Genomic DNA, 88,394 nt, shown 5'->3' on the forward strand with positions numbered 1-88,394 from the left:
TTGGGCGTCTCTCCCTCCGGACAAAGGAGGGCGGGGGGGGAACCGGAACTCCACCGGTCCACGCCCCGCCTGGCAGGATAGGAGAACTGCTCAGCAGTACAGGTTGTCACCGGGGCTCACGCCGAGGATGGACGCGAAGCGCTGGTAGGCGTCCACGCGGCTCTGCACCTGGGCGGGGTTCCTGCCGTCGCACTCCAGGGAGCCGTTGATCGAGCGGATGGTCTGCCCGAAGCCGGCGCCGTTGACCATGGCGGCGTGCGGGGTCATGGTGCCGGGACCCGACTGGGTGTTCCAGTACCACAGACCGGTCTTCCAGGCCACGGACGCGTCGTTCTCCACCAACCAGGGGTTGTTGAGCAGGTCGATGCCGAGCGCGTCGCCGGCGGCCTTGTAGTTGAAGTTCCAGCTGAGCTGGATGGGCCCGCGGCCGTAGTAGGCCGCCTGTCCGGCGGGGCAGCCGTATGGCTGGTTCCCGTCGCAGTAGTGGGGGTAGTTGGCGGTGTTCTGCTCCACGACGTAGACCAGTCCGCCGGTCTCGTGACTGACGTTGGCCAGGAACGCGGCCGCCTCCTGCTTCTTGGTCGTGTCGCTGCCCGTACCGGCGAAGCCGGGGTAGGCGCTGAGCGCGGCGGTCAGCCCGCCGTAGGTGTAGAAGGGGTTCCGGTTCGGGAACATCTGGTTGAACTGGGCCTCGGAGACGACGAACCCGGACGGGTTGCCGCTGCCGCCGCTCGACGGTGCGTTCCACTTCTGGTTGGCGCCTCCGGTGCAGGTCCAGATCTGCAGGCGGGTGCTGTTGGCGCTGTTGTTGTCCCGGACGTCGAGACACTTGTCCGCGGCCGGGTTGACGATGTCGTGGGCGGCGGTGACGACCCACTGCTGGTTCGCTCCGCCGGAGCAGTCCCACAGCTGGACGGCGGCTCCGTCGGCCGTGCTGCGGTCGACGACGTCGAGGCACTTGCCGAGCGCCCGCAGCGTTCCGTCGCCGGGGTTGGACCACTGCTGGGCGTTCGTGCCGTTGCACTCGTAGAGCTGGACGGCCGTGCCGTTGGCGTCGCTCGCCGCGGCGACGTCGACGCACTTGCCGGCGAGGCCGGTGATCTGCCCGTCCGCCGCCCAGGCGGGCGAGACGGCGAACAGCGCGGAGAGGGCGAGGGCGAGCACGGCGCTGACCGTGAGCTTGGCCAGGGGTGCGCGTCTGCGGAGGTTCGTACCGAGGCGGGGGGTCGACATGTGGGGTGTGCTCCTGGGAGAGAGGCGGTCGGGTCACGGCGTGACCTCCGGGCTTCGTCGGATGCCCGGGGCAGATTGCGAGGGTGGGGGTGGGGGAGGGCGAGCCGGCGCCGGGCGTCGCTGCGACACGGGGACCCGACTCGACCTGGCACGGGGGAGCCTGACGGCCTGGAATCTAAAGGTCTAAACCAATGCGGTCAAGAGGTGTACATGACATTTGGCCGACAATCGAGGTGCCGACGGCCGCGTCGCCTGTGCGCGGGCGCTTACCTGTCAGGTCATCGCGCCCGGCGCACCCCGGTGCCAGGATCCCCGGTGTAGACAAGCCCGACCGGCCGGAAGGACGACATGCCCGCCTACGCCATAGCCCACCTGCAGGAGGCCGCTCCGCACCCGGAGATCGCCGAGTACATCGAGCGCATCAGCGCCACCTTCGAGCCCTACGGCGGCCGTTTCCTCGTGCACGCCGCGCGGCACGAGGTGAAGGAGGGCAGCTGGCCCGGGCACGTCGTGGTGATCTCTTTCCCCGGCATGGCCGAGGCGCGGGCCTGGTGGGACTCGCCCGCGTACCAGGAGATCGCGCCCCTGCGCTCGCGGCGCATCGAGGGCGACATCGTTCTGGTCCCGGGCGTCGCCGAGGGCTACGACCCGACCGCCGCCGCGAAGGTGATGCGGGAGGCGCTGCCCGCAGGGTAGCGCTCGGATCCGGCGCCACTTGACAGTCGGGCCTCGTCACCCGCAGGATCGCCTCGTGAACCTGTCAGACAGCCAGACAGGTGGCCTGGGGCCGCGGCGCGTCAGCGCCATGGAAGCGGTGCTCAGCCACCTTCGCGGTGCCATCGAGCGCGGCGACTACGCCATCGGCGACAAGCTCCCGTCGGAAGCCGAGCTGTGCCGCACCCTGGAGATCAGCCGGCCCGTGCTGCGGGAGGCCCTGCGGGCCCTGCAGACGATGGGACTCACGGTCTCCAGGACCGGCAAGGGCACCTTCGTCGTGGCCAACGCCGTCGAGGACCCCACCTTCGGCGACTACGCGGCCAGCGACCTGCTGGAGGTGCGCCGCCACGTCGAGATCCCGGTCGCCGGGTACGCGGCGCAGCGCCGCACCGCGGAGGACCTCGACCACCTGGCCCACCTCCTGGAGCGGATGGAGCAAGAGACGGACACCACCGCGTGGGTCGCGATGGACACCGTCTTCCACCTGGCCGTGGCCGAGGCCGCCCAGAACCCGGTCTTCCGCCGGGTGATCGAGGAGATCCGGGACGCACTGGCCCGCCAGTCCGCCTTCCTCAACGAACTCGGCGGCCGGCGCGAGCAGTCCAACCGCGAGCACCGGGCGATCGTCGAGGCGCTGGCCGACGGTGCCGAGCGCGACGCGGTGCGGGCCATGACCCACCACCTCGACCGCGTCGAGATGACCCTGACCGACATCATGCGGCCGCCACGCGCGGACGCCCTCACGGAGAACGGACCCGAGGCGTGAACCAGGCAGTGATGGACACAAGCGCGGTGGCCGGGGCCCCCGCGGTCCGGGAGCCCCGGCACGTCCCCGTCGCGCACCTCGTCCGCGGCGGGGTCGTCGAAGGCGTCCACTACGGCTCGGTCGTGGTCCTGGGCGCCGACGGAGCCGTGGAGCTGCGACTCGGCGACATCGAGGCCGCCTTCTACCCGCGTTCGGCGATCAAGCCGGTGCAGGCGGTGGCGATGCTCCGGGCCGGGCTGCCGCTCGACGGGGAACTGCTCTCGCTGACCGCGGCCAGCCACTCCGGGGAGGAGCGGCACCTGGCCGGCACCCGGCGCATCCTGGAGCTGGCCGACGTCACCGAGGACGACCTGCGCAACGTCCCCGACCTGCCGTACGACCCGGTCGTCCGCGACGCCTGGGTGCGCGAGGGCCGCCTGCCGTCCCGGCTCGCGCAGAACTGCTCCGGCAAGCACGCGGCCATGCTCTACACCTGCAAGCTCAACGGCTGGCCGCTTGCGGACTACCTCGCTCCGGGCCACCCGTTGCAGCGGGCCGTCGCCGAGACCGTCGAGGACCTCACCGGGCAGGCGATCGCCCGGGTGACCGTCGACGGCTGCGGAGCGCCCCTGTTCGCCGTCTCGCTGCACGGGCTCGCGCGCGCCGCGGCCCGGATCACCACCGCACCGGCCGGCACCCCCGAGGCGCGGGTGGCGGACGCCATGCGCGAGCACGCCGAGACGGCCTCCGGCTCCGGGCGGGACGTCGCCGCGCTGATGCGCGCCGTGCCCGGACTGCTCGCCAAGGACGGCTTCGAGGGTGTCCAGGTCGCCGCGCTGCCGGACGGCCGGGCCGTCGCCGTGAAGATCGCCGACGGAGCGAACCGGGCACGCGTCCCGGTCGCCGCCGCGGCCCTCGCCCGGGCCGGGGTCGACGCGGCCGCGCTCGCCGGGTTCGCGGGGGAGCCCCTGCTCGGCGGCGGCGAACCGGTCGGCAGCGTCCGGCCCACCCGCGCGCTCGACCCCGCACCGGGCTCCGGGCACCGCTAGGCCCTGTCGCCAAACTCCCGTCTGCCCCGCGACGCCATGCACGCACTCTCGCCGCACCGGGCCCTGACCCAAGTACATCCAGTACGAGGGCCAGGGCCCGGCACGCCGAGAGCACGCACCTGACGCCGCGAGGCCCGCCCTCCGGGCGAACGACGGGAGTTTGACGACAGGACCTAGGCCCTGTCGTCAAACTCCCGCCTGCCCCGCGACAGGCCCCAGGGCTGTATCGAGCTCCACGCCCGGACGCCTGCCCGACCCGACCGTCCACCTCCGAAAGAGGACCCGCACCGCCATGACCGCCGCCGCCCACCGCAGTGAGCACGACCTGCTCGGCCACCGCGACGTACCCGCCGAGGCCTACTGGGGCATCCACTCCCTGCGCGCCCGGGAGAACTTCCCCATCACGGGGACGCCGATCTCCGCCTACCCGCACCTGATCGACGCCCTCGCCGCCGTCAAGGAGGCCGCCGCCCTCGCCAACGAGGAACTCGGCCTGCTGGAGCCGCGGAAGGCCGCCGCGATCGTCGAGGCCTGCCGTGAGATCCGCGACGGCAAGCTGCACGACGAGTTCGTCGTCGACGTCATCCAGGGCGGCGCCGGCACCTCCACCAACATGAACGCCAACGAGGTCGTCGCCAACCGCGCGCTGGAACTGCTCGGCCACGCCAAGGGCGAGTACCAGCACCTGCACCCCAACGAGGACGTCAACCTCGGCCAGTCCACCAACGACGTCTACCCGACCGCCGTCAAGATCGCGACGGTGTTCGCCGTGCGCGGCCTGCTCAAGGCGATGGCCGTACTCCAGGACGCCTTCGCCGGCAAGGCCGTAGAGTTCCGCGATGTGCTCAAGATGGGGCGCACCCAGCTCCAGGACGCGGTGCCGATGACGCTGGGGCAGGAGTTCTCCACGTTCGCGGTCATGCTCGACGAGGACCGCCTCCGGCTCGCGGAGGCCGTCGAACTGATCCACGAGATCAACCTCGGCGCCACGGCGATCGGCACCGGCCTCAACGCCCCCGCCGGATACGCCGAGTCGGCCCGCCGCCACCTCGCCCGGATCACCGGTCTGCCGCTGGTGACGGCCGCCAACCTGGTGGAGGCCACCCAGGACTGCGGTGCCTTCGTGCAGATGTCCGGCGTGCTCAAGCGGATCGCCGTCAAGCTCTCCAAGAGCTGCAACGACCTGCGTCTGCTGTCCTCCGGTCCGCGCGCGGGACTCAACGAGATCAACCTGCCACCGGTGCAGGCCGGTTCGAGCATCATGCCCGGCAAGGTCAACCCGGTGATCCCCGAGGTCGTCAACCAGGTCGCGTTCGAGGTGATAGGCAACGACGTGACCATCACCATGGCCGCCGAGGCCGGTCAGCTCCAGCTGAACGCCTTCGAACCGGTCATCCTGCACTCCCTCTCCGAGAGCATCACGCACCTGGAGCGCGCCTGCCTGACCCTCGCCGAGCGGTGCGTGTCCGGCATCACGGCCAACACGGCGCAGCTGCGTGCCGCGGTGGAGAACTCCATCGGTCTGGTCACCGCCCTCAACCCGCACATCGGGTACGAGGCGGCCACTGGCATCGCCAAGGAGGCCCTGGCCACCGGTCGTGGCGTCGCCGAACTCGTCCTGGAGAAGGGGCTGCTGCCGGCCGAGCGTCTCGAGGCGCTGCTGCGGCCCGAGGTGCTCGCGGGCAGCGGTTCGCCGAAGGTCTGAGCCGTCACCCGCCCGGGGAGTCGGCAGTCGTCCTCTCCGGGCGGGCACCGCTCCTGATCACACGGAAGGGGAAAGCTGTTCGCGCACCCATTCAGGATCGGGGTTGGTGTGCGGCCGGTCCGCCACGAAGACGGTCGGCACGGTCTCGTTGCCGTCGTTGACCGCCCTCACCGCAGCGGCTCCGGCCGGGTCACGCCAGATGTTGACCCAGTGCGCCCGGCGGGCGCTGCGGCCCAACCGGAGACGCAGTCGCAGACAGTACGTGCAGCCCGGACGCCAGAAGACGACCGGGCGCCCGTCGGCCGCGCTGCGGCGTCGCGCCTCCAGCGCACCGATCGACCGCGGGAAGATCAGAGGCGAGTTCACGCCCGCGAGCAGGACGAACACCAGAAGGAGTGCTACGGCTGCGCCGGAACTCCCCGTGAAGGCCAGCCTGGTGGCAGCGGCTGCGCCACCGAGCACGAAGGTCACCGGCAAGATCCAGGCGCGTGTCATGGTGACGCAGGCTAGCCGCTGCCAACAGCCTCTGGCCAGGGACCCCTGCGGCCTGGAGCGGCGGTGGGTACGCGCTCGCCGCCTCGCGGGCAGCCGCCGCCTCCGCGCTCTTGGCCGCCTCGAGTGCCACCGGCGCCGTGCCGCGCGGGGATTTCCCTTCACGTCATCTGTCATGTGCACGCAGCGCACACGGCGGTCATGCGCACGCCGCCCGGCCGAGGGGCGTGCGTCGCCTTCCGGCCACCAGGCGTTGACACGCTTTCCGAGTGTTGGCCATGGCTTTCCCCGTCGATCTCCGCCGCTGCCAGGCCCTCGGACTGGCCGGTACCGCCTTCCTCGCATTGGGCGGTCAGACCGCCGGGGCCCTGCCGGTCGCGGATCTGGTCTCTCCCGAGTCCGGACGCGCCGCCCTCGGACTGGTGGGGGTGTACTTCGGCGTCGTTCTGCTGATCGCCGCGTGGGCGCTGCTCGGCCGGTTGATCCGCGGCCCCGAGCCGCCCACGCCCCGCGCCCTGCTGCTCGTCCTGGCCATGTGGGCGGCACCGCTGCTGCTGGCGCCGCCGCTGTTCAGCCGGGACGTGTACAGCTATCTCGCGCAGGGCGCCATGGTCGACGCCCACCTCGACGTGTACGCGCACGGGCCGGCGCAACTCGGCGGACCGCTCGCGGCCGAGGTCGCGCCGGTGTGGCGGGACACCGCGGCCCCGTACGGTCCGGTCTTCCTCGTCGTGGCCTCCGCCCTGTCCGGCCTGACCCGCGGGGAACTGCCGGCCGGCCTGCTCGGCATGCGGCTGGTCGCCCTGCTCGGCGTGGCCCTCATGGCCGTCGCGCTGCCGCGGCTCGCCCGCCAGTGCGGAGCCGATCCCGCCGCCGCGCTGTGGCTCGGCGCCCTCAACCCGCTGGTGCTGCTGCACCTGGTCGCCGGCGCCCACAACGACGCCATCATGCTGGGGCTGCTCGGCATCGGTCTGCTCGCCGCCCGCGGCCGCCTGTACGTCCTCGGGATCGTCCTGATCACGCTCGCCGCGCTGGTGAAGGCGCCGGCCGCGCTCGGCCTGCTGGCCGTGATCGCGCTGCGCCGGCACACCGGAGTGGTGCGTGCGGTCGTGACGACCACCGCGGTCGCGCTCGCCACCACGGTCGTGGCGACCGCCCTCGCGGGCACGGGATACGGCTGGGTCGCGGCCCTGCGGACACCCGTCTCGCCGCACAACTGGTCGCCCACCAGCGTCCTCGGCCGGGTCACGGGCGACGTCCTCGCACAGCTGGGCAGCGGCCTCGCGCCGCTCGCCACCCCGCTCTGGCACGCGGCGGGCCTGCTCGCGACCACGGCCGTAGTGCTGTTCATCTGGCTCAGGCTGCGCCCCGGCCCGATCTACGCGCTCGGACTGAGCCTGGCCGCCGTGGCCGTGCTCGGACCGGCGATCCGGCCCTGGTACGCCCTGTGGGGACTGTTCCTCATCGCCGCCGCCGCGCCCAGCTCCTCCGTCCGCCACCGGGTGGCCGCCGCGACCGCCGTCCTCGCGCTCGCCGTACTGCCGAGCGGCGGCCCGCCCGACCTCGCCCAGGTGGTCCTGGCGGGCTGCGGAGGCGCGCTCGCCCTGGTCGTCCTGTGGCAGGCGCACCAGACGGCCCAGGCGCCGGTGCTGGGAGGGACCGCGTGAGACTGCCGCGTACCGACCGGGGACGGCTCGTCCTCGTCCTGTGCCTCGCCGTGGCCGTGACGGTCTTCACCGCCACGGTGCCGCTGCTGCGCGGCTGGTTCGACCTGCGCGTCTACTACGGTGCCGTGAACGACTGGGTGCACCACGGCGGCCGCGTCTACGACTACCAGGTACCGGGGACCGCCTACGGGTTCACCTACCCGCCGTTCGCCGCCCTGACCATGCTGCCGATGGCACTCGTCGGCCCGAACACGGCGATCGCGGGGGCGCTGCTGCTCAACCTCGTCGCCGTCGCCGCCGTGCTGTGGATGCTCGCCGGCCAGGAACTGCGCCGCCACGGCTGGTTCGGCTGGGCCCTGGCGGCCTGTGCGCTGGCGCTGCTCGAACCCGTGCGGGACACCGTCAGCTTCGGGCAGGTCAACCTCCTGCTGCTGGCGCTCGTGCTCGCCGACGGCTGGCTGCTGTCCAGCGGGCGCGGCCGCTGGGCGGGGGTGGGCATCGGGCTCGCGGCGGCCGTCAAGCTCACCCCCGCGGTCTTCATCGGCCTGCTGCTGCTCGCCCGGCGCCGACGGGCCGCCGCCGTCGCGACCGCCGTCACCGCCGCCGCCACCGCCCTCGCGGCCCTGGCGGCACCGGACGCGTCCCGCTTCTACTGGACGCGCGCCGTCTGGGACACCACCCGCGTCGGCCGCCTCGACTACGTCTCCAACCAGTCCCTCCAGGGCGTCCTCGCCCGGCTCGCGGCGCCCGGCGAACCCAGCCGCGCCGCCTGGGCCCTGGCCGTCGTGCTCGTCCTGGCGGTGTGGGCGTGGCGCACCCGCCGGGCGCTGCGCGCAGGCGACTGGCGGGCCGCCTTCGCCCTCACGGGGCTGGTCTCCTGCCTGATCAGCCCGATCACCTGGGTGCACCATCTCGTCTGGCTGCTGCCGTCGTTCGCGGTCCTGGTGCACGCACGCCGCCTGCGGACCGCGGCCGTCCTGTACGGGCTGCTGTGCACCAGCGTGGTCTGGCTGTGGTTCGACGACGCCTCCGGACTCGACGGCTTCCTCGGCAGCAACACCTACGTGTGGATCACCCTGGTCCTGCTGTTGACCCTGCCGACCGGCCGGCCCCAGGTCACGAGCCCGCCCCTCAGCGGCGGCACCGGAGCACCCGCGCCGGCGACCGTCCCCGTCTCCGGCAGCTCGGGGCCGCCCCCCGCGCGCGCCGGGGTGGGCGGGAAAGCGACGACAGCCCCCGGGCCATGACCGCGGACCGCGGCGCGGATCCCGGACGATCTTGGTGTACGGCTCCTGTTCATCCCCCCCTCATTCCGGTTCGAGGCGGAGTTAAGGGCTGGGCAGAACAGTGCTGCCGCATCCCACCAGGAGGTTTCGATGAGATCGTGGCGTCGCGCAGCATCCGTCGTATTGGCCCTGAGCGCCCTCGCCCTCGCACTGACGAACCAGTCGGCGACGGCCGACCCCGGACACAACCGCTTCAGCTTCGCGGTGATCGGCGACATTCCCTACGGCGACGCGCAGATCGCCGACTTCCCCAACGTCATCGGCCAGATCAACGCCGACCGTGACGTACAGGTCGTCGCCCACATCGGCGACATCAAGGACGGCTCCACCGTCTGCAGCGACGACTACTTCCAGATGGTCAAGTCGGACTTCGACATGTTCGAGGACCCGCTGGTCTACACGGTGGGCGACAACGAGTGGACCGACTGCCACCGCGCCAACAACGGAGGCTACGACCCGCTGGAGCGCCTGGCCGCCATCCGCAAGGTCTTCTTCCCCAAGGCGGACCACACGCTCGGCCGCAACAGCGTCAAGGTGACCTCGCAGGCCGACCAGGGCTACCCCGAGAACGTCCGGTACACCCGGGCGGACGTCGCCTTCGCCGCCCTGCACATCGTCGGCAGCAACAACAGCATGGCCCCGTGGACCGGCAACACCTCGGCCACACCGGAGCAGGCGGCCGAGGTGCTCGGCCGTACGGCCGCCGTGGTGCAGGAGATCCGCGACACCTTCGCGGACGCCCGGCGCACCAACAACAAGGCCGTTGTGCTGCTCACCCAGGCCGACATGTTCGACCCGACGGTCACCGACGCGACCTTCGCGGACTACTACGCCTTCCAGCCGATCGTCAGGGCGATCGCCGAGGAGTCGGCCAAGTTCCGTGGCCCGGTGTACCTCTTCAACGGCGACAGCCACGTCTACAAGAGTGACAAGCCGCTGGACACCGGTTCCAAGTGGCGCTCCTTCTACGGCGTCGACACCGTCGTCCCCAACCTCAGCCGGGTCACCATCGACGGCTCGACCAACGTCGGCAACTGGCTGAAGGTGACGATCGATCCGGGCAGCAAGCAGGTCCTCAGCTGGACCCGGGTGCCCTTCACCCACGCGAAGTGACCTCCCTCCGGTGACCTCCCTCCGGGAGACACCACGCGGGGAGCATCCGGCCTCTCACACCGGGTGCTCCCTGCGGGCCGACGGATCCCGGTAGCGCCGGCGAGACCGGTCGATGTCGTGCGCGGTGATGATCCCGTCGAGCCGGCCGTCGTCCATGACCAGGATGGGCAGTCCGCCGCCCGCGTTGCCGAGACGCTCCAGGACGGAGTTCAGCAGCTCGTCCGGCGCGGCGAGGGTGCACCGGGACAGCGGGGTCGCGAGGTCCCGTGCCCGCAGCACCTCCCGCCGGCCGGGCGGTACGGAGGCCAGCCGGCGCAGCTGGAGGAGGCCGCTGGGATGACCGTTGAAGTCCAGCAGGGGCACCACCGAGTGTCCTGTTCGGGTGGCCACCTCGGACAGGAAGCGGCCCACGGTCAGCCAGTCGGGCCCGGTGACCACCGGAGTGGTCATCGTCTGACCCACCCGTACGCCGCGCAGGGCGGTGACCAGCTCCGCCCACCGCCGCTCGGCCGCGGCGGTACCGGCCACGAACAGACCGATGGCCATCAGCCACAAGCCGCCCGTCATGCCCCTCAGGAGCACCACCCAACCGGCGGCGGCCAGCGCCATGCCCACGACCTGTCCGCTGCGGCCGGCGGCCCGCTGGGCCCGCTCGCGGTCCCCCGTGCGCCACCACACCGCCGCCTGGACCAGCCGGCCTCCGTCCAGAGGCGCGGCGGGCAGCAGGTTGAAGACACCCAACAGCAGGTTCGTGCCGCCCAGCCAGCCCAGCACGGCGACCGGGATCCGCCATCTCAACGTCGCGTCCACCCCGGCCGCCGCGCCCAGCCAGACACCGCCGAGCAGCAGGCTGGCGACCGGCCCGCTGACGGCGACCGAGAACGCCGTGCGGGCAGTCGTCGGCCGGTCCATCCGGGTCAGCCCACCGAGCGCCCACAGCGTCACGTCCCGCACGGTTATCCCCGCCCGGCGGGCCGTCAGCGCGTGCGCCACCTCGTGCACCACCAGACTCGCCAGCAACAGCGAGGCACCGACGACCCCGCCCGCCGCGTACACCACAGGCGGCCGGCCCGCCTCGTAGCTGGGCAGCGTCCAGCTGGCCAGACCGTACGCGAAGAAGAGCATGACCAGCGGCACGCTCCAGTGGGCCTGAATCGCCAGCCCTCGGATGCTTCCGATCCGGATCGAACCCTTCATTCCCATCACCGCCGACAGGTCACGCCCTCCGGCGTATCCACCGCCCTCTCTCCAGGGTCCGCCCCGGACCGACGAAAGGAAACATCCGATTCCCGGCCGGAGGAGAACGCGCGACGGCGACCCGGACGCCGGCGGCCGGCCGCTGCGCGCACGGGACTACTCGGTCACGAAGTCGCCCATCATGGCCATGTCCTCGTGCTCCAGGTTGTGGCAGTGGAGCATGAAGGGGCCGGTGTAGTCGGTGAAGCGGACGACCACCTCGACGGCCTCGGCCGGGCGGAGGGCCACGGTGTCCTTCCAGCCGTGGTCGTAGGCCCCGAGGTCGTGGTTGTTCCGCGAGACCACCTGGAAGTGGTTGAGGTGGAGGTGGACCGGGTGGTGGAAGTTGGTGGTGAACCGCCACACCTCGGTCTGTCCCAGCTTGGGCCTGGCCAGGGCCCGGCCCGGCCGGTACTCCAGGCCGTTGATGGTCCACCCCTCGACCGAGCCACGGAAGTGGAAGTCCCGGGTGACCGCGGCCCGGGCGGGGTTCAGCGCGACCACTTCGCTGAGCTTCTCCGGCACCCTGGTGTCGTCCTCGGGTGAGCCGGACCCCACGTCGAAGCGCATGACCTCGGCGGTCCTGCCGTCTCCGAAGCGGTTCAGCAGGCGCACCTCGGTGCCCGCGCGGTACCGGGAGAAGTCGGTGACGACGTCGAAGCGTTCGGCGGGTGCGATCTCCAACGCGTCGTGGCGACGGGGTCCGGACAGCAGCCCGCCGTCGCCGCCGATCTGCACGAAGGCGCCCCCACCTTCGGGCTGGGGGTCCAACTCCAGCTTGTACACCCGGGCGTTGGAGGCGTTGAGGAACCGCAGCCGATAGCGCAGCCGCTCCACCTGGTGCACCGGCCAGGGCGCTCCGTTGACCAGCACCACATCACCCAGCACGCCGTTCATATAGGCGTCGGTGACGCCCGGCGCGTGAAATCCCGGATCCAGCATGGGGTAACGGAACGATCCGTCCTCCGCGAAGGACCGGTCCGTGATCATCAGCGGAACGTCACGCTCGCCGCTCGGCAGCGGCAGCCGCTCCTCCTCGTCGTCGTGGACGAGATGGAAGCCGGCCAGCCCCCTCCACACGCTCGCGCCGGTGTAGCCCATGCGGTGATCGTGGTACCAGAGCGTCGCCGCGCGCTGCTCGAAGGGGTAGGTGTAGCTCCGCACCCCCTCGGCCAGGTCCATCGCCCCGTGGTCCATGGACATGCCGTGCTTGCCGCCCGCCATGTCCTGGGCGGCGCGGTGGGCGTCGTAGGAGCCGTCGGCGGGCAGGATGAGCGAGGTCGGGTAGCCGTCGCTCGCCGCCGGGGTGTGCCCGCCGTGCAGGTGCACGACGACGGGCTGGTCCAGCTCGTTGCGGTGCCGGACCACGGTGCGCCGCCCGGAACGGGAGACGAGGGTGGGCCCCGGGAACGTTCCGCCGTACGTCCAGGCCTTCGTCCTGAGACCGGGCAGGATCTCCAGCTCGGCCACGCGCTGGGTGATGTCGTAGGTGTCCGTGGTGCCGGTGCTGGAGGCGGGCTCCAGCACCGGCGGCACGGGCAGGGGCACCTGGTAGGGCCGGGGCAGTTTCGCCGTGCTGGCGAGCAGTTCGCCGGGCTTGCCCTCGCTGAAGTAGGAGCGCAGCAGGGGCCAGCCCGCCAGGGTCACGGCTCCCACGCCCAGGGCGGCGCCACCCGCGCTCAGGAAGGTACGCCGTCTCATGCGACCAGCTCCGGATCATGGTCCGGCGTATCCGGCGTACCGGGGGAGTCACCGGGTGGCAGCGGGGTGAGCATCACGCGCTGGGTGAGCATGGCCGCGGCCACGACGATGGCCACGCCGAGCACGACGTGCGCAGGCACGCTGTGCTTCACGCCGAGCACCACCTGTCCGAGGAGCGCGATCAGCAGCAGGACCGAGGGGAGGAGGAAGGAGGACGGCCCACCCGCCCGGCGCACCAGGAAGGCGGCCACGGCCATCACCATGGCCACGCCCACGATTCCGCGGGCCAGCATGCCGTGCATCGTCAGCATGTCGAAGTGCCCGCCCAGAAAGCCTCCGGCCAGGGCGACTTGGACGAGGAGCAGTACACCCTGGAGCAGGGCGAGGGTACGGACGGCGAGCAGGGAGCGACGTAAGAGCATACGGATACCTCAGCTCTGTCTAGACTTATGGGATGTGCGGCAGCGGAAGGGCACACAGGCGTACACAGGTGTAGAACCCGGGTCATCGAACCGTTTGGGGACTGCGGGGCGCAACCCCAATGCCGAGTCCTGAGTGGCGTCTTTGCAATCCGTCCCGCAGTCCGTCGATGTGGGCGAGCCGCATCCTGCCCGCACCCGCGGTCACCACACGGGGCGCAGCGGCGGGATCGAGTCGCCGGCCAACGCCCGGATGACGGCTACGAGTTCGGCTCGGGGCACCTGGAGCCCGGTTTCCTGGAGCCGCTTGGCCAGCTGCGCCTCCAGCTCGTGCAGCACCCGCCCGGCCACGGCCAGGTGCTCCTGTGCCCTGCCGGTCAGCACGACGAGTTTGCGCCGTCCGCCGGCTGGGTGCGGTTGACGCCGGACATACCCCCGTGCCTCGAGGTCGTCGACGATCTGGCCGGCGGCCTGCTTGGTGACGCCGAGTTGCTCGGCCAGTTCGCTGCTTGTCGCACCGGCCCCCTGGAGCATCTGGAAGACCATGCCGTGAACGGGGCGCAGGTCGGTGGGGTCGGCGGCTTCCAGACGGCTGACGAACTCGGAGAGGACCAGCTGGAAGGCCATACCGAGCAGGAAGGTGAGCTCGGTCCGCTCGAGGGGGTCGTGGGTCTCCATCGGTTCATCTTGACACAGCCGTGTAAAGCTCCTTTACTCAATGCGAGTAAAGCGACTTTACACAGGAGGCGTCATGCAGGTGATCAGTGAGAGCGAGCAGCGGACGACCCGGACGCCCGCGGGCTCGGTGTTCGGCCTGGCGGGCCCCAGTCAGGGCAGCAGTGAGGTCAGCACCTGGCGGGTGGAGCTCGGCGCCGACTCGGCCACACCTGTTCACGTGATCGATCGCGAACAGGTGTGGATGCCGCTGTCGGGGGAGTTCCTGGTCGAGGTGGACGGCGTGACCGGGCGGGCCGGGGTCGGCCAGGCGGTCGTCGTCCCCGCCGACGTGGTGCGGCGGCTCAAGGCCGTGGGCGGCCCCGCGGAGGCGCTGGTCGCCATGGTCGTCGGCGGCAAGGCGATGATGCCGGGCAGTGAGGAGAAGATCCCGCTTCCGTGGGCCGAGTGACCCTCCCCGAACACAAGCCGAGGACCAGGCGCGTGGTGGGTCATGACGAACACCGGGGTGCGGAACGGGAGTTCGTCCTGACCCGCCGGCCGCGCCACGCGTGGTCGTTCCAGGACCCGTGCCGGGGCCCGAACTTGTTGCGGCCCGTGATCTCGGCGCCGCTGCTCCGCGCGTAGTCCCGCGTGAAGTGGTCGTCGAGGCCCCGGCTCCCTTCGGGGGCGGTGCTGCGGACGCTGGGGGCGGATGCCGCGCGGGCCGGCCGTAGGCCGACTCGGGCTCGCCGTGGGCGGGTTCGGTTGGCCCCCGCGTGGCCCGCCGCCCAGGATCGGCGGGCCGGTGCCTCGAAGGCACCTACGCGGGGTAAGCGGAACGTACGCCTCCACCGGCCGGATCGGAAGACCCGTACCTGTGTGCCGCCGCTCACACAGGTACGGGCCGGGGTCAGGACGAGTCCCGGGCCAGGGCGGCCAGGGTCTCGTGGTCCCAGGTGAGGGTGCCGGAGCGGAGGTCGGACGTGACCGTGTCGAGCCAGTCGAGCTCCGCGGTCAGTACGGCGCGGCAGTACTCGTCCTCCAGCATGGTGATCCGTGGCAGCGCCATCCGCCGTGCCGCCTCGGCGGCGGTGTCCAGTTCGGCGAGCCGGGCCCGCACCTGTGCGGCGCGGGCGGTCAGGTCGGCCTGTACCTCCTGCGGCAGCAGCATCATCGTGAACGAGAGCGCGGCGGGGAACTCCGGGTACTCCGCCCGAGGAGCGGCGAGCATCTCCCGCAGCCACGCACGCGTCGCCGTGCGGCCCTCCTCGGTCACCTCGTAGACGGTGCGTTCGGGGTACTGCTGGTCCCGGCTGGTCTCGCGCACCGCGATCAGTCCGGCGCCGAGCAACCGGTCGATGGTCCGGTACAGGCTCGCCCGCTGGCTGACGTTGACGACCTGGTCCTTTCCCCACTGCTTGATCAGCCGCTGGATGCCGTACGGGTGCAGCGGCTGCATGTGCAGCAGCGAAAGGACGGTGAGGCCGAGGGGGGAACTGCGCATGGTCCGAGCCTAGCGGAATGATCTCAGGGAAACTAGTTGACGTGGTACTAGTTTCACTGCAACTATCAAGCCATGACGACGCCGACCCGACTCGCGTCCGCCGAGCGCATCCACGCGGACCACGCCACCGTGAAGCACCTGGGCCACTGGACCGAGGCCACCGAGTTCGACGTGCACGCCCGCCACGCCACGGTCGTGCTGGACCTGCGCTCCCCGTACATCGCCTGGGACGAGCCGCTGACCATGGATCTGGAACTCGTCCGTGGCGCGATCACCCTGCTGCTGCCCGACGAGGTCGCCGTGGACCGCCGCGACCTCGCCTTCGCCCGCCGCGGCCGGGTGAAGGACGCGCAGCCCGGCGCCGGGCCGGCCAGGCTGCGGCTGGTCGGAGCGGTCAGCGACGGCGAGATCCGGATCCGCCGCGGCGGGAGTGCCCAGCTCACCGCCATGTGCTCCCGCGGCTACCTGGACGACCTGCGCCGCGCCCACCGCGAAGGCGGCCTGCCCACCGTCGACGACCCCACCCGGGAGAGGACCCGCTGACATGACCCGCACTCGCTCCGCCATCGTCGTGGGGGGCGGCATCGCCGGCCCGGTGGCAGCCCTCGCGCTGCGCCGGGCCGGGATCGAGGCCACCGTGCACGAGTCCCACCCCACGACCGCCGACGGCATCGGTGGCGCCCTGAGCGTCGCCCCCAACGGCCGGGCCGCTCTCGGCCTGGTCGGACTCGACCGGGTCGGCGTCCCGATGAACGCCGTCGTGCTCCAGAACCACAGGGGCCGGGTCATCACCGAGATCCGCCAGCCCATGCAGTTCACCTGGCGCGCCGACCTCTACCGGCGGCTCTACGACCTGGCCCTACGTCAGGGCGTCCCGGTCCACCACGGCCACGAACTCGTCGACGTCCGCGACAGCGGCACCGGTATCAGGGCGGTCTTCGCCGACGGCACCACCAGCGAGGAGGCCGACGTCCTGATCGGTGCGGACGGGCTGCGCTCCACCGTCCGCCGGCTGATCGACCCCCGGGCTCCCCGGCCGCGCTACTCGGGACTGCTCGGCTTCGGTGCCCGCGTCGACGGCGCTGGACTGCCGCCCACCGGCGACCGGATGTACATGGCCTTCGGACGCCGGGCCTTCTTCGGGTACCAGACGTTCGACGACGGCACCGGCGTCTGGTTCGCCAACCTCCCCCACCCGTACGCGACGTGGCAACAGGTGCGGCAGACCCCGAACGAGGAGTGGCTGCGCCGGCTGGGCGAGGCCTTCGCCGGTGACACCGTCCCCGCCCTGGACCTGCTGCGGCGCACCCCGCCCGAAGCCCTGGTCACCGCGGGCCCCATGGAGGACCTGCCGCACGTCCCGCACTGGCACCGCGGCCGGATGGTGCTGGTGGGCGACTCCGCCCACGCCACCTCTCCCAGCTCCGGCCAGGGCGCCTCACTCGCCGCGGAGAGCGCCGTGGAACTCGCCCGCGCGCTCCGGGACCTGCCGCACGCACAGGCCTTCGCCGCCTACGAGCGTGGCCGCCGCGCCCGGGTCGAGCGGGTCATCGCCCAGGCCGCCCGCACCAACAGCGGTAAGGCCGCCGGGCCCGTCGGCCGGGTGTTCCGCGACGCCCTCCTGCCGCTCTTCGCCCGCCTCGCCACCCCCGAGAAGTCGGCCTGGCAGTACGACCACCGGATCCCCTGGGACGCCGCCGTCGCCGCCTGAGCGCCGCCTGGGGACGGACCGCGTCGAGCGGAGCCGCACGGCCCCGGCGGTCAGGGACTCGCCGGGGCCGCGTGCTGCCGCGCGTCGCCCGTGCCGCCCCCGCGGGAGGTGCGGCGGGCGCGTCATGCCGCCGTCGTGCCCCCCGCGCGGACGGCCGGCGCGACGGGGGCGCCGTCGCGGCGTGCGGAGGCCAGGGCGGCCTCGACCACGGCGACGGCCGCGTGGATGTCGGCTGCCGTGACCAGGGGAGTGCGTCCGTGGCGGATGTCGTCGCGGAACTCGGTGAACAGCCGCCGCAGCGCCGTCACGCCCGCGGGCCCGCCGACCTGGCGGGAGGCGCTGCCTCCGTCCGCTGTGCGCACGGAGATGGAGGGAGCGTCCTCGTCGGCGAGTACGTGGCCGTGCGAGCCGAGCACGCGCAGGCTGGAGGAGACGGGGGCCGGGCCGATGCCGGCGGGGGTGCGGGCCACGGTGGCGGTCGCCACCACTCCGTTGCGCAGGCGGAGCGAGAGCACCGCCGCGTCCTCGACACCGTGGGTGCCGTGCGGGCCGTCGAAGAGCGGCGCCTGGGGCGCGGCGCTGCTGAAGGCGACGACCTCCTCCACGTCCAGGCCGGTCAGGTGTCGGACCGTCAGTGCCGGATACCACCCGAAGTTCATCAGCTCGCCGCCGCCGGACAGCGCCGGGTCGCAGACGAGTTCGGGGCGCTCGACCGTGGTTCCGTCCAGTCCGCCGGCCACGAGCCACTCCGCGTCGACGGCCAGGGGCAGACCGATCGCGCCGGAGTCCACGATGCGCCGGGCCCGGGCCAGTTGCGGGGAGTGGAGGCGGTGGACGGCGGTGAGCAGCCCGCGGGAGCGGTCGGCGGCGTCCCACAGGCGCTCCGCGTCACGGGTGCTGGTCGCGGCGGGCTTGTCGACGACGACGTGGCGGTCCGCTTCGAGCGCCCTCACCGCGAGTTCGACGTGGCGCGTGGGTTCGCTGCACACGAGGGCGATGTCGCAGGAGGCAAGGCCCTGGTCCAGGTCGAGCAGCGGAATGCCCGTCGTACGGGCGAGGGCGGCACTGTCCTCGGCGAAGGGGCTGTCGGCGGTGTCGGCACAGCCGATCACCTCCATGCCGGGCAGGGACCGCAGCAGTGGCACGTAGTCACGGGCGTGCCGGACCCCGGATGCGATGAGAACCCTCATCTCAGCAGACCTCCTTGACGTCGACGGGGCGGCCTTCGTCCGCGCTGAGCTGTGCCGCCAGGGCGGCGGCCAGAGCGGCACGTACCTGATGGGGCGCGGTCAGCGGGGCGGCCGCACCGTCGAGCACGTCGCGCAGGTGCCTCGTCTGCTCCGTCATGGCGCCGTCGATCGAGGCGGGGGCGAGGGGCGTCACCGAGTGCGCTCTCGGCTCGTCCTCGCTGCTGTGGTGCAGGGTGCCGGTCGTGCCGGACAGGACGAGCCGGCGGACGAACGTGCCGCGTTCCGCGAGGGCGTAGCACAGTTCGACGGTCGCGAGGGCGCCGCCGGCGAAGCGTACGAGGATCTGGAAGCTGTCGGGGGTCGGCATCCCGGGCGCCCAGGTGCGGCAGGGGCGGGCGAAGACGCGGACCGGCTCGTCGTCCATGAGCCAGGTCAGCAGGTCGAGGGCGTGCACGCCGTTGTGGGCGACATGGCCCCCGGAACGGGCCGGGTTCAGCTGCCAGCCCCGCCAGCCTCCGGGCCAGACGTGCCCCGTGTACCAGGTGAGGTGGGCCAGGCGGGGGGTGCCGATCGCGCCCTCGGCGACCGCCCGGGCGATGTCCAGGTGGACGGGCTGGAAGCGGGCCGTCTGAGCCACGAGCAGGGGCCGGCCGGTGGTCTTCGCGGCGGAGAGGATCCGGTCGGCGTCGGCCACCCTCAGCGCGGCGGGCTTCTCCAGCAGGACCGCGCGGCCGGCCTGGAGCGCCGCCACGGAGAACTCGGCATGCGATTCGGGGGAGGTGCACACCGCGGTGACGTCGATGCCGTCGGACCACGCGCTCGCCGGGTCGGTGGACCAGGTGGCCCCCTCGGCGAGGGCGGCCAGCGCGGCGGCCCGCTCGGGATGCCGGTCGACGACGTGGGCCAGCCGCATTCCCGGGACGGCCGCGACGTGGTCACGGGCGATGGCACCGGCGCCGAGGACGGCCACACGGTGGTCGCTCGGCCGCCGTCCAGCGTCTGGCGATGCCTTCTCTCCGGGCACGGGGTCCTCTGCGGGCACGGGGCCCTCTCCGGACACGGGGGCAGAGCGCACGCGCGGCTCCTCACACTCGACTCTTCGCTTTTGGAGTTCAGACGTCAGACATCTTATGTCCGAGTGTTCGGAAGGTCACCCATCAGGACGGCCCGCGTCGCGTACCGGACACCTGGTGCGGACGATGAGGTCATGCGCCCTCAGCCGACGGAAGACCTGCCGCCGTCCCCTCAGCGTGTCCGCCCGCACAGGCCGTGCCCCGCCCGCGCCTCGGCCACGGTGACGCTCGCTCTCGCCGTCGGTGTGCTGACCGGATGCGGCCACGGCGGCGGCGGTTCCACGGTCAGCCCGAGGCCGACCCCGCCCGCCACCGCTTCCTTCTCGCCCCACCCGCTGCCGTCGGCGCTGGAGTCCTCCGCGTCCTCGGCCATCGCCTCCGCCCGCGCCTCGGCGTCGGCGGCGGCGTCCTCCGCGTCCGCGCGTGCCTCGGAGTTCGAGGCGTCGGTTTCGGCCGAGACCGCCCGCCGGGCCGCGGTGGCCGAGAAGGAGCTCAAGGGGGTCAAGGGAGGCGGCAACGCGCGGTCGGAGGTGAGCCTGACCGGCGTGCCCAGGACACAGACCGGAGGTGTGCTGGCCTCCCTGGTCACCATCACCAACAAGACGAACCGCAAGGCGTCCTACGCCGTGCAGGTCGACTACCTGGACGCGCAGGGGCACGTGGTCGAGACCCGCTACACCGGGGCGGAGAACCTGGAGCCCGGCAAGCGCCAGCAGCCCATCGTGTTCAGCAGGAAGCCTCCGGAGCCCAAGCTGACGCCCCGGCTGACCAAGGCCGAACGCTACTGAGCGGGGAGCCCGGTCGGCCGCAGCGTCGGAATTCCTGAGGCTCAGCCCCGGAAGAATGCGCTTTTTCCCGCCCGGCCCAGGCCGGAGGACGGCTGCGAGTCAGCCCGTTCCCCAGCCGGAGCCCAGGGAGGCACTGCGGTCGCCGCGTTCGGCCGGGACCACGTGGCCTATGCCTCCAAGGCCTTTCTGCGCACGGCCATGGCACGGCTGACCCACGAGGAGGGCCTCCTGCTCGACGTCGCCTCCGGCGGCGAGCTGCGGGTGGCCCTGCACGCGGGCGTGCCCGCCGGCCGGATCCGCAAGCGGAAGCGGTGGCGGGAGTTCCTCGGCCTGCTCAAGGCCCTGCGGGCCCGCTGGCCCGGGGGGAAGCTGTATGTGGTGCTGGACAACTTCTCCCCGCACGGACACGCGGAGGTCCGGGCGTGGACTGCCGGCAACGACATCGAGCTGGTCTTCCTGCCGACCTGCGGCTCGTGGCTGAACTGGATCGAATCAGAGTTCGCGGCACTTCGGTACTTCGCTCTCAACGGCACCGACTACCGCAGTCACGGCGAGCAGAACGCCGCCATCGCCGCCTACATACGCCGGCGAAACGCCCGTACCGAACCGAAAACCAACTTCGCGCCCGACTCACCCGTCCGACAGTGGACCGAATACCCCTCCAGGGCTGCCTGATACAGCCCTACGATCTTCGCATGAGCGACCGGAGCCCGGCAGACGAAGAGCTGCAGACCGCCCGACTGTCACTGCGGCGTCCGACTGAAGCCGATATCGATGCGATCTTCGCGATCCACAGCGACCCCGGAACCTGCCTGCACAATCCTTCCGACGCTCTCGCCCGGCCCGAAGAGGCCGAAGAGCTCTATCAGCGCTGGAACAACCAGTGGCAGAGCTGCGGATACGGGTACTGGGTCGTCCGACGCCACAACTCAGCCCTGCAACTGGGGTTCTGCGGGATCAAGCCCATGGAACTGAACGGCATGAAGGTCCTCAACCTCTTCTACCGTTTTGCCACCTCCGCATGGGGCCAGGGCTTCGCCGGCGAGGCCGCGACCGCAGTCGCCAGCTGGACATCTCGGCACGTTCCCGACCTCCCGCTGATCGCCCGGGTCCGGCCGGCCAACACCGCCTCCCAGCGCGTGGCGGTCAGGGCAGGCTTGACCCGGGCGGAACACCTCGACGGCACCGGATACGACGGCTTCGATTGGATCTACGTAGCGAAGCTGCCGAACTGAGCCCACTCCAACGCGAACCCTCACCGAAGGCCGTCCAACATTCCGAGCCGAGCCACTGGCACTGCGCGGAGGCGAGATGCCCGTGCATTTCCTGCGTGAGGTGCCGCGCGTTCATGCGCCGGCCGCGCCGCAGCCCACGCGGAGACCCCGCAGTGGAGGGGCCCCGCCGGGACTACGGCGGTTCAGTACACGACGGCGTGGTCCTAGGTCCTCTCGTTTGGATCAGGCCGGGCTCCCTGAGCCGGCCTGCTCCAAACGAAAGATCCTAAGCCGCGGATTCGGCCTGCGCCTGGCCCTTGGGGGCGGCCTTGGGCTCCGGCGGGTTCGGAGCGGTGTAGAAGACGGACGTGCCCTGCTTGCTGCGCTCAGCCTGGCTCCGGGCCACCAGGTTTTCGAGCGTGGTGCGCACGACGTTGGTCTTGATGCCGCGGTCGGGATGCGTCTCGCCGAGTGCCGTGGCGATTTCCGCCGCGGAACGCGGCTCACTCTGTTCGCTCAGGTGGCGGCGGACGAGTTCCGCCAGCGTGAGTTGCGCCTTCTTCGCGGCGGCGTCGTTCTTGGGTGCGGCGCTTTTGGCCGACTGCTTCTTGGCCGCGGGCTGTTTTGCGGCCGCCGTCTTGGCCTTCTTACGCGGCTCGGCCGTGGCCTTCTTCCGGGGAGAGGGAACGGAGACCCTGTCGGCGGTCGCGGGTTCAGCGACCGCCGCCGCGATACCGAGTGCCTGCTGCATGTTCACCAGGACGGTGTGGTCGTGCTGAAGGGCGGCCAACTGGTCCTGCAGCGCCGTGATTTCCGCCGTGATGCGTTCCTGTTCCTTGACGTTGCGCTCGAGGTCGCTGGTTACCTGGTTGATGTACTGCGACGTCAACTCGGTGGCCGGAGCCGTATTTCGGGGCATCCTTCTCTCCTTGCTTCGTGCCGGGCGAAGCCTGCGTGCCAGGTGTCGAGAGCCGGGCGGCAGGTACTCCGGCCGCGGGGGCTGGCCCAAAGATGATACGGCCGGGTATATCACTCGCTGACCGACTGCGCGGCGGATGACGGGAAACTCCCTCCGGGTGATGTGGAGGAGGAGTTCCTCATGGGCGGGTGCGGCCGAGTAACACGCCTCGGAATCAAAGGAGTTGAGCGTCAAAAAATGTGCCGTGTGACATGCTTCGATCATGACTGACCGAGACGACCGGAACACAGGACTGCAGACCGATCGCCCGCACTCGGCGCGTGTGTGGGACTACCTGCTCGGTGGTAAGAACCACTATCCGGTGGACAGCCAGGCCGGCGACATGATCCTGCGGACGTTCCCCGAATTCGCGGCCATCGCCCGCCTGCAACGGAGTTTCCTGGTGCGGGCGGTGCGGTTCATGACCCGCGACGCGGGAATCCGCCAGTTCCTCGACATCGGTACCGGGCTGCCCACCACGAACAACACCCACGAGGTCGCCCAGGGCGTCGCACCCGACAGCAGGATCGTCTACGTGGACAACGACCCCATCGTCCTCGCCCACGCCGGCGCGCTGCTGCGCAGCACGCCGGAGGGCAAGTGCGCCTACCTGGAAGCCGACGTGCGCGATCCGCGAAGGATCCTCACCCGGGCAGCCGAGACGCTGGACTTCGACCGGCCCATCGGCCTGATGCTGCTCAACATCATGGGCCAGCTCTCGGACGAGGAGGAGCCCGAGCGGATCGTGTCCGAGCTGATCGACGCCCTGCCCCGGGGCAGTTACGTGGCCCTGAGCGACGGCACGGACACCAGCGACCAACTCAAGGCGGCCGTCGAGGCGTACAACGCGCAATCCGTCAACACGTACCACCTGCGCTCGCCCGAGCACATCGGGAGCTTCCTGAAGGGGCTGCGTCTGGTCGAACCGGGCCTGGTCAGGTCGGCCGACTGGCGTCCGGACCCCGAGTCCGCCGGCGTCACCCGGGAGCAGGGCCACGCCGCCGGGGCCGTGGGCCTGAAGGAGTAGGACCTCCTCGCGCGCCGGGTGGCCGGATCACGCTGCGGTGACCCGGCCACCCGGCCCGAACGTGGTGGGACGGCGCCGCTCCCCCGCGGGGGAGCCCCTCCCGCGGTCACGCCGCCGGCCGCTCCGCCAGGAGATAACGCGTCCAGGGCCGCACGTCGGCGTACCGCGGCTCGGTGAACCCGACGGAACGGAGCGTCTCCGCGTACTGGCGCACGTCGGCGGCGGACATGGGATCCTCCGTCACCTTCCCGTGCGCGGTGCCGTGGGCCATCATCCTGGCCATGGCGCGGGTCACCCGCGGGGCTACCGGACCGGTCGGAAAGGCGTCCGCGACCAGCAGCCGCCCGCCGGGCCGCAGCACGCGGTACATCTGCGCCAGCGCGGCCTCCCGGTGCGCCTCGGCGATGTGGTGCATCGCGAACGTCGACGTGACCACGTCGAACTCACCGTCGGGCAGGTCCAGCGACTGCGCGGCCCCGCGGACGAAGCGGCAGTTGGCCGCCCGCCCCGCGTGCCGGGTCGCGTACGCGACCATCGGCGCGGAGGGGTCGACGCCGACCACCCCGCCGCCGGGCCCCACCGCCTCGGCGAGCCGCCCGGCGAAGACCCCCGGACCGCAGCCGATGTCGAGCACCCGGTCGCCCGGGCGGACGCCGCTCGCCGCCACCAGCGTGGTGTTCAGCGCGCCCCGGCGGCCGCCGAAGATCACCGTGACGAGCAGGTTGTACCGGCGCGCCCACGGGATGAGCAGGCCGGGCTGCTCCGGCTCCCGTACCCCGGCGCCGGCCGTGTCGACTCCGTGACTCCTCATGACCTGTTCTCCTTCCGATGCCCTCGCCGAATCCACCGTCCGCGGTGCCGGCCGAGACGTCCTTCGATGATGGGCGGGCGCCGGGGCCGCCGTCGTCGCCCTGGCGATGCGACTGCGCGCTGCCGCACCAGGACCACGCGGTCCGGCGGCTACCGCGCCGGGAGTAGGTGCGAAATGGCCCTACGAGGTGACGTGTTGGCGCGCGCGGCGGCGCTACCGTGCGGGGATGGGCATGCGGCTGAGCTTGCGCGGCTGTGCGCGGGACGCGGTGACGGCGGGTGTCGTCGCCGTGGTCTCGCTGGTCGGCTCGGTGGTGGCCGTCCCCGATCGCACGGGCCTCGACGTGCCCGGATCCCTGCTGGTGCTGGTGGGCGGGCTCACGCTCACCGCCAGGAACCGCTTCCCCGTCGCGGTCGTGGCCACCACGGTCGGCTGCCTGTTCGCCTACCACCTGCGCGGCTACCCGGGTGACGGGGCGGCCCTGCCGGTTCTCGTGGCCGTCTACACCGCCGTCCTCGCGGGCCACCGGCTGGTGACGGTCGTCCTGGGCGCGGGCGCGTTCGTCGCGGGCACGGTGGCGCTGAGCCTCACATCCTCCGGCGGCCAGTCCGCCCGGCAGATCGTCGAGGGACGGTTCCTGCTGGTCGGCTGGGTGGTGGCCGCGGTGATGGCGGCGGAGGTTCGGCGCCAGTGGAACAGCAACCTCCGGCAGGCCGAGCAGCGCGCCGCCGACGCCGAGCAGCGGGCGGCCGACGCCGAGCGGCTCCGTGAGGAGACCGCCCGTCGCCGCGCCGGGGAGGAACGGCTGCGGATCGCCCGCGAGTTGCACGACTCGCTCACCCACAGCATCTCCGTGATCAAGGTGCAGGCCGGAGTGGCCGTCCATCTGGCGCGCAAGCGCGGCGAGAGCGTGCCGGAGGCCTTGCTGGCCATCCAGGAGGCCGCGGGCGACGCGACCCGCGAACTCCGGGCCACCCTCGACGTGCTCCGCGCACCCGGCGAGGCCGTACCCGGCCGGCCCGGGCCCCCGGTCACCGGACTCGGTCTCCTGCCCGTGCTGGTGGAACGGACCAATTCCACGGGCTTGCCCGCCACGGTGACCGTCGAGGGCGAGCCGAGGGAGCTGCCGCCCGAACTCGACCGGGCCGTCTACCGGGTCGTCCAGGAGGCGCTGACGAACACCGCCCGGCACGCCGGGGCCGCCTCGGCCCGGATCCGTCTCGACTTCCGGCCGGACTCGCTGGCCGTGCGCGTCGACGACGACGGCAGGGCGACCCCCGCGGCGCAGCCGGAGCCGGGCACCGGCCTGACCGGTATGCGTGAGCGGGTCACAGGACTCGGCGGGCGGCTGCACGCCGGGCCCCGGCCGGAGGGCGGGTTCACCGTCCGCGCCGAGTTCCCGCTGAACGACACCGGCCCCGGCGGCACCTCGTGATCCGGGTCCTGCTCGTCGACGACCAGCCGCTCATCCGCGGCGGCTTCCGCGCGCTCCTCGACGCCGAGGACGACATCGAGGTCGTCGCCGAGGCCGCCGACGGCGCGGCCGGGGCCGCGCTCGCCGCCGAGCACCTCCCGGACGTGGCCCTCGTCGACGTCTCGATGCCGGTGGTGGACGGGATCGAGGCCACCCGCCGGATCGCCTCCGACCCGGCCCTGTCCGCCGTGCACGTGGTGATCCTGACGAACTACGGCGTCGACGAGTACGTCTACAGCGCACTGCGCGCGGGCGCGAGCGGATTCCTCGTCAAGGACATCGAACCCGCCGACCTGCTCCAGGCGGTCCGGGTTGCCGCCCGCGGCGACGCGCTGCTGTCCCCAGCCATCACCCGCAAGCTCATCGCCGAGTACACGTCCCGGCCCCTGTACCCGGGCCCGGGCACGCACGCGCGACTGGAGGTGCTGACCCGGCGCGAGCGCGAGGTCCTCGCGCTGGTCGGCCGCGGCCTCAGCAACGATGAGATCGCCGCCCGGATGGTGATCAGCTCCTCCACGGTCAAGACCCACGTCAGCCGCGCCATGACCAAGCTCGCCGCCCGTGACCGCGCCCAACTCGTCGTGGCCGCCTACGAGTCCGGCCTGGTCACCCCTCGCAGCATGTGACGGATCCCTCACCACGCCCCTCGGGAAAGGCTGGCCCACCCCCTCACCGGGGCCGATCGTGGGCGCTATGAACGATCACCGCATGGCATCCGTAGAGGTCCGCCGCTTCTGGGAACGGCTCGGTCTTCCCGGGCTGATCGACGTCCACACGCACTTCATGCCCGAGCGTGTCCTGCACAAGGTGTGGGACTACTTCGGTGCGCAGGGACCGTTGACCGGCGGGCTCGAGTGGCCGATCACCTACCGCGCGGACGAGGCGGAACGGACCGCCGTCCTGCGGGAGTTCGGCGTCCGGGCCTTCACCGCGATGCTTTATCCACACAAGCCCGGCATGGCCCGCTGGCTGAACGGATGGGCGGCCGACTTCGCCCGCCGCACCCCCGACTGCCTGCACACCGCCACCCTCTATCCGGAGCCGGACGTCGAGACGTACGTCCGCGAGGCCGTCGAAGCGGGCGCGCGTGTGTTCAAGGCGCACGTACAGGTGGGGGCCTACGACCCGGCCGACGAACTCCTCCAGCGGGCATGGGGGTTGCTGGCCGAGGCGCGGGTGCCCGTGGTGATCCACTGCGGCTCGGGGCCCGCGCCCGGCAAGCACACCGGACCCGAGCCGATCGCACGGGTGCTGGAGCGCCACCCGGGGCTGCGACTGATCGTCGCGCACATGGGGATGCCCGAGTACGAGGAGTTCCTCGGCCTCGCCGAACAGTACGAGCAGGTACGGCTCGACACGACGATGGCGTTCACCGACTTCACCGAGGGGTTCATGCCGTTCCCGAGCCGGGCCCTGCCCCGGCTGGCGGGGCTCGGCGACCGCATCCTGCTCGGCTCCGACTTCCCCAACATCCCCTATCCCTACGTGGACCAGCTCCACGCCCTGGAACGGCTGGGGCTCGGACAGGAGTGGCTGCGGGCCGTGTGCCACGACAACGCGGCACAGCTGTTCGGGGTGTGACCCGCACTCGCGGACAGCCTTCGCGAGAGCGCGGGCCGCACCTGTGCGGTGGAGTCCGCCAGGGCCGAACCGCCCGACTTGGAGACCGACGGACCCCTGCTTTCGAGGCCGACGGACCCCTGCGCGCGCCCGCCGGCCATGACGATGATCAAGCGCATGGGGAGAAGGGAAAGCCACCAGTGATCGCTGTTGTAGGGCACGCCGATCTCACCGCCTCGACGCTGGCTCTGCTGGAGGAGGAACTGCGTTCCCGTCTGGCCGCGTTCGCCCAGGCGGGAACGTCCGGGCTGGTGCGCGCCGGGAAGGGACTGCCGGTGGCGTTCGGGCGGGCCGCCCGGAAGGCGGGACTGGCCCTGGTGACGGTCCTGCCGTCCTGCGGCGGGGTGCCCGCGCATGTCGCGGAGCCGGACCGGAAGGCGGCCGGGGAACTCCTGTTGCTGTCCGAGCAGGTGCGGCTGGTGGAGTACGACCCCGGTGACCGCACCTCGTGCGTGACGGCCGACGAGGGCCTGCTGCGCTCGTGCGCGCGGGTGCTGGCCGTCTGGGACGGCTCCCCCTCCTCGGGGAGGGACGCGACGGCGCACCTGGTGGCCTACGCCCGCAGCCATGGTGTGGCCGTCGAGGTGCTCTGGCCGCAGGGGGCGGAACACGACACCGCCCACAGGGCGTAGGGCCGGTTGCGGAAGTCCCGCCTGCCCCGTGACAGGCCCTGGCCCCGACCGCGACACCGCACGGGCCGCCTCCCCGGGGCCGGCGGCTGTCCGGCGACCGTCACGGGGACGGCGGCTTCCTCTCCGGCCGGCCCGCCCGCAGATCGGCGAGCAGCTCCGCCTGCCCCGCCAGCACACCCGACAGGATCGAACGCGCCACCCGCATCAGCTCCGCCACCTCCTGATCGGCGAGCGAGTAGTACACGTTCGACCCCTCCTTGCGGGTCCGCACCAGGTTCGCCCGGCGCAGCACCGCCAACTGCTGGGACAGGTGCGCCGGCTCGATCCCCACCTCGGGCAGCATCTCCGCGACCGCGTGCTCGCGCTCACTGAGCAGCTCCAGGACGCGGATGCGCGCCGGGTGCCCGAGCGTCTTGAAGAACTCGGCCTTCAACTGGTACAGGGGCGTACTCACCCTGCGGTCCCCTTCCCGGCACCGCATGACAGGAACGGCTGGACCACTGGGCATCGCATCCCTCTACTCGTCAAGAACATGCGCCCTATCCTCGCGTGTCCCGCCGCGTCACTGTCCAGCCGGTGCCGTCGGCTCGGCGGGCAGGACCCCGGCGATGTGCAGGTGGTCGCGGGCGGCGTGGATCGCCTCGGGCGTGTTGGCGTAGTCGCGGCCCTCGTGCCGCAGCAGCTCCAGAGCGCCGACGGAGCCGAGGACCTGCCGCTGCTCGGGACGGATCCCGGAGGCCAGGACGACGATGCCACGCCGGTTCAGCTTCTCCACCGCGTCCTTCAGGACCAGGGCGCCGGTGGCGTCCATCGTGGACACGCGTGACATCCGCAGGATGACGACCTTCACGTCCGCCACCTCGGTCAACTCCAGCAGGAAGCGGTGCGCGGCGGCGAAGAACAGTGGACCGTCGATGCGGTACGCGACGATGTGCTCGGCGAGCAGCTGGTGCTCCTCGTCGGTGTGATCCCCCCGGTCCAGGGACACCTGGTCGAAGCGGGCCTGTCTGGCCACGGCCCGCAGCGCGAGGGCCCCGGCGGTCAGCAGGCCGATGATCACCGCGTACACCAGGTCCAGGGCCAGTGTCGCCGCCGCGGTCAGGACGAGGATCACGGCGTCGGACCGCGTGGCCCGGGCCATCGCCTTCAGCGAGCCGACCTCGACCATGCGGATCGCGGTGGCCAGCAGCACGCCGGCCAGCGCCGCCAGGGGGATCTTCGACACCAGGGGTGCCGCCGCGAAGACGATCACCGCGAGGACGGCGGCGTGGACGAGGGCGGCCAGCCGGGAGCGGGCACCCGTGCGGACGTTCACGGCGGTGCGTGCGATGGCTCCGGTGGCCGGGACGCCGCCGAACAGCGGGGCGGCGATGTTGGCCAGGCCCTGGCCGAGCAGTTCCCGGTCCGGCTCGTGCCGCTGCCCCACGGTCATCGCGTCGGCGGCGGCCGCGGACATCAGTGACTCCAGCGCGGCCAGCGCGGCCACCGCCACGGCCGGGGCGAGCAGTGAGCCGAGCGAGCCGGCGTCGAAGAAGGAGAGGGAGGGCGCCGGCAGCCCCGCGGGCAGGTCGCCGATCGGCTTCGCGTCCAGCCCGGCGACCTGGGCCACCACGGTGGCGGCGATCACGGCGACGATGGAGAACGGCACGGTCGGCCGCCACCGTGCGCCGGCCAGCATGACCACGACCACGGAGACCGCGAGCCCCACGGCAGTCCAGTCCGGCGCCTTCACGAACTCCTCGACCGCGTGCCAGGTGATGACGAGCACCTTGTCGCCCTCGGGCTTGGGCACGCCCAGCGCGTTCGGCACCTGCTGGAGTCCGATCACTCCGGCGATGCCGAGTGTGAAGCCCTCGATCACCGGTGCCGGCACGTACTGCATGTAGCGGCCGGCCCTGAACGCGGCGAGGACGACGAGCATCACGCCCGCCATCAGACCCACCGTGAGGACGGCGGTCGGACCGTACTGGCCGACGATCGGAACCAGGACCACGGTCATCGCCCCGGTCGGGCCCGACACCTGGAGATTCGACCCGCCGAACACGGCGGCCAGCGCGCCGGCGATCACCGCGGTCGCCAGGCCCGCCTCGGCACCGAGCCCGGAGGACACCCCGAAGCCGAGGGCCAGCGGCAGCGCCACGATCGCGACCGTGAGCCCGGCGAGCAGGTCTCGGCGCGGATCACGCCGCATCTGGGACAGATCGGAGCGGGAGGGAAGCAAGGACGTGATCCGTGCCCGGACCGCGCCGGCGGGAGTCGTGCTCATCCGGCGGTGACCCCGGCTTCCTCGAACTCGGCCTGCGCCTTGCACACCGGAACCGACACGCCCCCTCAGCTTCCTCTCGTACAGCCCCCCTCGGGGGCGAGCCACTCAGAAGCTGTGCCCCCGGCTACCTAGGGGCACAGCGAACACAGCATCTAAGCAATTGCGAAATTTGGCAATCGCGAAATCCGTTATGTTCTGTTTGTGTGGATTCATGGGTTGTGTGTCGCCGAACCGGGCAGACATCGACCACGCCCGGGCGGCCCCGGGCCCGGTGTGTCCGGACAGACATCCAGATTCCCGGGCGAATCGTGCACATTGGATGCATGCACGTTGGGCAGCACCTCGGCCGTGTACGGCGCCTTTGGCAGTCGAGCCATGCGCTGGTGGCGATCCCCCTCGGACTGATCCTGGTCATCACCGTCGCGGATCTGCGCACGCCCGAATCGATCAGCCTCGGTCCGCTGCTCGTCGCGGCACCCGCCATCACCACCTCCTTCGCGGGACCGCGACTGACCGGACTGATCGGGGCGCTGGCGGTGGGGGCCCACGTCCTCATCTCCTCACTCCAGGTCGGGCTCACCGCCGTGAGCCAGATCTCCGCGATCACCGGGCTCGCGATCCTCTCGGTCTTCGCCGTGTTCGTGTGCTGGGTGCGCGACCGGCGGCAGGAGGAGCTCGCCCAGGTGCGGTCCGTCGCCGAAGCCGCCCAGCGTGCCCTGCTGCGCCCGCTGCCCCACCGGCTCGGCCCGCTGCACATCGCGTACTCGTACCTGGCCGCCGAGAGGGAGGCCCGCATCGGCGGTGACCTGTACGCGGTGGCTCGCACCGACGGCCGCACGCGCGTGATCATCGGGGACGTCAGGGGGCACGGTCTGGCCGCGATCGGCGAGGCGGCCACGCTGCTCGGCGCGTTCCAGGAGGCCGCCCACCACCACGCCACGCTGCCCGCGCTCGCCGACGCCCTGGACCGGAGCGTGTGCCGCTACCTCACCCAGTTCCCCGAAGCGGACGACGAGGCCCAGGAGCACTTCATCACCGCGTTGCTGCTGGAGATCCCCGACCACGGTCCCGTCGCGCGGGTGACCCACTGCGGGCATCCGCCGCCCCTGCTGATCAGACACGGCCGGGTGACGAGCGTCGTGCCTCCCCACCCCTCGCCTCCCCTGGGGATGTTCGTGCTGGGGCCGGACGTGCGCACCTCGCACACGTTCACGTTCGACGCCGGCGACACCCTCCTCCTCTACACCGACGGCGTGGTGGAGGCACGCGACCGCGACCGGGCCTTCTATCCCCTGGAGGAGCGGGTCACCGAGTGGGCGAGGAGCGGTCCCGAAACGCTCGTACGGCACCTCCACCGGGATCTCCTCGATCATGCCGACCGGGCACTCAGCGACGACGCCGCGCTTCTCGCCATCCAGCGCTCGTCCGTGCCGCCCGGCGAGCGCCGGTTTAGCGAGCTGTCCTCCCGGACGGACGTGCGCAGGGCCTGAGCGGCCTAGGGTCTTTCGTTTGGATCAGGCCGGATCAGCGAGCCCGGCATGATCCAAACGAGAGGCACTAGCAGCGGGAGCCGGGCGGAGCGGCCGGTGGACAGCCCCGTAGGCTTCTGCCGCCACACGTCGGCGCCGCTGGGGCGGGCGCCGCGGTGGCGGCGGTGCCCGGCGCGGCACCGATGGCCGAGCAGTTCGCGAAAGGGGGCCGGTCCTGTACGGGAAGACCGAGCGGTGCGTCAGCCCGGACACCCACCGGCCCGGGGGGAGACCATGAACGCCGTTACGCAGCGCGGCGCGATCGCCGCCGTACAGGTCCTCGGCCTCGCCGTCTGGTTCTCCATGTCGGCGGTGGTTCCCACCCTGCGCGGCGAGTGGGGGCTCGACTCGGCCGACGCCGTGTGGCTGACCGCCTCGGTCCAGCTCGGCTTCGTCACCGGCGCGCTCACCTCCGCCGCGCTCACGCTCGCCGACCGTCTTCCACCCCAGCGCCTGCTGGGCGGCGGCGCCGCCGCGGCCGCCGTGTGCACCGTGCTGCTGGCCGTGTCGGTCGACCGGCTCGCCACAGCCGTTCCCCTCCGCTTCGTGACCGGGGTGTGCCTGGCCGGCGTCTATCCGGTCGGCATGAAACTCATGGCCTCCTGGGCCCCCGGCGCCGCACGCGGCAGGTCCATGGGGGTGCTCATCGCCGCCCTGACACTCGGCTCGACCCTGCCGCACCTCATCGCCGGCATCGGGTCACTGCCCTGGCGGGGCGTGCTCCTGGTCGCGTCGGCCGCCGGGCTCCTGGCCTCCTGCGTCGCGCTGGCCTTCATCCGCGTCGGCCCCCACGCCGCCCCGGCCGCGCCCACCCGCAACCCCCGCTACGCCCTGACCATGTTCACCCAGCGCGGCCCCCGCTCGGCCAACCTCGGATACTTCGGGCACATGTGGGAGCTGTACGCCCTGTGGACCTGGATCCCCGCCTTCCTCGCCGCGACGGACCGTGCCCGTGACCTTCCCGGATCGGTCGAGGTCACCGTGTTCCTCACCATGGGCGTCGGCGGTGTGATCGGCTGCCTGCTCGGCGGCTGGGGCGCCGACCGCTTCGGACGCTCACCCGCCGCCGTCGCGGCCCTGCTCACCAGCGGTCTGTGCTGCCTGCTCTCACCGCTGCTCGTCCACTGTCCGCCGGCGCTCCTGGTCGCGTTCTGCGCTCTCTGGGGCGCCGCCGTGATCGCCGACTCCGGAGTGTTCTCCACCGCCCTCAGCGAAGTCGCCGACTCCCGCTACGTCGGAACGGCCCTCACGGCCCAGACCGCGATCGGTTTCGCCCTCACGGTCGTCAGCATCCAGCTGACCCCCCTCCTCGCCGACGCCGTCGGCTGGCGCTACGCGTTCCTCCTCCTGGGCCCCGGCCCCCTGGCCGGCGCCCTCGCCATGCGCGCCCTGAGGAGACCCTCCGGCACCGGCACGGTCGCGGGGCTGCCCGCACAGTGAGCGCGGGTGGCACTCCGTCGACGAGTTCGCCGGCCCGACCGGCGCGTCCCCGGCACAGCGGCGTTCCCGCCGGTGCCGTCGGTGCGGTGCGCCCGGGCCGCTCACCCGCCCGAGCGCTGCCGACGGCTCACTCCTCCAGGTTCAGCGTCCGCACCGGGCGGCGGAATCCTCCCGTGCGGAGGGTGAGGATCCCCACGCCCACCAGCGCCCAGATGACGCCCACGACCTTGGCCGGGGTGTCCAGGCTGACCCACAGGGCCACGTTCACGACGAATCCGAGAGCCGGCAGCAGCAGTTGCAGTACGGCGGCCATGGGTCCGCGGGCCTGTGCCCGCCCGGCACGCCGGTCGCGTACCCAGAACCCGATCACCGCGAGGTTCACCGCGGCGAAGGCGACGTAGGCGCCGAAGTTGATCAGCGACGCGGCGCTGCCGAGGTCCAGGAAGACGGCGGAGGCGGCGATGAGACCCACGACGAGCACGTTGGCGGCGGGGACGCCGGTGCGCGGATCGACCCGTCCGAAGACCGCGCGCGGCAGCATGCCGTCACGGCCCATGGCGAACAGCAGCCGTGCCGCGCTCATCTGCTGGGTCAGGCCGCACCCGAGGACCGCGGTGAGGTAACCGCCCACGAACACCGCCTGGAACGCGGCGCCGCCGATGTACTTGGCGATCTCCGGCGAGGCGCCCACGATGTTGCCCACGGCCGAGACATCGGGGAAGAGCGTCTGCATGGCGTAGGTGATGGCCAGGAAGAACACCCCGGCCGCCGCCACGATGAGCAGGATGGCCCGCGGGATGTCCCGGCGGGGCTGCTCGGCCTCCTCGGAGAGGGTGGAGACGGCGTCGAAGCCCAGGAAGGACAGGGCCAGCAGCGAGGCGCCGCTGAGCAGGGCGGGCAGTGGAACCGAGGCCGGGTCCCAGCCGGTGGTTCCGAAGGACTCGCCGTGAGTGGCGATGGCCCGCACGGCGAACACCAGGAAGGCGATGGCCACGCCGGCCTGGATGACCACGAGCGCCACGTTCACCTTGGCGGCCAGCTTCACGCCCACCAGGTTCAGCGCCGTGCAGACCACCACGGTGGAGAGCACCCACACCCACGCCGGGACGCCGGGCAGCACGGCACCCATGTAGATCGCGGCCAGCAGGGCGTTGAGCATGGGCAGCAGGACGTAGTCCAGCGTCGCGGACCAGCCCACCAGGAAGCCCACGGGCGCCCCGAGCGACTTGCCGGCGTACGTGTACACGGATCCGGCGGAGGTGATGCGGCGGGCCATCCGCGCGTAGCTGAGCGCCGTGAGCCCCACCGCGACGAGGACGGCCAGGTACGCCAGCGGCACATGGCCGTCGGTCGCCTCGGAGACCAGACCGAAGGTGTCGAACACCGCCAGCGGCGCCATGAAGGCCAGGCCCAGGAAGACGATGTGGCGCAGCTTCAGGCTGCGGCGCAACTGTGCGCCGCCCGGGGCGTCCTGGGCGTCCTGGGCCCGGCCGGGGCCGGGGGCGGTCGCGGTGCCCTGCCCGGTGCCGTCCGCTGCGACGGGCGAGCGGTGCACCGTGGCCTGTGTCGCGGTGCCCTCGGCGGTGTGTGGGGGAAGGTTGCCGTCAGACATGGGCGTGACCGCCTTCGGCGTGGGTGGAGCAGGAGGTGAGCGCACTGTAGTGGCCGGCGGTGGCGCGTGCAGTGGCGGCCTCGTGGACCACCTCGCCGCCCACCCAGGTGACCTCGGCCCGCTGCTGGAGCAGCGCCGCCGGGTCCGGTTCGAGCGCGTAGAGGTCCTCGGACCACGCGACGAGGTCGGCCTTGGCGCCCTCGCGTATCACGCCGTACTCGCCCTCCCGGTGCCAGGCCCAGGCGCCCTCGGCGGTGTAGCCGCGCAACGTGTCGTCGAGCCCCAGGCGCTCCGCGGGGGTCCAGGCGTCGCCGCCGTCCAGACCGGCACGGGTCAGGGCCGAGTAGATCCCGATCAGGGGGTCCATCTCTCCCACCTGCCAGTCGCTGGAGAGGGCCACATGGGCACCGGAGGCCATCAGTGAGCGCAGTCGCCAGGCACGCTCCCAGCGGGCCTCGCCGACGTTCTCCATCCAGGTGCCGGCCACGAGGTCGGGGGAGCAGTGGCGCGGCTGCATGCAGGCGGTGACGCCCAGATCGGCGAAGCGCGGCAGGTCCTCCGGGGCGAGGCACTCGACGTGCACGATCCCGTGGCGGCGCTCGCGCGTGCCGTTGGTGCGCGCGGCGTGCTCGATGGCGTCCAGGGCCAGGCGGATGCCGCCGTCGCCCGTCGCGTGGGTGTGGGTCTGGAAGCCGAGGCGGTCCAGTTCGGTGATGACCTGGGTGAGTTCGCCCAGTGGTGCGGAGGGGTGGCCGCGGTGCCCGGGCCGGTTGGCGTAGTCGTCCAGCATCCAGGCGTTGTGGGGCTCGATCACGTCGTCGGCGTAGAGCTTGACCGGGCCGAAGGCCAGGCGGTCACCGCTCGGGGCGGCGTCGGCCGCGGCACGCAACTGCTTCCGGAACGCGCCGTCGGACCCCATGGGGTGGAAGAGCGCCGCGATGACGCGGGAGCTGAGGCGCCCCTCGTCCCGGGCACGCCGGAACAGGTCGATCTCGGCCAGCGGGACCTGCGGTTCCACCACGGTGGTGATGCCGGCGGCGGTGGCCATCCCGAGGCTGCCCAGCAGCTTGCGGTAGCGCCGCTCGGGCGAGTACATGGGGATGTCGCGCTGGAGGCCGGCCAGGCCCGCTGTCGTCATGGCGCTCGTGTAGAAGTCGGTGACCCATCCGGTGGCGCGGCCGTCGGCGTCGCGCTCCGGGCGGCCCCAGGGGATGTCACCGCCGTCGTCCAGGCGCAGCGCGCGCACGGCGGCGTCGTTGAGCCACACCGAGTGCTGGTCGTAGGTGGTGACGAAGACGGGGCGGGAGGTGATGCCCGCCAGGTCGCGGGCGTGGGGGCGGCGGCCGTGGACCACCGAGTACACGGCGTTCTCGGCGCAGACCCAGGTCAGGTCAGGGCGGGCGTCGGCGAGTTCGGCGATGCGGCGGCGGACCTCCTCGAGGGTCTCGGCGCCCTCGAGGCTGACCGCGTCGGGGTCGAAGCCGAGCAGCAGGTGGTTGTGGCTGTCGACGATGCCCGGAGTGAGGAGGCCGCCGTCCAGGCGGCGGTGTTCCCGGGCCGCGGGGGCGTCGGCCTCCTCGCCCACGAAGGCGATGCGCCCGCCGGTGACGCCGACGGCGCCGGCCCACGGCCGGGCGTCGTCGAACGTGCGCACACGGGCGCCGGTGATCAGGGTGTCCAGCATGGTCGTCCTTGGTTCTGAGCCGCGCCACGCACGCGCGGCGAAGGTGCGCCGAGACGATGCGCGCGTTTTTTGTCATCGGCGTCAAAGAATGTTTCGAGTCTCATGAGCATCTCGGCTACTGTCAAGGGATGGCCCGCCCAAAAAAACAGGACGAACGCCGCGCCCACCTCATCCAGGCGGTCATCGACACGACAGGAGAGACCGGGCTGCGCTCCCTCTCACTCGCGGACGTGGCGCGCAAGGCGGGGCTGACCCGAGGAGCCGTCCTCTACTACTACGACGACCTCGACGCGCTGCTGAGCGAGGCCTATCGCGCGGGCATGGAACGCTTCTGCGACCGGCGGGACGCGCTGCGGGGCACGATCGAGGACCCGGCGCGACTCCTCGGGGAGACGATCCGCGCCGGACTCCCGACGGGACCCGACGACGCGCTGATGCGCCTGCTGTACGAGTTCGACGTGCTCGCGGAGACCTCCCCGCTGCACACCAGGCTGGTCGAGTCGATGTACGAGCGGCAACTGGCCACGTACCGGACCGTGCTCGAACTCGGCGTCGACGCCGGGGCGTTCCACCTCGTCCTGGACGTGCCGACGGCGGCCCTGAACCTGGTGGCGCTGGAGGACGCCTATGGACTGCACATCGTGGCCGGCAACGGCCAGATCAGCGTGCGGCGGGCCGTCGAGGCGATGTGCGACGCCGCGCGGGCGTTCGGCGCGCCGGCCGCGTGAACACCGCGTCCGCCGTGGGCACCGGCTCGTAGGCCGGCCCCGACCGTCATCTCGCGGGCGGGGCGGGGCGGGTGAGGTCCAGGTCCTCCATGCCGGGTGCGCCGATGGTGACGGTCAGGGTGCGCAGCAGAGCGTTCGCCAGGTGGCCGGCCTGTTCGCGGGTGTACCAGGCGCGAGGCTGGACGAGGTCCAGGCAGAGCGCGTCGTCGTGGCGGGTGACGAACAGCGTGGGGACGGGACCGGGAGGGATCGTCAGGACGTGCGGGCGCGTGGCGGTCAGGCCGGCCGGCAGCACGGGCGGAGCGCAGTAGGGGGCGACGTTGCTGACGGCCGCGGTGACGGCCGCGGAGGCCAGCCGGCTCAGCATGTGCGCGGTGGCCAGGTACTCGAGTTCGGCGTGGCCGGCGGCCAGGGCCGTTCGGAGCTGGCGGCCGATCTCCGCGGCGGTCGCGCCGAGGCCGGTTTCGGGGCCGACGGTGACGGTGGCGGAGGCGGTGGAAGCGGCGAAGGCGAACTCGTCCGCCGGCAGGGGAGGACGCAGTCGTGACCGCAGGTCGACCGGGACGAGACAGGTCAGTTGTTCCAGGCCGTCCTTGGGGGAGAGGAGGCCGCGGACCGCGGTCACCGTCATGGCGCAGAGCAGGGCGTTGGCGCTCGTGCCGTGGCGGTGCGCCGCACGAGTCAGCGCCTCGGTCTGCTGAGCGGACAGGGTGAACCGGTGGCGGTGGGCTCCGTCGACCGGCCCCGGTCCGCCGTCGCGGGCGGCCCGCGGGAAGAGGACGGCCGGCTGCGACGCGTCCAGCCGCGCCGACCAGTGCGCGGCATAGGCGGTGACGTCGGCGGGACGGTGCCGGGTGAGCAGGTGCTCCTCCAGCGGCCGGGGCAGTCCGGCGGACTCGGCGGGAGGTGTGGTGCCGCCGCCCGCGGTCAGCTCCCGGTAGATCCGCCACAACCGCTGGTGCAGCGCCAGCATGCAGGCGCCGTCGCTGACGGCGTGCCAGGCCAGCAGGGCGAGCGTGTGCTCGCGGGGGCCGTCGCGACGCAGCAGGACGCGCAGCACCCGGTCGCCGGGCCGGAGGAAGTGGGCGTCGTGCGAGGCCCACCCGTCGGACGCGAAGCCCAAGCCGACCGGCTCGTCAGTGGTGTCGCGCCGTAGGACGAGGCCGTCGGATCCCTCGGCGATGCGAGCCGACAGGACCGGCATCCGGTGAGCCAGCACCTGGACGGCGTCGCGCAGCAACCCGGTGTCCAGGTCCCCGTGGAGCGTCCAGCCGGCGACGGTGGGACTGCCGGTCGCGGCCATCGCCGCCTCGCTGGGAGCCAGTGCACGCTGCAGACTCAACTCCGCCCCTCCCGTGGACTCCTTCACCCACCGGGCCGGCCGCGCGCCGGTCCGCGGAAGCACAGTCGACCACGGGCCCCGCGTGAGCAGGAGGGGTCACGGCGGGCGCACGGGAGCGCACCGTGCGGAGAGACGCCGGCGGGGTGGCACCGGCGGCGGGGGGAGCCTCCCGGCTCTGCGCGGTGGGGCATGCCGCTTTCGGAGTAATGTGCGATATGAGTTGTCTGCTCGTGTAACGCTGTGATCTTGTGTGATCCCGGTCGTGCCGGGAGGCCGGGTGCACCGGGGCGACGTCAGCCACCCGGACCTGGACAAGAAGGGCGCCAAGCTGGTGTTCAAGACCTCCACCGAGTCCCGGCTCCGCGCGGCGATCCCTGCCCGGCTCACCGGAAGCGGTCCACGGTCCACCGGGCGGTCGTGATGGCCGGGCGCGAGGACGAGCCGCGGCAGCCGGCGATCCCCGACCTGGGGCAGCGCCTGAACGAGGAGCTGGACCAGATCAGCGAGCGGCTCCAGGCGCTGGCCGCCGCCAAGGACCGGCTGCAGGGCCTGCTGGGTGCCGTGCTGGCGATCAGCCGGGAGCTGGACCTTCCGTCCGTGCTGCACCGCATCGTCACCACCGCGATGGACCTGGTCGGCGCCCGCTACGGTGCCCTGGGGGTGCTGCACGAGTCGGGTGACCACCTGGAGGCCTTCATCACCGCCGGACTGTCCGAGGAGGAGCGTGCCGCCCTGGGCGACGTGGAGTTCCCCCACGGCCGTGGGGTGCTCGGGCTCCTGATCCATCACCCCGAACCGCTGCGCGTCGCCGACATCGGCTCCCATCCCGCCTCCGTCGGATTCCCGGCCGGACACCCCCACATGCGCACCCTGCTCGGGGTGGCCATCAGCGTCCGCGGCGAGATCTACGGCGACCTCTACCTCTCCGAACGCCACGACGGGCGCCCCTTCGACCGGGCGGACGAGGAGGTTCTCGTCGCCCTCGCCGGTGCCGCGGGCATCGCCATCGAGAACGCCCGCCTGTTCGGCCAGATCCGCGACAGCGCCGAGACCTTCCAGCGCATGCTCCTGCCCACGCTCCCGGACCTGCGGCCCTTCACCGCCGCCGCGATCTACCAGCCGGCCGCCGAGCCCAACCGCCTGGGCGGGGACTGGTACGACGCCGTCATCCTGCCCGACGGGGCTCTCGGTGTCGTGATCGGAGACGTCGTCGGCCACGACCTCCACGCGGCCGGTGCCATGGCCCAGACCCGCAGCATGCTCCGGGCTCTGCTCTACGACCGCCGCACCCCGGCCGGAGGCATCCTCCGCCAACTCGACATCACCCTGCACGCCACCACCGAGAACCCGGTCACCACCGCCCTGCTGGCCCGTATCGAACCCGATGGGCACGGTGGCTGGACGCTGCAGTGGAGCACCGCGGGCCACCTGCCCCCTCTGCTGGTCACCCCGGACGGGCGGGCCGTGTACCTGGACGCCGACCCCGGCGTCCCCCTCGGCGTCAGCACCGACGAGGTCCGCCCCGACCACACCCGGGCTCTGCCCGCCGGGTCGGTGGTGATCTTCTTTACCGACGGACTGATCGAACACCCCGACCACTCCATCGACGAGGGCCTCGACGCCCTGGCGGCACTCGCCACCACCTACGCGGACCAGCCGCTGGAGGACTTCGTACGGACCCTCGCCGCCCACCACCCCAGCGACGGCCACGACGACATGGCCATCCTCGCCCTGCGCACCCCACTCCCCGCATGAGCGCACCGCCGCCCGGGCTTCCAGCGCGCGGCGAACGTGCTGCCGAAGACTGACCGGACGTCCTGACAGGGGAGGCAGGATGAACGGCAGTGCGAACGGCCTACCATCTACGGAATGTTGAAGCGACAGAGTGACGGGCTCGTCCGCCGGAGCGAGGTACCAGTGGGGCGCGTGCCGGGGATGCGACCGCTGCTGGCCCTGACGGCGCTGGGCTTCGCCGGCCTGTCGTTGCTGATGCCGGTCGCACCCTTGTGGGCACTCGAGGGCGGGGCGGACGAACTGGGCGCCGGCCTGGTCAACACCGTGCTGATGCTCTTCACGGTGATCGCCCAGCTGCGGGTCGGCAGCATCCTGAGACGACTCGGCTGGCAGAGGGCACTGGCCCTCGGCTCGTGCCTGCTCGGGCTCCCCGCCCTGGGACATCTGGTCACCAGCCAGGCGGGAGCCGTCATGGCCCTCGCGGCGGTGCGGGGCCTCGGGTTCGGGATCCTCACCGTGTGCGGTGCCACCGGAGTGGCGGCGCTCGTCGAACCCGCCCGCCGCGGCCGGGCGCTCGGCGCCTACGGGCTCGCCATCGCGACCCCGCAGTGCCTGCTCATCCCGATCGCGCCCTGGCTCGCCGAACGCGTCGGATTCTGGCTGGTGTTCGTCTGCGCGGCCGTGCCCCTGCTCGCGATCCCGCTGGCACCACGGGTGGCACGCGCCCTGCACGACAGCGGGGACATATCCACCGCACCCTCCCGGACACGGGACACGAGCCGGCTGGCCCGCGTGCTGATCGGGCCGATCGCCGCGCTGCTCGCCATCACCGCGGCCGGCGGAGCCATCCTCACCTTCACCTCCCGCCTGCTGTCCGACCCGGTCGCCGTCTACCTCGCGCTCCTGGCGTTCACCGCCACGGCGGCGCTGTGCCGATGGGGGTTCGGACACGTCGCGGACCGCAGGGGCGCCGCCCCGGCGATCGCCCCGCTGCTGCTCGCCGGCGCCGCCGGGCTGGCCGTGATCGGCGCGGGTACGACGTCCGGGTCCGCTGCGGCCGGGCCGGTCCTGGTCGTGGCCGGCATGCTCGTCGTGGGCGTCGCCTACGGCGGCCTCCAGAACCTGACGCTGGTACAGGCCTTCGCCGCCGCGGGGGAGCAGTCCCGCTCCTCCGTCAGCGTCGCCTGGAACGTCGGCTTCGACGCGGGTACCGGGCTCGGGGCCTTCGCCGCGGGCGCGGTCGTCACCATGAGTTCCTACCTGGTCGCCTACGCGGTCCTCGCCACCGCCACCGCTGTGGTGGGTGCCTGCTGGGCGGGCGCGCGGTGGCGCGCCCGCGACACGACGGGGTGAGCCGCGTCCCGAACACCACCACGCCCCGACACCCTCACGCCGCGGCATCGGGGGGTGGCGGTGTCAATCGGCGACGGGGCGAGTCGTGGGGGGCGGGACCGCCGGTTCCGGCTCCGCGACTGCTGCCGCGCCGGCCCGCGCGGGTGGGACGGCCCAGGACGACCCCGGCCAGGACGAGTGCCAGCCCGCACAGTTGCCGGCCCGTCAGCACTTCTCCGGCGGCCACGGTGCCGAGCAGCACGCCCGTGACGGGGTTCAGCAGTCCGATCAGTCCCACGGTTCCCGCCGACAGGTGCCGCAAGCCGGTGAACCACGCGGTGAAGGCCGCGGCGGTGGCGACCAGGGCGACGTAGCCGAACGCCAGGAGTGCCGGGGTGTCGAGCGCGGGCGAAGGACCCTCCACGACCGCGGCGACCGGCAACAGGAACAGACCGCCGGCGGTGAGCTGCCAGGCGGTCGAGGCGAGCACGTCGGCTCCGGCGCTCCACCGCTTGGCCAGGATGTAGCCGAAGGACGACACGAGCATGGCCGCGGCCGAGGCGAGGACTCCGGGCACGCTCACCCCTCCCGCCCCCGTGAGCAGCATGAGGCAGACCCCGACGAGTCCGATCGCGGCGCCGGCCAGGTGTGGGACGCCCGGCCGCTCGGACACCAGGGCCCAGGCGATGAGCATCATCGCCAGCGGGGACACCGCCATGACGGTCGAGGCGATGCTCGTCGGCAGCAGTTGGGAGGCGGCGTAGACGAGCACGAAGAACACGCTCACGTTGAGCAGCCCGAGCACGGCGGACCGCCACCACCACGCGCCCCGTGGCCGCTGCCTGCACAGGCCCAGCAGCACCAGGCCGGCGGGCAGCGCCCGCAGGGCGGCCCCGAAGAGGGGGCGGTCGGCCGGCAGGAACTCGCGGGTGACGAAGTAGTTGGTTCCCCAGGCCACCGGCGCGATGGCGGTCAGCGCCGCCCAGCGAAGATTGGTTTCCATGGAAGACAATATAACTTCCGTGGAAGCTACCATGGTGTCCATGGACGATCCGCAACCACCGGACCGCGTGGCCCGCATCCAGGCCGACTGGCGCCGCGAACGACCCGACGTCGACATCACTCCGCAAGGAGTGATCGGCCGACTGCACCGCCTGGCCGGCCGGCTCACCGAGGAACTCTGCCTCGTCTACGGCCGCTACGGTCTCGGCGAGGGCGAGTTCGACGTCCTGTGCGCACTGCGCCGCGCCGGTGAGCCCTACGAAAGGGCACCCGGCGAACTCGCCGCGTACACCATGGTCACCACCGGTGCGATCACGAAGAGAGTCGACCGCCTCGAGCAGGCCGGACTCGTCACCCGCCGCCGTTCCCACGACGACCAGCGCGGCCGGATCGTCGCCCTCACGCGGCCCGGACGCGAACTGATCGACCGCGCGTTCACCGACCACATGCGCAACGAACGCCGACTGCTGGATCTGCTGACACCCACCGAGGCCGAGACCCTCGAAACGCTGCTCACCACCTGGCTCTCCCGCATGGACGATCCGCGCCCCTGCGACGACAGCGAGTGACCCGCCGCCCCCCGGACCCTCCACCTGTGGCGGCTCATCGACCACATCGGCATCATGACGACACTCGACCGTGCACGTCCGAGGAGACGCTCCGAGGAGGCACTCCGGGGGGACACCCACATCGCCGCGGCAGTTCCGCAGGCTCAACCAGGGGAAGGCATCATGCGCATCGATCTCTCCGGCCGCACTGCTCTGGTCACCGGCTCCACCCAGGGCATCGGCCACGCCATCGCCACCGGCCTCGCCCGCGCGGGCGCCCGTGTCGTCGTCAACGGCCGCGGTGAGGAGCGCGTCGCCGAAGCCATCCGCACCGTAAGGGCCGACTCCGGCGGCGGCGACGTCACCGGCGCCGCGGGCGACCTGGCCACGGAGCGGGGCGCCGCCGCCGTACGGGAGGCCGTGCCCATGGTCGACATCCTCGTCAACAACCTCGGCATCTTCGGCTCCGCCGCCCCGCTGGAGATCGACGACGCCGAATGGCGCCGCTACTTCGAGGTCAACGTCCTCTCCGCCGTCCGGCTCATCCGCGCCTACCTGCCCGGCATGAAGGAACGGGGCTGGGGGCGCGTCCTGAACCTCGCCAGCGACTCGGCCGTGGTCATCCCCGCCGAGATGGTCCACTACGGCATGACGAAGACCTCGCTGCTGGCCGTCAGCCGGGGATTCGCCAAGGACGCCGCCGGCACCGGCGTCACGGTCAACTCCGTCATCGCCGGACCGACCCACACCGGCGGCGTCGAGGGATTCGTGCGCGAACTCGTCGGCGACGAACTGCCCTGGGACGCGGCGCAGCGCGAGTTCATGGTCAAGTACCGTCCCCAGTCGCTGCTGAAGCGGCTCATCGAGCCCGAGGAGATCGCCAACATGGTCGTCTACCTCGCCTCGCCCCAGGCCTCCGCCACCACCGGAGGCGCCGTGCGCGTCGACGGCGGCTACGTCGACTCGATCCTGCCCTGAGCGGTACCACGCTCCGCGGCGCGGAGTTCGTCGAGATGAAGGACGTCGGCCGCTTCCCGAAGAAGTCCGGGCGGCGATGTCGAGAACCCGCGACCGGCTCCGCCCCCGGGGTGCACGTGACCACAATGGGTCACACCAGCACCAAGGAGAACCACGATGGCGAAATACTTGCTTCTCAAGCACTACCGAGGCGCCCCGGCATCGGTCAACGACGTGCCGATGGATCAGTGGACGCCGGAGGAGATCTCGGCCCACGTGCAGTACATGAACGACTTCGCGGCCCGGCTCGAGAAGACCGGCGAGTTCGTCGACGGCCAGGCGCTCGCCCCGGAGGGGACGTGGGTCCGGTACGACGGTGAGGGACGCCCGCCGGTCACCGACGGCCCGTTCGCCGAGACCAAGGACCTCATCGCCGGCTGGATGGTGATCGACGTCGACGACTACGAGCGCGCCGTCGAACTGGCCGGGGAACTGTCGGCCGCCCCCGGGGCGGGCGGAAGGCCGATCCACGAGTGGCTCGAGGTCCGCCCGTTCCTGACCGCGCCGCCCACCATCGCGGAGTGACCTCGTCGATGAACGAGGCACTGCTCCGGAGCCTCACACCGAGTGTGCTCGGGATCCTCGTCCGCCGCGGAGCCGACTTCGCGGCGGCCGAGGACGCCGTGCAGGACGCGCTGGTCGAGGCCGTCCGCGTCTGGCCGGACGCCCCGCCCCGGGACCCCAAGGGCTGGCTGGTCACCGTGGCCTGGCGCCGCTTCCTCGACGCGATGCGGGCGGACGCCGCCCGCCGCCGTCGCGAGGACCTCGTCGACGAGGAACCGGCGCCCGGGCCCACGCCCGCCGTGGACGACACGCTTCAGCTCTACTTCCTGTGCGCTCACCCTTCGCTGACCCCGTCGTCCGCGGTCGCCCTCACCCTGCGCGCCGTCGGCGGGCTGACCACCCGCCAGATCGCCCAGGCCTACCTGGTGCCCGAGGCGACCATGGCGCAACGGATCAGCCGTGCCAAGCGCACGGTCTCCGGCGTGCGGTTCGACCAGCCGGGCGACGTCGCCACCGTGCTGCGCGTCCTCTACCTCGTCTTCAACGACGGGTACTCCGGCGATGTCGACCTCGCGGCCGAGGCCATCCGGCTCACCCGGCAGCTCGCGGCCGCGATCGACCACCCCGAGGTGGCGGGGCTGCTCGCCCTCATGCTCCTCCACCACGCCCGGCGCGCGGCCCGGACCGCGCCCGACGGCAGCCTGGTACCGCTCGCCGAGCAGGACCGCGGCCGGTGGGACACCGAGTCGATCGCCGAGGGCGTCGAGATCCTCCAGAGGGCCCTCGCCCGCGACCGTCTCGGCGAGTTCCAGGCCCAGGCCGCCGTCGCGGCACTCCACGCCGACGCGCCCACCGCCGAGGAGACCGACTGGGTCCAGATCGTCGAGTGGTACGACGAACTCGCGCGCCTGACCGACAGCCCGGTCGTCCGGCTCAACCGCGCGGTCGCCGTCGGCGAGGCCGACGGACCGCGCGCCGGCCTGGCGGCGCTCGCGGCGCTGGACGCCTCGCTGCCCCGCCATGCCGCGGTGGCGGCGTACCTCCACGAGCGCGACGGCGACCTGGCGACGGCGGCACGGCAGTACGCCGAGGCGGCCCACAAGGCCGCCAACCTCGCCGAACGCGACCACCTGACACGCCAGGCGGCCCGGCTCAACGCCCGCCGTCGCCGCTGAGGGGGCGGGCGGACCCGGCAGGCTGTGCCACCATCGAGGGGGTGAGCAGCACGCCGGACCCGACGCGCGACGGCCGGCTGTCGCGGTTGCGGCGGCTCCGCCTGGCCAAGGACGTCATGGACCGCGACTGGGCCGAACCCATCGACCTGGGCGCGGTCGCCGCACACGCCGGGTACGCGCGCCACCACTTCGTCCGCGTCTTCCGGGACGCGTACGGGCAGACACCGGGGCAGTACCTGAGCCGCCGCCGCATCGAGCGCGCGGAGGACCTGCTGCGCACCGCCGACCTGTCGGTCACCGAGATCTGCACACTGGTGGGCTTCACCAGCCTGGGGTCCTTCTCCTCGAGCTTCAAGAAGCAGACCGGCCTCACCCCGAGCGAGTACCGTGCCCGGCATGTCGGGCAGGGGTCGGCACTGGTTCCCGGGTGTTACGCGCTGCTCTGGCACGGAGGCTTCAAGGGACTGCGGGAGCGCGGCACCGAAGAGCGCAACTTTGGAGAAGCCCGGTGAGCCGGCGGTAACTACGGTGGGCCGCAGGGCGTGGGCGAAAGGTGCCCCGCCGAGCACAGGGAGTCGGCCATGATCAAGGGCTTGTCCATCGCCAACGTCTGGGTCCTCGACCACGACCGGGCCAGGGCGTTCTACACCGAGAAGCTGGGGCTCGAGGTCCGTACCGACATGACGATGGGCGAGGGCGGGATGCGCTGGCTCACCGTCGGTGCCGAGGACCAGCCGGATCTCGAACTCACGCTGATGGTCCCCGGTCCGCCCGCGCTCGACCCCGAGTCCGCCGAGGAGCTGAAGAAGCTGATCGCCAAGGGCGTGCTGGGCGCGGGCGTGTTCGCCACCGACGACATCCACGCCGACTACCGGGCGATGAAGGCGCGCGGCGTGGAGTTCCTCCAGGAACCGCAGGAACGGCCGTACGGCACCGAGGCCATCTTCCGCGACGACTCCGGCAACTGGTTCTCCTTCACCCAGCGCCGCGAGCAACTCGATCTCGACAAGGACTGGAGCTGCTGACACACGAGCCGGCTCCCAGGGAGCAACCGCGAGGGGCCGTGGCCCACGTCTACGTCACATGTCCCGGTCCGGTCGCGACGGTCGCCAAGGACGGATGAGGTCATCCGCGTGATCCGCGGTGAGGCGCGGTTTTTTGGCGTTGCAGCAGGTCCTGACCTGGGGCCCGCACGGAACGCGCCGCGCACACAGGCGAGGATGGCAGGGCCACTTCGGCCCTGCATGTCCGCCGCACCGACCAACGGAGTACGTGATGACGTCCGCGAGAACCGCGCGGGAACCCGCTTCCCGACCTGCCAACGGCTTCTTCGCCCGCCCGGCCAAGGCGGCGCTGGCGGACGCGCTGCGCAACGCCTCGTACGAGATCCTGCCGTTCAGGAGCGCGGAGGAGAAGGTACTGGCCCATGTCCCCCAAGACGTGGCACTCACGGTGACGACGACCGAGGCCAAGGGTTTGGGGCCCACGGTCGACCTGGCCGTTCGGCTCAGCGAGCACGGCTACCGCGCCGCCCCGCACATAGCGGCGCGCCTGGTGCGCGACCGGGCCCACCTCGCCGACATCGTGTCGCGCCTGCGTGAATCCGGTGTCGACCGGCTCTTCGTCATCGCCGGGGACGCCCCCGAACCGGCGGGTGCCTTCCCGGACGCACTGAGCCTGATCGAGGCCCTGCGGACAGGGGGACATTCCTTCGCGTCCATCGGGATCGGCGGCTACCCCGAGGGCCACGGCAGCATCCGCGACGAACTGATCGAGAAGGCCCTGCGGGCCAAGGCGCCTCACGCCAGCCATGTCATCACGCAGTTGTGCTTCGACGCCGACACCACGATCCGCTGGGCGCGCACCGTGCGGGCGGCCGGGGTCGAGCTGCCCGTCCGGATCGGCATTCCCGGCGCGATCAGCCGCCAGAAACTGATCCGTGTCTCGGCCGGCCTCGGCCTCGGACAGTCGGCACGCTTCCTGAGGAAGCAGCAGAACATGCTCTGGCGCTTCTTCCTGCCGGGCGGTTACAGCCCGAACAAGCTCATAGAACGGCTCACACCCGCCTTCGGAAGGCCCGACACCCGGCTGCACGGCTTCCACGTGTTCACCTTCAACGACCTCGACAGCACCGAGGCCTGGCGGCAGGCCTGGCTCGCCCGCCTGCCCTGACGCGTCTCCCGCACACCCCGGCCACGGCACACCGAGCCCCCACGGGCCGACCGAGCCTCCCGGACACCCACTCCCCGCCAAGTTCGCCCACGCCGACGGCACGGCCCTCGACCTGGACGCCCTGCGGCAGAGGATCGGGCACGTCGCCGGCGACTTCGACATGACCTGGCAGCTCACCGACCCGGACTTCGACCGGATGTTCCTCGGGGCGATCGAGAAGGATCCGGAGAAGCTCGCCGCGCTCAGCCGCGAGGACTACATCCGCGAGGCCGGCGCCGAGGGCATCGAACTGATCATGTGGCTCGTCATGCGGGGCGCGATGAACGAGCAGGTCCGCAAGGTGCACACGGCCTACCACGTGCCCGCCTCCAACACGGCGGCCGGACTGGCCCTGTTGACAACCGCACTCGTCGGACGGACTGACCCGGGGCGGCGGTCGACGTCGTGCCCCCAGGGAGGGCACGACGTCGACCGGTTCCGAGTGACTGTCGCGCCTAGGGTGGAAATGTCGCATCGCGTTCACTTGGCCGCCCGCTTGGTCGCGTATTGATAACGGGTCTAGTCCATCGCGCGGGGTGGATGCCCCGTGCCCCGCGCGACAGCCGAAAGGAACGACCGTGGAACGCAGATCCCTGCTGGGTGCGACCGCCGGAGCCCTGGTGCTCGGAGGACTCGCCCAGGTGCCCGCCGAGGCCGCACCGGCCGCCGGCGGTGCCGGCGGGCTTGTCACCACGTTCAACGTCATCAGCGACATTCAGGGCGACCTCAGCGACTTCGCCGAGGCGCTCAAGGACATCAAGGCCACCAACCCGCGCTCCTCCGGCATGGCCGTCGCCGGGGACATCACCCCGCGCGGCTACGACTTCGAGTACGCCGAAGTGCAGAAGGTGCTGGACCAGGGCCCGAAGCCGCGCGAGGTGGCCTGGGCCATCGGCAACCACGAGTTCTACGTCCCCAAGTACGCCGACCCGGACACCCTCGCCCAGGACACCTGGCCCAACGGCACCACCGAGGAATCCCTCTTCCGCAGCTTCTACAACTTCGCCAAGCGCTCCAAGATCTACGCGGAGACGACCTTCGGCGGCATCCCGATCCTGACCATCGGCACCGAGCGCTACATGAAGTACCACGACAACTCCCTCTGGGACGAGGTGTGGATCAGTGAGGCTCAGTTCCAGTGGCTCGAGGACCGCCTGCAGTACTGGGCGCGGCGCCGCAAGCCGGTCATGGTGATCACCCACCACCCGCTGCCCAACACCGTCTCCGGTACCCGCAGCAAGATCTACATGAGCGACTACCTCCAGCCCGACCGCCTCCTCGGCCTCCTCGGGCGTTACCGCGACGTGTTCCTCTTCAGCGGTCACACCCACTGGGACCTGACCCTGTCCGACTGGTACGTGCGCCGGGTGGTGCCGGGCACCGCCAACCTCGACGGCTTCTCGGTCATCAACACCGGTGCGGTGCAGACCGGTTTCGCCGACAACGGCCAGGGCGGCGAGGTCACGGTTCCCGGACACTTCAACCAGGGACTCCAGGTGGACGTGTACCGCGACCACGTCGTCATCAAGGCGCGTGACTTCGCGACCGGCAGCTGGATGAAGCAGATCTCCGTGCCGCTCGCCACGCGGATCTGACCCCCGGACCGGGCAACGCCGCCAGGGCCCGGCGGCGTTGCCCGGCCGCACCCGTCACGACGGCGACCGTGCCGGTGAGCCGGGCTGGGGCAAGGGGGAGTTGCCTCCCTGCCGGAGCCCTCGGGCGCGTCGCCGTGTTCGCGAACGCCGGTGCCGACGCCAGGGATCCGCGCGGGAACTCTGATAACGCGCGAATGACCTAACCCGCCCGGAGAGCTGTCCCACAGGAGCTACGTCATTCGTCGCGCGCGCGATGCCGCGCCGCGCCGCGCCCCGTCCCCGGCCGTCGTCAGGCGGGACTGCCCCCCTTGCCCGTCACCTCGGCGATCGTCCTGTCCTCGGCGGCCGGCGCCGCGGTGACGCGTATCCCGATGATCCCCATGAGTCTTTCGTGGCGGGCCCGCTACGTCATGTGTCGCGCTGCGCAGGCGAGAACGTCCGCGGTGAGTGGTCGGGTTCTGGCCGGTCGTCCGCGTACGCCGAGACGGCCTTGCGCGCGTTCAGGACACAGGCGTGGGCCTGCGGTCGATGTCGAGGGCCTTGTGCCCGCAGTTGATGTGTCCATAGCATCCTCTCAACTTTCGCTGAGAGAGGGACAAAGATGAACTCCGCTCAAGGAAAGTCACACGGTCGCCGTCAATTCCTCCGTGGCGCAGCGGTCTCCGCCGCCGTTCTGGCCATCGGATCGCAGGCCTGGCCGGCGCAGGCGGCCCCGGCCCCCGGAGCGGGCAGACGAGTTCCGGCAGGCCGCATCGGTCTCCAGCTGTACACGGTGCGCGACATGCTCGCCGTCGATCCCGAGGGCACACTCGAGATGATCGCCGACGCGGGCTACGCCGAGATCGAGCCCGCCTACACCTACGGCGGGCGCACCGCCGAGCAGTTCCGCAGGATCGCCGACGCGAACGGGCTGCGGGTGATCGGCAGCCATCACAACCCCGGTGACTTCCGCGGTGCCCAGGCGCAGCAGACCTTCGACAACGCGGTGGCGCTCGGACAGGAGTACGTCGGTGTCTCCTACATGGACGGGGCCCAGACCGCCCAGGGCTACCGTGCGATGGCCCGGGAGATGAACCAGTGGGGCGAGGCCGCCAGGGCCCGGGGGCTGCGCTGGTATGCCCACCTGCACGACAACGAGTTCCACGCGGATCCGCAGTCCGGGCAGACCCTCTTCGACGTGTGGCTGGAGGAGACCGACCCGGACCTGGTCTGGTTCGAGATGGACCTCTACTGGATCCTGCGGGCAGGTGCGGACCCGGCCCCCTACCTCAGGTCGTACGAGAAGCGGTTCCCGATGCTCCACGTCAAGGACGGCGCACCGTGGAACGACATCGAGACCGACCTGGGAGAGGGCGAGATCGACTTCGCGGGGATCTTCGCCAACCTGCGGCAACTGCCCCACCACCACTACATCATCGAGAGGGACCAGCAACCCGACCCGGTCCGCACCGCCCACGTGTCCTACGACTACTTCCGCACGATCCGCGTGGGCCCTCCGGGCAAGGGGCATGGTCCCGGCGGGGCCGCCGCCCAGAGGCTGTAGCCGCCAACCTCGACCTGCGCCGCGGCTGGCGGTGGGCTCCTCCACCGTCCGTCTCCAATCCACCGTACGAGTGGCCTTCGCAGCCTTTCGGAGGGCAGGCCCCATCGGCCAGGCAACTCGGATCGACGCACGCGGAACGGGTTGTTCAGCCTCGCGCCGTGCCCTTCACATAGGCCTCGTAGCCCTTGTCCTCCAGCCGGTCGGCGAGTTCGGGGCCGCCCGAGTCGGCGATGCGACCGTCGGCGAAGACATGGACGTGGTCGGGGCGGACGTAGCGCAGGATGCGTGTGTAGTGCGTGATCAGCAGGGTGGCGACCTGTCCCGTGACGCGGACACGGTTGACGCCCTCGGCGACGACGCGCAGCGCGTCGACGTCCAGGCCGGAGTCGGTCTCGTCCAGGATCGCGATCTTCGGCTTGAGCAGCTCGAGCTGGAGGATCTCGTGGCGCTTCTTCTCCCCGCCGGAGAACCCCTCGTTGACGTTGCGCTCGGCGAAGGCGGGATCGATCTGGAGGCGTTCCATCGCCGCGCGCACCTCCTTGAGCCAGGTGCGCAGCCGAGGGGCCTCGCCGCGGACGGCGGTGGCGGCGGCGCGCAGGAAGTTGGACATGGATACGCCGGGGACCTCGACGGGGTACTGCATGGCGAGGAAGATCCCGGCCCGCGCCCGCTCGTCGACCTTCATCGCGAGCACGTCCTCGCCGTCCAGGGTGACGCTGCCGGAGGTGACCAGATACTTCGGGTGCCCGGCGAGTGCGTAGGCGAGGGTGGTCTTGCCGGAGCCGTTGGGGCCCATGATGGCGTGGGTCTCGCCCTGGCGTACGACCAGGTCGACCCCGTGAAGGATCTCGCGAGGCCCGGCGTCGGTGTGCACCGAACAGTGCAGGTCGCGGATGTCGAGGGTGGCCATGGGAACCTCACCTGCCTCACCTTGTCGGACCGCGTGCCCCCTCCAGGTGATGCCCGCCCAGGCGCGTACCTACGTCGGCTCAGGGCTGTTCCTCGGCCGCTGCGGCGCGCTCCCGGTGGCGTACGCGGCGGTGGCCGCCGGACGCCTCCTGCGTGGGCGGGCCGAAGATGCTGCTCACGAGCACTACCTGGGCGGGCCCATCACCGGTCGGTGATTTCCGCGAGTCTGCGAGCGAGCGTGGCCCGCTCCGATTCGTTGCCGACGAGGTCGAGGGCGGCCCGATAGGCGGCGGCGGCCTCGGTGGTGCGGCCCAGCCTGCTCAGCAGGTCGGCCCGTGCCGCGGGAAGCAGGTGGTAGCCACGCAGTTCCTCGGCCTCGGTCAGGGCGTCCAGCAGGGCGAGTCCCGCCTCGGGGCCGTCGCGCATGGCGACGGCCACGGCCCGGTTCAGTGCGACCAGCGGGGACGGCTCGATCTGGAACAGCACGTCGTAGAGCGCGACGATCTGCGGCCAGTCGGTCGTCTCGAAGCCGGTCGCCTCGTCGTGCAGCGCCGCGATCGCCGCCTGCACCGCGTACGGTCCGACGCCGGGCCCGGTCAGAGCCGACACGACGAGCCGCCGCCCCTCGGCGATGAGGTCGGCGTCCCACAGAGCGCGGTCCTGGTCCTCGAGCAGCACCTGGCCGCCCGCGGCGTCGGTCCTGGCGCTGCGCCGGGCATCGGTGAGCAGGACGAGCGCGAGCAGTCCCGTCACCTCTCGTTCTCCGGGAAGCAGCCGGTGCAGGATCCGAGCGAGCCGGATGGCTTCGTCGGCCAGGTCGGGACGGACGAGGTCGTGGCCCGAGCTGGCGGCGTACCCCTCGGTGAAGACGAGGTAGACGACCCGGAGCACGCTGGGCAGCCGCGCGGGCAGTTCGTCCGGCCCCGGGACGCGGAACGGGATGCGCGCACTGCGGATCTTGCGTTTCGCGCGCACGATGCGCTGGGCCATCGTCGCGGTGGGCACCAGGAAGGCCCGGGCCACCTCGGGTGTGGTCAGGTCCGCCAGAAAGCGCAGCGTCAGCGCGGTCCGTGCCTCCGGTGAGAGTGCGGGGTGGCAGCAGGTGAAGAACAGCTGCAGCCGCTCGTCGGGGATGTCGTCGAAGCCGGGCTCGGCGGGGACTGCGGCGGCGGCCCGGTCGCTTTCCACCTGGAGCACCGCCAGCCGCTCCGCGTACGCGCGGTCGCGCCGGATCCGGTCGATGGCCTTGCGGCGTGCCGTGGTGAGCAGCCAGGCCAGTGGCTTCTCCGGAACTCCGTCGACCGGCCACCGCTCCAGCGCGGCCTCGATCGCGTCGGACGCGGTCTCCTCGGCCAGGTCGAGATCTTTGAACCGAGCCGCGAGGAGGGCGAGCAGCCGGCTCCGGTCCTCGCGGAACACCGCCTCCACGGAGCGGGCCGCTCGCTGCTCGTTCACGACTGATGCGGCTCCCATACCGTGCGCACCTCGACGGTGCCGTGGCGGGCCCCGGGGCACCGAGCCGCCCAGTCGAGCGCGGCGTCGAGGTCGGGAACGTCGATCAGGTAGTAGCCGCCGACGATCTCCCGGGTTTCGGCGAACGGTCCGTCGGTCACGACACGCTCACCGTCCACGCGGACGCGTACGGTAGTCGCGTTCGAGATGTCCAGGGCGTTCCCGTCGAGCTTGACGCCGGCGTCGCAGACGGCCTTGTCGAACGCCATGAACTCTTCCATCGTCGGTCCCTCCGCGGGTCGCTCCTCGGTGGAGTCCGGCGACAGGGTGTTGATCAACAGCAGGTACTTCACGGTCCGCTCCTCGTGCATGGGGTTGGTTGCGTGGATATGACGAATGGCCGGAGGACGAATCGACAGGGTGCCCGAAAAAATCTTGTCCGGGCGTCCCAGACCCTGCCCTGTGACCGCGCGTGTCCATGTGGTCACCGTGGCCGAAGAGCACGCTCATCCGCGTCGAGACCAGTGTGCGACGCTCTGCCCTGCCCGTGCCGCAGGCGACCGTCAGCTGCTGCTGCTGCTGCTGCTGCCGCCGCCGCTGCCGCTGCCGCTGCTGCCGATCACCACGCCCGGTGAGTCCCGCGCAAGCCAGGCCGGCGCGACTCCCCGTCGGAAAGGCGACGCCGACCTCGACAACATCGCGTCCCGGCACCTCATGACGGCAGCCGGCGTGCGTCCGGCCGGACAGGATGTGTCTTGGCTTGCGTACGCATCTCGGACCGCGCAACAGTGCGGTTGACGCGAATCTTGGAGCTCATGGCGACGGGACGGGGACAGACAGGTGTGCGGGATGGACCTGGCCGCCAAGGAGGCGGCGATCGCGAGGTTTCTCCACGAGTACCCGCAGGCAGCTGGTGCTGGCCGTGAGCGCGCGAGTGTGGTGGCGATGCTGCCGGAGGGACTGATCAACGCTGCCGGTCATGCGAAGCTCCGGCAGGTCGCCGGACTCGTGCGAGGCTTCCGCGTTCAGGCCGCCTGCGCGACCAGTCTTCCCTTAGGATCCGATAGCTATGGGGGGACCTGTTCGTAGCCGGTGGCGCCCGGCTCGCACCGTTGTCGCGGTTTCGGCCACGGTGGTCGCGCTTGCCGCGCTGTCCGTTACGCTCCTGGTCCTTCCGGGGTTTGTGGTTGACCACGACCTCGCCGGTGAACGACTCGCCGCAGCAGACCGGTTGAGCGCCGTGAACAACGTGCGCACGACGCTGCTTCAAGCAATCGGTGGGGCGGTTGTGCTGTTCGGCGCCTATGCGACCTGGCGGCAGTTGCGCGTCAGTCAGGACGGGTTGCACGCCACCCGGGAAGGCCACGTCACCGATCGCTTCAGCAGGGCCGTGGAACAGCTCGGCGGCGACAAGCTGGACGTGCGGATCGGAGGCATCTACGCGTTGTGGCGGATCGCCGACTACTCTGACCGCGACCACGAAGCCGTCGTCTCGATCATGGCGGCCTACCTTCGGACGCATCTGCCCTGGCCGCCGCTGGAGCCGGAAGCCCCGGCGGCGGATTCGCCCATCAGCTGACCTCCGGGGCTGTGACCTCAGTGGTGCCGACCTGCGCCAAGCGAACCTGGAAAGCGCACTGGCGAGCAACCTCACCGTCTGGCCGGCTGGCTTCGATGCCGAGGCCGCCGGCGTTGTCGTCACCGAGGACGCCGGTGCCGAACCAGACATCCTGCTGCGGGCAGCCGCGATCACGGCTCCAGCCCCTGCTCTGCAATCGGACCTGACACCTGATCCGACAGGCTCATCGGATTGAGTGGTCGGGCCGCTGTCGACAAGGGTCGTCCTCCCCCAGCGGATGCCCTTCTCGCATCGGATGAGGGCACGTTCCTTGCGCTCGGCGGCCAGGACATCGCGGTGGCGGGCGTTGGCGTTGCGCCGGCGCAGAGAGGCGAGCTCCGCCCAGCAGTGGATGGTGGTGCCCTTGAGGGCTCTTGTGCAAGAGAGTTGGCTCAGGTTGGCTACGGTGGACAGTCGGCCGGGCAGGTGAGGGGGAGCGGGTGCGGATGAACGAGCGTTCAGCGGGTGGGCCGGTGCCGATCGACTCCTCGGTGGCGCATCCCGCGCGGGTGTACAACGTCTGGCTGGGCGGCGAGGAGCACTACCCCGCCGACCGGGAGGCGGCCGAACTGGCCGCCGCGGCCAACCCGCGGATCGTTCCGGCGGTCCGGGCCAACCGGGCCTTCCTGGGGCGGGCGGTACGGCAGTTGGCCGGGAAGGCGGGGATCCGGCAGTTCCTCGACATCGGCACCGGGATTCCAGCGGCTGACAACACGCACGAGGTGGCGCAGCGCGTCGATCCCGGCGCCCGGGTGGTCTACGTCGACAACGACCCGATCGTCCTGGCTCATACCCGTGGGCTGCCGGCCGGCACCCCGGAAGGGGCGACGGAGTATCTGGAGGCGGACCTGCGTGACCCGGACGGCATCCTGACGGCGGCCCGGAAGACGCTGGATCTGTCGCAGCCCGTGGGCCTGATGCTCGTGGCGGTCCTGCAGTACGTTCCGGACGCCGACGACCCCTACGGCATCGCCCGGCGGCTCCTCGACGCGCTCGCTCCCGGCAGTCACATCGTCCTCTCCCACCCGGCCGCGGACATCGGGGCCGAGGAGGTCGCCGAGTCGATGCGCGCGTACAACGACCGGGCGGCCGCGCACGCGGGAGCCACGCCCCGCACACATGCCGAGGTCGCCCGGTTCTTCGACGGCACGGATCTCCTGGACCCGGGCGTCGTCCAACTGCCCGCATGGCGTCCCGACCCCGCCGACGGTCCGGCTGCCGGCCCGCTGCCGATGTGGTGCGGGGTCGGCCGCAAGCCTTGACGGACCCGGACCCGGACCCGGACCCGTCCAGGCCATCGGCGGTGCCTTGCCCGTGGATGCGGAGGCTTCCTACTCTCGGTGCCATGACGTCGCTGCCCCACGCCGCTGCCGTGGCCCCCGAGTCCCGCCGTACCGTGACCGCCGCCGTCGTCCAGGCGGCCGCCCCGCTGTTCGACACCAAGGCCGCGCTGCACCGCGCCGAGGAACTCGTCCGGGAGGCCGTCAGTGACCGAGGCGCGGAGGTCGTCGTCCTGCCCGAGGCGTTCCTCGGCGGCTACCCCAAGGGCCTGGACTTCGACATCACCGTCGGCAGCCGCACCCCGGCCGGCCGTGAACTGTTCCGCCGCTACCACGCCGCCGCCATCGACGTCCCCGGCCCCGAGACCGACACCCTGGCCGCGCTCACCCGGGAACTCGGCTGCCACGCCGTCGTCGGCGCCGTCGAACGGCAGGGCGGCACCCTTTACTGCGTTGCCCTCTTCTTCGGCCCCGACGGCTACCTGGGCCTGCACCGCAAGCTCATGCCGACCGCCGCCGAACGCTATCTGTGGGGCCAGGGCGACGGCTCCACCCTCCCGGTCGTCGACACCGGCGCCGCCCGCCTCGGCGCGGCCATCTGCTGGGAGAACTACATGCCGCTGTTCCGCACAGCCATGTACGCCAAGGGCGTCGACCTGTGGTGCGCGCCGACCGTGGACGACCGCGACGCCTGGCAGGCCAGCATGCGGCACATCGCCTTGGAGGGCCGCTGCTTCGTGCTCAGCGCCAACCAGCACCTGCGCCGCGACGCCCTGCCCGCCGATCTCCACCCCGTCCAGGGCGACGCGCCCGACACCGTCCTGATCGACGGCGGCTCCGTCATCGTCTCCCCGCTCGGCGAGGTCCTCGCCGGCCCGCTGCGCGGCAGCGAGGGCATCCTGACCGCCGCACTCGACCTGGACGACCTAACCCGCGCCCGCTTCGACTTCGACCCCACCGGCCACTACGCGCGCCCCGACGTCTTCACCCTCCGTGTCGACGAGTCCGCCCGCACCACCGTCACCAGCACCTGACGGGCGACCGCACTCGGCGGTCCCGGTCCGGGGCATCAGCCGATGCGAGCACCCGTGCCGCTGACGCGGACACGCGGGTCACCGGCGCGCAGCGTCACCGTGAGCTCGCCGGGGCGGCCCAGGTCCTCACCCTGACGCAGGGTGAGGGCGGCGTCCTCGGGGACCAGGCCGAGCTCACGGGCGTACGCGCCGAACGCGGCGGCCGCGGCGCCGGTCGCCGGGTCCTCGACGACGCCACCGACGGGGAACGGGTCGCGGACGTGGAAGACGGTGGCCGACTCCCGCCACACCAACTGGACCGTGGTCAGGTCCAGGCGGTGCATCAGGGCTTCGAGGCGCGCGAAGTCGTACGCGAGATCCGCGAGGCGCGCGCGAGTCGCCGCCCCGAGAACGAGATGACGGGCGCCGGCGAACGCGACACGGGGAGGAAACGCCGGGTCGAGATCCGCGGCCGGCCAGCCGAGCGCGGCGAGCGCCTCCGCGAGGTCGGAGTGGACGATCTCTTCGAGGTGCGGCTCGACACTGGTGAGTGTGGCCCTGAGCGTTCCGCCCTCCTCGGTCACCTCCACCGGCACGGTGCCGGCGCGGGTCGCGAACACCAGCTTTCCTGGGCCTGTCCGCTCGGCGAGAGCGACGGCGGTCGCGACGGTGGCGTGCCCGCAGAACGGCACCTCGGCCTTGGGGCTGAAGTAACGGATGCTGTACGCCCGTCCCTCCTGTCGCGGCACTAGGCCCTCCGGGGGTGCGGTCAGGAACGCGGACTCCGAGTAGCCGAGGTCGGCGGCGATGGCCAGCATGTCGCTGTCGTCCAGGGCGGTGGCGTCCAGAACGACGCCGGCGGGATTGCCGCCGGCGGGGTCACTGGAGAAGGCGGTGTAGCGCAACACCTCGGGCCGCGGCGCATTCGTCGTCATATGCGCGGCAACGCGGGCCGGCACCGCGGCTATTCCTGGACGCCGGTGAAGGTGAAGGTGAAGGTGGAGGTGGAGGAGGGGGAGGCGGGGGCGCCCTGTGCCCGACCCGGTTCAACTGAATGTGCGGCGGTACGCCTGCGGGCTGACGCCCGTCGTCCGCTTGAACCGGTCGCGGAACGCCGTGGGCGAGCCGAAGCCGACCTGCCCCGCGATCCGCTCCACCGGGTGCTGTGTGGTCTCCAGGAGATGCTGGGCCCGCCGGACGCGCGCCCGGTGCAGCCATTGCAGCGGGGTGGTGCCGGTCTGCTCGCGGAAGCGGCGCATCAGGGTGCGGGTGCTGACCCCGGCGTGCGCGGCCATGTCGGCGAGGGTCAGGTTCCGGTCCAGGTTGTCCTGGAGCCAGGTGAGGAGGGGTTCGAAGGAGGATCCCTGTGGTGCGGGCGCGTGGTCGTGGACGATGAACTGCGCCTGCCCGCCCTCCCGTTCGAGCGGCATGACGGAGAGCCGGGCCGCGTCGGCGGCCACCGCCGAGCCGTAGTCGCCGCGGATCATGTGCAGACACAGGTCGAGGCCCGCGGCGGCGCCCGCGGAGGTGAGGAGCCGGCCGTTGTCGACGTACAGCACGTCGGGGTCGACCGTCACCTTCGGGTACAGCGAGGCCAGCAGGTCCGCCGCGATCCAGTGTGTCGTGGCGCGCAGCCCGTCGAGGAGTCCGGTGGCGGCCAGCGGAAAGGTGCCCGTGCAGATGGACGCGATCCGGGTGCCGTCCGCGGCGGCCGCCAGCAGCGCCTCGCGGACCGCGGGTGTGAGCGGTGCGGTGGGGGCGGCCGTGCCCGGCACGATGACCGTGTCCGCGCCCTTGAGGCCGTCGAGTGCGCGGTGCGCGCGGAGGGTGAACGTGCCGGCGTCGACCTCGGGGCGCTCGGCGCACACCCGGACCCGGTATCCGGGGCGCCCGTCGGGGAGCCGAGTACGGGAGAAGACCTCGATCGGCGTGGACAGGTCGAAGGGGATCACCTGATCCAGCGCCAGGACGGCGATGGTGCGCATGGCGAGAACATACCGCGTCGACGTCTTCCCGCCATCGCCGCTACCTCGCCACCGGCACCTGAGGGCCGCCGAACGACCACCCCGCGCGGCCTGGCGGTATCCCGTTGGCACCCGCCGTGAAGGCCACGGGGAAGGGCCGGGGCGCCGTTGTCAGTGCCCGGTGACACCATCCCGTCATGAGCGACGAGTCTTTCAACTGGCACCGGTTCCTGGAACGTTGGCAGGAGGAGTGGGTGCCGCGCGCGGGCGTGGACGAGGACGGCGGGCAGAGCGTCGTCCCCCTGGGCAGGCCCGGGGCGGACGAGGCGGCCATCGCCGCGGCCGAGGAGCGGCTGGGGCGGCGGCTGCCACCCTCGTACCGGGAGTTCCTGGCCGTGAGCGACGGGTGGCACGTGGAGCAGACGGCCGGGGTCTATCAGCTCGGCGGCGCCGCGGACATCGACTGGTTCCGGGATCCGCACGACCTGACCCCGCTGTACGAGGAGAACCTGGGCGACAACCCGAGCGAGGAGGACGTCCTGCTGGCCGGGATGTGGCAGCGGGCGCTCCAGCTGGAGACGGACTCCGACCTGTCGTACGCCCTGCTCGACCCGGGCGACAGCGACCAAGACGGCGAGTGGGCGCTCTACGTCTACAAGGGGTGGAGTGGTGAGTTCCCGGACCGTTACCCCTCGTTCCGCGCGTACATGGAGGCCATGTACCGCGGATTCCACGCCAACCGGGTGGACAGACCCGACTTCGTGAACGCGACCACCCGCGCCCAGGACGCCCAGGTGGAGGAGGCCCGCCTGCTGGCCCTGCGCGGACGCTACGAGGAGGCTCTGCCCCTGCTCGAGGAGGCGCTGTCCTTCGGACGGCCACGCAGCGCCGTCCTGCTGAACCAGCTCCGGCATCTACTGGCTCCGGGCAACACCCGGGACTACGGCACCTTGGTGGCCGACCCGCGCTATCTGCCCGAGATCCTGCCGGTGCAGGCCATGACGCCGGCCCGCGGCGAATGGCGGCTGGGCGGGGACGACCACTGGCTCGGGGTGATGGCCGCCCGCGGGGTCGCCCGGAAGACCGCCGAGGCCGTACTGAGCGCGCTGCGGGACGGCACCCATCACTACGAGCCTCCCGGTCCGTGGGGCCGGGCCGTCGCCGAGGCCCGGGAGTCGGCCCGTTGGGGGGCGACCGACGCCGCGTGGCGGGCGCTGCGGGACGCGCTCCCGCTGTGGGAGGCGCCCGGGCCCTTGCTGATCGCCCCGATCGGCCTGCTCGCCGATCCGGTCCTGGGTCCGCTGATCACCCCGGAACGTGGGCGGGAAATCCTCGCGACACCCCGGTCCGGGGAGCGGGGACCCGCTCCCGAGCCGCTGCCCGATCTCGATCCGCCGGGCCTGGCCTGGCTCACGGAGCCCGCGGCGACCCGGCGGCCGCACACCGGATACCGCTGTGTCTGGGTCCAAGGGATCGACCCCGCCCGCCTGCCCGCCCTGATCGGTGAGGAAGGCGCCGAACTGAGCAGGCCCATGGATGCGTACAGGGCGTCCTGGCGGGCACCCAGGCCCCACGAGCGGGAGGGGGTGGAACTCTGGGAGGACCGGGCCGTGGTCGCCGTCGGCCGCACGGCCGAAGCGTGGGCCTTCGCCGTCGACGGCCACTGCGGCCAGCACCTGAACAACCGGTTCCGGTCCCTCGCGCCGGACGCCTCCTCGTCCGGCCGCGCCGTGGAGGTGTGGCGCGACCGGAGGCGCTCGACCCCGGGTGACCGCCCCGCCGCGTTCCACCTGTCGGTGGCCGAACAGGGCGAGGAGCTCTACGGGTTCACCGTGCGGGGCACGGAGACACAGCGCTCCGGCGCGATACCCGAGGCCCTGGACCCCGCACGGCTTTTCCGTCCGGGGGACACCGAAGTGGACCGCGAGCGGCGCATGTTGGAGGCCCTGCACACCGAACTCGGGCTCTCCCTGCCCCGCTTCGCGCTGACCCAGGGCAGACTACGCACCTTCACCACCCGGTCCTGGACGCGGGCGCCACGCGCGGGGGAGGGGTTCGCCTACGCCTACCTCGGCTTCGTGCGGCACCGCGGCTGAACTAGGCCGGGCCCGCCCCTGCCAGGGCGGGCCCGCCGGCGCGATCGGCCGCGGCTCGGCTCAGGTTGATCGCGTGCCGGCGGCGGTCATGATGTTCAAGGGGCGGCAGTGCCGTTGACGGGCCGTGCGGGGCGGTTCAGACGCCAGACCACGTCGACGCCGCGGCCGGAGGGAGCCGTGGGCGGTGGTGCCTGCTCATGCCGGACCTCGGTGAACCCCAGCCGGCGCGGTATGGCACTGCTGTGGGTGTTGGCCAGGTCGTGGGTGATCTCCACGTACTCCACGTCCGGCAGGGTGAACATCTCGGCGACCAGGGCCGCCGTCGCTCTCGTGGCGATGCCCTGGCCGGCGGCGGCGGGGTGCAGCCAGTACCCCATCCTCCACCCCTGAGGTTCGGCCCCACGGTAGGTCTGGCACATGCCGATGGGCGTACCGTCCTTGACCACGGCGTAGTTGTAGACCTCGCCGCTCGCCCACCTCGACTCGGACTTCGCCAGAAAGTCCCGGGTGCTCTTCTCGCTGTGCTGCGCGACCCACGGCATCCACGGGAGCAGGTGGTCGCGAGACTCCTCGATCAACGTGAACACCTGATCGAAATCGCTCTGCTCCCGCCAGCGCCGCAGGACGAAGTCTCCACACTCGATGATCTGGCTCGGTCGGTCCATGACCGCCATGATTGTTTCGGGGAACGGGTCACCGCAACGAGAACTGGGCCTGAACCAGGAGCCGTGGACGCCTTCTGCCGACGGCAGAATCCCCTTGGCGTGACCGGGGCCGAGCTGATGGGGTGCGGTCATGGAACGCATGGAGATCCTTGTCCTCGGCGGTACGGCCTGGCTCGGGCGTGAGTTTTCCCGACAGGCCCTCGACCGCGGCCACCGGGTGACCTGTCTGGCGCGCGGCGACAGCGGGCCCGTGGCGGAAGGCGCGCATCTGGTGGCCGCGGATCGGCGCGACCCCGCCGCGTACGCGGGCCTGCCCGACCGGGAATGGGACGCCGTGCTCGAGGTGTCCTGGCAACCCGGCTTCGTACGGCGGGCTGTCGCGGCCCTGGGCGCGCGGGCACGGCACTGGATCTACGTCTCCTCGGTCAGCGCGTACGCCTCCCAGGGCGAGCCCGGCGCGGACGAGTCCGCCGCCCTGTTGGCCGCCACGGAGCGGGAAGAGGTCGAGCGCGAGCTGTACGGCGAGGCCAAGTCCGCCTGCGAAACGCTCTCCCGGACGGTCCTGGCCGACCGACTCCTGATCGCACGGGCCGGACTCATCGGAGGGCCCGGTGACCGCAGCGACCGCGCCGGCTACTGGGTCGCCCGCGCCGCCCGTGCCCCCCGGGCGCCGCTGCTCGTTCCCGACACGCCGCAGGCGCCGACGCAGACCATCGACGTACGCGACCTGGCGACCTGGCTCCTTGACGCCGCGGAACGCCGCACCACGGGAACGTACAACGCGGTGGGCCCGACCGTGTCCTTCGCCGAGTGGATCGAGCTGTCCCGGGACGTCGGCGGGCACACCGGACCGGTCGTCACCGTCGCCTCCCAGCAGCTCCTCGCGCACGGAGTGGCCGAGTACATGGGCCCCGACTCACTGCCCATGTGGGTGGTCGAACCGGGATGGGAGGGCTGGGCGGCGCGCGACGGATCCGCCGCCGCTGCCGCGGGCCTGCGCCACCGTTCCCGCACCGACCTCCTTGTCGACACCCTGCGCTGGGAACGCGAGCTGGGACTCGACCGGCCACGCCGCGCGGGACTCGCCCCGGACACGGAGCGCGGGCTCCTGGCCGCCCTGGGATAGGAGAAACCGGCCGGTACGACCGTTCGTCGCATGGATACCGCTTACCGCATACGGTCGACCGCACGGTGTTCAAGCAGACACGGGATTCGTACCGTCCGGGATCACGAGTCCTCCTGTAGCTCCCCCAGGATGGAGCCGCTGGCTGGTTCCGCCCGCCGCTCTGTCGGTCCACCTGTCCATCGGCCAGGCCTACGCCTGGAGCGTGTTCAAACCACCCCTGGAGTCCGCGCTCCACCTCGACGGCACCGAAAGCGCGCTGCCGTTCCAGCTGGCCATCGTGATGCTCGGTCTGTCCGCCGCGTTCGGCGGCACGCTCGTGGAGCGCAACGGACCGCGCTGGGCGATGACCGTCGCCCTCGTCTGCTTCTCCTCCGGATTCCTGCTCGCCGCACTGGGGGCGCAGACCGAGCAGTACTGGCTGATCGTCCTCGGCTACGGGTTCGTCGGCGGCATCGGACTGGGCATCGGCTACATCTCGCCCGTCTCCACCTTGATCAAGTGGTTCCCGGACCGGCCCGGCATGGCCACCGGCATCGCCATCATGGGCTTCGGCGGCGGCGCGCTGATCGCCTCGCCCTGGTCGGCGCAGATGCTGGACTCGTTCGGCGCCGACCACTCGGGGATCGCCCTCGCCTTCCTCGTGCACGGGCTGTCCTACGCCGTCTTCATGTCCCTGGGCGTCCTGCTGGTGCGGGTCCCGCGCGCCAGGAAGCCGGTCGAGAGCGCGCCGAGCGCCCTCGCCGGCGTGCAGGTCTCCGCCCGCAGCGCCGTGCGCACCCCGCAGTTCTGGTGCCTGTGGCTCGTGCTCTGCATGAACGTGACCGCCGGCATCGGCATCCTCGAGAAGGCCGCCCCGATGATCACGGACTTCTTCGCGGACACCTCCGCCCCGGTGTCGGCGCTCGCGGCCGCCGGCTTCGTCGCCCTGCTGTCCGCGGCCAACATGGCGGGCCGCATCGGCTGGTCCTCGACCTCCGACCTGATCGGACGCAAGAACATCTACCGCGTCTACCTGGGCGTCGGCGCGCTCATGTACCTGCTCATCGCGTCGTTCGGCGACTCGTCCAAGCCGTTGTTCGTCCTGTGCGCCTTCGTGATCCTCTCCTTCTACGGCGGCGGCTTCGCGACGATCCCCGCCTATCTGCAGGACCTGTTCGGGACCTACCAGGTCGGCGCGATCCACGGCCGGCTGCTCACCGCCTGGTCGACCGCCGGTGTCCTCGGCCCGCTGATCGTGAACCGGATCGCCGACCGCCAGGAGGAGGCCGGCAAGCACGGTTCGGCCCTCTACGGACTCTCCTTCATGATCATGATCGGGCTGCTGCTCGTCGGGTTCGTCGCCAACGAGTTCGTACGGCCCGTCCATCCCCGCCACCACGTTCCCGCATCGAAGGAGGCCGCCGATGGCCGACGCGAGCAGCCCGCCTGACCGGCGAGCACTGATCGTCCTGTCCTGGCTGTGGGTGGGCGCGCCCCTGTGCTACGGCCTCTACGAACTCGTCCTGAAGGCCAAGCAGCTCTTCACCGGGTGAGGCCGCGGACACCGCACGGGAGACGCCCGGACGCCCGGCGGTCGGCGCGGAGCCGACCACACGGGCGTCCAGTCCCTGTGGGGGAGGGGGGTCACGGAACCAGCGCGACGGGAAGCCTCTCCAGTCCCCGGAACGCGGGGAACGGGACCTTGAGCCACTCCGCCTCGGACGCCGGGAAATCGAGGTCGATCTTCGGGAACCTCTGGAAGAGCGTGGTCAACGCCGTCCGCATTTCCAGTCTGGCCAACGGCGCGCCGAGGCAGTAGTGCGCCCCGCTGCCGAAGCCGAGGTGCGCGCTCTGCAGGCCCTGCCGCTTGACGTCGAAGACGTCAGGGCACGCGAACTTCTCCGGATCCCGGTTCGCGGAGGCGATCGCGATCTGCACGAGGGAACCCTTGGGAATGAGCATGCCCCTGATGTCGATGTCCTCCAGCGCGTGCCGGAACGTCGCGTTCTCCACCGATCCCTCGAAGCGGATGACCTCCTCGATGGCGTTCGGCAGGAGTTCCGGATCCTCCAGAACCTCGTGCAACTGGTCGCGGTGGGTCAGCAGGTTGAACACGGCGTTGCCGATGAGGTACGCGGTCGTCTTGTGGCCGGCGAACAGCAGCACCCACAGGGTCGACAGAAGCTCCCCGTCGGTCATGGCCCCCTGCTCGTCCTGCGTCCGGATCAGATCACTGAGCAGGTCGTCGGACGCGCTCTCGCGCTTGCGCAGGATGAGCTCGGCGAAATAGTCGCGCAGCGCTCCCTCGGCCTGGGCCAGTTTCTCCTTGTCCTCCTTGCTGAATCCGGTGCGCGCGACGATGGTGCACCACTTCTGAACCTCCGCGCGCTCGTCCTCGGGAATTCCCATGAGCTCGCAGATCACGATGAGGGGGAGCGGGAAGGCGAAGGACGACAGCAGGTCGACGGGCGCGTCGGTGGAGCAGCGGTCCAGCAGTTCGTCGGTGATCTGCTGAATCCGAGGACCCAAGGACTCGATACGGCGCGGGCTGAACGCCCTGTTGACGATGCGGCGCAGCCGGGTGTGCTTGGGCGGGTCGGAGAAGAGCATGTTGTCGTCGAGCGCGATGGACGAGTCACCGAAAATGGTGTGGTACGCGTCCATCGCCGCGTACATGTCCTTGCTGATGCGCGGGTCCGTCAGGGCGGCCTTGGCGTCGTCGAACCGGGTGATCAGGTACGTCTCCACCCCGTGCGGGGGAGACAGGCGGCACACCGGGGCCGACTCGCGCAGGCACGCGTACACCGGATAGGGGTTGGCGCGATACGCCACCGCACCGCGCGAGGCCGCCGCGACCGCGTCCGCCGTCGAGTCCGTGGTGTCCCGTTCGTCGAGCTGAGTCATCATCCCGGCCTTTCTCAAAGCTTCCGCCCCGGCACGGGACAGCAGATGTACGACTGACGATCCACGGGTCCCCGGAAGGATCCCTTACGTAAACGCGATTCGCCCGATCGCACCCACCGGCATCCCGCACGGTCGTCGGGGCCGTGCGCACGGGCCGCGGCGGGGCGGATTCTCCGCTGTTCGGGTGATCACTGCTTATCGGCTCGCCGTACATGGCACAAGAGATGAGAGCGAGTCACGGAACCCATCGGCCACCGCGCCGCGGAGATGCTGATTCCAGAGGAGAGAACGCGATGAATGATCGCGGCAACGAGTATGTGCCCGTCCTGGTCGTGGGGGGCTCACTCGTGGGCTTGTCCGCATCCGTGTTCCTCGGGCGCCTGGGCATCCCGCACCGTGTCGTCGAGCGCCATGCCGCCACGTCGGCGCATCCGCGTGGACGTGGCAACAACATGCGGACGATGGAACTGTTCCGGACCGCGGGCCTCGAGCCGGACATCCGGAAGGCCGCGACCATGCTGTCGAAGAACCACGGAATTCTTCAGGTGGACACCCTGCGCGGCGAGAGCCGGCGATGGCTCTCGGCGCGGATCACCGGCAGGCCGCCGGAGATGGACCTGTGCTCGACCGTCCGCTGCGCCTGCAGCCAGAACGATCTGGAGCCGGTACTGCTGCAAGGCGCCCGCGACCTGGGCGGGGACGTGCGCTTCGGCACGGAGCTGCTGTCCTTCAGCCAGGACGCGGACGGCGTGCGGTCCGTCCTTCAGGCCCGGGACACCGGTGAGACGTACACGGTGAGGTCGGACTACCTGTTCGCCGCCGACGGCCCCCGCAGCCCCGTCCGCGAGCGGCTCGGGATCGAACACTCGGGCTCGGGCGACCTGTTCCACAACGTCAGCGTCACCTTCCGCAGCAAGTTGCTGCGCGAGGTCGCGGGGGAGCAGAAGTTCGTCGTTTGCTACGTCACCGACCCCGTCGGCGAAGGCGTGCTGCTGCCCGTGGACAACGAGGAGCAGTGGGTCTTCCACGTGCCCTGGTTCCCCGAGCGCGGACAGACGCTGGAGCACTTCACCGAAAGCCGGATCACCGAGCACATCCGGGCGGCGGCCGGCGTGCGCGATCTGGACGTGGAGATCACCGGGAAGGCGCCGTGGCACGCGGCGGACCGCGTGGCGAACAGCTATCGGGACGGGCGCGTGTTCCTCATGGGTGACTCCGCCCACGAAATGCCGCCGACCGGGGCGTTCGGATCCAACACCGGTATCCAGGACGCGCACAACCTTGCCTGGAAGGTCGCCGCGGTCCTGCGCGGCTGGGCGGGCTCGACGCTGCTGGACAGCTACGAGGCCGAGCGCCGGCCGGTGGCCCAGGCCACCAGCGCGCGAGCGACCGTTCAGGCCGCTCGTGAACAGCACCCCGGCTACTCGGCCCGGACGGCTTCGAACGACTCCGCGGACCTGATGACCGTGGCGCTGGGCTATCGCTACGCGTCCGGCGCGGTGGTCGGCGCGACGACTCAGGACGTCATCCCGGACGTCCTGTGCCTGGACGGCGAGCCCGGAAGCCGTGCACCGCACCTGTGGGTCACACGTGACGGCGCGAAGGTCTCCACCATTGACCTGTACGAGCGCTCTTTCGTCCTGCTCTGCGGGGGTCCCGACTGGCGCACCGCGGCCCGCACGGTGGGCGCGCGGCTCAACGTACCGCTCGACGTCTACTCCGTCGGCGACGGAGCGGAGTACGACCTGGACACCGGCGGCGGTGCCAACTGGTCCTCGGCGCACGGCGTCGCACGGGAGGGCGCGGTGCTGGTCCGGCCCGACGGCTTCGTGGCCTGGCGGGCCGAGGCCGAGACGGCGGACAGGGAAAAGGAACTGACCGGCGTTCTGCTTCGGATCCTCGGGCGCTGACGGCCACCGCGGCGCGAGAACCCACCCCCGCACGATCGACTTCCTCGGCGTCACCACAGAACAGGGGAGCCTGTCCATGACATCCGTACAGACGGCTGCGGGCACGGCCCCACTGGCCGGCACGGGCACCAGCGGGCCGACGGCGGCGGAGGGCGACGCACGCCGGGAGCGCGTGGACGTGCACCACCACTTCACCGCGCCACAATGGCTCGACTGGGCGGAGAAACAGGAGATCGTCCAGCGTCGGCGCCTGCCCTGGTGGACCCAGTGGGACCTCGGCACCGCGCTCACGATGATGGACGAGGCGGGCATCCGCACCAGCGTGTTCACCGTCGCGATGCTGGGCCGCCTCCAGGACCCGAAGGTGCGCAAGGAAAGCGCCCGGGTCGCCCTGCAGGCCGCCGGCGACCTGGTCGCGAGCCATCCCGACCGCTTCGCCTTCTACACCCCGCTGTTCCTCGACAGCCCGGACCTGTCGAGGTGGTCGCTCACCCATGGGATGGACGAGCTCGGGGCCGTCGGCGTCAGCGTGCGGACCAGCGTCAAGGGGGTCTACCTCGGCCACCCCGACCAGGACGGAATCCTGGCGGAGCTGAACGAACGCTCGGCCGTGGTCAGTACGCACCCGATGGACGTCCCCGGCGGCGGCGCGGAGCTGGAGGGCGTACCGCCGTTCCTGTGCGACTTCCTGATGGACACCACGCGCGCGGCGATCAACCTCATCATCAACGGCACGCTGGACCGCTACCCGAACCTCACCTTCGTCCTGCCGCACGGAGGCGGCTTCCTGCCGTACATCGCCGGCCGCGTGGAGGCGTTCGGCGACTTCCTGACGCCCAAGGTCGAACCCGCCCGGGTCCGCGACTACCTGCACCGCTTCTACTACGACACGGCCGGCCCCATGTCGCCCTCGTCCACGCCCAGTCTGCTGTCCGTCGTGGACTCCTCCCGGATCCTCTACGGCAGTGACTGGCCGCCCACCCCGGCCCAGCTGGTCACGGGTGTCACCGCACCCGCGCTCGACAACGACCCCGCACTCGACGAACAGCAGCGCCGCCGCATCAACCGCGACAACGCGCATCGTCTCCTTCCGGCACTCACCGCCGCCCCCTAGGCCCCCCCGGTCAGTCGGAGCGGGCGGCGAGCCACGCCTGGTGGGCCGACCGCGCCCTGCCCCAGAGCGCGGACCGCTCCTCCTCGCCGACGTCGGTGAGGGCGAGCCCGAAGACGTCCGCGAGGGCACCGAACCAGGCGGCCGCGGTGGTCAGTCTCCGCTCCGACCGCCCGTCACCGTCCGTCCGGACCAGTACGCAGCCCCGGAGCTCGTCCGTGCCGGCCGCGTCCCTGCGGATCGCGGAGACGACCCGCACAAACCCCGAACTCGGCGAGGTGGACAACTCCCGGTGTTGTGCGGCGAAGTCCTCCGGCCCGGCGGGCGTCAGGGAGAAGTCCATCCCCGCGAAGGAGCCGCGGGGGTCGTGCTCGAAGCGCCACCCGTCGGGCTCGACCGCCGACCGCGAGAGCCGGTAGGCGAACGGCCCCTGCCGGTACTCCCCGGCACGGAGCGGCAGCGGCTCGTACAGCGCGTCACCGAGCCCGACGTCGACGAACCAGGTCTCGCCCTCGCAGGCGACTGTGAGGGCCAGATGGTTGGCGTTCGCGCCGGGCGGCCGAGCCGTTCGACTGCCCTGGACTCCGCCGCGGTGCCACGTCACGGCGTACCCCAGGGCGTCGAGCAGGGTGGCGAACGCCCCGTTGAGGTGGAAGCAGTAGCCGCCGCGCCCCCGCAGGATCCGGGCCACCGACTCCTCGGGGTCCACCGTTGTCGCCCGCCCCAGATGGATCTCCAGGGTCTCGTAGGGCACCCGGGCCACGTGCGCGGCGTGCAGCGCCCGCAGCCCCGCCAAGGACGGCACGTCGGGAGCCGTGACACCCAGTCGCTCCAGATAGCGGCCGACATCCACCTTCGACATGCCCCAGACTCTAGCCACCACGGGCGACTTCCAGCCAACGTCGAGCGAAGCGCGCGGAACACCGGGCGCAATACCTGAGCACGCGTCAACACGACGGCGTGGAACCGCACCAGCGAGAACAGGTCGTGAAGGGCAGGGCCTCCTCAGGCCGAGCGGGTGGTCTCCTCGCGGTGCACGGGGTGAGCGAAGGGGCGGCCGGCGGCGTAGCGGGCGAGCTCGTCGACAGCGGCTGCCGCCATGCGGTGGAGTTCGCCGCCGAGGGAGCCGGCCACGTGCGGGGTGAGGAGGACGTTGGGCAGGTCGTACAGCGGGGAGTCGGCGGGCAGGACTTCGGGGACGGTGACGTCGAGCACCGCGTTGAGACGGCCGGTGAGGAGTTCCTCGACCAGGGCGTCCTGGTCGACCAGGGAACCACGGGAGGTGTTCACCAGGGTCGCGTCGTCGCGGAACAGCGCGAGCCGGCGGCGGTCGATGAGGTGCCGGGTGGCGGGCAGTTCGGGGGCGTGGACGGTGACCACGTCGCCGGCCGCGCACAGCTCGTCCAGCTCCACGGAGCGGGCGCCGAGCAGTTCGGCCTCCGCCGCGTCCACGTAGGGGTCGTACAGGAGCAGGTCGAGGTCGTGCGGGCGGAGGAGTTCCAGGACGCGGCGGCCGATACGGGAGGCGCCGACGACGCCGACCGTGCGCCGGTAGTTCCCGATGTGGGCGTAGGCGGCCACCCAGTCGTGCCCGACGCCGCGCCGGGCGCGGTAGTCGTCCCGGATGCGCAGCACCTGCTTGTTGGCGAGGAGGATCACCGCCACGGTGTACTCGGCGACGGGCAGGGCGTTGGCCCAGGCCGCCGAGCTGACCTGGATCCCGCGCCGCCAGCAGGCGTCGGTGATGTGGTGCTTGACCGATCCGGCGGCGTGGACGACGGCGCGCAGCGCCGGCGCCCGGGCGAGGACGTCCTCGCCCAGCGGCGGGCAGCCCCACCCGCTGACGACGACCTCGGTCTCGCGCAGGGCCGCGGTGGCACGCGGGTCGTCGAAGTCGTCGACGACGAGGGCCGGGTCGAGGTCGGCGAGCGTGGTGAGCCGGCTCAGGGCGGCGCGGTCGAACAGCCGGCCGGGGAGATCGGCGTGCATGGCCAGCAGGGTGCGCGGACGCCGCTGTCCGGAGGCGGCCGGGTTCGGCTGGGCGGCTGGTGCGGTCGGAGGATGGAAATCGGACACTCGGTTCTCCGGTGCGGGTGCGGGTAGAGGGCCGGCGGCGAGCGCCCGGAATCCGGTGCGCCCTTGGCGCGGTATTTCCAGGCGACCCGCTGCCGCACGGGTGATCAGGCATCAGAGATCACCTTGAAGGCCTAATCCCTCATCAATCTACCCATGGCTTGCGAGAGATTGACGTGCCGTCAGCACCGACGAAGCCGGGTCTGAGGGTGTTTCGGGTCCCCCATTCGGCTCCCTGATCCCTGCCCTTCCGACAGGCCCGAAATGACAGCTATGGGGGTGTTCATTACGTTCGATGACACGTCGGCTGCCAAAGCCGGCCTCTCTGAGACAGGAGTAGAACAGCCATGATCATGACCCGTTCCACCGCCGTGACCGCGGCAGTCGCTGCCGCCGCAGGACTCGCCGTGACCGGCATCACCTACGCCACGGCCGCCCCCGCGCCCGAGGCGGCCCCGGCCGTCGTCCAGCAGGCGCCCGCTCCGGCCCAGGTGCCGATGGACGGCATGTCCGGGCAGGGCAAGGGCAACGAGGGCGGCGGCGGCCGCGGCGGCGAAGGCGGCGGCGGCGAAGGCGGCGAGTACGGCAAGCGCCACCACGAAATCGGCCGGATCTACATCAACGAGCGCGAGTACCGCGCCCACCCCGACGGTTGCATCACCGTGGTGAGCGGCCTGGGCTCCAGGAGCTTCAACATCCGCAACGACAGCAAGCACACCGTCGAGTTCTTCCGCGGCGCGACCTGCGACAACGGCTCCCCCGTCGCCACCGTCGGCCCCCACAGCGACGCCACCAACGTCAGGGTGGAGCACGTCAGGGGCGGCGTCTTCGTCAAGCACGGAGTGGTCGGTAGCTTCCGGGTGGTCAAGCGCCACCACGGCGGCGGCGGCGACTTCGACGACTTCTAAACCCGGATGCGCCCTACCATGTAGCACCCCGGCCCGCCGTAATCGGGCCGGGGTTGCCCATGCGCGCCCCTTGTCCCACGCCGACCCGAACCGGACAGAAGGCGCTGTGAGAAGCCCGCGCCGACGTCCTCCCGCAACGGCTCAGAGGAGGGCGTCGAGGGTGATCGGCAGTTCGCGCAGGCGCTTTCCGGTGGCGTGGTACACGGCGTTGGAGATCGCCGGCGCGATGCCGACCAGGCCGACCTCGCCCACGCCCTTGGTGCCGGTCGGGGTGGATCGGTCCGGCTCGCCGACGAAGACCACGTCGAGGTCGGGCACGTCGGCGTTCACGGCGACGAGGTAGTCGGCGAGCGTACCGTTCGCGACGCGCCCGGTGCGCGGGTCGGTGACGGTGTCCTCGTACAGAGCCATGCCGATGCCGCCGACGGTCCCGCCGATGATCTGGCTCCTGGCCGTCTTGGCGTTGAGGATGCGGCCGCCGTCGATCGCGGAGACCACCCGCGCGACCCGGATGAGGCCGAGGTCGGCGTCGACGCGGACCTCCACGAACTTCGCGCCGTACGCGCCGGCGGGCGACATGCTCAGCTCGGTGGCGACAGGCGGGGTGCTGTTCCCGTTCGCCGTGAGCTCGGACAGCCCGTGCCGGGCGAGTATGTCGACGTACGACTCCCCGCGGTCCGGGCGGCCCGCGAGGTGGACCCGCCCACCGGTGGACTCCACGTCGTCCGGGGACGCGCCCCGCAGGGGCGAGTCCGCGTCGTCACGCGCGAGCCGTGCGAACGAGCGCACCAGCCGCCGGCAGGCGTCGTGCACGGCGTTGCCCAGCGCACCGGTCAGGCCGGAGCCGCCCGCCATCGTCGAGTTGGGCATGTCCGAGTCGCCCAGATCGAAGCGGACCAGGTCCAGGGGCAGGCCCAGTTCCTCGGCGGCCAGTTGGGTCATCACCGTGTACGTGCCGGTGCCGATGTCGGTCGCGGCGCTGCGCACCAGCGCGCTGCCGTCGCTGTTGACGGTGGCCTGCGCCGCGCAGGGCTGCGCGAAGTGGGGGAACAGCGCGCTCGCCATGCCGTAGCCGACGAGCCAGTTCCCGTCGCGCATGGAGCGCGGCTCGGGATTGCGGTCGGACCAGCCGAAGCGCCGGGCGCCGACCTCGTAGCACTCCAGGAGCGCCTCGCCGGACCAGGGCAGCCCGTTGCGCGGATCGACGTCCGTGTGGTTGCGCAGCCGCAGCTCCAGGGGGTCCATGCGCAGGGTCCAGGCCAGTTCGTCGAGCGCGGACTCCAGCGCGAAGTTGCCCTGCGCCTCGGCCGGGGCGCGCATGGACGTCGGCACGGGGACGTTGATCCGCGCCTGCCGGTCCCGTGTGCGCACGTGAGGGCAGCGGTAGGCGAAGGCGGTTGCCGAGGCGAACGGCTCGTAGTCGCCGCCCTCCATGCTCAGGGAGCTGAGGCTGCGGTGGTCGAGGGCGACCAGGTCGCCCTCGCGCGTGGCACCGACACCGAGCCACTGCACGCCGCTGGGGCGGTGCCCGACCGAGGTGAACATCTGCGGCCGGGTCAGGACCAGCTTGACCGGGCGGCCCAGCACCCGGGCGGCCATGGCGGTCAGGATCACGTGCGGCCACACGCGCAGTCCGGCGCCGAAGCCCCCGCCGACGTAGGGCACCAGGACCCGCACCGAGCTCTCGGGGACACCGAAGACCGCGGCGAGGGTGGTGCGGACCATCGACGGCCACTGGCTGGTGTCGTGGACGGTGAGGGTGTCGCCCTCCCACGCGGCGAGGGTGGCGAACAGCCCGAGCGGGTTGTGGGTGTTGTCCGCCGTGGTGTACGTGGCGCGGAGAGTTACCTCCGCGGTTTCCAGCGCTGCTGCGGCGTCACCGCGCGAGTGGTCCATCCCCCACGGGTCGACGAGTTGCTCGGCCCTGGGGTCATGGAGGTCCAGCAGCGGCTCCGCTACCTCGTAGTCGGCCCGCACCAGGCGTGCCGCGGCGGCGGCCTGCTCCGGGGTCTCGGCCACCACGAAGGCGATGTGCTGACCGTGGTGGAGGATCCGGTCGTTGCGCAGCGGTGAGGGCATCGGCTCCCCGAGCGCCGTCGTCGGTCCCGTCGCGACCCTCGGGGCGTTCTCGTGGGTGAGTACGCAGATCACACCCGGGGAGCCCTCGGCGGCCCCGGTGTGCATGCGGACGATCCGGCCCGCGGCGACGGTGCTCTGCACCACGGCGCCGTAGGCCTGGCCGGGGACGCTGAAGTCCATGGGGTACGGGGCGGTGCCGGTGACCTTGCGCGGGCCGTCGACCCGGCTGACGCCCGCGCCGACCAGCGGCCTGCTCTCGACGGTGCTCATACGGTCACTCCCGACACGGTCTGCAGTTGGCGCACCAGGGTGCGCCGGGCGAGCGGCACCTTGAACGCCGTACCCGGGACGGTCCAGGCCTCGCGCATCGTGGCCTCGGCCGCGTCCTGGAACGTGGCCGTCGTGGCGGGCGCGCCGGTCAGTACGTGCTCGGCCTCGTAGGCCCGCCAGGGCTTCGACCCCACCCCGCCCAGCCCGATGCGGGCCTGGCTCACCGTGCCGTCGTCCACGACGAGCAGCACCGCGGCCGAGGCGAGGGCGAACTCGTACGACATCCGGTCGCGGACCTTGAGGTAGCCCGACCGGGCGGCCGGCGGCGGCAGCGGGATCTCGACCTCGGTGATCAGCTCGGCGTGCTCCAGCACGTTCTCGCGCTCGGGGCTCTCGTCGGCCGTCAGGTAGAACTCCGTCAGCGGCACGGTGCGACGCCCCGACACCCCCTGGATGTGCACGACCGCGCCGAGCGCCACCAGGGCGACGGCGAGGTCGGAGGCGTGCAGCGCGATGCACCGCTCGCTGACCCCGAGCACGGCGTGCATACGCGCCGCGCCCTGCACCGCGGCACAGCCGGAGCCCGGTGCGCGCTTGTTGCACTCGGCGACCGTCGGGTCGCGGAAGTAGCGACAGCGGGTGCGCTGCAGCAGGTTGCCCGCGATGGTGGCCATGTTCCGCAGCTGCACCGACGCGCCCAGCAGCAGCGACTCGCGCACCACGGGCAGCCGCCCGGCCACCGTGGCGTCGGCGGCCAGCTCCTCCATGGTGGCGAGCGCCCCCACGTGCAGGGACTCGCCGTGGCGCTCGATGCCGTGCAGCGGGAGCCGGGTGATGTCGATCAACCGCGGCGGCTCCAGGACCCCGTCCTTCATCAGGTCGAGCTGCGTGGTGCCGCCCGCCAGGCAGGACGCCGCCGGGTCGTCCGCCAGCAGCTGTACCGCCTCCTGGGTGTCGGTGGCCCGTACGTAGTCAAAGCCGTGCATCGGGACCTCCCCCGGACACCGCCTCGCGGATCGCGGCCACGATGTTGGGATAGGCACCGCAGCGGCACAGGTTGCCGCTCATGAACTCCCGGATCTCCTCGTCGGAGCCGGCCCGGCCCTCGGCCATCAGCGCCACCGCGGACATGATCTGCCCCGGCGTGCAGAAGCCGCACTGGAAGCCGTCGTGCTCCATGAAGGCCTTCTGCACCGGATGCGGCCCGTCGGCGCCCGAGACACCCTCGATGGTGGTGATCGCCCGGCCCTCGGCCTGGGCCGCCAGGGTCAGGCAGGACAGCACCCTCCTGCCGTCCAGATGGACCGTGCACGCACCGCAGGCACCCTGGTCGCAGCCCTTCTTCGTGCCCACCAGGCCCAGCCGGTCCCGCAGGGCGTCCAGCAGGGTGACCCGGGTGTCCAGGCGCAGGGTGTGCGACCGGCCGTTCACCGTGAGTGTCACGACCCGCTCGGTGACCGCGGGACGGTCGTCCACGTCCCGTTTGCTCGCCACGTCCCTCATCGCGTCCTCCTCCGGACGGGTCGGATTCGACTCGAGCCCCACCTGGGGGCGGATCCGGTGAGTTGGTTCGTCAGGCGCCGTGAAAGGCGGGAATCGACCTTTTCATGCCAATAGAGCCGCCTTTTCCTCAATATACGCCGAACGGACGCTCCGGCACGGGGCGGCGGCCCGCCTGCACCCCGGCCGCCTTTCCCCGTTTCACAGAAGGCTGCTCCAGTACGGCCAGAACCGGGTCAGGACGAGTACCGCGATGAGCGCGTACCAGGCGCCGAGCAGTATCCAGTGGGTGTCCAGCACGACGCCGATGACCCGCCGCCCGCGCGCGGACAGGGGCACCACACCACGGTCCAGGTTGTGCAGGGTCACGTACCAGACCAGGGCGATGGTGACCACCCACACGACCATGCAGTAGGGGCAGAGCTTGTTGAGCTCGTACAGCGACTGCCAGATCAACCAGTGGACGAGTACCGCGCCCGCCAACGCCCCCGCGTTCAGCGCGAGCCACAACAGTCGGTGGAGACGGGAGCCCGCGAGCACGGCCACGCCGAGAGCGGCCACCGCGGCGAAGGCGCCGAGCCCGAGGAGCATGTTGGGGAAACCGAACAGGCTGCCCTGGGGGCTGGACATGACGCCGCCGCAGCTCACGACCGGGCTGATGTCGCACGAGGGCCGGTAGGCCGGGTCCTTGAGGACGTGCCAGTCGTCGACGGTCAGCCGAAACGCGGCGAACCAGCCGATGATCCCGGCGAGGACCATCACCCAGCCGGACCGGCGGTCCCCGCTCACCGGTGAGGGACAGGGGACCGACGTGTCCGCGACGGAGGAGTGGTCGATCATGCGACGCGCCCGGACGTGCGGGGCGCGAAGGACTGCCGCAGGGGGATGGTTCGGCCGGTCCGCCGGCTCGTGTCGTTCTCCATGGCGGTGAACGCTAGGGGCTGCCCCGTCGACGGATCCCGGGCCGAAGGTCCCGAACGGGGGACCGGCCGGACTTTCCCCGCCACGGCGGCGAGTTCGGGAGCTCGACCACGGCTCGACTACGAACGGAACGGCCTGAGCGTGGCACGGACCTGGTCCGCCGCACCCCAGTCGTGATCGTACTGGGCGATGACGGCGAGGTGCTGCCGCAACTGGATGATCGGCATCCTGGCGGGCCAGTCGTCGTCGAGCCCGGTCAGCTCCGCGTACCGCGCGAAGAACCGAGCCGCTTCGGGCGGGTGCGGCGAACACCACAGATGGGCCAGGTCCACTTCGGCCCACATGTAGGAGACCGCCGGGTCGATCAGAGCGGGCTGCCCGTCCCGGGTGGCGAGGATGTTGTGCGCCCACAGGTCGCCGTGGGTCAGGCAGGCGGGCCGGGCAGGCAGCAACTCGGGCAGCCGCTCGCACAGTCGCTCCAGCGCCCGCCGGTCCCGTTCGTCCAGCGCCGCCCGCACCCGGGGCTCCGGCAGCCAGCGCAGCAGGCGGCGCCGGGCGAAGAAGGCGTGACCGTCGGTGTCCCAGGTGTTGTCCTGCCGGCGGCGCCCCAGCCAGTTGTCGCGGGACCAGCCGAAGCGGTCGTGCACGGTGGTGGTGTGCAGCCGCGCGAGGGTGTGGGCGAGCCGCTCCCAGAAGTCCTTCCCAGCCGGACGCGGCTGCAGAACGGACAGCACCAGCACGTCCCGGCCCACGAACACCACCTCCGGGGTGGCGGCCCCGCCCAGCTCGCGCAGCACGCGAAGCCCTTCGGCCTCCGCCGTGAACAGACCGTCAGAGGGCGTCTCGCGAAAGGCCTTCACGAACACGGGCGGCCCCTCGCGGAGCGTCGCGACACCCGCCAGGGCGGCGACTCCCCCCTCGGCCGGGGTCACGGACACCGCATCGCTCAGACCGGTCCGGCGCAGCCGGTCCAGAAGCAGGGACGGGATCGACATGAGCACGCACGCTACAGCACGGCCCGTTCGTTCCGTCAGGTCCGGCAAGGGGCCACCGGTTACGACGGCGACGGCGACCGTGGTGGGTGTGCTGACGCGGCCTCACAGCCGGACGGGCAGGTGGCGGGGACCGCGGAGCATGGCGTTCTGACGGTAGGGGGGCGGGTCCTGGACCAGGCGTGCCGTGCCGAGGTGGGGGAGCAGCGCACCGAGAGCGGCCTGGGCTTCGATTCGGGCGAGGGGCGCGCCGTAGCACAGATGGATACCGCTGCCGAAGCCGAAATGCTGGTTGTCCGGGCGGGTGGGGTCGAACCGGTCGGGCTCGTGGAACCGTTTGGGGTCGCGGTTGCCCGAGGCCAGCACGAGAACGACGGACGCGCTCGGGGGAAGGGTGGTGCCGGCGACGTCGACGGCGGCGTGCGGGATGCGTTCGCGCATCTGGACCGGAGGTGCGTAGCGCAGCAGTTCTTCCACCGCTCGCGGCAGCAGTTCGGGTTCGCGGCGCAGACGGTCCAGTTGCCCGGGGTGGCGCAGCAGGGTGAGCACCCCGTTGGTGATCAGGTTGACCGTGGTCTCATGTCCCGCGATGAGGAGCAGCACGGCGGTTTCCGCGAGCTCCTCCTGAGTGAGCCGCAGGGCGGGGTCCGGCTCGTTGACGAAGGCGGAGAGCATGTCGTCGCTCGGTCGGTCGCGGCGCCGCTCGGCGAGGTTCACGAGGTACCGGCCCATCTCCATCCGTGCCTGGTCGCCCGCCTGGTCCGTCTCGGTGGAGTCCTCCTCGGGCCTGACGTCGGCGGACGCGACCACAGCGTCGGACCAGGCGCGGAACAGCGGCTCGTCCTCGCGCGGCACGCCGAGCAGGCGGCAGATCACCGTGACAGGCAGCGGGTAGGCGAAGTCGTCGACGATGTCGAGCTGCCGGCCCGCCCGGAAGGACTCCGTCAGTTCCCTGGTGATCCGGTCGATCTCGCCGCGCATGGCGTCCACCCGGCCCGGGCTGTGCGGCGGTCCGAACGGCCGCATGGCCAGGGTGCGCAGCCTGTGGTGCTCGGGGTCGTCGAGCCGCAGGAACGGCGGTTTGCGCGTCGTCTCACGACGAGTACGGGGATCGGCGCTCATCCGTGGGTCGTGCAGCAGAGCGGCGATCTCGTGGTAGGTCCCGACCAGGTAGCTGCCGTCCGCCTGCCGCACTACGGGGCCGGCCTCGCGGAGTTCCGCGTACAGCGGGTAGGGATCGGGGCGGCTGGCGTAGTCGGTGATCCGTGCCAGCAAGGTCTCGGAGTCCATGGTGGCTCCTCGTGGTCGGGCGGGGCGCAGGTCACCCCGTGGGCCGCACCACCGTCAACCGGCGGTCGGGCAGGTATCCGGTGAGCGCCACGGTGGGGCCGTGGGACAGCCCCTTCGGATCCGGCACGTCGGAGGGGAGGGGGACGTCGGCCGCGACCGCACGGTCCGCCGCGCCCGGCGGGGGCGGGAACGGGGCCGCGGTCTCGATCAGACGCGCGTAGTGGTCGAGCGACTTGGCCATGTCGACGGTGACCGCGGCGGTGACCCGCCCCTGGTAGCCGTAGACCACCGCCAGACGGCGCGCCTCCAACGAGCCCTGGGCGACGACCACATGGTCGGAGAAGGTGGGCACGCCCACCGACTTGATGTTGAGCCCGAACTGGTTCGACCAGAACGTCGGGAGGGCGAGGTGCGGACGTCGCAGGGGTCCCGGGGCGACCATGTTGTGGGCCGCCACCTCGGCCTGCTCGACCGCGTTTCCCCAGTGCTCCAGGGAGAGCAGCTGGTAGCCGAACAGCGGGTGGGGGAAGCGGGAGACGTCGCCGGCCACGAAGACGTCGTCGGTGACGATGCCGTACATGGTGAAGGCGCGGCATCCGGCGTCGCAGGCGATGCCGCGCGGGCCCGCCACCAGCTCGGAGTCCGCCAGCCATTCGACGTTGCGGACCGCTCCCAACGCCACGACGCACACGTCGGCGTCGACGCGGCTGCCGTCGGACAGCTCCGCGCCGGTCAGCCGGCCGCTGCCGTCTCCGCGCAGGGCGGTGACCGTCACCCCGGTGCGCAGGTCCACGCCGTGGTTGCGGTGCATGACGGCCGCGAGCTTCGCCAGGGTGCCGCCGAGCGCGCCCACCAGGGGCGCGGGGCCGCGTTCGGCGACCGTGACCTCCAGCCCCCGCTCCCGGCAGGCCGAGGCGATCTCCGAGCCGGTGAAACCGGCACCGATCACCAGCACCCGCCGCGGCCCGGCCGCCAGGCGTTCGGACAGCCCCGCGGCGTCGTCACGCGTGCGCAGGGTGAACACCCCGTCCAGGGCGGCCTCTTCCGGGTTGGGCCAGGGGCGTGCGCGTGTCCCGGTGGCGATGAGCAGCCGGTCGTAGGGCAGCGACCCGCCGTCGTCCAGCATCACCTGCTTCGCGAGAGGGTCCAGGCCGGTGGCCCGTACGCCCAGCCTCCAGTCGGCGTCCGGGTCCCGGCGCATCGGCAGCCCGGTACTGTCCGCCGCCGCCTGGCCGAGCAGCACCTGCTTGGACAGCGGCGGCCGGTCGTAGGGCGGGTACGGCTCGTCCCCGACCACCGTCAGTGAGCCGGTGAAGCCTTCCGTGCGCAGCGCCTCCGCGGCCCTCAACCCGGCCAGCGACGCACCGACGACGACGATCCGGCCGTCCTCGGGATCACCGGGCATCGGCACTCACCTCTTCACCGACGAGGATGGCCTGGACCGGGCACGCCGCCGCGGCCTGCCGCACACGCTCGACCTGGTCGTCGGGGACGGCCGGTGCGTACAGCAGACCCTCCTCCCCGTGCAGCTGGAACACCTCCGGTGCGAGGAACACGCACTGTGCGTAGCCCTCGCAGCGAGTGAGGTCCACAACGGTCCGCATCGTCACCACTTCCTCCGTCGTGCCCCCTCAGTTCCAGCATGGGGGCAGCGTTGGAGGCTCGCACGGCTGTGCAGACGCGTGCAGTGCGCGAAAACGCGTCAGCCCGTGGTGCTGTCCGCGACCCACTGGCTCCACGGCATGTTCCAGTCGCTGAGGCCGTTGTCCGGCGCCAGCGTGGTCCTGTCCCCGGAGTTCTTGACGATCACGACGTCACCGATCATCGAGTTGTCGAAGAACCACGCCGCGGGCTGCTGGTCGTCGCCGCCGCCCCTGACGTCCTTCAGCCCCACGCAGCCGTGGCTGGTGTTGACCTTGCCGAAGATCGGGTCGGCGCTCCAGTAGTTGCCGTGGATGAACGTGCCCGAGTCGGTCAGGCGCATGGCGTGCGGTACGTCCGCGATGTCGTACGCGGGCTTGCCGTGCTTGTTCGTGAGGCCGACGGTCGCACCGTTCATGCGGATGTGCCTGAACTTCTCGGAGATGACCATCTGGCCGTTGTACGTCGGGTGCTTGGGGCTGCCGGACGAGATCGGGATGGTCCTGATCGTCTTGCCGTCCCGTACGACGGTCATCTGCTTCGTCTTGGCGTCGACCGTGCTGATCTGGCTCCGGCCGATCTTGAAGGTGACCGTCTTCTGGGCGCCGTGCTGGTGGAGCTTGACGGTGACGGTGGAACCCGGCTTCCAGTAGTTCCTGGGACGGAAGTCCAGGCGGTGGTCGTTGAACCAGTGACCGACGACGTGCTGGCCGCTGCTGGAGCTGACCTCGATCTTCGACTGCACGGCGGCCTTGTCGCCTATCGCCTTGTTGAAGTTGACCGTCACCGGCATGCCCACGCCGACGGTCGAGCCGTCCTGGGGGGAGAGGTGCCCGGTGAAGTCGCCGGCCGGGGAGACCGTGTTGATCGTGGCGTATCCGGTGACGGGGCGGCCCTTGGCGTCCTCGGCATCCGCGGTGACCTGATACCGGGTGGCCCGCTCCAACTGGCCGCTCGGCTTCCAGGACGTGCCGTCCGCGGACACGGTGCCCGGAACCGCGTCGCCGGTCGCGATGTCGGTCATGGTCACCTTGGTGAGCTTGCCGTCGCCGACGGTCACCTTGACGGAGTCGCTGATCCCGACGCTGCGGGCACCCTGGGTGGGCGTGATCTTCACTCGGGCTGCGGAAGCGTCCTGGGCGGCCGGCTGGTCTGCCTGCGCCTGCGCCTGCGCGGCCGGCTGGTCTGCCCGCGCCTTCGCCGTGGGGTGGTGGTCCCCGGTGCCGTCGCCGCCGCCGGTGGCAGCGCTGCTGGTACCGGCGAGGGCCGTCAGCGCGAGGACGCCGCCGACTACGCCTGCCGTGGCGACCAGCCCGGTGCGTCGTGTACGTGCCGTGATCAAACGATTCTCCTGCTCTTCGGATCCCTGGAACGGGTTGTCGGATGAGTGCAACCAGCTTCAGAACCACTTATACGCATCCATCCATCCCGAAATGGGCAAAACGTGGCGAAGGCCACGTGCTCGAACACGGAGTCGAGGGAGATGGGTGGGTTCCTCGCGCACGGCGTCGACGCCCGACGTCAGCGCCATCAACCGTGGCGGCCGGCCGGCTCGACGGTGTGCCTTCTGCCGTATCGCAGTGACCGGCGGTGGTGCTGGGGCGTTGGTGGTGTATGAGCAGGAGTCGCAGGATGCGGGAGCTGTCAGGGCCGGCAGCTTTCGAGAAGCTACAGGCGCAGCTGGCTCGTGCGGCTGCCGGGATGGCGAGCGGGAAGTCGCGGCGGGGGAAGGTGCCCAAGAAGGCCCTCGGCTCCGCCCCTGCGGAGCCGGACGACGGCCACGGCGAGCCCGTGCCGCCCGGCCCCGGCGAGCCCGTGCCGCCCGGCCCCGGCTGAAGTCGCTCGCCCACCTTCCCGCCGGCCCGTCGGCGCCGTCGTCGCGGCAGTCGGTGATCGCCGGGAAGAAGGCCGCGGGGACGAGGACCGCGGCGAGGAAACCGGCTCGGACGTCGTGCGGTGCCGGGGGCGGTCCGCAGGACGACAGGGCCTACTGGGACCGCTCCAGGATCAGTCCGTGGCCGGCCACACCTCGGGTCCGCCGCCGTGCCACTCCACCAGAGGCGACATGGCCACGTCCAATTCGTCCATGCCCTCCAGACCGGCCCGCTCCAGGAAGACCGACAGGTCATGCAGGCTGTACGCCGTGCCCAGGAGGGCGCCGTCGGCATGCACCTGCCGGCCGCCGCCCTCGCCGGGCGGGTCCACGATCATGCGAGCAACCATGCCACCATCCTGCGGCCGGACCGCGTGTGCCGCATCGCGGCGTGGGACGGCGGCGCGGGAAAACCGGCCGGCCCCACGGTGGCACCGTTCACGAGACGGCTGCATGCGCGGCCGGTGCGCAGACGGCCGACGCCGAGTAGGGATTCGGCCCTCAGTGGGTACCCGCGGCCCCCTCTGCGTGGGCGAGTCCGTGTGGGCCCGCGGTGCCGAACGCCTCCCGGTCCAGCACCGGTGCGGCGACCGGCACCTCGATCTCGACGACCGGCTGTTCCGCGGCGCCCACCTGGGGCACCGTGGCGGACGCGGTGCCCGTCGTGGCCGCGACCACCGCGGCCGGGGCGCCGCCCCGACGCCGGACCGCACCGGGGACGAGCGGCCGGCCGCCGGTGTGCAGGGCGACCGCCGTCAGCGGCAGCGCCAGCAGGAGCAGCCCGGCGCCCAGGACCAGGCCCATCGCCGGGTAGCCGGCGCGCGCGGACAGCAGGCTTCCGACGAGCGGGCCGCAGGCGGTGCCCAGCGAGGACGCGGACCCGGCCAGCACCGCCCAGCGACCGCGCACGTCGAGTGAGGCCGCCAACCCGATGAGGTACGAGAGGACGATCGGATAGAAGGTGTTCCAGGCGATCTCGCCGGTCGCGAACGACGGCAGGCCGTCCGCCGAGGCGCTGACCACGATGCAGCAGGCGATCAGCGCGGTGCCCGCCCCGATCGGCAGCGCCCGCCCCAGCCGTGCCCCGAACGCGCTCGCGCCGATGACACCGAGCAGCCCGGCGCCCAGGGCCGTCGCGAAGACCGCGCCGACGGTGACCTCGCTCAGCCCTGCCTGGTGCAGGCCGATCCGGCCGCTCACGCCCCACAGCGAGTTCTGCGCCATGGACCAGAACAGCATCGAGCCCGCGAGGACGAGCCCCGATCGCCGGTAGGGGAGCGTGCCGCGCGGGGCCGCCGTGCGCCCGGGCGCCACGGCACCGGTGAGCCGGCCCGTCGCGGGCCACACCAGCAGCGAAGTCAGCGCGATCGCGGCGAACGGCAGTCCGTGTCCGCGCCCGAGGTGAGGGATCGTCAGATAGGCGACGCCGGCGAGCGCGGACACGCTCAGCAGCCCGAAGGTCGAGGTGCGGTGCGGATTGCGCTGGGCCGCGATGCCCGACGCGGCGACCGCCGTCGCCGTACCCGAGCCGAAGCCGCCCGCCATCGCCCCGGCGACCACCACCGGCACACTGTCCGACAGGGCCGCGCAGCCGTAGCCGAGCGCCGCGAGCAGCAGCCCGGAGCGGGCCAGACGCCGTGGCCCGAACCGCTCGACGCGTGCCGCGAGCGTGAAGCCCGCCGTGGCCGAACTCAACAGCAGCGCACTGCCGACGAGTCCCGCCTGAGCGGGTCCGAGGCCCAGCCGGTCACCGAGGCGGCCGACGACGGTGGGCAGCAGGTAGGGCGCGAGGTAGCCCGCCGTGAAAAGGGCGACGAGGGGCCAGGAGGAACCGCGCGAGAGCGCGGGCGCGGGGGAGGACACGGGCGTTCCCAGAGCATGCGAAAGCGACAGGGGGCGGGGTGGAGAAAAAAGGGGAGAGGGGCGACCGTCGACGGACAGGAACGCGGGGCCATTTCTATCAAGCGCGGGCGCACGCGAAAAAGCCAGGATGTTATGAGCTGCGTCACATTGCGTTTGGGGTCGCCGCCCCTGGGCAAAAGTGACGACCCGTCTGGTCGGAGAGGGTGCGTTTGTGCAGGTCACGCCATACGCGACGCTGCCCGGCACCCGCACAGGCGGGTGCCGGGCAGCCGGCAGGTCATGCGTTCTGTGAGGTGCTCAGCCCTTTGGGGTGCTCAGCGGGAAGGTGGGGGCGCCGACGTTGTTCAGCGTGGTGGTGTTCGCCCGCACGTACGTGTCCAGGTACGGCGAGCGGTCACCCTGGGTCGGCGAGTCGAACCGCGGGTCCTGCACCTCGAGGGCGAGTCGCGCGTCGGAGACCGTGACCGTCTCGTCCGAGGGAACGCTCCGCCAGCCGTTCGAGGTGATGGTTCCGATCTGGACCCCCAGCCGGTGCCCTTGCTGGAAGGTCCAGTCCGTCGCCTTCAGAGCGAAGGAGGTCGATCCGCTGCTCTTCAGCAGTGCGACGTTCTCGTCGAACATCGTCGCCTTGCCGTCAGGAGCGACGTCCCACAGTCGTACCCAGACGTTGCCCTGGCCCCTGGTCTTCAGCGTGATCTCCGGGCTGCCCGTGATCCGCACCTGCTCGGCGGCGGGCGCGGACCAGGTCCAGTAGCTGTCCCCGGGTGCGTCGGCGCCGAGCGCACTCGCCCGGTCGGCCGCCGGCGATCCGGCCTCCGGCGCGTACTCGATGTCCGGTCCCTGAGACCCGATGCCCGGGCTCTGAGGCTCCGGCGCCGTCATCGAGGGGGCGGCCTGCTGTGTCGTGCCGCCGTCGTCGACGTACCGCCCGGACGCCAGCCGCACCTTGTACGAGTCGCCGGTCACCGGCCAGGTCGGCTGGGCGCGCCAGTGGCCGAGGCTGTCCTCGACGGAGAACGCCGGGTCGGTCACCGACGGTTCGACGCCGCGGAGGTACTGGTCGTAGAACCGCATCACCTCGTCGAACCAGCCCGCCCGTCCCATCTTGAGCCGGCCGTCGGCGGCGGTCTCGTTGCCGCGTACGTGTTCCCACTGACCGAGCCAACCGCGTTGCGGACCCCGGTGGTTGGCCAGGTACTTCTGCATCTCCTCGGGCTTGGTGTTGTCCTCGACGAAGCCCGACGTGACGAACAGCGGCGTCTGGGATCCGGCGGCGCGGGAGGCGAAGTCACGGGCGCGCCAGAACGGCGACTTCGGGTCCGGGTTCTGGGTGTTGGTGAGGTTGTCGCTCTCGCACTCGGGGTGGTTCTTCTCGTACCCCGCGTTCGCCTTGTAGTGGTCGCTGTCGTCCGCCAGCGGCGCCATCGTCGCGATCGAGTAGTAACTCCGCGGGGTGCTGGTCATGTTGGAGCGCGGCACCCCGTTGCTGTACAGGTAGTTGTACCTGTTCCACGTCGGTTCCTGGGAGACGATCGCCCGCAGGGGCTTGAGCTTGAGGGTGTTGGCCGCAAGACCGGTGTTGGCGTCGTACGACTTGCCGTACATGCCGACCTTGCCCGTCGACCACGGCCGGCTCGCCGCCCACTCGACGGCCGCCTTGATGTCGGCCTGCTCCCCCGGGCCGAGGAAGTCCAGGCACCCGGTGCTGCCGCCGAAGCCGCGCAGGTCGACCATCACGAAGGTGTACCCGCGCTCCATGAGCCGCGCACCTTCGATGAAGTCCTGAAAGCGCGCCGATGGTCCGACCCGGTCCCAGCCCGCGGGAGCGGTCTCCCCCGCGTGGGAGAAGTACGGGCCCACCGACAGGATCACCGGCGTCTTCGCATCCGCCGGCAGGTCTGCCGGGCGCAGCACATCGGCGTGCAGCTCGACCCCGCTGCCGTCCGAGGAGGGGAAGTAGTGCTCCGTCCAGAGCGAGCCCTGAGGAACGCGGTCGTTTTCCTCGTGCGTGACGGGATCGGTCGCGGTGGCCGCTTTCTCCGACCTGGCCTGCGCTGCGGTGGCGGACCCGGGCGGCGCGTCGGGCGCTGCGGCGGCGGGTCCGGCGAGCGTGCCGGTCAACGCGAAGGTGGTGATGACGGCTGAGGCGGCGCAGGCGGCCGCGAGACGTCTTCTCACTTGCTCCTCCCGGAGTTGTCGGTTCGGGGCGGTGCAGGTGGCGCTGTCGGGCAGCGACCCCGGACCCGCCGTCGACGGGTCGACGAGGGGCGGCCGCGCGTAGACGGACGGAACCTGGATTCCGCGTGCGCGTTGGGGCCGACGGCGAGGCAGCCTATGATCACCATTGACACGCGTCAACAGGGCGCCGTGAGTGACGAGTTGCCGGTGTGGTCACCGGTGTTTCGATCGGTGCTGGTCACGGCGGCCCACGGGAGCGCGTGAAGCGACTGAACCCGGGCGCGACCGAGGGGCCGCGGCATCGGCAGTGACCAAGGGCGGCGGCAGGAGAAACGCCCCAGACCATGGCCGCGTCGGGCGGGTGAGGGTCTCGCGGGGGGAGGGAGGAACTCTTGGTCAGAGTGCTCCGGTGAGGTCTCTGTCGAGTGCGTGGCGGTGTGGCGGGTTGATGTTGTCGTTGGTGGTGGTCCAGCTGTGGGTGAAGGCGACGGGGATGTCGAGGGCGAGGAAGTTCTTCCCGTCTTCTGTCCGGGCGCGTAGGTGGAGTCGGTGTCTGGCCACGGGTACTGTCCTGGGGATCTGCAGGTCCCAGGTCTGTTTCCAGGGGCCGGCGGGTGGGTGGGTGTCGCCGGAGAGGTGTGTGCCCATGTGTGCGAGCAGGTCGGGCAGCTTGTAGCTCTTGTCCAGTATTTTCATGGGGCCGATCTTCATGATGACCCTGCAGGTGACCTGGGTCAGGTCGACGGTCTCTTTGAGGTAGCTGTCCATTTCCCAGCGGACCGGGTGTCCGAGGCGCGGTAGCGCGGGGGTGCAGGTGATGTCGAGGATGTCCATGACGTAGTTGTCGTCGCTCGCGTCCTCCACCAGGCGATTGTTCATATCAGTCATCCCATGCTGTCTTGGATGGGGCCGGGTCGGGGGGAGCCGCACCAGGTGCGCGGCTTTCGCTGTCGTCACCCGTTCGGGCTCACCCGGCTTCCGTGACGGAAACCGTGATCGCTGCTGGGGAACACCGCCAACTGGGGGTGTTTCAGGGGGAATCCCCCTTGGGGTGAACCGGTGAAGCAGAGGGACGTCAGCGCGGGCGGTCTCGCAACGCCTTCCGGCCGTTCTAGGATGGCGAGCAAGGCGCGTGCACTGTCGGACAAGGAGCAGGTGCGGGCGGCGCCACGTGCCGAGCGTCCCGGGGGGACTGAGACCAGAACCCCGGCCCGATTACGGCGGGCCGGGGTTCTATATGGGTCGCATGGCGCGTCTGGGTTTAGAAGTCGTCGTCGTAGTCGCCGCCGCCGCCGTGGTGGCGCTTGACCACCCGGAAGCTACCGACCACTCCGTGCTTGACGTGGACGCCGCCCCTGACGTGCTCGACCCTGACGTTGGTGGCGTCGCTCCAGGGGCCGACGGTGGCGACGGGGGCGCCGTTGTCGCAGGTCGCGCCGCGGAAGAACTCGACCCTGTGCTTGCTGTCGTTGCGGATGTTGAAGCTCGTGGAGCC

87 protein-coding genes and 3 pseudogenes are annotated in these 88,394 nt (G+C 71.6%); 48 read left to right on the top strand and 42 right to left on the bottom strand.

All coding sequences use genetic code 11. The features are described from left to right. Positions 1–90: 90 nt before the first annotated feature. Positions 91–1,233, bottom strand: coding sequence for a glycoside hydrolase family 19 protein (locus ACTYVM_RS28830; protein ID WP_445528765.1), 1,143 nt, complete (start codon positions 1,231–1,233; stop codon positions 91–93). Positions 1,234–1,581: 348 nt separating this feature from the next. Between ACTYVM_RS28830 and ACTYVM_RS28835 the strand changes: the two genes are divergently transcribed. The 4 genes from ACTYVM_RS28835 to aspA all read left to right on the top strand — a co-directional run bounded on the left by ACTYVM_RS28835 (position 1,582) and on the right by aspA (position 5,449). Then, a complete protein-coding gene (locus tag ACTYVM_RS28835; protein ID WP_445528766.1) occupies positions 1,582–1,929 on the top strand; it encodes a DUF1330 domain-containing protein in 348 nt (115 codons plus the stop codon). Positions 1,930–1,984: 55 nt separating this feature from the next. After that, positions 1,985–2,716, top strand: coding sequence for a FadR/GntR family transcriptional regulator (locus ACTYVM_RS28840; RefSeq protein ID WP_400033396.1), 732 nt, complete (start codon positions 1,985–1,987; stop codon positions 2,714–2,716). An 11-nt stretch (positions 2,717–2,727) separates the two neighbouring features. Beyond that, entirely contained in the window at positions 2,728–3,744 is a 1,017-nt protein-coding gene (locus tag ACTYVM_RS28845; protein ID WP_445528836.1) for an asparaginase, read from the top strand. Between the two features lie 292 nt (positions 3,745–4,036). Beyond that, complete coding sequence (aspA, locus tag ACTYVM_RS28850; protein WP_400033398.1) at positions 4,037–5,449, top strand: aspartate ammonia-lyase; 1,413 nt, start codon at positions 4,037–4,039, stop codon at positions 5,447–5,449. A 57-nt stretch (positions 5,450–5,506) separates the two neighbouring features. Here the strand turns inward: aspA and ACTYVM_RS28855 are convergent, their stop codons facing one another. Beyond that, on the bottom strand, positions 5,507–5,944 hold the full coding sequence (locus ACTYVM_RS28855) for a glutaredoxin domain-containing protein (RefSeq protein WP_445528767.1): 438 nt from the start codon (positions 5,942–5,944) through the stop codon (positions 5,507–5,509). A 275-nt stretch (positions 5,945–6,219) separates the two neighbouring features. On the opposite strand from ACTYVM_RS28855, the gene mptB reads away from it, so the two are divergent. The 3 genes from mptB to ACTYVM_RS28870 all read left to right on the top strand — a co-directional run bounded on the left by mptB (position 6,220) and on the right by ACTYVM_RS28870 (position 10,007). Then, on the top strand, positions 6,220–7,608 hold the full coding sequence (gene mptB / locus ACTYVM_RS28860) for a polyprenol phosphomannose-dependent alpha 1,6 mannosyltransferase MptB (protein ID WP_445528768.1): 1,389 nt from the start codon (positions 6,220–6,222) through the stop codon (positions 7,606–7,608). Further along, positions 7,605–8,855, top strand: coding sequence for a glycosyltransferase family 87 protein (locus ACTYVM_RS28865; protein ID WP_445528769.1), 1,251 nt, complete (start codon positions 7,605–7,607; stop codon positions 8,853–8,855). Before mptB ends, ACTYVM_RS28865 begins: the two co-directional genes overlap by 4 nt. Positions 8,856–8,984: 129 nt before the next feature. After that, positions 8,985–10,007 (top strand): metallophosphoesterase, encoded by a 1,023-nt coding sequence (locus ACTYVM_RS28870; protein WP_445528770.1) that lies wholly within the window; start codon positions 8,985–8,987, stop codon positions 10,005–10,007. 54 nt (positions 10,008–10,061) lie between these two features. On the opposite strand, the gene ACTYVM_RS28875 is transcribed toward ACTYVM_RS28870, so the two are convergent. The 4 genes from ACTYVM_RS28875 to ACTYVM_RS28890 form a co-directional block, all read right to left on the bottom strand. Next, positions 10,062–11,204 (bottom strand): site-2 protease family protein, encoded by a 1,143-nt coding sequence (locus tag ACTYVM_RS28875; protein ID WP_445528771.1) that lies wholly within the window; start codon positions 11,202–11,204, stop codon positions 10,062–10,064. A gap of 156 nt (positions 11,205–11,360) precedes the next feature. After that, on the bottom strand, positions 11,361–12,944 hold the full coding sequence (locus tag ACTYVM_RS28880; RefSeq protein WP_445528772.1) for a multicopper oxidase family protein: 1,584 nt from the start codon (positions 12,942–12,944) through the stop codon (positions 11,361–11,363). Next, complete coding sequence (locus ACTYVM_RS28885; RefSeq protein ID WP_445528773.1) at positions 12,941–13,366, bottom strand: hypothetical protein; 426 nt, start codon at positions 13,364–13,366, stop codon at positions 12,941–12,943. Before ACTYVM_RS28885 ends, ACTYVM_RS28880 begins: the two co-directional genes overlap by 4 nt. Before the next feature lie 201 nt (positions 13,367–13,567). Further along, on the bottom strand, positions 13,568–14,041 hold the full coding sequence (locus ACTYVM_RS28890) for a MarR family winged helix-turn-helix transcriptional regulator (RefSeq protein WP_445528774.1): 474 nt from the start codon (positions 14,039–14,041) through the stop codon (positions 13,568–13,570). 73 nt (positions 14,042–14,114) lie between these two features. Here ACTYVM_RS28890 and ACTYVM_RS28895 point away from each other — a divergent pair, with 73 nt between their 5' ends. Then, the gene (locus tag ACTYVM_RS28895; protein ID WP_445528775.1) at positions 14,115–14,489 is read left to right on the top strand and encodes a cupin domain-containing protein; all 375 of its coding nucleotides are present in this window, start codon (positions 14,115–14,117) and stop codon (positions 14,487–14,489) included. A gap of 32 nt (positions 14,490–14,521) precedes the next feature. Here ACTYVM_RS28895 and ACTYVM_RS28900 read toward each other — a convergent pair. Both ACTYVM_RS28900 and ACTYVM_RS28905 read right to left on the bottom strand, forming a co-directional pair. Then, positions 14,522–14,913 (bottom strand): annotated as a pseudogene (locus ACTYVM_RS28900) (hypothetical protein); the annotation flags it as partial. Positions 14,914–14,930: 17 nt separating this feature from the next. Further along, the gene (locus ACTYVM_RS28905; RefSeq protein WP_445528776.1) at positions 14,931–15,524 is read right to left on the bottom strand and encodes a PadR family transcriptional regulator; all 594 of its coding nucleotides are present in this window, start codon (positions 15,522–15,524) and stop codon (positions 14,931–14,933) included. Between the two features lie 72 nt (positions 15,525–15,596). Between ACTYVM_RS28905 and ACTYVM_RS28910 the strand changes: the two genes are divergently transcribed. Together ACTYVM_RS28910 and ACTYVM_RS28915 are read left to right on the top strand one after the other, a co-directional pair. Next, entirely contained in the window at positions 15,597–16,067 is a 471-nt protein-coding gene (locus ACTYVM_RS28910; RefSeq protein ID WP_445528777.1) for a hypothetical protein, read from the top strand. A gap of 1 nt (position 16,068) precedes the next feature. Continuing rightward, the gene (locus tag ACTYVM_RS28915) at positions 16,069–17,235 is read left to right on the top strand and encodes an FAD-dependent oxidoreductase (protein ID WP_445528778.1); all 1,167 of its coding nucleotides are present in this window, start codon (positions 16,069–16,071) and stop codon (positions 17,233–17,235) included. 122 nt (positions 17,236–17,357) lie between these two features. Here ACTYVM_RS28915 and ACTYVM_RS28920 read toward each other — a convergent pair whose 3' ends face one another. The 3 genes from ACTYVM_RS28920 to ACTYVM_RS28930 form a co-directional block, all read right to left on the bottom strand. Further along, positions 17,358–18,425, bottom strand: coding sequence for a Gfo/Idh/MocA family protein (locus ACTYVM_RS28920; protein WP_445528779.1), 1,068 nt, complete (start codon positions 18,423–18,425; stop codon positions 17,358–17,360). Between the two features lies 1 nt (position 18,426). Next, on the bottom strand, positions 18,427–19,395 hold the full coding sequence (locus tag ACTYVM_RS28925) for a Gfo/Idh/MocA family protein (protein WP_445528780.1): 969 nt from the start codon (positions 19,393–19,395) through the stop codon (positions 18,427–18,429). Positions 19,396–19,670: 275 nt separating this feature from the next. Next, complete coding sequence (locus ACTYVM_RS28930; protein WP_445528781.1) at positions 19,671–19,994, bottom strand: hypothetical protein; 324 nt, start codon at positions 19,992–19,994, stop codon at positions 19,671–19,673. 49 nt (positions 19,995–20,043) lie between these two features. On the opposite strand from ACTYVM_RS28930, the gene ACTYVM_RS28935 reads away from it, so the two are divergent. The 3 genes from ACTYVM_RS28935 to ACTYVM_RS28945 all read left to right on the top strand — a co-directional run bounded on the left by ACTYVM_RS28935 (position 20,044) and on the right by ACTYVM_RS28945 (position 21,521). Then, positions 20,044–20,286, top strand: coding sequence for an FxLYD domain-containing protein (locus ACTYVM_RS28935; RefSeq protein WP_445528782.1), 243 nt, complete (start codon positions 20,044–20,046; stop codon positions 20,284–20,286). A 162-nt stretch (positions 20,287–20,448) separates the two neighbouring features. Continuing rightward, complete coding sequence (locus ACTYVM_RS28940; protein ID WP_445528783.1) at positions 20,449–20,961, top strand: transposase; 513 nt, start codon at positions 20,449–20,451, stop codon at positions 20,959–20,961. 20 nt (positions 20,962–20,981) lie between these two features. Next, entirely contained in the window at positions 20,982–21,521 is a 540-nt protein-coding gene (locus ACTYVM_RS28945; RefSeq protein WP_445528784.1) for a GNAT family N-acetyltransferase, read from the top strand. A 265-nt stretch (positions 21,522–21,786) separates the two neighbouring features. Here the strand turns inward: ACTYVM_RS28945 and ACTYVM_RS28950 are convergent, their stop codons facing one another. Then, positions 21,787–22,419 (bottom strand): hypothetical protein, encoded by a 633-nt coding sequence (locus ACTYVM_RS28950; RefSeq protein WP_445528785.1) that lies wholly within the window; start codon positions 22,417–22,419, stop codon positions 21,787–21,789. A 262-nt stretch (positions 22,420–22,681) separates the two neighbouring features. Here ACTYVM_RS28950 and ACTYVM_RS28955 point away from each other — a divergent pair, with 262 nt between their 5' ends. Then, positions 22,682–23,485 (top strand): SAM-dependent methyltransferase, encoded by an 804-nt coding sequence (locus tag ACTYVM_RS28955; RefSeq protein WP_445528786.1) that lies wholly within the window; start codon positions 22,682–22,684, stop codon positions 23,483–23,485. A gap of 106 nt (positions 23,486–23,591) precedes the next feature. Here the strand turns inward: ACTYVM_RS28955 and ACTYVM_RS28960 are convergent, their stop codons facing one another. Next, on the bottom strand, positions 23,592–24,296 hold the full coding sequence (locus ACTYVM_RS28960; RefSeq protein WP_445528787.1) for a class I SAM-dependent methyltransferase: 705 nt from the start codon (positions 24,294–24,296) through the stop codon (positions 23,592–23,594). A gap of 226 nt (positions 24,297–24,522) precedes the next feature. Here ACTYVM_RS28960 and ACTYVM_RS28965 point away from each other — a divergent pair, with 226 nt between their 5' ends. The 4 genes from ACTYVM_RS28965 (at position 24,523) to ACTYVM_RS28980 (ending at position 28,022) form a co-directional block, all read left to right on the top strand. Then, entirely contained in the window at positions 24,523–25,731 is a 1,209-nt protein-coding gene (locus ACTYVM_RS28965) for a sensor histidine kinase (protein ID WP_445528788.1), read from the top strand. Further along, on the top strand, positions 25,728–26,396 hold the full coding sequence (locus ACTYVM_RS28970) for a response regulator (protein ID WP_445528789.1): 669 nt from the start codon (positions 25,728–25,730) through the stop codon (positions 26,394–26,396). Before ACTYVM_RS28965 ends, ACTYVM_RS28970 begins: the two co-directional genes overlap by 4 nt. Positions 26,397–26,463: 67 nt before the next feature. Continuing rightward, positions 26,464–27,351, top strand: a complete 888-nt coding sequence (locus ACTYVM_RS28975) for an amidohydrolase family protein (RefSeq protein WP_445528790.1) — start codon at positions 26,464–26,466, stop codon at positions 27,349–27,351. A 179-nt stretch (positions 27,352–27,530) separates the two neighbouring features. Then, positions 27,531–28,022 (top strand): hypothetical protein, encoded by a 492-nt coding sequence (locus ACTYVM_RS28980; RefSeq protein ID WP_445528791.1) that lies wholly within the window; start codon positions 27,531–27,533, stop codon positions 28,020–28,022. A gap of 100 nt (positions 28,023–28,122) precedes the next feature. Here ACTYVM_RS28980 and ACTYVM_RS28985 read toward each other — a convergent pair whose 3' ends face one another. Both ACTYVM_RS28985 and ACTYVM_RS28990 read right to left on the bottom strand, forming a co-directional pair. Further along, positions 28,123–28,476, bottom strand: a complete 354-nt coding sequence (locus ACTYVM_RS28985; protein ID WP_400033444.1) for an ArsR/SmtB family transcription factor — start codon at positions 28,474–28,476, stop codon at positions 28,123–28,125. Positions 28,477–28,584: 108 nt separating this feature from the next. Further along, entirely contained in the window at positions 28,585–30,288 is a 1,704-nt protein-coding gene (locus ACTYVM_RS28990; protein ID WP_445528792.1) for a SulP family inorganic anion transporter, read from the bottom strand. Between the two features lie 323 nt (positions 30,289–30,611). Here ACTYVM_RS28990 and ACTYVM_RS28995 point away from each other — a divergent pair, with 323 nt between their 5' ends. Both ACTYVM_RS28995 and ACTYVM_RS29000 read left to right on the top strand, forming a co-directional pair. After that, positions 30,612–31,778: a PP2C family protein-serine/threonine phosphatase gene (locus ACTYVM_RS28995; RefSeq protein ID WP_445528793.1), complete on the top strand. Its 1,167-nt coding sequence runs from the start codon at positions 30,612–30,614 to the stop codon at positions 31,776–31,778. A gap of 273 nt (positions 31,779–32,051) precedes the next feature. After that, the gene (locus ACTYVM_RS29000; protein WP_445528794.1) at positions 32,052–33,257 is read left to right on the top strand and encodes an MFS transporter; all 1,206 of its coding nucleotides are present in this window, start codon (positions 32,052–32,054) and stop codon (positions 33,255–33,257) included. Between the two features lie 127 nt (positions 33,258–33,384). Here ACTYVM_RS29000 and ACTYVM_RS29005 read toward each other — a convergent pair whose 3' ends face one another. Both ACTYVM_RS29005 and ACTYVM_RS29010 read right to left on the bottom strand, forming a co-directional pair. Then, positions 33,385–34,869 carry an APC family permease gene (locus tag ACTYVM_RS29005; RefSeq protein ID WP_445528795.1) on the bottom strand — a complete coding sequence of 495 codons (1,485 nt, stop codon included), beginning with the start codon at positions 34,867–34,869 and terminating at the stop codon, positions 33,385–33,387. Then, positions 34,862–36,553 carry an amidohydrolase gene (locus tag ACTYVM_RS29010; RefSeq protein WP_445528796.1) on the bottom strand — a complete coding sequence of 564 codons (1,692 nt, stop codon included), beginning with the start codon at positions 36,551–36,553 and terminating at the stop codon, positions 34,862–34,864. Before ACTYVM_RS29010 ends, ACTYVM_RS29005 begins: the two co-directional genes overlap by 8 nt. A 128-nt stretch (positions 36,554–36,681) precedes the next feature. Between ACTYVM_RS29010 and ACTYVM_RS29015 the strand changes: the two genes are divergently transcribed. Beyond that, positions 36,682–37,281, top strand: coding sequence for a TetR/AcrR family transcriptional regulator (locus tag ACTYVM_RS29015; protein WP_445528797.1), 600 nt, complete (start codon positions 36,682–36,684; stop codon positions 37,279–37,281). Between the two features lie 46 nt (positions 37,282–37,327). Here ACTYVM_RS29015 and ACTYVM_RS29020 read toward each other — a convergent pair whose 3' ends face one another. Beyond that, positions 37,328–38,623: a phthiocerol/phthiodiolone dimycocerosyl transferase family protein gene (locus ACTYVM_RS29020; RefSeq protein WP_445528798.1), complete on the bottom strand. Its 1,296-nt coding sequence runs from the start codon at positions 38,621–38,623 to the stop codon at positions 37,328–37,330. A 250-nt stretch (positions 38,624–38,873) separates the two neighbouring features. Between ACTYVM_RS29020 and ACTYVM_RS29025 the strand changes: the two genes are divergently transcribed. The 3 genes from ACTYVM_RS29025 (at position 38,874) to ACTYVM_RS29035 (ending at position 41,710) form a co-directional block, all read left to right on the top strand. Continuing rightward, entirely contained in the window at positions 38,874–39,044 is a 171-nt protein-coding gene (locus ACTYVM_RS29025; RefSeq protein WP_445528799.1) for a hypothetical protein, read from the top strand. After that, a complete protein-coding gene (locus ACTYVM_RS29030) occupies positions 39,044–40,378 on the top strand; it encodes a PP2C family protein-serine/threonine phosphatase (protein ID WP_445528800.1) in 1,335 nt (444 codons plus the stop codon). The genes ACTYVM_RS29025 and ACTYVM_RS29030 overlap by 1 nt, the downstream gene beginning before the upstream one ends. A 114-nt stretch (positions 40,379–40,492) precedes the next feature. Beyond that, complete coding sequence (locus ACTYVM_RS29035; protein ID WP_445528801.1) at positions 40,493–41,710, top strand: MFS transporter; 1,218 nt, start codon at positions 40,493–40,495, stop codon at positions 41,708–41,710. 34 nt (positions 41,711–41,744) lie between these two features. Here ACTYVM_RS29035 and ACTYVM_RS29040 read toward each other — a convergent pair whose 3' ends face one another. Further along, positions 41,745–42,692, bottom strand: a complete 948-nt coding sequence (locus ACTYVM_RS29040; protein WP_445528802.1) for an EamA family transporter — start codon at positions 42,690–42,692, stop codon at positions 41,745–41,747. A 40-nt stretch (positions 42,693–42,732) separates the two neighbouring features. On the opposite strand from ACTYVM_RS29040, the gene ACTYVM_RS29045 reads away from it, so the two are divergent. From ACTYVM_RS29045 to ACTYVM_RS29095, 11 genes and pseudogenes are all read left to right on the top strand, one after another. Further along, the gene (locus ACTYVM_RS29045; protein WP_400033478.1) at positions 42,733–43,260 is read left to right on the top strand and encodes a MarR family winged helix-turn-helix transcriptional regulator; all 528 of its coding nucleotides are present in this window, start codon (positions 42,733–42,735) and stop codon (positions 43,258–43,260) included. Positions 43,261–43,422: 162 nt separating this feature from the next. After that, on the top strand, positions 43,423–44,217 hold the full coding sequence (locus ACTYVM_RS29050) for an SDR family NAD(P)-dependent oxidoreductase (protein ID WP_445528803.1): 795 nt from the start codon (positions 43,423–43,425) through the stop codon (positions 44,215–44,217). 156 nt (positions 44,218–44,373) lie between these two features. Then, positions 44,374–44,781 (top strand): YciI family protein, encoded by a 408-nt coding sequence (locus ACTYVM_RS29055; RefSeq protein ID WP_445528804.1) that lies wholly within the window; start codon positions 44,374–44,376, stop codon positions 44,779–44,781. A gap of 8 nt (positions 44,782–44,789) precedes the next feature. Next, entirely contained in the window at positions 44,790–45,935 is a 1,146-nt protein-coding gene (locus tag ACTYVM_RS29060) for an RNA polymerase sigma factor (protein ID WP_445528837.1), read from the top strand. A gap of 116 nt (positions 45,936–46,051) precedes the next feature. Next, positions 46,052–46,447, top strand: a complete 396-nt coding sequence (locus tag ACTYVM_RS29065) for a helix-turn-helix transcriptional regulator (RefSeq protein WP_445528838.1) — start codon at positions 46,052–46,054, stop codon at positions 46,445–46,447. Between the two features lie 69 nt (positions 46,448–46,516). Continuing rightward, positions 46,517–46,960 carry a VOC family protein gene (locus ACTYVM_RS29070; RefSeq protein ID WP_445528805.1) on the top strand — a complete coding sequence of 148 codons (444 nt, stop codon included), beginning with the start codon at positions 46,517–46,519 and terminating at the stop codon, positions 46,958–46,960. Positions 46,961–47,210: 250 nt separating this feature from the next. Next, positions 47,211–48,107 (top strand): methylenetetrahydrofolate reductase, encoded by an 897-nt coding sequence (locus tag ACTYVM_RS29075; RefSeq protein WP_445528806.1) that lies wholly within the window; start codon positions 47,211–47,213, stop codon positions 48,105–48,107. Positions 48,108–48,267: 160 nt separating this feature from the next. Next, positions 48,268–48,657, top strand: coding sequence for a DODA-type extradiol aromatic ring-opening family dioxygenase (locus tag ACTYVM_RS29080; protein WP_445528807.1), 390 nt, complete (start codon positions 48,268–48,270; stop codon positions 48,655–48,657). A gap of 67 nt (positions 48,658–48,724) precedes the next feature. Continuing rightward, positions 48,725–49,741 carry a metallophosphoesterase family protein gene (locus ACTYVM_RS29085; RefSeq protein WP_445528808.1) on the top strand — a complete coding sequence of 339 codons (1,017 nt, stop codon included), beginning with the start codon at positions 48,725–48,727 and terminating at the stop codon, positions 49,739–49,741. 601 nt (positions 49,742–50,342) lie between these two features. Further along, positions 50,343–50,441, top strand: a pseudogene (locus ACTYVM_RS29090) (twin-arginine translocation signal domain-containing protein); the annotation flags it as partial. Between the two features lie 81 nt (positions 50,442–50,522). Beyond that, the gene (locus tag ACTYVM_RS29095; protein WP_400033492.1) at positions 50,523–51,284 is read left to right on the top strand and encodes a sugar phosphate isomerase/epimerase family protein; all 762 of its coding nucleotides are present in this window, start codon (positions 50,523–50,525) and stop codon (positions 51,282–51,284) included. Positions 51,285–51,429: 145 nt separating this feature from the next. Here ACTYVM_RS29095 and sufC read toward each other — a convergent pair whose 3' ends face one another. The 3 genes from sufC to ACTYVM_RS29110 form a co-directional block, all read right to left on the bottom strand. Next, the gene (gene sufC, locus ACTYVM_RS29100; protein WP_445528809.1) at positions 51,430–52,194 is read right to left on the bottom strand and encodes a Fe-S cluster assembly ATPase SufC; all 765 of its coding nucleotides are present in this window, start codon (positions 52,192–52,194) and stop codon (positions 51,430–51,432) included. 200 nt (positions 52,195–52,394) lie between these two features. Next, complete coding sequence (locus tag ACTYVM_RS29105; RefSeq protein WP_445528810.1) at positions 52,395–53,666, bottom strand: RNA polymerase sigma factor; 1,272 nt, start codon at positions 53,664–53,666, stop codon at positions 52,395–52,397. Continuing rightward, positions 53,645–53,998, bottom strand: a complete 354-nt coding sequence (locus ACTYVM_RS29110; RefSeq protein WP_445528811.1) for a YciI family protein — start codon at positions 53,996–53,998, stop codon at positions 53,645–53,647. The genes ACTYVM_RS29105 and ACTYVM_RS29110 overlap by 22 nt, the downstream gene beginning before the upstream one ends. A 109-nt stretch (positions 53,999–54,107) precedes the next feature. Here ACTYVM_RS29110 and ACTYVM_RS29115 point away from each other — a divergent pair, with 109 nt between their 5' ends. The 5 genes from ACTYVM_RS29115 to ACTYVM_RS29135 all read left to right on the top strand — a co-directional run bounded on the left by ACTYVM_RS29115 (position 54,108) and on the right by ACTYVM_RS29135 (position 57,577). Then, complete coding sequence (locus tag ACTYVM_RS29115; protein WP_445528812.1) at positions 54,108–54,443, top strand: hypothetical protein; 336 nt, start codon at positions 54,108–54,110, stop codon at positions 54,441–54,443. A gap of 334 nt (positions 54,444–54,777) precedes the next feature. Continuing rightward, positions 54,778–55,224 (top strand): hypothetical protein, encoded by a 447-nt coding sequence (locus tag ACTYVM_RS29120; RefSeq protein WP_445528845.1) that lies wholly within the window; start codon positions 54,778–54,780, stop codon positions 55,222–55,224. Then, positions 55,208–55,459, top strand: a complete 252-nt coding sequence (locus ACTYVM_RS29125; protein WP_445528839.1) for a pentapeptide repeat-containing protein — start codon at positions 55,208–55,210, stop codon at positions 55,457–55,459. Before ACTYVM_RS29120 ends, ACTYVM_RS29125 begins: the two co-directional genes overlap by 17 nt. Before the next feature lie 250 nt (positions 55,460–55,709). Continuing rightward, positions 55,710–56,525 carry an SAM-dependent methyltransferase gene (locus tag ACTYVM_RS29130; protein ID WP_445528813.1) on the top strand — a complete coding sequence of 272 codons (816 nt, stop codon included), beginning with the start codon at positions 55,710–55,712 and terminating at the stop codon, positions 56,523–56,525. Between the two features lie 83 nt (positions 56,526–56,608). After that, on the top strand, positions 56,609–57,577 hold the full coding sequence (locus ACTYVM_RS29135; RefSeq protein WP_445528814.1) for a nitrilase-related carbon-nitrogen hydrolase: 969 nt from the start codon (positions 56,609–56,611) through the stop codon (positions 57,575–57,577). A 35-nt stretch (positions 57,578–57,612) separates the two neighbouring features. Here the strand turns inward: ACTYVM_RS29135 and ACTYVM_RS29140 are convergent, their stop codons facing one another. Both ACTYVM_RS29140 and ACTYVM_RS29145 read right to left on the bottom strand, forming a co-directional pair. Next, positions 57,613–58,491, bottom strand: coding sequence for a PhzF family protein (locus tag ACTYVM_RS29140; protein ID WP_445528840.1), 879 nt, complete (start codon positions 58,489–58,491; stop codon positions 57,613–57,615). Between the two features lie 111 nt (positions 58,492–58,602). Further along, positions 58,603–59,541, bottom strand: a complete 939-nt coding sequence (locus ACTYVM_RS29145) for a GlxA family transcriptional regulator (protein WP_445528815.1) — start codon at positions 59,539–59,541, stop codon at positions 58,603–58,605. A gap of 176 nt (positions 59,542–59,717) precedes the next feature. On the opposite strand from ACTYVM_RS29145, the gene ACTYVM_RS29150 reads away from it, so the two are divergent. Further along, the gene (locus tag ACTYVM_RS29150; RefSeq protein WP_445528816.1) at positions 59,718–61,616 is read left to right on the top strand and encodes an SMI1/KNR4 family protein; all 1,899 of its coding nucleotides are present in this window, start codon (positions 59,718–59,720) and stop codon (positions 61,614–61,616) included. 95 nt (positions 61,617–61,711) lie between these two features. Here ACTYVM_RS29150 and ACTYVM_RS29155 read toward each other — a convergent pair whose 3' ends face one another. Continuing rightward, a complete protein-coding gene (locus ACTYVM_RS29155; protein ID WP_445528817.1) occupies positions 61,712–62,281 on the bottom strand; it encodes a GNAT family N-acetyltransferase in 570 nt (189 codons plus the stop codon). A 139-nt stretch (positions 62,282–62,420) separates the two neighbouring features. Here ACTYVM_RS29155 and ACTYVM_RS29160 point away from each other — a divergent pair, with 139 nt between their 5' ends. The 3 genes from ACTYVM_RS29160 (at position 62,421) to ACTYVM_RS29170 (ending at position 64,939) form a co-directional block, all read left to right on the top strand. Then, a complete protein-coding gene (locus ACTYVM_RS29160) occupies positions 62,421–63,407 on the top strand; it encodes an NAD-dependent epimerase/dehydratase family protein (protein ID WP_445528841.1) in 987 nt (328 codons plus the stop codon). Between the two features lie 100 nt (positions 63,408–63,507). Continuing rightward, complete coding sequence (locus ACTYVM_RS29165; protein ID WP_445528842.1) at positions 63,508–64,836, top strand: OFA family MFS transporter; 1,329 nt, start codon at positions 63,508–63,510, stop codon at positions 64,834–64,836. Further along, entirely contained in the window at positions 64,811–64,939 is a 129-nt protein-coding gene (locus ACTYVM_RS29170; RefSeq protein ID WP_400033518.1) for an MFS transporter small subunit, read from the top strand. Before ACTYVM_RS29165 ends, ACTYVM_RS29170 begins: the two co-directional genes overlap by 26 nt. Before the next feature lie 91 nt (positions 64,940–65,030). Here the strand turns inward: ACTYVM_RS29170 and ACTYVM_RS29175 are convergent, their stop codons facing one another. Continuing rightward, positions 65,031–66,290: a cytochrome P450 family protein gene (locus ACTYVM_RS29175; RefSeq protein ID WP_445528843.1), complete on the bottom strand. Its 1,260-nt coding sequence runs from the start codon at positions 66,288–66,290 to the stop codon at positions 65,031–65,033. Positions 66,291–66,583: 293 nt separating this feature from the next. Between ACTYVM_RS29175 and ACTYVM_RS29180 the strand changes: the two genes are divergently transcribed. Continuing rightward, the gene (locus ACTYVM_RS29180; RefSeq protein WP_445528818.1) at positions 66,584–68,200 is read left to right on the top strand and encodes an FAD-dependent oxidoreductase; all 1,617 of its coding nucleotides are present in this window, start codon (positions 66,584–66,586) and stop codon (positions 68,198–68,200) included. A gap of 76 nt (positions 68,201–68,276) precedes the next feature. Further along, the gene (locus tag ACTYVM_RS29185) at positions 68,277–69,314 is read left to right on the top strand and encodes an amidohydrolase family protein (RefSeq protein ID WP_445528819.1); all 1,038 of its coding nucleotides are present in this window, start codon (positions 68,277–68,279) and stop codon (positions 69,312–69,314) included. Between the two features lie 10 nt (positions 69,315–69,324). On the opposite strand, the gene ACTYVM_RS29190 is transcribed toward ACTYVM_RS29185, so the two are convergent. Beyond that, positions 69,325–70,173, bottom strand: a complete 849-nt coding sequence (locus ACTYVM_RS29190; protein ID WP_445528820.1) for an arylamine N-acetyltransferase family protein — start codon at positions 70,171–70,173, stop codon at positions 69,325–69,327. 143 nt (positions 70,174–70,316) lie between these two features. Next, positions 70,317–71,300, bottom strand: coding sequence for a hydroxyacid dehydrogenase (locus tag ACTYVM_RS29195; RefSeq protein ID WP_445528844.1), 984 nt, complete (start codon positions 71,298–71,300; stop codon positions 70,317–70,319). Positions 71,301–71,731: 431 nt separating this feature from the next. Here ACTYVM_RS29195 and ACTYVM_RS29200 point away from each other — a divergent pair, with 431 nt between their 5' ends. Next, the gene (locus tag ACTYVM_RS29200) at positions 71,732–72,292 is read left to right on the top strand and encodes a hypothetical protein (RefSeq protein ID WP_445528821.1); all 561 of its coding nucleotides are present in this window, start codon (positions 71,732–71,734) and stop codon (positions 72,290–72,292) included. A 141-nt stretch (positions 72,293–72,433) separates the two neighbouring features. Here ACTYVM_RS29200 and ACTYVM_RS29205 read toward each other — a convergent pair whose 3' ends face one another. The 9 genes from ACTYVM_RS29205 to ACTYVM_RS29245 all read right to left on the bottom strand — a co-directional run bounded on the left by ACTYVM_RS29205 (position 72,434) and on the right by ACTYVM_RS29245 (position 82,327). Further along, positions 72,434–74,641, bottom strand: a complete 2,208-nt coding sequence (locus tag ACTYVM_RS29205; protein ID WP_445528822.1) for a xanthine dehydrogenase family protein molybdopterin-binding subunit — start codon at positions 74,639–74,641, stop codon at positions 72,434–72,436. Further along, positions 74,638–75,627, bottom strand: coding sequence for an FAD binding domain-containing protein (locus ACTYVM_RS29210; protein WP_445528823.1), 990 nt, complete (start codon positions 75,625–75,627; stop codon positions 74,638–74,640). The genes ACTYVM_RS29205 and ACTYVM_RS29210 overlap by 4 nt, the downstream gene beginning before the upstream one ends. Next, the gene (locus ACTYVM_RS29215) at positions 75,614–76,144 is read right to left on the bottom strand and encodes a (2Fe-2S)-binding protein (protein ID WP_445528824.1); all 531 of its coding nucleotides are present in this window, start codon (positions 76,142–76,144) and stop codon (positions 75,614–75,616) included. The genes ACTYVM_RS29210 and ACTYVM_RS29215 overlap by 14 nt, the downstream gene beginning before the upstream one ends. 198 nt (positions 76,145–76,342) lie before the next feature. Continuing rightward, entirely contained in the window at positions 76,343–76,981 is a 639-nt protein-coding gene (locus ACTYVM_RS29220) for a vitamin K epoxide reductase family protein (RefSeq protein ID WP_445528825.1), read from the bottom strand. 200 nt (positions 76,982–77,181) lie between these two features. Continuing rightward, the gene (locus ACTYVM_RS29225; RefSeq protein ID WP_445528826.1) at positions 77,182–78,057 is read right to left on the bottom strand and encodes a fructosamine kinase family protein; all 876 of its coding nucleotides are present in this window, start codon (positions 78,055–78,057) and stop codon (positions 77,182–77,184) included. A 102-nt stretch (positions 78,058–78,159) separates the two neighbouring features. Continuing rightward, entirely contained in the window at positions 78,160–79,344 is a 1,185-nt protein-coding gene (locus ACTYVM_RS29230) for a cytochrome P450 (RefSeq protein WP_445528827.1), read from the bottom strand. A gap of 31 nt (positions 79,345–79,375) precedes the next feature. Beyond that, on the bottom strand, positions 79,376–80,749 hold the full coding sequence (locus ACTYVM_RS29235; protein WP_445528828.1) for an NAD(P)/FAD-dependent oxidoreductase: 1,374 nt from the start codon (positions 80,747–80,749) through the stop codon (positions 79,376–79,378). Beyond that, positions 80,739–80,948 (bottom strand): ferredoxin, encoded by a 210-nt coding sequence (locus ACTYVM_RS29240; protein WP_445528829.1) that lies wholly within the window; start codon positions 80,946–80,948, stop codon positions 80,739–80,741. Before ACTYVM_RS29240 ends, ACTYVM_RS29235 begins: the two co-directional genes overlap by 11 nt. Before the next feature lie 98 nt (positions 80,949–81,046). Beyond that, positions 81,047–82,327 carry a L,D-transpeptidase gene (locus ACTYVM_RS29245; RefSeq protein WP_445528830.1) on the bottom strand — a complete coding sequence of 427 codons (1,281 nt, stop codon included), beginning with the start codon at positions 82,325–82,327 and terminating at the stop codon, positions 81,047–81,049. 290 nt (positions 82,328–82,617) lie between these two features. On the opposite strand from ACTYVM_RS29245, the gene ACTYVM_RS29250 reads away from it, so the two are divergent. Next, positions 82,618–82,821, top strand: a complete 204-nt coding sequence (locus ACTYVM_RS29250) for a hypothetical protein (protein ID WP_445528831.1) — start codon at positions 82,618–82,620, stop codon at positions 82,819–82,821. A gap of 171 nt (positions 82,822–82,992) precedes the next feature. On the opposite strand, the gene ACTYVM_RS29255 is transcribed toward ACTYVM_RS29250, so the two are convergent. The 5 genes and pseudogenes from ACTYVM_RS29255 to ACTYVM_RS29275 form a co-directional block, all read right to left on the bottom strand. After that, positions 82,993–83,208 (bottom strand): hypothetical protein, encoded by a 216-nt coding sequence (locus ACTYVM_RS29255; protein ID WP_445528832.1) that lies wholly within the window; start codon positions 83,206–83,208, stop codon positions 82,993–82,995. A gap of 151 nt (positions 83,209–83,359) precedes the next feature. Continuing rightward, complete coding sequence (locus ACTYVM_RS29260; RefSeq protein ID WP_445528833.1) at positions 83,360–84,721, bottom strand: MFS transporter; 1,362 nt, start codon at positions 84,719–84,721, stop codon at positions 83,360–83,362. Positions 84,722–85,018: 297 nt separating this feature from the next. After that, a complete protein-coding gene (locus ACTYVM_RS29265) occupies positions 85,019–86,899 on the bottom strand; it encodes a CocE/NonD family hydrolase (protein ID WP_445528834.1) in 1,881 nt (626 codons plus the stop codon). A gap of 396 nt (positions 86,900–87,295) precedes the next feature. Beyond that, complete coding sequence (locus ACTYVM_RS29270; RefSeq protein ID WP_445528835.1) at positions 87,296–87,778, bottom strand: hypothetical protein; 483 nt, start codon at positions 87,776–87,778, stop codon at positions 87,296–87,298. Positions 87,779–88,160: 382 nt separating this feature from the next. After that, positions 88,161–88,394, bottom strand: a pseudogene (locus ACTYVM_RS29275) (hypothetical protein); the annotation flags it as partial.

This window comes from Streptomyces cyslabdanicus (assembly GCF_052663305.1).

Bases quoted from the DNA above. Each gene is read 5' to 3' on its own strand.
- ACTYVM_RS28945 (WP_445528784.1), top strand. From the start codon at position 20,982: ATGAGCGACCGGAGCCCGGCAGACGAAGAGCTGCAGACCGCCCGACTG.
- ACTYVM_RS29235 (WP_445528828.1), bottom strand. From the start codon at position 80,749: ATGCCCGGTGATCCCGAGGACGGCCGGATCGTCGTCGTCGGTGCGTCG.
- ACTYVM_RS29190 (WP_445528820.1), bottom strand. From the start codon at position 70,173: ATGTCGAAGGTGGATGTCGGCCGCTATCTGGAGCGACTGGGTGTCACG.
- ACTYVM_RS28965 (WP_445528788.1), top strand. From the start codon at position 24,523: ATGGGCATGCGGCTGAGCTTGCGCGGCTGTGCGCGGGACGCGGTGACG.
- ACTYVM_RS29010 (WP_445528796.1), bottom strand. From the start codon at position 36,553: ATGCTGGACACCCTGATCACCGGCGCCCGTGTGCGCACGTTCGACGAC.
- ACTYVM_RS29055 (WP_445528804.1), top strand. From the start codon at position 44,374: ATGGCGAAATACTTGCTTCTCAAGCACTACCGAGGCGCCCCGGCATCG.
- ACTYVM_RS28975 (WP_445528790.1), top strand. From the start codon at position 26,464: ATGAACGATCACCGCATGGCATCCGTAGAGGTCCGCCGCTTCTGGGAA.
- ACTYVM_RS29060 (WP_445528837.1), top strand. From the start codon at position 44,790: ATGAACGAGGCACTGCTCCGGAGCCTCACACCGAGTGTGCTCGGGATC.
- ACTYVM_RS28895 (WP_445528775.1), top strand. From the start codon at position 14,115: ATGCAGGTGATCAGTGAGAGCGAGCAGCGGACGACCCGGACGCCCGCG.
- ACTYVM_RS29185 (WP_445528819.1), top strand. From the start codon at position 68,277: ATGACATCCGTACAGACGGCTGCGGGCACGGCCCCACTGGCCGGCACG.
- ACTYVM_RS29040 (WP_445528802.1), bottom strand. From the start codon at position 42,692: ATGGAAACCAATCTTCGCTGGGCGGCGCTGACCGCCATCGCGCCGGTG.
- aspA (WP_400033398.1), top strand. From the start codon at position 4,037: ATGACCGCCGCCGCCCACCGCAGTGAGCACGACCTGCTCGGCCACCGC.
- ACTYVM_RS28955 (WP_445528786.1), top strand. From the start codon at position 22,682: ATGACTGACCGAGACGACCGGAACACAGGACTGCAGACCGATCGCCCG.
- mptB (WP_445528768.1), top strand. From the start codon at position 6,220: ATGGCTTTCCCCGTCGATCTCCGCCGCTGCCAGGCCCTCGGACTGGCC.
- ACTYVM_RS28960 (WP_445528787.1), bottom strand. From the start codon at position 24,296: ATGAGGAGTCACGGAGTCGACACGGCCGGCGCCGGGGTACGGGAGCCG.
- ACTYVM_RS29230 (WP_445528827.1), bottom strand. From the start codon at position 79,344: ATGGACTCCGAGACCTTGCTGGCACGGATCACCGACTACGCCAGCCGC.
- ACTYVM_RS29045 (WP_400033478.1), top strand. From the start codon at position 42,733: ATGGACGATCCGCAACCACCGGACCGCGTGGCCCGCATCCAGGCCGAC.
- ACTYVM_RS29030 (WP_445528800.1), top strand. From the start codon at position 39,044: ATGGCCGGGCGCGAGGACGAGCCGCGGCAGCCGGCGATCCCCGACCTG.
- ACTYVM_RS29075 (WP_445528806.1), top strand. From the start codon at position 47,211: ATGACGTCCGCGAGAACCGCGCGGGAACCCGCTTCCCGACCTGCCAAC.
- ACTYVM_RS29150 (WP_445528816.1), top strand. From the start codon at position 59,718: ATGAGCGACGAGTCTTTCAACTGGCACCGGTTCCTGGAACGTTGGCAG.
- ACTYVM_RS29145 (WP_445528815.1), bottom strand. From the start codon at position 59,541: ATGCGCACCATCGCCGTCCTGGCGCTGGATCAGGTGATCCCCTTCGAC.
- ACTYVM_RS29065 (WP_445528838.1), top strand. From the start codon at position 46,052: ATGGACCGCGACTGGGCCGAACCCATCGACCTGGGCGCGGTCGCCGCA.
- ACTYVM_RS28835 (WP_445528766.1), top strand. From the start codon at position 1,582: ATGCCCGCCTACGCCATAGCCCACCTGCAGGAGGCCGCTCCGCACCCG.
- ACTYVM_RS29035 (WP_445528801.1), top strand. From the start codon at position 40,493: ATGTTGAAGCGACAGAGTGACGGGCTCGTCCGCCGGAGCGAGGTACCA.
- ACTYVM_RS29005 (WP_445528795.1), bottom strand. From the start codon at position 34,869: ATGTCTGACGGCAACCTTCCCCCACACACCGCCGAGGGCACCGCGACA.
- ACTYVM_RS28855 (WP_445528767.1), bottom strand. From the start codon at position 5,944: ATGACACGCGCCTGGATCTTGCCGGTGACCTTCGTGCTCGGTGGCGCA.
- ACTYVM_RS29080 (WP_445528807.1), top strand. From the start codon at position 48,268: ATGACCTGGCAGCTCACCGACCCGGACTTCGACCGGATGTTCCTCGGG.
- ACTYVM_RS29225 (WP_445528826.1), bottom strand. From the start codon at position 78,057: ATGTCGATCCCGTCCCTGCTTCTGGACCGGCTGCGCCGGACCGGTCTG.
- ACTYVM_RS29215 (WP_445528824.1), bottom strand. From the start codon at position 76,144: ATGAGGGACGTGGCGAGCAAACGGGACGTGGACGACCGTCCCGCGGTC.
- ACTYVM_RS28920 (WP_445528779.1), bottom strand. From the start codon at position 18,425: ATGAGGGTTCTCATCGCATCCGGGGTCCGGCACGCCCGTGACTACGTG.
- ACTYVM_RS29175 (WP_445528843.1), bottom strand. From the start codon at position 66,290: ATGACTCAGCTCGACGAACGGGACACCACGGACTCGACGGCGGACGCG.
- ACTYVM_RS28870 (WP_445528770.1), top strand. From the start codon at position 8,985: ATGAGATCGTGGCGTCGCGCAGCATCCGTCGTATTGGCCCTGAGCGCC.
- ACTYVM_RS29250 (WP_445528831.1), top strand. From the start codon at position 82,618: ATGCGGGAGCTGTCAGGGCCGGCAGCTTTCGAGAAGCTACAGGCGCAG.
- ACTYVM_RS28995 (WP_445528793.1), top strand. From the start codon at position 30,612: ATGCACGTTGGGCAGCACCTCGGCCGTGTACGGCGCCTTTGGCAGTCG.
- ACTYVM_RS29240 (WP_445528829.1), bottom strand. From the start codon at position 80,948: ATGCGGACCGTTGTGGACCTCACTCGCTGCGAGGGCTACGCACAGTGC.
- ACTYVM_RS29170 (WP_400033518.1), top strand. From the start codon at position 64,811: ATGGCCGACGCGAGCAGCCCGCCTGACCGGCGAGCACTGATCGTCCTG.
- ACTYVM_RS29220 (WP_445528825.1), bottom strand. From the start codon at position 76,981: ATGATCGACCACTCCTCCGTCGCGGACACGTCGGTCCCCTGTCCCTCA.
- ACTYVM_RS28880 (WP_445528772.1), bottom strand. From the start codon at position 12,944: ATGAGACGGCGTACCTTCCTGAGCGCGGGTGGCGCCGCCCTGGGCGTG.
- ACTYVM_RS28915 (WP_445528778.1), top strand. From the start codon at position 16,069: ATGACCCGCACTCGCTCCGCCATCGTCGTGGGGGGCGGCATCGCCGGC.
- ACTYVM_RS28910 (WP_445528777.1), top strand. From the start codon at position 15,597: ATGACGACGCCGACCCGACTCGCGTCCGCCGAGCGCATCCACGCGGAC.
- ACTYVM_RS29270 (WP_445528835.1), bottom strand. From the start codon at position 87,778: ATGAACAATCGCCTGGTGGAGGACGCGAGCGACGACAACTACGTCATG.
- ACTYVM_RS29135 (WP_445528814.1), top strand. From the start codon at position 56,609: ATGACGTCGCTGCCCCACGCCGCTGCCGTGGCCCCCGAGTCCCGCCGT.
- ACTYVM_RS29050 (WP_445528803.1), top strand. From the start codon at position 43,423: ATGCGCATCGATCTCTCCGGCCGCACTGCTCTGGTCACCGGCTCCACC.
- ACTYVM_RS29070 (WP_445528805.1), top strand. From the start codon at position 46,517: ATGATCAAGGGCTTGTCCATCGCCAACGTCTGGGTCCTCGACCACGAC.
- ACTYVM_RS28950 (WP_445528785.1), bottom strand. From the start codon at position 22,419: ATGCCCCGAAATACGGCTCCGGCCACCGAGTTGACGTCGCAGTACATC.
- sufC (WP_445528809.1), bottom strand. From the start codon at position 52,194: ATGGCCACCCTCGACATCCGCGACCTGCACTGTTCGGTGCACACCGAC.
- ACTYVM_RS29015 (WP_445528797.1), top strand. From the start codon at position 36,682: ATGGCCCGCCCAAAAAAACAGGACGAACGCCGCGCCCACCTCATCCAG.
- ACTYVM_RS29105 (WP_445528810.1), bottom strand. From the start codon at position 53,666: ATGGGAGCCGCATCAGTCGTGAACGAGCAGCGAGCGGCCCGCTCCGTG.
- ACTYVM_RS29200 (WP_445528821.1), top strand. From the start codon at position 71,732: ATGATCATGACCCGTTCCACCGCCGTGACCGCGGCAGTCGCTGCCGCC.
- ACTYVM_RS29095 (WP_400033492.1), top strand. From the start codon at position 50,523: ATGCTCGCCGTCGATCCCGAGGGCACACTCGAGATGATCGCCGACGCG.
- ACTYVM_RS29155 (WP_445528817.1), bottom strand. From the start codon at position 62,281: ATGGACCGACCGAGCCAGATCATCGAGTGTGGAGACTTCGTCCTGCGG.
- ACTYVM_RS29255 (WP_445528832.1), bottom strand. From the start codon at position 83,208: ATGGTTGCTCGCATGATCGTGGACCCGCCCGGCGAGGGCGGCGGCCGG.
- ACTYVM_RS29195 (WP_445528844.1), bottom strand. From the start codon at position 71,300: ATGCACGCCGATCTCCCCGGCCGGCTGTTCGACCGCGCCGCCCTGAGC.
- ACTYVM_RS29180 (WP_445528818.1), top strand. From the start codon at position 66,584: ATGAATGATCGCGGCAACGAGTATGTGCCCGTCCTGGTCGTGGGGGGC.
- ACTYVM_RS28890 (WP_445528774.1), bottom strand. From the start codon at position 14,041: ATGGAGACCCACGACCCCCTCGAGCGGACCGAGCTCACCTTCCTGCTC.
- ACTYVM_RS29140 (WP_445528840.1), bottom strand. From the start codon at position 58,491: ATGACGACGAATGCGCCGCGGCCCGAGGTGTTGCGCTACACCGCCTTC.
- ACTYVM_RS29205 (WP_445528822.1), bottom strand. From the start codon at position 74,641: ATGAGCACCGTCGAGAGCAGGCCGCTGGTCGGCGCGGGCGTCAGCCGG.
- ACTYVM_RS28905 (WP_445528776.1), bottom strand. From the start codon at position 15,524: ATGCGCAGTTCCCCCCTCGGCCTCACCGTCCTTTCGCTGCTGCACATG.
- ACTYVM_RS29160 (WP_445528841.1), top strand. From the start codon at position 62,421: ATGGAGATCCTTGTCCTCGGCGGTACGGCCTGGCTCGGGCGTGAGTTT.
- ACTYVM_RS28990 (WP_445528792.1), bottom strand. From the start codon at position 30,288: ATGAGCACGACTCCCGCCGGCGCGGTCCGGGCACGGATCACGTCCTTG.
- ACTYVM_RS28875 (WP_445528771.1), bottom strand. From the start codon at position 11,204: ATGAAGGGTTCGATCCGGATCGGAAGCATCCGAGGGCTGGCGATTCAG.
- ACTYVM_RS29210 (WP_445528823.1), bottom strand. From the start codon at position 75,627: ATGCACGGCTTTGACTACGTACGGGCCACCGACACCCAGGAGGCGGTA.
- ACTYVM_RS28830 (WP_445528765.1), bottom strand. From the start codon at position 1,233: ATGTCGACCCCCCGCCTCGGTACGAACCTCCGCAGACGCGCACCCCTG.
- ACTYVM_RS28885 (WP_445528773.1), bottom strand. From the start codon at position 13,366: ATGCTCTTACGTCGCTCCCTGCTCGCCGTCCGTACCCTCGCCCTGCTC.
- ACTYVM_RS29000 (WP_445528794.1), top strand. From the start codon at position 32,052: ATGAACGCCGTTACGCAGCGCGGCGCGATCGCCGCCGTACAGGTCCTC.
- ACTYVM_RS28845 (WP_445528836.1), top strand. From the start codon at position 2,728: ATGGACACAAGCGCGGTGGCCGGGGCCCCCGCGGTCCGGGAGCCCCGG.
- ACTYVM_RS29130 (WP_445528813.1), top strand. From the start codon at position 55,710: ATGAACGAGCGTTCAGCGGGTGGGCCGGTGCCGATCGACTCCTCGGTG.